Source organism: Nocardioides bigeumensis, from assembly GCF_039531755.1.
Classification (GTDB): Bacteria; Actinomycetota; Actinomycetes; order Propionibacteriales; family Nocardioidaceae; genus Nocardioides; species Nocardioides bigeumensis.
Window position 1 is genome coordinate 855,634 of record NZ_BAAAQQ010000002.1, and the last position, 105,126, is coordinate 960,759.

Genomic DNA, 105,126 nt, shown 5'->3' on the forward strand with positions numbered 1-105,126 from the left:
CGGCCTCGGGTGACGCCAACTCGCCCGCGCCCGCTCACGCGGGTCTCCGCGACGTCGTGGCGGCGTACGTCGGGCTGACCAAGCCGCGGGTCATCGAGCTGCTCCTGCTGACCACCGTTCCGGTGATGTTCGCCGCCGAGGGCGGCGTCCCGGCCCTGGGCCTCGTGGTCGCGACGGTCGTCGGTGGCGCCCTGTCGGCGGGCTCGGCGTCCGCGCTCAACTGCGTGTGGGACCGCGACATCGACGAGCAGATGAGACGGACCCGTCGCCGGGCCCTGCCTCGCCACATCGTGTCGCCGGTGGCGGCCACGATCTTCGGCGTCGTGCTCGGGGTGCTGGCCACGGTGATCCTGCTGGTCTGGGTCAACGCGTTGTCGGCCGGCCTCGCCCTCGCTGCCGAGGCGTTCTACCTCGTCGTCTACACCATCTGGCTCAAGCGGCGCACGACGCAGAACATCGTCTGGGGCGGCCTGGCCGGCTGCTTCCCAGCGCTGATCGGCTGGACCGCTGTCACCGGTGAGCTCGCGTGGCCCCCGGTCGTGCTCTTCGCGGTGGTGTTCTTCTGGACGCCCCCGCACACCTGGGCCCTGGCGCTGCGCTACCGCGACGACTACGCGGGCGTGGACGTGCCGATGCTGCCCGTGGTCGCGCCGCCGGCCGTGGTGGGCCGGCAGATCGTGCTCTACACCTGGGCGACCGTCGCGACGTCGTTCCTGCTCTGGCCGGTCGCCGGCACAGGACTGGTCTACATCGTCGCCGCGACGCTCCTCGGCGCGGTGTTCATCGCCGAGGCGCACCGGCTCTGGGCGAAGTCGCGGCAGACGGAGAACCCCGCCCTGATGGACCCGATGCGGCTCTTCCACGTGTCCAACCTCTACCTCGCGCTGCTCTTCGTGGCCGTCGCCGTCGACCCGCTGCTCGGCTGACCCAGGGCCTTGCCCGTCTCGGTGGTTGCTGACCCCGCGTCGCGTGCCCGGGCCGAGAGGGGGACCGCCGTGGCGCAGGCGGAGACGAGGGCCGCGCCGAGCAGGTGCAGGACCACCAGCGCCTCCGGCAGGTCGAGGAAGTACTGCGTGAAGCCGACGAACCCCTGGGCAAGCTCGACGCCGAGGAGCAGCAGGCCGGCGCGGAGCACGATGCCGGCGCCGGTGCGGTGCGCCGTCACCACCAGGCCCACGGTGACGGCGACGAGGACGTAGACGGCGATCGCGTGTACGTGTGACATCAGCTGCGGGTCCAGCCCCGTGCGGCGGGCGTCGAGGTCGCCGGAGTGCGGGCCGCTGCCCGTGACCACCGTGCCGAGGTAGAGGACCACCCAGGCGGCAGCGAACACCACCCACGTGAGCCGGCGCATTCGGGGTGGCGCGGCCGGCCGGGGCGGGCCTCGCTGGGCGTCGACGAGCACCACGCACAGACCGATCAGCGCCATCGAGACCAGGAGGTGGAACGCGACGACGTAGGGGTTGAGGTCGGTGAGGACCGTGAAGCCGCCGATGACCGCCTGCGCCGGGATGCCGAGCACCACACCCGTCGCCAGCCAGAAGAACCGCCACGGCCTGGTCGCCCGCCAGCGACGGACGAGCAGCACCAGCGCCGCCACCCAGCACGCGATCGCGATCGCCACCAGGACGAAGGTGAGCATCCGGTTGCCGAACTCGATCGCACCGTGCACGCCGAGGGCGCCGTGCGGGCGGTAGGAGCCCTCGGTGCAGCGGGGCCACGTCGGGCAGCCCAGACCCGAGCCGGTGACGCGGACGGCGCCGCCGGTCACGACGATCAGCATGTTGGCCACGAGGTTGGCGACGGACAGCCGCCACAGCCACCCCTCGACCGCGCCGGGCGGTGTCAGTGCCATGCGGTCACTCCCATGCGGTCACTCCCATGCGGTCACTCCCATCGGAACGTCCTCGACGTCAGCAGTGCGGCGACCGCCGCCCAGGCGAGCAGCACCAACATCGAGCGTCCGTCGACGGATCCGTGGGTCAGCGCGGCGCGCATCGCCTCGCCCAGAGCCCCGGAGGGCAGCCACTCGAGCACCGGGCCGAGCGCGCCGTACTCCTCGGTCGGGAACACCACGCCGCCGCCCGTCAGTAGGAGCAGGTAGACCAGGTTCGCGATCGCGAGCGTCGCCTCGGCCCGTACGGCGCCCGCCAGCAGCAGCCCGAGCGACCCGAAGGCGGCCGTGCCGAGCACCAGGGCGAGCAACGCAGCGGGCACGTCGGCGTCCGGCTGCCAGCCCAGCGCGAAGCCGACGGTGCCGAGGACCACCACCTGGACCAGCTCGACGAGGAGGATCGCGCCGATCTTGCCGAGGAGCAGCCCGTGCCTCGGCAGGGGCGAGGCGCCGAGGCGCTTGAGCAGGCCGTAGCGCCGCTCGAAGCCGGTGGCGATCGCCAGCGAGGTGAACGCCGTGGACAGCCCCGCGAGCGCGAGGACGCCGGGGGTGAGGACGTCGACCGGTTGGTCGCCGAGGTCGAGGTCGAGTCGTCCCGCCGCCGCAACGCCCCCCACCAGGGCGAGGACGGGGATGACGATGGCCAGGAGCAGCTGCTCGCCGTTGCGGAGCAGGAGCCGGGTCTCCATGCGCGTCTGCGCGAGGACCTGGAGGCCGAACGGAGCGGCGCCGGGCGCGGGGGAGAGGTCGAGGCGCGCACCAGGGGCCGCGTGCGGGTCGCGCCAGCGCTGGTCGGGGCTCACGTGCCGCTCCGCGTGGTGACGTCGAGGAAGACGTCCTCGAGGGTGCGGCCGTCTGCGGTGAGGTCGGCGGGCGAGCCCGAGGCGACGACGCGGCCGCGGTCGACGATGTGGACGACGTCCGCCAGTCGCTCGGCCTCGTCCATGTGGTGGGTGGTGAGCACGACCGTGACGCCCGCGGCACGCAGCTCGCGCAAGAGGTCCCAGGTGGTGCGGCGGGCATGGGGGTCCATGCCGGCGGTGGGCTCGTCGACGAACACGAGCTCGGGCCGGCCGACGATCGCCAGGGCCAGGCCGAGCCGCTGCTTCTGCCCTCCGGAGAGACGGCGGTACGGCGTCCGCCCGCAGTCCTCCAGACCCAGCCTGGACGCCAGCGCAGCCGGGTCGAGCGGGTGCGCGTGCAGCCGGGCGACATGGTGGAGCATCTCCAGCGCCCGCACGCCCGACCAGGCGCCGCCGTCCTGGAGCATCACGCCGATGCGCGGCAGCAGCGCGCGGCGGTCCTTCCTCGGGTCCAGGCCGAGCACCCGGACGGTGCCCGCTTGCGCCCGCCGGAAGCCCTCGCACGTCTCCAGGGTGGTCGTCTTCCCGGCGCCGTTGGGTCCGAGCACGGCGGTGATGGTGCCCGAGTCGACGGTCATCGCGAGCCCGTCGACCGCGGTGGTGGCGCCGTACCTCATCACGAGACCGTTGATCTCGACAGCAGGGGACGGCACGGGCACCGCCCAATCCTAGGTTCGCCCGACCGCGGCCAGCTCAGCGGTCGGTGCCCAGCCCGGCGTCGCGCGCCCGGATGATGATGTCGGCCCGATCCGTGGCCTGGAGCTTGGCCAGGATGCTGGTGACGTTGTTGCGGATCGTCTTGGGGGAGAGGAACAGGCGCTGCGCGATCTGGCCGTTGTTGAGCCCGCCCGCGACGAGGTCGAGCACCTCGTCTCGCGCTCGCTGAGCTCGGGGAACGGCCGGTCCGGCCGGGTCCGTGCTGGGACTCCTGGTCTCCCGGAAGAGCGGCTGAGGTCGCGTCGTAGGGCGGGACCTGCTCGACCACAGGGAGCCATGGGTCAATGGCTTAGGCGAGCCTTACTTGAGACGGCTCCGCAATAACGTCACACTGGTGTTGTGGAATTGACCGGAACGCAGCAGCCTGCCGCGGGGGACGCCCCCACGCGCGAGCGCGTGGCCCGGTCGATCCTGGAGAACGGACCCTCCACCGCCGCCGACCTGGCTGCCCGGCTGACGCTCACGCCCGCCGCCGTCCGCCGGCACCTCGACCACCTGCTCGACGAAGGACTGGTCGAGGCACGCGAGCGACGCGTCTACGGCACGCGGGGCCGCGGTCGGCCCGCCAAGGTGTTCGCCCTCACCGAGTCCGGACGCGACTCCTTCGACCAGCAGTACGACGACCTCGCGGTCGCCGCGCTGCGGTTCCTGGCCGAGACGGGTGGCGACGAGGCGGTCATGGAGTTCGCCCGGCGCCGGGTGGCGTTCATCGAGCGCGACTGCGCCCGCTTGCTGACCGAGCGACCGGAGCTGACGCCGGCCGACGCGCTGGCCCAGGTGTTGACGAGCGGCGGCTACGCCGCGTCCATCAGGGAATTACCGGTGGTGGGCGCGCAGTTGTGCCAACAGCACTGCCCCGTTTCACACGTCGCCCACGAGTTCCCCCAGCTGTGCGAGGCCGAGACCCAGGCGATCGGCCGGGTCGTCGGCACCCACGTCCAGCGACTGGCGACGATCGCCCATGGCGACGGCGTCTGCACGACCTGCATCCCCAGCAGCACCACGAGCACGACGATCCAGAAGGAGACGATGTGACCTCCATCGAGGAGCTCAACCCCGAGCTGAAGGGCATCGGTCGCTACCAGTTCGGCTGGGCCGACAGCGACACAGCCGGCGCCACCGCGACCCGGGGGCTCAACGAGGACGTCGTCCGCGACATCTCCGCGAAGAAGAACGAGCCGCAGTGGATGCTCGACCTGCGCCTGAAGGGCCTCCGGCTCTTCCACCGCAAGCCGATGCCGACCTGGGGCTCGGACCTGTCGGCGATCGACTTCGACAACATCAAGTACTTCGTCCGGTCCAGCGAGAAGCAGGCCACCTCGTGGGAGGACCTGCCCGAGGACATCAAGAACACCTACGACAGGCTCGGCATCCCCGAGGCGGAGAAGCAGCGCCTGGTCGCCGGTGTCGCGGCTCAGTACGAGTCGGAGGTCGTCTACCACTCGATCCGCGAGGACCTCGAGGAGCAGGGCGTGCTCTTCCTCGACACCGACACCGCCCTGCGCGAGCAGCCCGAGCTCTTCCGCGAGTACTTCGGCACGGTCATCCCGGTCGGCGACAACAAGTTCGCCGCGCTGAACACCTCGGTGTGGTCGGGCGGCTCGTTCATCTACGTGCCGAAGGGCGTGCACGTCGACATCCCGCTGCAGGCCTACTTCCGGATCAACACCGAGAACATGGGCCAGTTCGAACGGACGCTGATCATCGTCGACGAGGACGCCTACGTGCACTACGTCGAGGGCTGCACCGCCCCGATCTACTCCTCGGACTCGCTGCACTCCGCGGTCGTCGAGATCATCGTGAAGAAGGGCGGCCGTTGCCGCTACACGACGATCCAGAACTGGTCCAACAACGTCTACAACCTCGTCACCAAGCGCGCGACCTGCGAGGCCGGCGCGACGATGGAGTGGGTCGACGGCAACATCGGCTCCAAGGTGACGATGAAGTACCCCGCGATCTACCTCATGGGCGAGCACGCCAAGGGCGAGACGCTGTCGATCGCCTTCGCGGGCGAGGGCCAGCACCAGGACGCCGGCGCCAAGATGGTGCACGCCGCCCCCAACACCTCCAGCTCGATCCTGAGCAAGTCGGTGGCGCGCGGCGGTGGGCGCACGTCGTACCGCGGTCTGATCCAGATCAACGAGGGCGCACACGGGTCCAAGTCCAACGTGCTCTGCGACGCGCTGCTGGTCGACCAGATCAGCCGCAGCGACACCTACCCCTACGTCGACATCCGCGAGGACGACGTGTCCATGGGCCACGAGGCGAGCGTCTCGAAGGTCTCGGAGGACCAGCTCTTCTACCTCATGTCGCGCGGCATGGAGCAGGACGAGGCGATGGCGATGATCGTGCGCGGCTTCGTCGAGCCCATCGCCAAGGAGCTCCCCATGGAGTACGCGCTGGAGCTGAACCGACTGATCGAGCTGCAGATGGAGGGTGCTGTCGGATGACGGCTGTTGCTGAGGCCCTGGAGACCTCCAGGGTCGAGTCCCACCTGCACCCAGAGGGCTCCTACGACGTGGGCGACCACGTCGTGCCCACCGGGCGCGAGGAGATCTGGCGGTTCACCCCGCTGAAGCGACTGCGCGGCCTGCACGCCGACGCGGAGCTCGGCTCGGGTGCGACGACCTATGACTGGAACACACCCGACGGCGTCCGCGTCGAGGTCGTGGACGGCACGGAGGCGCGTGCGCTGCGCGGGATCAGTGGGCTGGTGCCCAACACCCGCTTCGGCGCCCGCGTGCTCGCCGACGTGCCGACGTCGTTGCTCGTCGACGTCCCCGCCGACGCCGAGGTCGCCGAGCCCGTGATCGTCCAGGTGCACGGCACCGATGCGGCCGACACCGAGGCAGGCCACGTGGCGCTGCGCTTCGGACGCCACTCCCGCGCCACCGTGGTGCTCAACCACACCGGCAGCGCGGCACTGGCCCAGGTGGTCGAGGTGCTCGTCGGCGACGGCGCCCAGGTGACCGTCGTGTCGATCCAGGACTGGGCCGACGACGCCGTCCACCTCACCCACACGCAGGCCCTCGTCGGTCGCGACGCCTCCTACAAGCACGCAGCGATCAGCTTCGGCGGCGACGTCGTGCGGATGGACGCCAACGTGTCGTACGCCGGCCCCGGCGGCTCGGCCGAGCTGCTCGGCCTCTACTTCGCCGACGCCGGCCAGCACATCGAGCACCGCCTCTTCGCCGACCACGACGCCCCGCGCACCAAGAGCCACGTGTCCTACAAGGGCGCGCTCCAAGGCCAGGGTGCGCACACCGTCTGGGTCGGAAACGTGCTGATCCGCAAGGTCGCCGAGGGCATCGAGACCTTCGAGGAGAACCGCAACCTGGTGCTCACCGACGGCTGCCAGGCCGACTCGATCCCCAACCTGGAGATCGAGACCGGCGAGATCGAAGGCGCCGGGCACGCGTCGGCGACCGGTCGCTTCGACGACAACCAGCTGTTCTACCTCCGGTCCCGCGGCATCGAGGAGGCCGAGGCGCGCCGTCTCGTCGTGCACGGCTTCTTCAACGACCTGATCCGCAAGGTCGGCGTGCCCGCCATCGAGGAGCGGCTGATCCAGACCGTCGAGGCGGAGCTGGCCAAGAACGTCACACCCGCCGCCGACCCGATCGCCGGGCCCAACGTCGGGGGAGCACGCCCATGACGTTCGAACGAGTCTGCGCGCTGTCCGAGATCGCCGACGACGAGGCCACCGCGGTCACCGTCGACGGCCAGGACGTCGCCCTCGCCCGCCACGGCGACGAGGTCTTCGCGGTCGAGAACACCTGCTCCCACGCCGCCGTCCCGCTGAGCGAGGGCGAGGTCAGCGACTGCACGCTGGAGTGCTGGCTGCACGGCTCGCGCTTCGACCTTCGCACGGGCAAGCCCATCGGCCTCCCGGCCACCGAGCCGGTCGCCACCTTCCCCATCGAGATCCGCGGTGACGACGTCTACGTCGACACCGAGACCACCCTGAACGGAGTCACACCCCAGTGAGCACCCTCGCAATCAACGACCTGACCGTCTCGGTCGACACCGAGGACGGCCCCAAGGAGATCCTCAAGGGCGTCACGCTCACCATCAACAGCGGTGAGAAGCACGCGATCATGGGCCCCAACGGCTCGGGCAAGTCGACCCTCGCCTACTCGATCGCGGGCCACCCGAAGTACACCGTCACCGGCGGCACGGTCACCCTCGACGGGGCCGACGTGCTCGCGATGAGCGTCGACGAGCGCGCGCGGGCCGGGCTCTTCCTGGCCATGCAGTACCCCGTCGAGGTCCCCGGCGTCTCGGTCGCCAACTTCCTGCGCACCGCCAAGACCGCGATCGACGGCGAGGCTCCCAAGCTGCGCACGTGGGTCAAGGACGTCAACACCGTGCTGGAGCAGGCCGGGCTCGACTCGACCTTCTCGGCGCGCAACGTCAACGAGGGCTTCTCCGGCGGCGAGAAGAAGCGCCACGAGATCGCCCAGCTCGAGCTGCTGGACCCCAAGGTCGCGATCCTCGACGAGACCGACTCCGGGCTCGACATCGACGCGCTCAAGGTCGTCTCCGAGGGCGTCAACCGCTTCGCGGAGGACGCTGACAAGGGTGTCCTGCTGATCACCCACTACACGCGGATCCTGCGCTACATCAAGCCGGACTTCGTGCACGTCTTCATCAACGGCCGGATCGCCGAGCAGGGCGGCCCCGAGCTCGCCGACCAGCTCGAGGCAGAGGGCTACGAGAAGTACTCGTCGGCGGCGGTCTGACCATGCCGCACGTCGAGGGGTCGCACGTCGAGGGACTGCTCCCGGATCTGGAGGTCATCCGCAAGGACTTCCCGATCCTCACCCGCACGGTCGCGAGTGGGGCTCCCTTGGTGTACCTCGACAGCGCCAACACGTCGCAGAAGCCGCAGGTGGTCATCGACACGATGGTCGACCACCTCGAGCGGCACAACGCCAACATCGCGCGCGCCATGCACCAGCTCGGCGCCGAGTCGACCGAGGCCTTCGAGAGCGCCCGCGACAAGGTCACGGCCTTCATCGGGGCACCGTCGCGCGACGAGGTCGTCTTCACCAAGAACGCCACCGAGGCGCTCAACCTGGTGGCCAACACCCTGGCCTGGGCCGAGGGCGACCTCAAGGTGGGCCCGGGCGACGAGGTGCTCATCACCGAGATGGAGCACCACTCCAACATCGTCCCGTGGCAGCTGCTCACCGAACGCACCGGAGCGACCCTGCGCTGGTTCGGGCTGACCGACGACGGGCACCTCGACCTCTCGCAGATCGACGAGCTGATCAACGAGCGCACCAAGGTGGTCTCGCTGACCTGGGTGTCCAACATGCTCGGCACCATCAACCCGGTCCGTCAGATCGCCGACCGCGCCCACCAGGTGGGTGCGCTCGTCGTCGTCGACGCGTCCCAGGCGGTGCCGCAGCTGCCCGTCGACGTCGTCGCCTCGGGAGCCGACCTGCTGGCCTTCACCGGCCACAAGGTCGTCGGCCCGACCGGCGTCGGCTTGCTCTGGGGCCGCGCCGAGGTGCTTGCCGCGCTGCCGCCGTTCCACGGCGGCGGCGAGATGATCGAGACCGTCACGATGGAGCGGTCGACGTACGCCCCGGCGCCGCACAAGTTCGAGGCCGGCACCCCGCCGATCGTCGAGGCCGTGGGCCTCGGTGCGGCTGTGGAGTACCTCGGCCACGTCGGGATGGAGAACGTGCACCGGCACGAGCAGGCCATCACGGCGTACGCGCTCGACGGCCTGCAGACGGTGCCGGGCGTGCGGATCCTCGGTCCGCTCGACCCGAAGCAGCGCGGTGGAGCGATCTCCTTCGAGCTGGCCGACGTGCACCCGCACGACGTCGCCACTGTGCTGGACACCCGCGGCATCGCGGTGCGCGCAGGTCATCACTGCGCCAAGCCGGCGCACGCGCGCTACGGCGTGCAGTCGTCGACGCGGATGTCGTCGTACCTCTACACGACGCCAGACGAGATCGACGCGCTCGTCGAGGGGCTCCTGTTCGTCCGCAGCTATTTCAAGGTGGGCTGACGAGATGACGGCCGAGCTCGACGCGCTCTACCAGGAGATCATCCTGGACCACTACAAGAACCCGCTGAACAAGGGACTCCGCGAGCCCTACGAGGCCGAGGTGCACCACGTGAACCCCACCTGCGGCGACGAGGTGACGCTCCGCGTCCACCTCGACGGCGACCGCGTGGCCGACGTGTCCTACGACTCCGTCGGCTGCTCGATCTCGCAGGCGTCGGCGAGCGTGCTCACCGACCTCGTGATCGGTAAGTCGGTGGACGAGGCGCTCGCCGTGCATGAAGAGTTCCTGACGCTGATGCAGGGCAAGGGCCAGGTGCAGCCGGACGAGGAGACGCTGGAGGACGCGGTCGCGTTCGCCGGGGTGGCCAAGTTCCCGGCGCGCGTGAAGTGCGCGCTGCTCTCGTGGATGGCCTGGAAGGACGCAACGTCGACCGTGCTGGTCGACCAAGGAGGAAAGTCATGACGACCGAGAACGCACCCGTGGACCACGGCGACCTGCCCGAGGTCCCCGAGGCGACCTCGCCGGCCGCTGCCGGGACCAGCACACTGACCGTCGACGACGTCACCGAGGCGATGAAGGACGTCGTCGACCCCGAGCTCGGCATCAACGTCGTCGACCTCGGCCTGCTCTACGGCGTCCACATCGACGACAGCAACGTCGTCCTCGACCTGACGCTGACCTCGGCGGCGTGCCCGCTGACCGATGTGATCCAGGACCAGACCAATTCCGCGCTCGAGGGCTTGGCCAAGGACGTCGCGATCAACTGGGTCTGGATGCCGCCGTGGGGTCCCGACAAGATCACCCCCGACGGCCGCGAGCAGCTGCGCGCCCTGGGCTTCAACGTCTGACGGACGCCGTCAGTCACCGACGGGCAGCGGTGGGTCCCATTCGGTGAGGAGCACTTCGCCGCTTCCGGGGAACTCAAGGTCGTCGGGCCAGGTCGCCGTGGCCGTGTGTGGCGTCGAGCCGAGCGCCAGGTCCAGCGAGTAGGTGTACGGCGCCGTGCCTGGAAGGTCGACCGCCTGTGCGGGTTGTCCGGCGACCTCGAGGACCAGGCCGCCGTCCTCGGGGCAGTCGTCGGCGATCGCGCTCAGCGTGAACGTCTCCGACTCCCCGGAGGCGGCCGTGACGGTGAACAGCGCGCCGGCCGTGGCGGGTTCGGGATCGAGCCCGTTCACGCTTACTTGCGGTGACTGGGCCACCTTCATCACGGTGGGACGTTAGCGTCGCGTCATGCGTTCCGTCCGCGTCCCCGCAGAGCGGGTGGAGCGATGGGTCGAGAACGTCGGCGGCCGGCACGGCGAGGTCACGCTCGCCGTCGCGGACGGCGTCCTGATTGGCCGCGCCGAGGACGACACGACGTTCTCCGCGCGCCTGCCGTTCGGGGCGGCGTACGACGGCCCGGCCGACGCGGCGAGCTTCGCGGCGGCGGTGGTCGCCCCGCCTGACTGGGGCGTGCTGCTCGTGCGCAAGGGCGGCTTTGCGATCGGCCGACTCGCCGCGGACGCCCTCCGCGAGCACAAGATCGGCCAGCGGCACGTGCAGGGCCGGACCAAGGCCGGCGGGCAGAGCCAGCAACGGTTCGCCCGGCGGCGCGACAACCAGGCCCGGCAGGCGTTCGAAGCGGCCGCCGACCACGCCGCGCGGCTGCTGGGCGGCCTCGGCCCGGTCGTGACCGGTGGGGACCATGCCGCCGTCGACGAGGTGCTGGCCGACCGGCGGCTGACGGGCCTGGCCGTGGTCGGCCCCTGGCTCCCCGTCCCCGACCCACGACGCCGCGAGCTCGATGCCGCGATCGCCGACGCGCAGGCCGCCGTCCTGGACATCGACGAGCCCTGAAGACTCGCCCCGAATGCGCCCACGCCGGGGGGAGCGCGCTATCCTGGCCACAACGGTGGCTCGCGACGAGCCGCCGAGGTCGACTCGGCACACGTCTCGCAAGACGTATCAGCGCCGATCACGTCGACTCGTTCATTCCGGTCCGAGCGGACGCGCGTCCGCCCGGCACGTTCTCTCAGGAGACCTCTTGGCACGACGAGGCCAACGCGGTTCGGGTGGCACCCGGACCGCTCCGCGACAGCAGCGCGGCAACGACGGCATCATCCCGGTGCTGGCGAAGGCTGTCCGCGAGGTGGAGGCCGAGGCCGAGCGCGGCCGCATCCGGCCCGGCTCGCGCACCCGCTTCCAGGTGATCGCCCTGCTGGTCCGTGAGGAGCGGGCGCGGGTGAAGGCCGATGCCGACCACGGCGAGGCGTGGCGCGACGAGCAGCTGCGCCGCCTCGACGGAGTAGCCACGATCCTGGCCAAGACGTCCGTGCGCGACCCCTCCCTGCTGGCCCTGCTCGCCGAGGACGCCGTCGTCTCCGAGACCGCGCGCGACCTCAAGCGCGACATGCTCAAGGCCGGTGGCTTCGAACCTCTCGACGAGGAGCCGGAGCCCGAGGTGACCGCGGTGGTCCCGGGCCGCGAGCGGCAGGTCGTGCCGCAGTCGGTGATCGCCCGTCAGCTCGCCAACCCGTTCCTCGTGCCCGACTTCTCCGGCGCCGTCGTCCACCCGCGCACCGGACGCCTGTCGTCCTGGGAGCTCCTCGGTCCGCTCTTCCGCTCCTTCGAGTACGGCGGCAAGTCGTCGTGCATGCAGCTGCCGGAGCCGACCAACAGCCACATTCGCGACGGGTTGGACCTGATGCCGCACCAGGCGCAGGTGGTGGCCGCGGCCGCCGAGGGACACCGCACCTTCCTGCTGGCCGACGAGCCCGGCCTAGGCAAGACCGCCCAGGCGCTGCTCGCGGCGGAGGCCGCAGGTGCCTTCCCGCTGCTGGTCGTCGTCCCCAACGTCGTGAAGGCCAACTGGGCACGCGAGGCGAACATCTGGACCCCCAAGCGCCCCGCCACGATCATCCACGGCGACGGCGACGCGATCGACGGCTTCGCCGACATCGTGGTGGTCAACTACGAGGTGCTCGACCGGCACGTCGGCTGGCTCGGCAGCTTCGGCTTCCGCGGCATGGTCGTCGACGAGGCGCACTTCATCAAGAACAAGTCCTCCCAGCGCTCCCAGCACGCCCTCGAGCTGTCGGCCCGCCTCCGGCAGCGCACCGTGCGCCCGCTTCTGATGGCCCTGACCGGGACGCCTCTGATCAACGACATCGAGGACTTCCGGGCGATCTGGCAGTTCCTGGGCTGGATCGGCGACAAGGCTCCCGAGGCTGAGCTGATGTCGCGGCTGGAGGAGACCGGCTTGACGCCTGCCGAGCCGGCGTTCTACGCCGCGGCGCGCTCGGCCGTCATCGACATGGGCATCGTGCGCCGCCGCAAGGTCGACGTCGCCAAGGACATCCCCGCCCGTCGCATCGCCGACCTGCCGGTCGAGCTCGACGAGGGCGTGGGCCGCTCGATCCGCGAGGCCGAGCGAGTGCTCGCAGCGCGGATGGTCAAGCGCTACGACAGCGCCCTCGCGGCGCGCACGTCGGGCGTGACGGTCGACGGCATCGACCACGACCTCGTACGCCGCGTGGCCGGCTGGGAGCGCGAGGACGGTGACTCCTCCGACAGCGCCGAGAACGTCTTCGGCATGATGCGCCGCATCGGCCAGGCCAAGGCCGTGCTCGCAGCCGACTACGCCGCGCAGCTGGCGCGCAACGTCGGCAAGGTCGTGTTCTTCGCCAAGCACGTCGACGTGATGGACGCCGCGGAGGAGCTCTTCGCCCAGCGCGGGATCCGTTCTTCCTCGATCCGAGGAGACCAGACGCCGAAGGCGCGCACGAAGGCGATCGACGACTTCGTCAACGACCCCGACGTCGCCGTCATCGTCTGCTCGCTGTCGGCCGCGGGCGTCGGCATCAACCTGCAGGTCTCGTCCAACGTCGTGCTGTCCGAGCTGTCTTGGACCGACGCGGAGCAGACCCAGGCGATCGACCGGGTGCACCGGATCGGCCAGGAGATGCCCGTCACCGCGTGGCGCATCATCGCGGCGCAGACCATCGACTCCAAGATCGCCGAGCTGATCGACAGCAAGGCCGGCCTCGCGGCGCGCGCGCTCGACGGGTCCGACGAGGAGGTCTCGTCGTCGACGGACGTGCAGCTCGAGGCGCTGGTCGCGCTGCTCACCGACGCGCTCGAGGCACGCGGCGACTAGAAGACCGACTCCCGCCGCTCGAGCGTACGGTGGCGATCGTGACGACCCCGATCGAGATCTGCGGCCTCGTGAAGACCTTCGGATCCACCCGTGCCCTCGACGGGCTCGACCTCGCCGTCGAGGAGGGCGAGGTGCACGGCTTCCTCGGACCCAACGGTTCCGGCAAGTCGACCACGATCCGGGTCCTGCTCGGCCTGCTGCGCAAGGACGGAGGAGAGACGCGCCTCCTCGGCGGCGACCCGTGGGGCGACGCGGCGACGCTCCACCGGCGGCTCGCCTACGTCCCAGGTGACGTCAACCTGTGGCCCAACCTCACCGGCGGAGAGGTGATCGACCTCCTCGGATCGCTGCGGGGAGGGATCGACGAGCGGCGTCGGGCGGAGCTGATCGAGCGGTTCGAGCTCGACCCGACCAAGAAGAGCCGCGGCTACTCCAAGGGCAACCGGCAGAAGGTCGCCCTCGTGGCCGCGCTGGCCTCCGACGTCGAGCTGTTGATCCTGGACGAGCCGACATCGGGCCTCGACCCCCTCATGGAGTCGGTCTTCCAGGACTGCGTCGAGGACTTCCGGGCCCGGGGGCGCACCGTCCTGCTGTCCAGCCACATCCTGGCCGAGGTCGAGCGGCTCTGCGACCGGGTGAGCATCATCCGCGCCGGACGACGCGTCGAGACCGGCACCCTGGGCCAGCTGCGGCACCTGACCCGCACCTCGATCGAGGCCGAGCTGGTGCGGGCCCCGGCGGGGCTCGACGCCGTGGACGGCGTGCACGACCTCGTCGTCGACGCAGGCGACGAGGTCATCCGGGTGCACTTCCAGGTCGACAGCGCGCGGCTCGACGACGTGCTCCGCTTGCTGACAGCCGGAGGCGTCCGCTCGCTGACCAGCCAGCCACCGACGCTGGAGGAGCTCTTCCTGCGGCACTACGGCGATCGCGTCGAGGACGAGGCTGAAGAGGCGTCCGCGTGACCGGGGTGCTGCTGCGCCGCTTCCTGTGGCGGGACAAGTGGATGATCCTGTGGTGGTCGCTCGGCACCACGCTGCTCTACTACAGCCAGGCCGTGAGCGTGGAGGGGCTCTACGCCACCCAGGCGGAGCTCGACCGGGCCGCCGTCTCGATGGGGTCGAACACGGCCTTCATCGCGATGGCCGGTCCGGCACGGGCTCTTGACACCATCGGGGGTCAGGTCGTCTGGCAGGCCACCGCGTTCGGGGCGGTCGTGGTCGGGCTGATGAGCATGTTCCTGGTCGGGCGGCACACCCGCGCCGAGGAGGAGAGCGGCCGCGACGAGCTGGTCCGCGCGGCCGCGGTGAAGCGGCACGCCCCCACGACCGCCGCCCTGATGGTCGCGCTGATCGCCAACGCCGTCGTCGGCGCGCTCGTCGCCCTGAGCCTGATCTCGTTCCCCCTTGCGGTCGAGGACTCCCTGGCGGTGGGCGTGGGGCTCACGCTGTGCGGATGGGTGTTCACGGGCACCGCGTTGCTGGCAGCGCAGCTCACCTCGACGACGCGAGCGACGTACGGCATGGCCGGTGCCTTCATCGGGCTCGCGTACCTGTTGAGGGCCATGGGTGACGTCTCCGGCATCGACCACGGCGGGCTCCTGAGCTGGCTCTCGCCGATCGGGTGGTACCAGGGCCTGCACCCCTTCTCCGGTGTGCGGTGGTGGCCCGCGCTCCTGTTGGCCGGGCTGACGGTGGCGGGCGTGGTCGTGGCGTACGCCGTCTTCGCCCGGCGCGACTTCGGCTCGGGCGTGCTCGCGACCCGCCCCGGCCCCGCCCGCGCGCCCGCCGGGCTGCGCAGCGGACTCGGACTCGCGTGGCGCCTGCACCGGGGCGCCCTGCTGGGCTGGGCCGTCGGCATGGCCTTCGTGGGTCTGTCCTACGGCTCGCTCGGCTCCGACGTCGGCGACCTGATCGGCGACAGCGACGCCAGCAGGGAGATCTTCGCCCAGGACGGCGCCGACCTCGTCGACGGCTTCTACGCCATTGCGATGCTCACGCTGGCCCTGATCGCGTCCGGCTTCACCGTCTCGGCCGCGCTGCGCGCCCGGGGCGAGGAGGAGGCCGGGAGGGTGGAGTCCCTGCTGGCGACCGGCCTGTCGCGGCGGGCCTGGCTCTCCGGGCACCTCGTCATGACCGTCGCCGGCACCCTGCTGGTGCTGCTCGTCGGCGGAACGGGGATGGGCTTGGCGTACGCCGCGACCGGTGGAGGCGCCGACGAGATCACGACGTACGCCGCGGGCACGCTCCAGTACCTCGCACCTGCGCTCGTCCTCGCCGCCTTCGCCGCGCTGTTGCACGCCTTGGTGCCCCGCTGGTCCCTGCTCGCCTGGCTGGGTCTCGGCGTGAGCGTGGTGGTGGCCTTCTTCGGACCTCTGCTCCAGCTCCCGCAGTGGCTCCAGGACGTGTCGCCGTTCGAGCACCTCGCGCTCGTACCGGTCGAGTCGTTCTCGCCGGCCGCGTTCGCGCTGGTGCTGGCCGTCGCCGTCGTGGGCGGGGTGGCCGCCCAAATGGCGTTCGCGCGACGAGACGTGCACTAGCGTCGGCGCCATGTGGCAGCCCGAGCCGGGATGGCAGCCCCTTCCCGGCGGGCTCGGACCGAGCACGGCCGGTGTCTGGCGGGCGACGATCCGCGGCCGCCAGGTCGCGGTCAAACGGCTGGTGCCGCCGAGCGACGTGCACGACGAGCCAGGACTCGACGACCCGACCCACTTCGCCTACTGGCGGCGCGCCGCCGAGGTCGCCGCGTCCGGACTGGTCGCGTCGACACCCGGCCTGCACGCGCCGCGCACGGTCTCCGTCGACGAGGATGACGAGGGCATCACGTTGGTGACCGCCTGGGTCGACTTCCAGCCGGTCAACGGGCTGTTCGCCGCCCGTAGCCTCGGTCTGTTCGGGGGCGCCGACCTGACCGAGCAGCCGTGGTTCGCCCGCGACCAGCTCCGCGCCCGGCTGTTGCGCACGGAGCAGCGGGGTGGCTGGCCCACCCTCCAGCGGACCCCCGTCGCCGACGTCGCGGACCATCTGTGGCGTCATCGGCTCGAGCGTCTCGACGAGCTCGACGCACTTCCCAGGGTCGCGCAGCACGGCGACCCGTCCCGAGGCAACCTGGTCGCCGTCGACGGCAGCGCCGTCGTGACCGTCGACTGGGGGAGCCTCGGGCTCGGGCCGGTCGGAGGCGACCTGGGCTACCTGGCGCTGTCCGCGCGAGAGGAGCTGGGCCCGCTCGTCGACGCGTACGTCGGCGGGCTCCCACCCGGTCTGGCCACCCGCGACCAGGTGCTGGCCGGAGCGCGCGTGACGGCCGTCTACACGTCCCTCAGCCGGGCCGAGTGGGCGCTGGCCAAGGCCGCGCCCGGCGAGGGAGCGCTCGCTGGCAAGTTCTCGCACCCGTCGGTCGCGCCGTACCTGTTCGCCCTGCAGAGGCTCTACCCGCAGCTCGAGGCCCTGCTCTAGGGATCAGAGCGCGTCGGCGGCGAAGGTGTCGCAGGCCTGCAGCGCGCCCTGCTGATAGCCGGTGACGAACCACTGCACCCGCTGCTCGGCCGAGCCGTGGGTCCAGGACTCCTCGGTCACCTGTCCCTGGGTCTTCTCCTGGATCCGGTCGTCCCCCACGGCCTCGGCGGCGTCGATCGCCTGCTGGACGTCCTCCTGAGTGAGCTGCGTGATCAGCACCTCGCCGAAGGCGTCCTCGGTCTCGGTGGCCGCGCGCGCCCACATGCCGGCGTAGCAGTCGGCCTGGAGCTCGAGGCGGACGGCGTCGCTGCGCGGGCCTTGCTGCGTGCGAACCTGCCCCATCGTGCCGAGGAGGTTCTGGATGTGGTGGCCGTACTCGTGGGCGAGCACGTAGGGCTCGACGAAACCGCCGTCCGGCCCGCCGAGCTGCCGCTCGAGCACGTCGTCGAAGAACGTCGTGTCGAGGTAGATCCTGCTGTCGGCGGGGCAGTAGAAGGGGCCGACCTGCGACGTCGCCGCACCGCAACCGGTGTCGACCCCGCCGGTGAACGTGACCATCGACGCCGGCTGGAAGGCCGTGCTGGACTGGCTCGGCAGCGCGTCGCTCCAGAAGTCGAACAGGGAGTTCTCGACCGCGATCCGCTGGCAGTCGACGTCGTCCTGCGCGTCGGCGCCGGTCTTGCAGTTGGCATAGCGGTCGGAGTCGCCGGCCACCCGGCTGGTGTCGAAGCCGCTCCCGGACGACGTGGGGGCGCCGCCGCCCCCACCCGTCAGGTCGAGACCGGCGCACTGCGAGAGAAGGACCAGGGCGAGGATCAGGATGAAGCCGCCGATGCCACCTCCGGCCTTGCCGCTGGGGATCGGCAACCGCATGCCCCCGCCACCGAGACCGCCACCACCGCCACGGCCCGCGTCCTGGACGCGCGAGGTGTCCAGCCGGGCCTTCGGGTTGAAACGCACATCGGTCACCCTAGGGCACGTGCCGCAGCCGGGGTGGAGCGCTGGGAGCGGCGCTGAATTGTCCGCCCGGGGCCCGGCGGGGGACACTCGCCTCGCCATGATCACCGCCCACGCCCTCGAGGTCCGCGCGGGCGCGCGCCTGCTGATGGAGAACGTCACCTTCCGGGTGGCGGCCGGAGACAAGGTCGGCCTCGTCGGGCGCAACGGTGCCGGCAAGACCACGCTCACCCGGATCCTCGCCGGGGAGGGGCTGCCGGCATCCGGGCAGGTCATGGCCACGGGCTCGGTCGGCTACCTGCCCCAGGACCCTCGGACGGGCGACCCCGAGCAGCTGGCGCGCGACCGGATCCTGTCGGCGCGCGGGCTAGGCGACGTGGTCGCCAGGTTGCGGGCCGCCGAGGTCGAGATGGGCAGCGACGACGAGTCGGTGCGCGAGCGCGCGATGCGCCGCTACAGCCGGGCGGACGCAGAGCTGCATGCCAGCGGGGGGTACGCCGCCGAGTCCGAGGCGGCCCAGATCGCGCACAGCCTCGGCATCGACGACCGGATCCTCGGCCAGCCCCTGCGCACGCTGTCGGGCGGTCAGCGCCGCCGCGTCGAGCTGGCCCGGATCCTCTTCAGCGGTGCCGAGACGCTCCTGCTCGACGAGCCCACCAACCACCTCGATGCCGACTCGATCGTGTGGCTGCGCGACTTCCTCGTGGCCCACAAGGGTGGTCTCGTGGTGATCAGCCACGACACCGCCCTGCTCGAGGCCACGGTCAACCGGGTGCTGCACCTCGACGCCAACCGGGCCGAGATCGACGTCTACAACGTCGGGTGGACGGCGTACCTCCAACAACGTGAGACCGACGAGAAGCGGCGCAAGCGCGAGCGCCTCAACGCGGAGAACAAGGCCAAGACCCTCACCGACCAGGCCAACAAGATGCGGGCCAAGGCGACCAAGGCCCAGGCCGCCCAGTCGATGCTCAAGCGTGCCGAGAAGATGCTCGCCGGCGTCGAGGGCGAGCGGCGGTCGGACCGCGTGGCCAAGATCAAGTTCCCTTCGCCGGCGCCGTGCGGCAAGACGCCGCTCACCGCCTCGGAGCTGTCGAAGTCCTACGGCTCGCTCGAGGTCTTCACCGACGTCGACCTGGCCATCGACAAGGGCTCCCGGGTCGTCGTCCTCGGCCTCAACGGCGCCGGCAAGACCACGCTGCTGCGGATCCTGGGCGGTGTGGACCGGCCCGACACCGGCGAGGTGACCCCCGGGCACGGTCTCAAGCTCGGCTACTACGCCCAGGAGCACGAGACCCTCGACACGGGACGCACGGTGCTGGAGAACCTCCACGCCGCGGCGCCCCAGCTCACCGACACCGAGGCGCGGTCGGTGCTCGGCTCGTTCCTCTTCTCGGGCGACGACGCCGCCAAGCCGGCGGCCGTGCTCTCCGGTGGCGAGAAGACCCGGCTGGCGCTGGCCATCCTCGTCGTCTCGAGCGCCAACGTGCTGCTGCTCGACGAGCCCACCAACAACCTCGACCCCGCCTCCCGCGAGGAGGTGCTCGCCGCGATCCGCACCTACGAGGGCGCCATCGTGCTGGTCACCCACGACGAGGGGGCCGTGCACGCGCTCGAGCCGGACCGGGTGCTGATCCTCCCCGACGGCGTCGAGGACCTCTGGAACGCGTCGTACGCCGACCTGGTCTCGCTCGCCTGACGGGCCTGACAGGATCGGGGCCATGACGCCGTCCCCGGACCTCGCCGCCGACATCGAGAAGGGCGGGCTCGCGTACGCCGTCGACGGCCCGGTCGTGACGGTGATGCTGGACCGCCCCGAGGTGCGCAACGCCCAGACGCCGGCCACCTGGCGGGCGTTGGCCGCCATCGGGGCGCAGCTGCCCGACGACGTGCGCGTGGTGGTGCTCGGCGGCGAGGGCCAGTCGTTCTCGGCCGGGCTGGACCGGCGGATGCTCGAGCCCGGCGGGATCGAGGGGGAGGTGTCGTTCGCGGAGATGACGACGCTGGACCGCGACGGCTTCTCGGCGATCGTCGACGACTACCAGCAGGGCTTCACCTGGCTGCGCGACCCGCGGATCGTGTCGGTGGCGGCGGTGCAGGGCTACGCCATCGGCGCGGGACTCCAGCTGGCCCTCGCGTGCGACCTCCGGGTGCTCGCGGACGACGCCCAGCTGAGCATGAAGGAGACCACGCTGGGGCTGGTTCCGGACCTCACGGGAACAAAGCCCCTGGTCGAGGCGGTTGGGTACTCCCGGGCGCTGGAGATCTGCGCGACCGGCCGGATGGTCGGCGCCGCGGAGGCACAGCGGCTCGGGCTGGCCACCGCGGTGGTGCCCAGGGACGACCTCGAGGGCACCGTGGCCGACCTGGTCGCGGCGGTCCTGGCGGCGCCTGCTGGAGCGCTCAGGGACACGAAGGCACTCTTGTTGTCGGCGGTGGACTCTACGCTCGACGAGCAGCGGCGGGCCGAGCGTGAGGCCCAGCACGGGAGGTTCCAGCAGCTGGGCGGATGAGCCTGGCCGGTCAAGGAGGAGGTGGGCGATGTCGATGGTGGGTGGCGGTGCCGCCTGGCGCAACCTCCGGGCCGACCGGAGCGTGGTCGACCAGCGGCTCAAGCGAGAGACCCTGCGGCGCGTGGCGCGCTTCGCCCGGCCGCACCGGGCGCTGATCTCGGTGTTCCTGGTGCTGACCGTGGTCGACGCCTCCCTCGTGGTGGTCAACCCGCTGCTGATCCGGCGCATCGTCGACGACGGCATCCTGAAGGACGACGGTCGCCTCGTGACGCTGCTGGCGGTGGCCATGGCCGCCACCTCGATCGTCACCGCGATCCTGGCCGTGCTGGCGGGCTGGCTCTCGTCGCGCATCGGTGAGGGGCTGATCTTCGACCTGCGCACCCAGGTGTTCGCGCGGGTCCAGCGCCAGTCGCTGGCGTTCTTCACGCGCACGCAGACCGGGGCGCTGGTCTCGCGGCTCAACAACGACGTGATCGGCGCACAGCGCGCCTTCACGTCCGCGCTGGCCAGCACGGTGTCCAACGCCATCGCCGTGGTCGTCGTCGGCATCACCATGCTTGCGCTGAGCTGGCAGGTCACCGTGATGTGCCTGGCGCTCTTCCCGATCCTGCTGGTCACCTCGCGCTACGTCAGCCTCCGCCTGGCCGGGCTCACCCGCCGCCAGATGGACGGCAACGCCGACATGGGCAACGCGATGACCGAGCGCTTCAACGTCGGCGGCGCGATGCTGCTCAAGCTCTTCGGCCGCCGCGGCGAGGAGGACGCGCTGTTCGCCGACAAGGCGGCGGTGGTGCGCGACCTCGGCATCCGCATCTCGCTGGTGACCCGCATCTTCGGCGCGGCGATGATGCTCGTCCCCGCGCTGGCCACCGCGCTGGTGTTCGGCATCGGCGGCCACTTCGCGATCAGCGGCACCCTGACGGTCGGCACGATCCTGGCGCTCTCGACCCTGCTGCTGCGGCTGATCGGCCCGTTGCAGGGACTCTCCAACGTCCGCATCGACGTGATGACGGCGCTGGTGAGCTTCGAGCGGGTCTTCGAGGTGCTCGACCTGCCCTCGCTCATCGAGGAGCGGCCCGGTGCCGTCGTGCTCCCGCACGAGGCAGGCAGCCTGGAGTTCGACCGGGTGGCGTTCACCTACCCACGGGCCGAGGAGGTCAGCCTGGCCTCGCTCGAGACGGTGGCGAGGGTCGAGTCACGCGACACAGGTCAGGTGCTCACGGAGGTGTCGTTCCGCGCCGAGCCGGGTGAGATGGTCGCCCTCGTGGGGCCGTCGGGGGCCGGCAAGACCACCGTCACCAACCTGGTCGCCCGGCTCTACGACGTCGAGTCGGGGGCGGTGCGGGTCGGCGGCCACGACGTCCGCGACGTGACCTTGCAGTCCCTGGAGGACGCGGTCGGCTACGTCACGCAGGACGCGCACATGTTCCACGACACCATCCGCGCCAACCTGCTCTACGCCCGCCCCGGCGCCCCCGACGACGCCGTGTGGGACGCCCTGGAGGCCGCCCAGATCGCGTCGCTCGTGAGGAGCCTGCCCGACGGCTTGGACACGGTCGTCGGCGACCGCGGTTACCGCCTCTCCGGAGGCGAGCGGCAGCGGCTGGCCATCGCCCGGCTGCTGCTGAAGGCGCCGGGCATCGTGGTGCTCGACGAGGCCACCGCCCACCTCGACAGCGAGTCCGAGGCCGCCGTCCAGCGCGCGCTCGACGCCGCACTGGAGGGTCGCACCTCCCTGGTGATCGCCCACCGGCTCTCCACGGTGCGCGACGCCGACCGGATCCTCGTCCTGGAGGACGGCCGGATCGTCCAGCACGGCACCCACCTCGAGCTGCTGGCTGCCGGAGGCCTCTACGCCGATCTCTACCGGACGCAGTTCCTGCCGGAAGCGGTCTGAAGTACGGTCCGACCATGGACCTCGGACTCACTGACCGCGTCTACCTCGTCACCGGCGGCGGCCGCGGTCTCGGCCGGGCCACCGCGCAGGTGCTCGTCGACGAGGGCGCCTGCGTGGTGCTGTCCGGGCGCAGCCAAGAGACCCTCGACCAGGCCGTCATCGACCTCGGGGAGCGGGCCGTCGCCGTCGCCGCCGACAACGCCGACCCGGAGACCCCCCAGCGGCTCCTGCACACCGCCCGGGAGCGCTGGGGTCGCGTCGACGGGGCGCTGGTGAGCGTGGGCGGGCCGCCGCCGGGACGGGTCATCGACATCACCGACGAGCAGTGGTCGACGTCGTTCGACTCGGTCTTCCTGGGTGCGGTGCGGTTGTGCCGGCAGGTCGCCGAGGTGCTGCCCGAAGGAGGTTCGCTCGCGCTGGTGCTGTCCTCCAGCGTCCGGGCCCCGATCCCTGGGCTCGCCATCTCCAACGGCCTCAGGCCGGGCCTGGCGATGGTCGCCAAGGCGCTCGCCGACGAGCTCGGCCCCGTCGGGATCCGGGTCAACGGCCTGCTGCCGGGCCGGGTGCACACCGAGCGCATCGACGAGCTCGACGCGGCGAGCGGCGACCCGGAGGCAGCAGCAGCCGCAGCGCTGCGGGGCATCCCGCTGGGCCGGGACGGGCAGCCCGAGGAGTTCGGCCGGGCGGCCGCCTTCCTGCTCTCACCCGCCGCGTCGTTCGTGACCGGCGTGATGCTGCCCGTCGACGGCGGGATGCTGCGGGCCATCTGAGGAGCCGCGGCCGGCCACCCGCTGGGTGACCCGACGGGTGCCGCCGCGCCACTCGTCGTACACGAGGTAGAGGAAGCCGCCGACGGCCAGCAGCCCGAAGAACCACCACTGGAGCCCGTAGAAGAAGTGCGGGCCCTCCCCGAGGTCCGGAAGGGGCGCGGGCTCGAGTGGCTCCGCTGGTGCCGGGTCCTCGCTGCGCAGGTCGACGAAGCCGCCGTACACCGGGCGGTCCAGGGCAGCGCCGATCCGCTCGCTGGAGATGGCGCGCGTGGACTGGTCGGTCACGGCGCTGCTGTCGCCGGTCGCGTCACGGCGCACGTATCCCTCGACGGTCACCTCACCGTCGGGCGGCGCCGGGACCTCGACCTCGTCCAGCCCACGGTTGTCGGTCCGCAGCCAGCCGCGGTCCACGAGCAGGGCGGTGCCGTCGCCGACGACCAGCGGGACGACCACGTCGACGCCGGCGATGCCGTCGCGGGTGCGGTAGCGCACGATCACCGTGTCGTCGGTGTCGTAGGTGCCCGTCGCCGTGACCAGCCGCCACTCGTCGTCGTCGGTGACCGCTCGGCCCTGGCTCAGCACCTCCGAGACGGGGACGGCGGCCACTCCTTCGTTGCGCTCGACGATCGTGTTGTGCTCGCGTCTGTCCTCTAGCCGGCTGAACTGCCACTGGCCGAGGATCCACGCCAGGTAGGCCAGCACCACCACGACCAGCGCGAAGAGCGCCCAGCGGCGGCTGACCAGGAACCGCAGCGAGGACACCCAGGAAGGGTAGTCGGCGCCCAGTCGACGCCTAGACTCTCCTCATGACCACACCAGGGAGCACGCGCGCGCTCGCGGACCGTTACGGGCGGGTCGCGACCGATCTCCGCGTCTCCCTCACCGACCGCTGCAACCTGCGCTGCTCCTACTGCATGCCGGCCGAGGGTCTCGACTGGCTGCCCAACGACGACGTCCTCACCGACGACGAGGTCGTGCGCCTCATCGGTGTCGCCGTGCGGCAGCTCGGCATCCGCGAGGTGCGCTTCACCGGCGGCGAGCCGCTGGTACGCCGGGGCCTGGTCGACATCGTCGGCCGCACCAAGGCCATCGACCCCACCGTCGAGGCCTCGCTGACGACCAATGCGCTCGGACTCTCCCGACAGGCGGCCGCCCTGGCGGCCGCCGGCCTCGACCGGGTCAACGTCAGCCTCGACACGCTGCGGGCCGACACCTTCGAGACGATCACGCGTCGGGACCGCTATCCCGACGTGATCGCAGGTCTCGAGGCCGCCAAGGCGGCCGGGCTGTCCCCGGTCAAGATCAACGCCGTGCTGCTGCGGGGGATCAACGACGACGAGGCGCCCGACCTGGTGCGGTGGGCGATCGACGAGGGATACGACCTCCGGTTCATCGAGCAGATGCCCCTGGACGCCCAGCACGGCTGGAGCCGCACGGGCATGGTCACCGCAGACGAGATCTTCGCCAAGCTGGCCGACGTGTTCGAGCTGACGCCGCACGGTGAGCCGCGGGGGAGCGCTCCTGCGGAGCTCTTCCTCGTCGACGGTGGACCGGCGACCGTGGGCGTGATCGCCTCGGTGACCCGGCCCTTCTGCGGCGACTGCGACCGGGTCCGGCTCACCGCTGACGGGCAGGTCCGCAACTGCCTGTTCGCGCGTGAGGAGTCCGACCTGCGTGCCGCGCTGCGCGCCGGGGCGACCGACGAAGAGATCGCCGACCGCTGGGTGACCGCGATGGCCGGCAAGCGCGCTGGCCACGGCATCGACGACCCGTCGTTCCTGCAGCCCGACCGGCCCATGTCCGCCATCGGCGGCTGAGCCGAGGCGCCCGGACAAGGGGCGCGGAACAAGGGGCGCGGAACAAGGCGCACAGACGAAGATGCGCCGGACGACTACGGGGGGCTCGTCGTCCGGCGCAGAGGAACGAGTGCTCACGGGGGAGAAAGAACTCGTTCCAGAAACCATGCTCTCAAGGTGAGGACGACGAGGCCAATCGGGACCCAGCGAATCGGCTGATGTGTGAGGCGGGTCTCGTCAGGAGGGGTCCGGACGTTCGGAACCCGGCATCAGCTGCGGCCTGGTGTCCGGTCTCCCCGGGTCGTCGAGGAGGTAGCCGTCGTCGCGACGGCTCTCGGTGTTGGCGAAGACCACCGATATGTAGGGCAGCACGACGGCCGCAGCCACCAGCACCCACCGCAGCCAGCCGTCGGCGACGACGGCGCCCACGAAGCACACGGTGCGGATGCCCATCGAGATGAGGTAGCGCCGCTGACGGCCGCGTTGCTCGTCGGCCGCGGTCACCGGCGCGGTGGTCACACGCACCGCGTCGGAGTCGTGCCGACCAGCCATGTCGTCACTCTACGTCGCAACCCCTCGCGCGCAGGCAGCCCTAGGATCGAGGGCATGAGCAACCGCACCTACCGCGTCACCGAGATCGTCGGCACCTCACCGGACGGGATCGACCAAGCCATCAGGAACGGCATCGAGCGCGCCGGGAAGACGCTGCGGCACATCGACTGGTTCGAGGTCACCCAGGTCCGTGGCCAGGCCAAGGACGGTGCCGTCGAGCACTTCCAGGTGGGCATGAAGGTCGGCTTCCGGCTGGAGGACGACGCACCCCTCGACTGAGGCCCGGTTGACGGCTACCTCCGGGTAGCCACTAGCGTCGGGACGCGTGAGCGAGCCCCAAGAGTCGGCACGATCTGTCCTGGTCACCGGCGGCAACCGCGGCATCGGCCGCGCGATCGCCGAGGCCTTCCTCGCCCAGGGTGACAAGGTCGCCGTCACCACCCGCAACGGCGGAGGTCCTGACGGCGCTCTCGACGTCCGCTGCGACGTGACCGACCCCGAGCAGGTCGAGGCGGCGTACGCCGAGGTCGAGGCGGCGCACGGACCGGTCGAGGTCCTCGTCGCCAACGCGGGCATCACCAAGGACACCCTGCTGCTGCGGATGTCGGAGGACGACTGGTCCTCGGTCATCGAGACCAACCTGACCGGCTCCTTCCGGCTCGCGAAGCGCGCGTCCAAGGGCATGTTGCGCCTCAAGCGCGGCCGGATCATCTTCATCTCGTCGGTGGTCGGGCTGCTCGGGTCCGGCGGGCAGGTCAACTACGCGGCCTCGAAGGCCGGACTGGTGGGCATGGCGCGGTCGATCGCCCGCGAGCTCGGCTCGCGCGGGATCACCGCGAACGTCGTGGCGCCCGGCTTCGTCGAGACCGACATGACCGAGGCCCTGACGGACGCACAGAAGGACGCGATCAAGGCGCAGGTGCCCCTGGGGCGCTACGCATCGACGGACGAGGTCGCCTCGGTCGTCACCTGGCTGGCCTCCGACGGCGCGGGCTACGTCACCGGGGCAGTGATCCCGGTCGACGGCGGCCTCGGCATGGGCCACTGAGAGAAGGAGTGCATGACATGGGCGGCATCCTCGAAGGCAAGCGGATCCTGGTCGCGGGCGTGACCATGGACTCCTCCATCGGCTTCGCGACGGCCAAGGTGGCGCAGGAGCAGGGCGCGACCGTGCTGATCACCAACTTCGGTCGGGCGCTCGGCATCACCAAGCGCATCGCGAAGCGGCTGCCGACCGAGCCACCCGTGCTCGAGCTCGACGTCACCGACGACGAGCACCTCGAGCGGCTGCCCGACCTGGTCCGAGAGCACGTCGACGGCCTCGACGGCGTCGTCCACTCGATTGCCTACGGCAACCCCGAGACGCTGCTCGGCGGCAACTTCCTCGACGGCCCGTGGCCCGACGTGGCGCAGGCCGTGCAGGTGTCGGCGTACTCCCTCAAGTCGCTGACCGTCGCGGCCAAACCGCTGATGTCGTCGGGCTCGTCGGTCGTGGGCCTCACCTTCGACGCCACGGTCGCCTGGCCGGCGTACGACTGGATGGGCGTGGCGAAGGCAGGGCTCGAGTCGACGTCGCGCTACCTGGCGCGGAACCTCGGCCCGGAGGGCATCCGGGTCAACCTCGTGAGTGCCGGTCCGCTGCGCACGCTGGCGGCCAAGGCGATCCCCGGCTTCTCCGACCTCGAGGACATGTGGGGCACGCGGGCCCCTCTCGGCTGGGACAACACCGACCAGGAGCCGACGGCTCGTGCGGTCTGCGCGCTGCTGTCGGACTTCTTCCCGGCCACCACCGGCGAGATCGTGCACGTCGACGGCGGCTTCCACGCGATGGGTGCCTGACCGACTAGAGCTCGCGCATCGGCCGGCCGCTGCGGCCGTACGCCGTCGCGACCACCTCGGCCACGACGGACAGGGCGATCTCGCCGGCGGTCTTTCCGCCGGTGTCCAGCCCGGCCGGCACCCGCAGCTTGTCCAGCCCAGAGGCCCCCTCCTCGGCCAGCTCGGCCAGCAGACCCTCCGAGCGTCGGCGGCTGGCCATCATGGCGACGTACGACGCGGGCGAGGCCAGCGCGTGGCGCAACACCGCCGGCGCATCGGGCGCGTCGTGGTCGCACAGCACCACCGCGTCGCCCTCGCGCAGCCCGACCGACTGGACGGCCGCGAGCCCCCGACCCTCCTCGTCCTCGTCGACCACGACCACGTCGCGGCCCGCGGTGGACGCGATGACACCGATCGCCTCGGCGATCGGGTTGCGGGTCAGCACGACCAGCCGTCCCTGCGTCTCGGTGCCGGTCGGGTCCCGCCAGGGCTGCTCTCTCGGAGTGCTCACGACCCCATCTTGGCGCTTCGATAGCGTGCGCGGGTGACCTCCCTCGTCGAGCTGCGCGTCCTGGAGGGCCCGAACCTCTACTTCCCCCGTGCCGCGATCAAGCTGACCGTCGACATCAGTGGTCTGGCCGCGGTTCCGCGCGAGACCGCCCGGCGGTTCGCGAGCCGGATCGGGTTGCGCAACGCGCGGCCGGGGGAGCCCGAGACCGGCTTCCGCCAGCGCTTTGCCGCGCGAGCCCTGGCGCGACTGGTGCGCGCGGTCGCGACCGAGAGCGGCACCTCGCGGCTGGCGGTGCGGGTGCGCCCGACGAGCGACCCGCACCGGCTCGTGGTCGCCTTCCCGTGGAAGCACCGCGGTCGCGCCGAGGCACTCGGCCGGGCGGTGGCCGAGGTGCTCGACGCGGTCCTGGACGGAGACGTGGACGACGCCGTGAGCAGGGCGGCGGCGAGCGTCGGGGCGACCGACGCGGGTCCCGGGCCGACCACGATCACCCCGAGGATCCCCGTCGTCGCGGTCACCGGCACCAACGGCAAGACGACGACGAGCCGGATGATCGCGCACATCGCCCGCACGAGCGGGCTGCTGGTGGGCTGGTCCAACACCGACGGCATCTACGTCGACGGCGAGCTCGTCGAGGCCGGCGACTACAGCGGTCCCAGTGGCGCCGGGCGCGTGCTGTCGCACCAGGAGGTGGAGCTGGCGGTCACCGAGACCGCTCGCGGCGGCATCCTGCTCAAGGGCATCGGCCTGACCCGCAACGATGTCTCCGTCGTGACCAACGTGACCGCGGACCACCTGGGCCTGCAGGGCATCGACACCCTCGACCAGCTCGCGGAGGTCAAGGGCGTGGTGCCGCGCATCACGCGCAAGGGCGGCTGGTCGGTCCTCAACGGCGACGACCCGCGCGTGTTCGCGATGCGCACCTCGATCACGGCGCGCCCGTGGATCTTCTCCCGCGACCCCGACTCGCCGGCGATCCGCGAGATCCTGTCGCACGGGTCGGGACGCGCGACCACGGTGATCGACGGCTGGGTGTCGGTGCTGGCCCCGAACGCCGACCCCGACCCCTTGGTCGAGCTCGTCGACGTGCCGATGACCCTGTCCGGCCTCTCGCGCTTCAACGTGGAGAACTCCCTGGCGGCTGCGTCGGCGGCGCTGGCGATCGGCATCCCTCGGGACAAGGTCGTCGAGGGGCTGCGCACCTTCCGGCCCGACGCCGAGCACAACCCCGGCCGGATGAACCTCTTCACCCTCCCCGGCGGGGTCTCCGTGGTGGTCGACCTGGCGCACAACGAGGCCGGGCTGGAGGCGATGCTCGAGATCATGAACGGCGTACGCCGCTCCGGTGCCCGGTTGCTGCTGGGCCTCGGCGCCGTCGGGGACCGGCAGGACGAGCTGATCGACAAGCTCGGCGAGATCGGTGCCATGGGCACCGACGTGGTCGCGATCGGCCACAAGCAGCGCTACCTCCGTGGACGGAGCATGGAGGAGCTCGAGCGCCTGCTGCGCGCCGGTGCCGAGCGGGTCGGGGTCACCGACGTGCCGGCGTACCCCACCGAGGTCGAGTGCCTCGCGGCCCTGGTGGCCCAGGCACAACCCGGGGACGTCGTCGGCCTGATGTGCCACGCCGAGCGCGAGGAGGTCTACGCCTGGATAGCCGAGCACGGCGGGACGGCCGACCGCCCCGAGACCCTGGCGGCCAAGGTGCGCGCGGCGGCCGGGTGAGGCCGGGCTCGGCCGAGGCGGTCGTCACCGTCGACGGCGTGGCCCGCTCCGGCGCGCGGGCGGACGGAATCCACCAGATCGGTTCGGTGACGAAGGTCTTCACCGCACTGGTGCTCGCTCGCGAGGTGGTCGACGCGCGGCTCACGCTGGACCAGCCCGTCTCTGAGCTGCTGCCTGGCCTGGCTGGTTCGCCAGCGGGCACGGCGACCCTGTCGGCGCTCGCCTCGCACACCAGCGGGCTACCGCGTCTCCCGCCGGGGTCGTGGCAGAAGGTGTGGAGCGCGGCGCGGCGCGACCCGTACGCAGACATCGACGCGGATGCACTGGTCGCTGCGCTCCGGGAGGTGCGGTTGCGGAGAGCAGGCGGGCGACCGGCGTACTCCAACCTCGGCTACGGGCTTCTCGGTCACGCGCTCGCGACGCACCTGGGGATGTCGTACGACGCTGCGGTCAGCGCCCGCGTCACCCGACCACTCGGGATGGCCGACACCGGCTGCGCACCAGCTGACCCCGCACGCCTGGTCATCGGGACGAACCGCTGGGGCAGGGCGCACCCGCAGGCGTGGACCTTCGACGCCATGGCCGGAGCCGGGGCGCTGTGGTCGACCGTCGACGACCTGGTGGTCTTCCTGCGTGCCCAGCTCTGGCCACCCGACGACGGCCTCGGAGAGGCGATCCGGCTCACGCACCGGACTCTTGCCGGTGAAGGGAGGATCGCGCTGGCGATGGCCTGGATGCGGCTCTCAGGGCGTGACGGCTCGCTGCTGTGGCACAACGGGGGCACGGCCGGCTACCGCAGCTTCGTCGGCGTCGACCACGGACGTCAACGAGGCGTGGTCGTGCTCGGGGCCAGCGACCGGAGCGTCGACCGACGTGGCATGGACCTCGCGCGCGGGCGCGCCTGACCCGTCGGAGTCAGTGTCCCGCTGGGCGGTCTTCGTCGTCGTCGGCCTCGAAGTCCTCAGGGACGACCACCGGCTTGATCTGCGCCCACGCGATCATCGAGATGCCGAAGACCAGCAGCGCCAGACCTGCCCAGAGGTTGGCGTTGACGTCGCCGGTCTTGTCGCCCTCCTGGTCGCCGAAGAGGCCCATCAGCGTCAGCACGACGCCGTAGACGCCCATCAACCCGCCGATGATGTTGCGGATGTCGTAGATGCCGGCGGTGTGCCCGTGCTTGCCCGACTTGGTGGTGACTTCCTGCTCGCTCATCTCGGTCTCCTCAGAAGATGATGTTCAAGACGGTGACCATGGCCAGGGACAAGCACGCGAGCGGCACCGTGCGGCGGTACCACGGGTAGGTGTGCTCCTTCGGGTCGGTGCGCTGCTCCTTCGGGGTCACGGAGTAGACGAGGCCCACGAGCTCCTCGTCCGGCTTCGGCCTGGTCGCCAACGAAACCGCGATGCTGAGCGCGATGTCGACGACGAACGCGACCGACGCGGCGAGGAACGCCGCTCCCTGACCGCCGACCGGGATGAGGCCGGTGCTCGCGCTGCCGAAGGCGTCCTCGGTGAGGAACGCGATGATCACCGCGGAGATCGTGCCGCAGGACAGGCCGACCCAGCCGGCGGTCGCCGTCATCCGCTTCCAGAACATGCCGAGGATGAAGGTCGCGAAGAGCGGTGCGTTGAAGAACCCGAACAGCGTCTGGAGGTAGTCCATGATGTTGGAGAACGAGCTGGCGAACGACGCGGTGAGGATGGCGACCGCCGTGGCCGCCACCGTGGCGATGCGGCCGACGCGCAGGTAGTAGTCGTCGTCCCGGTCCTTGACGAAGTACTGCTGCCACAGGTCGAAGGAGAAGACCGTGTTGAACGCCGAGATGTTGGCCGCCATGCCGGCCATGAAGGCAGCCAGCAGGCCGGTCAGGGCCAGGCCGAGCAGACCGTTGGGCAGCACGTCGCGCATGAGGTAGAGCAGCGAGTCGTTGTAGGCGACTCCCTGGCCGGAGGCCCCGCCAGCTGGTGATCCGCCCGCCTTGAGGTCGATGATCTCGGAGACGAGCACCGCGGCGACCATGCCGGGCAGGATCGTGATGAAGGGGACGAACATCTTCGGGAACGAGCCGATGATGGGGGTCTTGCGCGCCGAGGCCATCGAGTCGGAGGCCATCGCCCGCTGGACCTCGACGAAGTTGGTCGTCCAGTAGCCGAAGGACAGCACGAAGCCGAGGCCGAAGACGATGCCGATGACCGACAGCACCGGCGACTCGAAGCCCGAGAGCGCCTGGCCGGGCCAGGAGTTGAGCTGCTGGTCGGCCGGCGGTCCGGCACCGCCCGCTGCCGCATCCTCGATCTTGGAGGTGAGTCCGTCCCACCAGCCGATGCGGTGCAGGCCGATGAGCGTCAGCGGGAGCAGGCCCGCGACGATCACGAAGAACTGCAGCACCTCGTTGTAGATCGCCGCGGAGAGGCCGCCGAGGGTGATGTAGGACAGCACGATGATCGCCGCGACGATGAGGGAGACCCACAGCGACCAGCCGAGCATCGCGCGCAGGATCGTGCCGAGCAGGTAGAGGTTCACGCCCGCGATCAAGAGCTGGGCGGTGGCGAACGAGATCGAGTTGACCAGGTGGGCTCCCGGACCGAACCGGCGGAGCATGAACTCCGGGACCGACCGCACCTTGGAGCCGTAGTAGAACGGCATCATCACGACACCGAGGAACAGCATCGCCGGGACGGCACCGACCCAGAAGTAGTGGACCGTCGGCAGGCCGAACTGCGCGCCCGACGCCGACATGCCCATGATCTCGACGGCGCCGAGGTTGGCCGAGATGAACGCCAGACCCGTGACCCACGCCGGCAGCGACCTGCCCGAGAGGAAGAAGTCCAGCGAGTCCGACACCTGGCGCCGGGCGATGAAGCCGATGCCCATCACGACCAGGAAGTAGGTGAAGAGGATGAGGTAGTCGATGAACTTGGCGTCGATGATGGTGGAGGCCCACACACTCACGAGCTGGCTGCTGATCCCGGAAACTGGCACGTCTCGGCTCCTCCCGACAGATGACCGTCAGCCAACCTAGCGCCTTGCGGCCAGGACTTCGTCCCTCCCTAAGGGTGTCGCCTTAGAGGGACCCGCCCGGATGGTCACGAACCGTCGGCGGCGGCGGGGGTGTAGTCGGGGTCTGCCGCCGGGGCGTCGTCGCTTGCTCCGGCGCCGGCCTGGGCCCAGCTGGACCAGGACTCGAGCTCCGTCATCACGGCGGGGTGCGTGTCGACGCAGAGCACGACGAGGTCTCCGGGGTTGGCGCGGGCCATCGCGTGGCGGACCGCGTCGATCTCGTCGAGGATGATCTCGACCTGTCGGCACCGGGCGCCTCGGGCCATCGCCGCACGTACGCCGTCGGCGACGAGGCCGGCGGTCTCGCCCGCCGCTCTGCGGCGGAGGTTGGCGTCCTCGCGGACCACGACCACGTCGAAGTGCTCTGCAGCGACCTCGCCGAGCTCGCGCATGTCCTCGTCGCGGCGGTCTCCGGCGGTGGCGATCACGCCGATGCGCTGCGCCTTGCCGAGCTCGTGGACCGAGGTGAGCGTCTCGCCCACCCGGTCGACGAAGTCGCCGAGCGCGCGCATGCCCGGCGCGTTGTGGCAGTAGTCGACGATGACGTGGATGCCGTTCACCTCGACCTCGTTGAGGCGGCCGGGGGAGAGGTAGTAGTTGGTCGAGAAGGTGCGCAGTCCCTGACGGATGTCGTGCAACGGCGCGCCCGCGGCGAACGCGGCCGCGGCCGCGGCCAGGGTGTTCTGCACGTTCATCCGGGCGCGGCCGCCGAAGGTGGCCGGGAGCAGGTGGGTCCAGGCGAGCTGCATCTCGCGGGGCCCGTGCTTCACCACGATCATCTCGCCTCGGTCCGAGGCGTTGAGGACCAACGCCTTGCCGCCACGACGGCAGTGACCGTCGATCATGTCGCGCACCTCGCTGCCCGGCTCGGCCATCGAGAACCACACCACCTGGCCCGAGCACTTGCGTCGCATCTCACGGACCAGCGGGTCGTCCGCGTTGAGGACGGCGTGACCGTCGCGGGGCACGGCCTCCACGACGACGGCCTTGACGTCGGCGAGCTGCTCGATGGTGTCGATGCCGCGCAGGCCCAGGTGGTCCGGCTGCACGTTCAGCACGACAGCGACGTCGTTGCGCTCGTAGCCGAGGCCCTCGCGCAGGATGCCGCCGCGTGCCACCTCGAAGACGGCGAAGTCGACGCGGGGGTTCTGCAGCACCATGCGCGCCGAGCGGGGGCCGGACGCGTCGGCGCGGATCAGCAACCGTTCGTCGATGACGACGCCGTCGGTGCTGGTCATGCCGACCTTGCGGCCCAGCCCCTTGAAGATGTGGGAGATCATCCGGCTGGTCGTCGTCTTGCCGTTGGTGCCGGTCACCGCGACGATCGGGATGCGCGACGTGGCGCCCGGCGGGAACAGCATGTCGACGACGGGCTTGGCGATGAACTGCGGGTCGCCGATGGTCGGGTGCGTGTGCATCCGGAACCCCGGCGCGGCGTTGACCTCACAGATCGCGCCGCCCGTCTCGCGGACGGGCTCGGTGATGTCGGGGCAGATGAAGTCGATGCCGGCGATGTCGAGGCCCACCATCCGGGCGGCTTCCTCGGCGATCTCGACGTTCTCCGGATGCGCCTCGAAGGTCCGGTCGATGGAGATGCCGCCCGTGGACATGTTGCCGGTGAGCGTCAGCTTCACCATCTCGCCCGCCGCCGGGACCGAGTCGAGCGTGTGACCCTGGCTCTCGAGCAGCTCGATGGCCGCCTTGTCCACCTTGATGCGGGTGAGCACCTTCTCGTGCCCGACACCGCGCCGGGGGTCGGCGTTGGTGAGGTCGACCAGCTGCTGCACCGTCGAGGTGCCGTCTCCCACCACGTGCGCGGGCACGCGCTCGGCCACCGCCGCGAGCCGGCCGTCGATGATGAGGCAGCGGTAGTCCTTGCCGGTGACGAACGACTCGACGATGACCGTGCCGCGTCGGGACTGGTCCTCGGCGATCGGGAACGCCTCGCGTACGTCTTCCTCGTCGCGCAGGTCGAGGCAGACGCCGCGCCCGTGGTTGCCGTCGAGCGGCTTGACCACGACCGGGAAGCCGATCCGCTTCGCCGCGGAGACGGCCTGGTCGACGGTGCGCACCGACTCCTGCTTGGGGACCGGGAGGCCGGCGGCGCCGAGCAACCGGGTGGTGAGGTCCTTGTCGGACGCGACGTCGACCGCGATCGCCGAGGTGGCCGAGGTCATCGTCGCGCGGATGCGCTTGGCGTGGACGCCCTGGCCCAGCTGCACCAGGGAGTGCTGGTTGAGCCGGATCCACGGGATGTCGCGCGAGACGGCCTCGTCGACGATCGCCTGGGTCGACGGGCCGAAGGCGGTGCGCTCGGCCCGCTTGATGAACGACTCGAGCTCCTCGTCCCAATCGAGGGCCGGGTCGGCCTGGACGAGGTGGTTGACCAGGCGTACGGCGAGATGCGCGGCGGCGAGCGCGACGTTCTCGTCGACGTACCCGAACACGACGTTGTAGCGGCCCTTCTCGCCCTTTACCTGGCGAGTCTTGCCGCGCCGGATGTCATGGCCGACGACCTGCTGGAGGGCGAGGGCGCAGTGCTCGGCCACGTGCCCCAGCCAGGTGCCCTCGTTGAGCCGCTCGACGAAGCCCCCACGGCGCCCTCGCGAGCAGGAGTGCTCCCGCAGCCCCGGCAGCATCTGGAGCAGGTTGTCGGTGAAGCCGGGGAGCTTGTCGGTGGGGTGCTCCTCGAGGGATCCCAGGTCGACAACCAGGTGGATGGCCTTCTCGTAGGACCAGATGTTGGCCCCGCGGTAGACGCGCGTCTCGACGATCTTGAGGTCAGGGGAGGGGGTCATTCGGGGGCTGCTCCGTCCTGTGGGTCGGGTCCGTGGGCTGGGCGGGGGCCACGGGTTCGTGCGAGGCGGCGCCGCAGCGCGCTGGGCGACTTGTCGGCCGCCGCGATGTCGCGCGCGAGGTGGCGCAGGTCGCGCTGGGCCTCGAGAACCTCCGCAGCGTCCTCGTCGCTGACCTGCTCCTCGGGCTTCACCAAGGTGCGGGTGGTGAGGTCGAACTGCGCCCCCGCCGGGAGCATGTGCAGCACGACGCCGCTGGCCAGCAACGGGCTCGAACGCTTGGCCTCGTAGGCGTTGGTGGCCATCCGCGCGGGGTCGAAGATGGTGACCGCGCCGCGGCCCAGCACGGTCAGCATCTCGTGGTCGCCCTGGCTGGTGACCACCGCACAGGTGTCCTCGTCGACACCGATGCCGAGCAGCTGGGGCGACTGGGAGACGATCATCAGCAGCCTGCCGTAGCGGTTGCGCTGGTCGAAGTGCTGGTCGATCACCGCGCTCTGCACGAGACCGAGGCCCGCAGCGACCTGAGTCATCCGCTGCTTGGCCGTCGCCCCGCCGGTGCCGAAGGCGACCATGTGCGAGGACTGGATGCTCGCGCCGGCGGAGGTGCCCGCGACGACGGCGCCGCGCTCGCGGGCCGCGACGATCGCGTCGCCCAGCGGCGTGCCGCAGATGATCGCGGAGAGCTTGAGCTGGTTGCCGCCGGTCATGAAGATGCCGGTGGCCTTCTCGATGATGCCGACCAGGTCGGGATCGTGGGCGTCCTCGCGCGACTCCGGCCGCACCGGCATCACCTCGGCGGCACCCAGCTTGCGGAACAGCGCGTCGTACACCTCGACGACCTCGTCGCCGAGCGACGAGGCGGTGGGAAGCAGCGCGATGCGAGCCTCGGTGCCGCCGCTGGCGGCCACGAACCGGTTGAGGATGGTCCGGCGGCGCAGCTTGTCCTCGGCGCCGCCGATGATCATCAGCGGGCCCCTGGCCTGGGCGGGTGGCTCCTCGGAAGAGGTCGCGCCAGGCTCCGGCAACTGCATGACAGAGCAGGCTAGCGGCTGGGACAGTAGGCCCGTGCAGCAGTCTTTGGGGGGACCTGCGGGCCTTCGGCTCGCCATCATGCGCCACGCCAAGGCGGAGGGCTACGACAAGCCCGACCTCCAGCGCGCCCTCGCGGACCGCGGCGTGCGCGACAGCGAGGCCGCCGGCCAGTGGTTCGCCGAGCTGGGCCTGGTGCCCGACGGCGCGCTCGTCTCCGCCGCCGTGCGCACGCGGGAGACCTGGCACGGGGTCGCCTCCGCTGCCGGGTGGACCGGCGTGCCCGCGATCTTCAGCGAGCCGCTGTACGGCGCCGGGCCCGAGTCGGCCCTCGACCTGATCCGCGAGACGCCGTCCTCGGTGCGCTGCCTCGTGGTGGTCGGCCACAACCCGACGATGGCCTACATCGCGTCGATCCTCGACGACGGCTCCAGCGACCTGTCCAACGAGATGGCCACCGGCTTCCCGACCTCGGCGGTCGCCGTGTTCGACCTGCCCGCGGACCTGTCCACCTGGGCCGAGCTCGACCAGGCCTCAGGGGTGCTCGCGGCGTACCACGTGCCGCGCGGCTGACCTCGAAGGTCGGTCTAGGCCGACGCGCGCGTCAGAGCGGCGGCGCGGGGGTGGTGAAGCCGGCCTCGGCGTCCGCGTTCTCGATCTCCTCGCGTGAGATACCGAGCAGGTAGAGGATCGCGTCGAGGTAGGGCACGTTGACGGTGGTGTCGGCGGACTCCTGGACGATCGGCTTGGCGTTGTAAGCGATGCCGAGCCCGGCGGCGTTGAGCATGTCGAGGTCGTTGGCGCCGTCGCCGATGGCGATGACCGCCGCCTCGGGGACACCGACCTCGGCGGCGAAGTAGCGCAACGCGTCCGCCTTGCCGGCGCGGTCGACGATCGGGCCGACCAGGCGCCCGGTGAGGCGGCCGTCGACGATCTCGAGCTCGTTCGCACGGGCGTAGTGGATGCCGAGGTCCTCCGCGAGGCGGTCGGTCACGTGGGAGAAGCCGCCCGACACGAGCGCGAAGCGGTAGCCGAGCCGGCGCAGCGTGCGGACCAGGGTCCTGGCGCCCGGGGTGACCACGATCTCGTCGTACACCTTGTCGAGCACGGCGGCGTCGAGCCCCTCGAGCAGCGCGACGCGGGCCCGGAGCGACTGCTCGAAGTCGGCCTCGCCCCGCATCGCCTGCTCGGTCACCCGGGCGACCTCCGCCTCGACCCCGGCGTGCGCGGCCAGCATCTCGATGACCTCGCCCTGGATCAGCGTCGAGTCGACGTCGAGGACGACCAGCCGCATCGCCCGGCGCAGAAGGGTCGCCGGCTGCACCGCGATGTCGACGCCCTGCTGGGACGCCTCGGTAGCGAGGGTGCCGCGCAGGCGGTCCGTGTCGACGCCCGACACGTGCAGCTCGATCGCGGTCACGGGGTAGCGGGCCATGCGCTCGATGCGGTCGATGTTGGCCCCGGCGTCGGCGATCCGGCCTGCCACGGCCGCGAACGCGGTCGCTTTCAGCGGCGCACCGATGACCGTGACGTGCGAGCGGCCGTCCTGGCGGGCCCGGTTGTCACCAGAGCCCCGGTCGACCTCGACGGACATGCCCAGGGCCTCGGCGGTGTGCTCCACGTCCTCGCGCAGCCGCTTCCAGTCGCGTGGCGCCGTGACCAGCACACCCAGCACCAGCCTCCGGCGCAGCACGATCTGCTCGATGTCGAGCACCTCGACCCCACCGCGCGACAGCGTCTGGAAGACCGCCGACGTCACGCCCGGGCGGTCCTTGCCCGTGAGCGTGATCAGGAGGGTGCGGGGTGGGTCTTCCGTGTCCGGACCCGTCGGCATGCCCCGAGGCTAGCGCCGTTGTCGGCGGGCGCGCGTGGCGTCCCAAGGATCACCACACACTGACGGGGAACGACCCGGGTCATCATCACACTGCCCAGTACGCCGGCCGGCCGGCACGTCACGACGGCGGCCACGCCTCGGGCGAGCACGCGGCGACCAAGGCGCGCCGTGACGCTCGTTCCAGCGGGAGCAGCGCCGCGCGGCGGACCTCGACCTCGGACGCCGACACGGCGCCGCCGTCGTCGTCCATGGCCAGCGCGACGATGCGGGCCGCTCGGGCGCCTCCGGCAGCGAGCTGCGCGCACGCAGGCGGGACGCCCCGAGGCGGCGGTCGCAACGCCGGCCGCCGCAGGTCCATCAGCTCGTCCGCGACCTCCGGCCGCCATCGGGCCACGTCGAGGTCGGCCAGGGCGTTCGCCGTGGTGGTCAGCGCGAGACGCAACCCGCGGTCGGCCTCCCCGACGTCCGGCACCGAGCGCGGCGCGGCCTCCGCCCGGCGCCACCAGGTCGACGCGTCGACCTCGTCCTGCCAGAGCCCGAGGCCGGCCTCCCCGGCGACCAGCGCGCTGCCGGACTCCAGGGCGAGTGCGTTGAACGCCGGAGGACCGCCCAGACCGAGGGGGTCGCCCTCCACCGGGAGCGCGATGCCCACTCCCGTGGCCCCGGCGGCACGCAGGTCGGCGAGCAGCGCTGTCCAACCGCCGTCGACGCCCATCCACCGGAGCGCATCGAGCACCTGGTCGGCCACCACGTGTCCGCGCAGCCACGCGGTCGTCCACCAAGCCACGAGGCCGGCATCGGGCAGTCGGGTCGACACGCTTGCGGAGCCTACTGAGCGCGCCCTCGCCAGCCACCCTGCTGGATAGGGTGACGACATGGCCGCCGTCCTCGAGTTCGCCGACGTGAGCGTGCGGCGGGGGGCGGCAACGCTGCTCGACTCGATCAACTGGACCGTCGAGGACGACGAGCGCTGGGTGATCCTCGGGCCCAACGGTGCGGGCAAGACCACGCTGATCCAGGTCGCCGCCGCCCAGCTGCACCCGTCGTCCGGGCTCGTCGCGGTCCTCGGTGAGGTGCTCGGGACCGTCGACGTCTTCGAGCTGCGCCCCCGCATCGGTCTCACCTCGGCCGCCCTCGCCGAACGGATCCCCCGCGGCGAGCTGGTCCGCGACGTCGTCGTGTCGGCGTCGTACGGCGTCGTCGGTCGCTGGCGTGAGGACTACGACGACCTCGACCACGAGCGGGCCGCCGAGCTCCTGGTCGAGGTGGGTGCCCAGCAGCTCGCCGACCGCACCTTCGGCACCCTTTCGGAGGGCGAGCGCAAACGGGTCCAGATCGCCCGGGCGCTGATGACCGACCCCGAGCTGTTGCTCCTCGACGAGCCGGCCGCCGGGCTCGACCTCGGCGGCCGCGAGGACCTTGTCTCGACCCTGTCGGTGCTCGCACTGGACGATGCGAGTCCGGCGACGGTGCTGATCTCCCACCACGTCGAGGAGATCCCGCCCGGCTTCACGCACGCGATGCTGCTCCGGGAGGGCAAGGTGGTGGCCCAAGGGCCGGTGCGCGACGTCATCGATGAGCAGAACCTCTCGGCGACCTTCGGGATGCCCCTCGTGGTGACCCACCAGGACGACCGCTGGGCCGCTCGGCGACGCACGGGACGGCACGCTGACGCCGGCTAGCGGGGCGCCCTATGAAGGGTCGCCGGATAGGCTCGCAGCATGGATTGGCTGAGCGAGCACGCATGGGCCACCTGGCTCGGTCTGACCGTGCTGCTCGGCGCCGCCGAGCTGGTCAGCATGGACCTGATCCTCTTGATGCTGGCCGCAGGCGCGATGGTCGGCTTCCTGACTGCGGTGCTCGGCCTCGCAGTCCCCCTGCAGGTCGTGCTCGCCTCGGTCACGGCCGTGGCGATGCTCGCCCTGCTGCGTCCCAACCTGATCAAGCGGCTCCACCACGGCCCCGAGCTCCGGCTCGGCCACGGCAAGCTCGTCGGCCGGCAGGCCCTCGTCACCCAGGACATCTCGGCGCTCGCGCCGGGCCGGGTCAGGCTGGCCGGTGAGATCTGGAGTGCCGAGCCCTACGACGACACGCTCCGCATCGCCGCCGGCCAGACCGTCGAGGTGCTCGAGATCCGCGGCGCCACGGCGTACGTCCACCCGATCCCGCAGCTCGACAACGACCCGGACCCAGGAGTCATCCCATGAACCTCGACGTGATCTTCCTCGTGCTGCTCGCGCTGGTCGTGCTGTTCGCGATCCTTCTGCTGGCGAAGACCGTGCGGATCATCCCGCAGGCCCGCGCCGGCATCGTGGAGCGGTTCGGCAAGTACAAGGAGACGCTGCCCGCCGGCCTCAACATCCTGGTGCCCTTCATCGACCGGGTCCGCTACCTCATCGACCTGCGCGAGCAGGTCGTCAGCTTCCCGCCGCAGCCCGTGATCACCGAGGACAACCTGGTGGTCTCGATCGACACGGTCATCTACTTCCAGGTGACCGACCCGGTCGCGGCGACGTACGAGATCGCCAACTACATCCAGGCCGTCGAGCAGCTCACCATGACGACCCTGCGCAACATCGTCGGTGGCATGGACCTCGAGCAGACGCTGACCTCGAGAGAGGACATCAACAGCGGCCTGCGCGGTGTGCTCGACGAGGCCACCGGCAAGTGGGGCATCCGCGTCAACCGCGTAGAGATCAAGGGCATCGACCCGCCGCCGTCGATCAAGGACGCGATGGAAAAGCAGATGCGCGCGGACCGCGACAAGCGCGCGCTGATCCTGTCCGCCGAGGGCCAGCGCCAGTCCGCGATCCTCACCGCGGAGGGCAACAAGCAGTCGCAGATCCTCAACGCCGAGGGTGAGCGCGAGTCTCAGATCCTGCGCGCCCAGGCTGAGCGCGAGGCCCAGATCCTGCGCGCCCAGGGTGAGGGCCAGGCCATCCAGACGGTCTTCCAGGCCATCCACGACGGCCAGCCCGACCAGTCGCTGCTGGCCTACCAGTACCTCCAGATGATGCCCAAGATCGCCGAGGGCGACGCCAACAAGGTGTGGGTCATCCCGTCCGAGATCACCAAGGCGCTCGAGGGCCTCGGCTCGTCGATGCACGAGATCACCGGCATCCCGAAGCACTCGGGGGGACCTCGCGTGCGCGTCGACATGGGGCCCACGGAGGCGCAGCTGCCCAAGCCGTCCGGCGACCCCGAGCTCACCAGCGCGCAGAAGGCGGTCGAGGCGGCTATCGCGGAGGCGGCCGCCGCGGCCAACCCCGGCAAGCGGGTGCCCGCCCCGGCAGAGCCGCCGACCGACCCGGCGAGCGCCGAGCCCACGGGGGACCAGCCCGGCGCGTGAACGGGCTCGAAGCCGTCGCGGTCCTGCTGGCCGGCGTCGCGGCGGGAACGATCAACGCCATCGTCGGTTCAGGCACGCTGATCACGTTCCCGACGCTGCTCGCCTTCGGCATCCCGCCGATCACGGCCAACGTGTCCAACAACGTCGGCCTGGTGCCGGGCAACGTGTCGAGCGTGCTCGGCTACCGCGCCGAGCTCGCCGGCCAGCGCGACCGCCTGCTCCGGCTCGGCGCTGCCTCGCTCGTGGGCGGGCTCGTCGGGGCGCTGCTCCTGCTCCGACTGCCCTCCTCGGCGTTCGACGCGATCGTCCCTGCGCTGATCGGCCTGGGCGTGCTCCTCGTCGTCATCGGTCCGGCGGTCCAGCGACGCGTGGCCGCCCGCGCCGAGACTCGCGGTGGCGTGCCTGACCACGGCGTGTGGTGGGTGTGGCCGGCGGTGCTGCTGACGGGCGTGTACGGCGGCTACTTCGGCGCCGCCCAGGGAGTCCTGCTGATGGCGGTGCTCGGGATCGGGGTCGCCGACACGCTCCAGCGGCAGAACGCAACCAAGAACATGCTCGCGCTCGTCGTCAACGGTGTTGCGGCGACCGTGTTCCTGCTCGTCGCCGAGCTCGACTGGACCGTCGTCGGCCTGATCGCTGCCGGCTCGATCGTCGGCGGCCAGATCGGGGCGACGGTCGGGCGGCGGATGCCGCCGGCCGTCCTGCGGGCGGTCATCGTCGTGGTGGGGCTCACCGCGCTGGTGGTGCTGCTGACGCGGTGAGCGCCGACCACGGCGCCCTGCTGTCGATCAGCCGATCTTGAGGACGCGGGTGCCTCCGGCGAACTTGTCGTGCCAGCCCTGCCGGGCGATCGGGTCACCGTTGATCTGGACCGCGATCATGATCACGGCGACCAGGGACACGAGCCCACTGATCCAGCCCAGGACGGGGATCACGCCGAGCAGGCCGATCGCCATGAAGATGTTGCGGCGGATCGCTTCCTCCACGGTCGGGTTGCCACCGCTGGGTCCCGTGGTGCGCAGCTTCATGATCATCTTGCCGACGGTCTGGCCGCGGCTGCTCTCCATGAAGACGAAGTAGCCCATCTGGATGGCCACGAGGATGAGCGACGAGACGGCCGCGACGGCGTACGTGCCGCCGGTCGAGACCATCATGCCGCCGCCCGTCTCGCCCATCAGGGCCCCGACGACGATGATCGAGGCGATCACGTAGTTGACGATCGCGAGCAGGATGCCGTCGATGAGCCGGGCCAGGAAGCGGTCGAGCAGGCTGCCGGGCTGGGGGCCTCCCATGGGAGCGCCCATCGGTGGGGCGCCGTACGACTGCGCGGATGGTGGGGCGACCGGCGGCGCCGACGAGTAGGCGGGGGGAGGCGGTGGGGGTGGGCCTCCGTCAGCAGCAGGTTGGTCGCTCGGCGGCTGGTTGGCGGGATGCTCCGGAGGTTGGGCGGTCATGACGCTCCTCGTGGGCGTAGGTGCCTCTGCTGGCCGGGAACCTACCCCAAAGGGTGCGATGTCGGCCCCGGCTCGCCGGTGCTCCTAGACGTCGCCGGCGAGTGACGCGGGTTCGTGGGCGGTCTCGACGTACGCCGTCATCCAGCGCTCGATCTCGTCGTAGGCCCGGTCGCGCACCTCCCGCCGCGACAGGATCACGTCGTGGAGCGCCCCTTCGATCGAGGCGATGGTGACGTGTCGGCCGAGCTGGGGAGCCCATCGGCGGATCTGCTCGACGTCGAGGACGATGTCGAAGCCGTGCACCTCCTCCGACATCTGCTTGGGGAAGCGGGTGCCGCCTGACGAGAGCACCAGCACGGGCGCGCCGACGTCGATCCCCCGGTGGATGCGGAAGTGCGCGCGGCGGATCGCTCGCAGCCAGCCGAAGTAGATGGGGAAGGACTCCATCGGTTTCCAGGTCAGGTCGAAGTCCCACTCGCCGCTGTGCGCGGCATGGAGGCTCTGGCCGTAGAAGTCGTTGATCACGCGCGGGATCTCCCGCATCGGACGGGAGCGGCCGATGCTGCGGATCGCGACGGTGCCGACGTTGCGGATCCAGAACGGGCCCTGCATGTCGAGCCAGGGGGAGTTCAGCAGCATTCCGCTCAGCTCGTGCAGGTCCTCGACCCCACCCCGTCGGGAGTCCACCCAGAGCGCCGAGATCAGACCGCCGGTCGAGTGTGCCGCCAGCAGCACCTCGTCGTGCTCGTCGCGGCGGACGATCCGCTCCCAGACCTCGTCGAGGTCCTCGAAGTACTCGTCGACCTCGCCGACGTACGCCGGGGTCTGGTGCTCGCGCAGGGAGCGGCCGTACTTACGCAGGTCCACGGCGTAGAAGTCGTACCCGCGGTCGGCCCACCACTGGGCGAACTCCTTCTGGAAGAAGTAGTCGCAGAAGCCGTGCACGTAGAGGACCGCTCGGCGCGTCGGGGACCCGGCACCCAGCCGCACGAGGTTACACTCGACGGCGCCCTCGGCGTCGGGGGTGAGCGGGATCGTCTCGACGGTGTAGGGATCCCCGAGGACGTCGGTCTCACGGTCGAACGTGGCGGTCACACCCGCGATTGTGTCATCCGCCTGGTCTGCGCAGCGGTGACCAGCGCGTCGAAGAGCCGCTGGTCGCGTGTCATCTCCGGGTGCCACTGGACAGCCAGGCAGAACCGGTCGCCGCCCTCGGCCGCGGGGTCGCTCTCCATCGCCTCGACGGTGCCGTCGTCGGCCCACGCGGTCGCGACGAAGCCCGGGTGGTCGCGCACCGACTGGTGATGGTGGCAGTGCGCCTGCACCGCCTCGCCGAGCACGCGGGCCACCAGGGAGTCGGGCTCGGTCGTCACCTCGATGGACCCGAAGTCCGCACCGCCGGGGGAGTGCTGCTCGTGGCCCACCACGTCGGGCGTGTGCTGGTCGAGGGCACCGCCGCCGGCCACCGCCATCAGCTGCATGCCCCGGCAGATGCCGAGGGTCGGCAGGCCCGACTCGGCAGCGGCGCTCAGGAGCGCGAGCTCCCAGACGTCCCGGTCGGGCCGCCAGTTGGCGGTGCGGGAGTGCGGTTCCTCGCGATAGCGCCCCGGGTCGACGTCGGCCCCGCCGGCGATGACCAGGGCGTCGAGGGCGCGCACCACGACCCGGGCGGCGTCCAGGTCGGCGGACGCGGGCGGCAGCAGCACGGGTACGCCGCCGGCCCGGACGACCGCGTCGGCGTACTCGACGTGCAGCAGGTCGGCACGCTGGCTCCACACACCCCACGACGCCTCTTCGCGGTACGTCGAGATCCCGATCAGCGGCAGCATCCGTCCCCCTTCATCTCGGACCTATCATCCTCGACCGCTCACAGCGGCGTGACGTAGGCGCCGGAGATGCCGCCATCGACGAGGAAGGTGCTGGCGGTCATGAAGCTCGACTCGTCGGAGGCCAGGAAGAGCACGGCGTTCGCCATCTCCTCGGGCTCCCCGAAGCGCCCCATCGGCACGTGCACCAGCCGCCGGGCGGCGCGCTCGACGTCCTTGGCGAAGAGCTCCTTGAGCAACGGCGTGTTGACCGGTCCGGGGCACAGGGCGTTGACGCGGACGCCCTCCCGGGCGAACTGCACGCCCAGCTCGCGGGTCATCGACAGCACGCCGCCCTTGGACGCGGAGTAGGAGATCTGCGACGTGGCCGCCCCCATGACCGCCACGAACGAGGCGGTGTTGATGATCGAGCCGCGCTTCTGCTCGAGCATGTAGGGCAGCGCCGCCTTGCAGCAGAGATAGACGCTGGTGAGGTTGACCTCCTGCACCCGCCGCCAGGCGTCCAGCTCGGTGTCGAGGATCGAGTCGTCGTCGGGCGGGGAGATGCCGGCGTTGTTGAAGGCGATGTCGACCGAGCCGTAGGTGTCCTTCGCCGTCTTGAACAGCGCGTCGACCTCGTCCTTCGACGTCACGTCGACGTGCACGTACGTCGCGACTGCCTGCTCGTGCCCGCCCGCCACCCTGCCCAGCTCCGCGACGACCGCCGCGCCCTGCTCGTCGGAGATGTCGCCGATGACGACGCGGGCGCCCTCCTCGACGAAGCGCCGGACGGTGGCCAGCCCGATGCCCGAGCAGCCCCCGGTGACGACGGCGACCTTGCCGTCGAGACGTCCTGCCATGTGATGCTCCCTTTCTGGTCCGGTGGTCTCGTCACGGGTCTGGCGGCCCTCCTGGACCACCGGTGTGTCAATGAGCGATGAAGACGTTCTTCTCCTCGGTGAACGCCTGGGGTGCGTCGGGGCCGAGCTCGCGGCCCAGGCCGCTCTGCTTGTAGCCGCCGAAAGGCGTCCAGTAGCGCACCGAGGAGTGGCTGTTGACGCTGAGGTTGCCGGCCTCGACGCCGCGCGCGACCCGCAGGCCGCGACCCAGGTCGCTGGTGTAGATCGACCCGGAGAGGCCGTACTCCGTGTCGTTCGCCAGCGCCACGGCCTCCTCCTCGCTGTCGAACGGCATCACTGCCACGACGGGACCGAAGACCTCGTCGCGCCACACGGCCTCGGTGGTGTCGGTCGACTCCACGACGGTCGGGGGCATCCACCATCCTGGCCCGTCCGGAGCCGATCCCGTGAAGGCGACGCTCGCGCCGTCGACGTACTGCTGCACCGACGTGCGCTGTCCTTCCGACACGAGCGGACCCATCTCAGTGTCGTCGCGCGACGGGTCGGCGACCCGCATGGCCTTGACGGCCTCCTCGAGGCGGCCGACGAACTCCTCGTACGCCGACCGCTCGACCAGGATCCGCGAGCGAGCGCAACAGTCCTGGCCGGAGTTGTCGAAGACCGCGCCCGGGGCGGCGGCAGCAGCAGCGGCCACGTCGGTGTCGGCGAAGACGATGTTGGCGCTCTTGCCGCCCAGCTCGAGCGTCACCCGCTTCACCTGGTCGGCGCAACCGGCCATGATCTGCTTGCCGACCGCGGTGGAGCCGGTGAACGTCACCTTGCGCACGAGCGGGTGGGTCACGAAGCGCTGTCCGACGACCGAGCCCTTGCCCGGGACGACCGTGAAGACGCCGGGAGGCAAGCCGGCCTCCAGCGCCAGCTCTCCCAGTCGGATCGCGGTGAGCGGGGTGAGCTCGGCGGGCTTGAGGACCACGCAGTTGCCGGCCGCGAGCGCCGGGGCGAAGCCCCAACCTGCGATCGGCATCGGGAAGTTCCAGGGCACGATGACCGACACCACGCCCAGCGGTTCGTGGATCGTGATGTCGATCCCGCCCGCCACGGGGATCTGCCGCCCGAAGAGGCGCTCGGGAGCCGCGCTGTAGTAGTTGAGGCAGTCGCGGACGTTGCCCGCCTCCCAGCGGGCGTTGCCGATGGTGTGGCCGGCGTTGCGCACCTCCAGCCGGGCGAGCTCCTCGTTGTGCGCGTCGACGACCGCGGCGAAGGCGCGCAGCAGCCGGGCGCGCTCGCCGGGGGCGACGTCGCGCCACGCCGGGAACGCCTCCTGGGCGCGCTCGATCGCGGCATCGGTCTCCGCCTCGGTCGCGGAAGGCACCTCGTCGTCGAGGGCCTCGCCGGTGGTGGGGTTGATCAGCGTGGTCATGCAGTCCTCATGTCAGGCAGGGTCTCGTGACGGTCGCTGCGCGACCTCCTCGACCACCGGCGGGCTCACATTCGTTCGAAGCTGCGACGCAGCTCCCAATCGGTCACAGCGGCGTCGAAGGAGCGCAGCTCGACGTCGGCCATGTTGGTGTAGTGGTCGACCACCTCGTCGCCGAAGGCGGCGCGGGCCACCTCGGACTGCGTGAACGTGTCACGGGCCGCACGAAGCGTCGTCGGGACCTGGACGTGGTCGGGACTCGTGTAGGCGTTGCCGACCAGCTCGGGCTCGAGCTCCAGCTCGTTGTCGATGCCGTGCAGACCGCCGGCGAGCATCGCCGCGATGGCGAGGTAGGGGTTCACGTCGCCGCCGGGCACGCGGTTCTCCATGCGAGCGCTGGGCCCCTTGCCCACGAGCCGGACCGCGCACGTGCGGTTGTCGAGCCCCCAGGCGATCGTCGTCGGGGCGAAGGACCCGGCGGCGAAACGCTTGTAGGAGTTCACGTTGGGCGCGTACATCAGCGTGAAGTCGGCCATCGTGGCGAGCACGCCGGCGACGAACTGGTCGTAGAGGGGCGACCGCTGGTCGTCGTCCCAGAAGACGACGTTGCCGTCGGTGCCGCGCAGCGACAGGTGGATGTGGCAGGACGAACCCTCGCGCTCGTTGTACTTGGCCATGAACGTGATCGCCTTGCCCTGCTGGGCGGCGATCTCCTTGGCCATCGTCTTGTAGACGCTGTGGTTGTCGGCGGTGGTCATCGCATCGGCGTAGAGGAAGCCGATCTCGTGCTGGCCGAAGTTGCACTCGCCCTTGGCCCCCTCGACGTCCATGCCGGCGGCGTACGTCGCGTTGCGGATCTCCCGGAGCAGCGGCTCGACCCGGGTGGTGCCGAGGATGGAGTAGTCGACGTTGTACTGGTTCACCGGATCGAGGTCCCGGTAGCCGAGGTGGTGCGCGTCCTCGTAGGAGGTGTTGAACGCGATGAACTCCAGCTCGGTGCCGGCGAGGGCCACCATGCTGCGCGCGGCGACCTTGTCGAGCTGCGTCTGCAGGACCGTGCGAGGGGACTGGGGGACCGGGCTGTGGTCGAGCCAGACGAGGTCGCACTGCACCAGGGCGGTCGCGGGCACGTGCGGGAGCAGGCGCAGCGTGTCCCAGTCGGGCACGAACTCCATGTCGCCGTACCCGCGCTCCCACGAGGACATCGCGTACCCGTCGACGGTGTTCATGTCGATGTCGACGGCCAGCAGGTAGTTGCAGCCCTCGGTGCCGTGCTCCAGCGCGAAGTCGAGGAAGTAGCGGCCGTGCAGCCGCTTGCCCTGCAGGCGCCCCTGCATGTCGGTGAAGGCGAGGACGACGGTGTCGATGTCGCCCGCCTCGATCAGCTCGCGGAGCCGATCGGTCGTGAGGTACCGGTCGTTGGGTGCCGTCATCGAGTCCTCTTCCTCTCCAGCTATCCGAGAAGGCCGCGCAGCAGGGCCGCGGTGTCGTCGCAGTGCTCTTCCATGACCCGCCTGGCTGCGTCCGGCCGCCCCGCCGTGATCGCGGTGACCAAGCGCGCGTGCTGCCGGTGCGAGTGACCGATGTTGGCCCCCAGCACCGGGATCGAGACGAGCATCTCGTGCAGCGACGCCTGCACCGAGGTCACCGCCTCGATCGTCCTACGGCTTCCGCTGAGCGCCGCGACGGTCAGGTGGAAGCGCGAGTCGGCCTGCCGGTGGTCCGCCGGCCTGGTCGCGGCCGCGACCTCCGCGTGGGCCTCAGCCAGCTGGACGCCCTGGGCGTCGGAGAGGTCGGCCGCTGCAGCGAGCGCTGCGGCACCGGGCTCGACGACGCGGCGGAAGCGCAGGGCGTCGAGCCAGTCACTGCGCGTCTCCGCCGAGATCCGAGCTGCCTTGCGTGCGAAGGTGCCGCGCCCACGCCGGGTGACGGCGGTGCCACCCCCGCGTCCGCGCGTCGTCTCGACCAGCCCTGCCTCGCGCAGCGCGGCCATCGCCTCGCGCAGAGTCGCACGGCTCACCGCCAGCCGCTCGGCGAGCTCGCGCTCGGCCGGCAGGTTGCTGCCGACGGGATAGACCCCGAGCCGGATCGCGGTGGCCAGCTGCTCGACGCAGGCCTCGAAGGCGTGGTGGCCGCGGACCGGGCGCAACACCGCGTCGGTGAGGTGCTCGACGGGTTGGGCGGTCACGGGCGTCAGTCTCCGAGGGGGCCACCAGGTGTGTCAATGGTCGGGGTTCATACCAATTTTGCGCGGGGGCTATGGACGACGAAACCCTTCGGGTCTAGCCTCCGAACGATCGCATCCCGTCGCGTGTGGAGGGCTTCATGGCCGATATCGACAATTTGACCGACGACGAGAAGCACCTGGCAAGGCTCGGGTACAAGCAGGAGCTCTCGCGGACCTGGTCCGGGTTTTCCAACTTCGCCATCTCTTTCTCGATCATCTCGATCCTGGCCGGGTGCTTCACGACCTTCGGCCAGGGCTTCAACAACGGCGGCCCCATCGCCATCTCGTGGGGTTGGCCGATCGTGTCGGCGTTCATCCTCATCATCGGTTTCACGATGTCCGAGCTGGTGTCGGCGTACCCGACCTCGGGCGGCATCTACTGGTGGGCGTCCAAGCTCGGCGGCCCGGCCGCCGGCTTCTTCACCGGCTGGCTGAACCTGATCGGCCTCGTGGCGGTCACGGCGTCCGTGGCGTACGGGTGTGCGACGTTCATCGACCTGACTCTCAGCACGCTGTCTGACAGCTTCGCCGAGGGCTACTCGCTGACCCGCGTCTTCATCATCTTCCTGATCGTGCTCGCGCTGGCGTCGCTGCTCAACATCTTCAGCGGCCACCTGATGGCGATCATCAACAACGTCTCCGTCTGGTGGCACGTCGCCGGCGCGGCGGTCATCGTGCTGATCCTCATCTTCGTGCCGGACCAGCACCAGTCGTTCAGCTACGTGTTCACCGAACGCTTCAACAACTCGGGCTACAGCGACGGCTCGACCTCGTCGTCGCTCTACTGGTTGATGGTCATCCCGTTCGGTCTGCTGCTGACGCAGTACACCATCACCGGCTTCGACGCCTCCGCCCACCTCTCGGAGGAGACCTCTGCCGCGTCGTCGGCCGCTGCGAAGGGCATCTGGCAGTCGATCTTCTACTCAGCCATCGGCGGCTGGATCCTCTTGCTGGCGTTCCTCTTCGCAGTGCCGAACGGTGCCGACGGACTGCCGGACAACGCAGGAGTCGGTGGCGGCGGTGTCGCTTACATCTTCGTGGAGTCGCTCGGCAACAACCTGGCCGGCCTCGTGCTGCTGATCTCGGCAGCGGGTCAGTTCTTCTGCACGACCGCCTGCATGACGAGTGCGTCACGGATGACCTTCGCCTTCAGCCGCGACGGGGCGATCCCGGGATCCAAGACGTTCGCGCGGCTCTCAGCGGCGAAGGTGCCGGCCAACGCGGTCATGCTGGTCGCCGTCGTCGCAGCGATCATCACGTTGCCGGCCCTGATCGAGGTCAACATCGGGACCGAGGAGTCGCCGCTGATCGTCCCGACCGCCTTCTACGCCGTCGTCTCGGTCGCCGTCATCGGCCTCTATCTCGCCTTCCTGATCCCGATCTGGCTGCGCTGGAAGATGGGCGACGCGTTCGAGGTCGGCTCCTGGAACAACGGGGCGAAGTACAAGTGGATGAACCTCGTTGCGGTCATCGAGATCGTCATCATCTCGATCTACTTCATCCTGCCGTTCGTGCCGCAGGGCAGTCCCTTCAGCGAGAACTTCTCGCCCAAGTACGTGAACTACGCCCCCGTCCTGACCGTGGGGGCGCTCATCGTCCTCGGGGTCTGGTGGAAGGTGTCGGCGAAGAACTGGTTCACCGGTCCGAAGCACACCATCGACGAGGCCGTCATCGAGGCCTTCGACAAGTGAGTGGCTGACGACCCGGAGCTCGACCGGCTCCTCGACCAGGTCCCCCGTCTGTCCAGCCGGGTCCTGGTCGAGGAGCTGTCGGGTGGCTTGACCAACCGCAACTACCGGGTCGTCACGCCCGAAGGCGACTTCGTGGTGCGCTGGAGCGGCAGCGACGCCACCCTTCTCGGCATCGACCGCGATGCCGAGTGCGCGAACACCCGGGCCGCGCACGAGGCCGGCGTCGGGGCCGAGGTCTTCGACTACCGGCCCGACCTCGGGGTCCTCGTGATCGGCTACCTCACGGGCACCTCCCTCGTGGACGAATCCTTCACCGACCCCGGTGTGCTCCGGCGGGCAGCGGAAGCGTGCCGGCGGCTGCACGCCGGCCCGCAGTTCACCGGGGAGTTCGACATGTTCGCCCGCCAGGCGGCGTACCGCGAGACCGTGCGTGAGCGGGGCTTCCGGCTGCCGGACGGATACGACGACCACGCCGACGGGTGGGCTGCGGTGCGGCGGGTCGTGGAGGCCCGACCCCGGCGGAGCGTCCCGTGCAACAACGACCTGCTCGCCGGGAACTTCATCGACGACGGCGAGCGGGTGTGGCTGATCGACTACGAGTACTCCGGACGCAACGACGCCGACTTCGAGCTCGGCAACACGACCACGGAGTGCGAGTTCACGCCCGAGATGGTCGAGGCGTACGCCGAGGCCTACTACGGCACGCCCAGCCGGGGCGACGTCGCGCGGGTGCGCCTCGGCGCCCTGCGTGCGCAGTACGGCTGGGCGCTGTGGGGGTTCATCCAGGCCGCGTCCAGCGACTTCGACTTCGACTTCTGGGGCTGGGGCATGCACCGCTACGAGAAGGCAGCGCGCGGCTTCACCTCCGACGGCTTCGAGCGACTGCTCGCGGATGCCGCGGGTCGATGACGGTGGTCGAGCAGCGGGCGCAGCGAGCGGAAAGTCGAGACCTCCCGTCCCGCGCGCGGGTCGTGATCATCGGCGGGGGCGTGATCGGCTGCTCGACGGCGTACCACTTGGCGTCCATGGGCTGGAGCGACGTGCTCCTCCTCGAGCAGGGCCGCCTGTCCGGGGGCACGACGTGGCACGCGGCCGGCCTGGTCGGCCCGTTGCGGGCGAGCGAGAGCGGCACCCGACTGGTGCAGTACTCCGCCGAGCTGTACGACCGGCTCGAGGCCGAGACCGGGCTGGCCACGGGCTATCGCAACGTCGGTGGCGTGATCGTGGCGCGCAGCGAGGAGCGGATGGTCCAGCTGCGCCGGACCGCGGCCAACGCGGCGGCGTACGACCTGGACTGCCGGATGCTCACGCCGGACGAGGCCGCTGAGCTGTGGCCGCCGATGCGCACCGACGACCTGCTCGGGGCCATTCACCTGCCGGGCGACGGCAAGGTCAACCCGACCGACCTGACGCAGTCGCTGGCCAAGGGCGCGCGTCAGCGCGGGGTGACGGTGCGTGAGGGCGTCCGCGTCACCGGCCTGGTCACGACCGATGCGGCGGACGGCCCGCGGGTCACTGGCGTCCGGACCGACGCCGGCGACGTCGAGACCGAGGTCGTGGTCAACTGCGCGGGCCAGTGGGCGAAGGCGGTGGCGTCGCTGGCCGGGCTCGACCTCGTCGTCCCGCTGCACAGCGCGGAGCACTTCTATGTCGTCACCGAGGAGATCGACGGTGTGCACCCCGACCTGCCGGTCATGCGCGACCCGGACGGGTGGACCTACTTCAAGGAGGAGGTCGGCGGCCTCGTCGTCGGCGGCTTCGAGCCGAACGCGAAGCCGTGGGTGGCGCCGGACCGGATCCCGTACCCGTTCGAGTTCCAGCTCCTCGACGAGGACTGGGAGCACTTCTCGGTGCTGATGGAGCAGGCGCTGATCCGGGTCCCCGCACTGGAGACCACGGGGGTCCGCAAGTTCTACAACGGTCCCGAGAGCTTCACCCCCGACAACCAGTTCCTCCTGGGTGAGGTTCCCGGCCTGCGCGGGTTCTTCGTGGGGGCGGGCTTCAACTCCGTCGGTATCGCGTCGGCTGGTGGGGCCGGGCGCGCGCTGGCCGAGTGGATCGTGGCCGGCCAGCCGACCAGCGACCTGGTCGGCGTCGACGTGCGCCGGTTCGCGCCGTACGCCGCGGACAACGACTGGCTCCGGTCCCGCGTCGCCGAGGTCCTCGGCCTGCACTACGAGATCCCGTGGCCGCTGCGCGAGCCGGTCACCGCCCGCGGCGTGCGGACGTCGCCGCTCCACGACCGGCTGGCCGAGCACGGCGCGCGCAACGGGTCCCGGATGGGGTGGGAGCGTCCGCTCTACTTCGTGCCGGAGGGACAGCGCGAGGGGCACGACGCCGAGACGGCCGACCGCACGTGGGAGAAGCCGGCGTGGCTGCCCTGGTCGGCGGCCGAGCAGCGCGCGACCCGCGGCGCGGTGGCAGTCTTCGACCAGACGTCGTTCTCCAAGTACGTCGTCAGCGGACCGGGCGCCCTCGACGCGTTGCAGTGGGTCTGCGCCGCAGACGTGGACGTGGCCGTCGACCACTGCGTCTACACGCCCTTCCTCAACGCGCGCGGGACCTACGAGGCCGACCTCACGGTGACGAGGGTCGCCGAGGAGGAGTTCTGGTTGGTCAGCAGCTCGGCGACGACCGTGCGCGACCTCGACTGGCTCGGGCGGCACGCTTTCGCTCAGGTCGGCGACGACGCGCGCATCGAGGACCGGACCGACGCGTACTCCGTGATCGGGGTGATGGGCCCGCGGTCCCGCGAGCTGCTGAGCGGCCTGACCGGCGCCGACCTCTCGGAGGAGGGATTCCCCTTCGCCACCAGCCGGGAGATCAGCGTCGCGGGGGCGCCCCTGCGCGCGACACGGATGACCTACGTCGGCGAGCTGGGCTGGGAGCTGACCGTGCCCGTCAGCGACGCGCTTGCGGTGCACGACGCGATCAGGGCGGCGGGGGAGCCGTTGGGCATGGCGGACGCCGGGTACCACGCCATCGAGTCGCTGCGGTTGGAGAAGGGCTTCCGAGCCTTCGGCCGCGAGCTGACGCCTGACTACACCCCGGTGGAGGCGGGCCTGCTCTTCGCGACGGCATTGAAGGGCGACAAGGACTTCCTCGGTCGTGAGGCCCTAGAGGCGCACCGTGATGCGCTGGCATCCGGCGGCGCCCGACGGCGGCTGGTCTCGCTCGTGGTCGACGACGCTCAGCCGATGCTGTGGGGCGGCGAGCTGCTGCGCCGCGGCGGCCGTCCTGTCGGCCAGGTCACCAGCGCTGCGTGGGGCGAGACCGTGGGCGCGTGCGTCGGGCTCGCCTACCTCCGGCACGACGGGCCGGTCACGTCGGAGTGGCTGGGGTCTGGGGGGTTCGAGGTCGACGTCGCCGGGACGGCGTACCCGGTCACCCTCGGCCTGCGGGCTCCGCTCTGACCGCAGGGTAAAGACATCGGCGATGTCGTTGTGCTGGCACCGTGGTGAGCGCACAGTGTCAGGGTGAAGTCCCGGCCGACGGTGCTCGCCAGCGCCGCTCTCCTGGCGGTCACCCTCAGCGTGTCCGCCCTCAACCTGGCGTCCGGGTCGGACGACCAGTCAGGCGACCCACCCTCGTGGTCGAACGCCGGCGGCGGTGGTCAGGACGACAAGCAGGCCAAGCCGGACAAGCAGGACGGGTGGAAGAAGCTGGCTCCGACGGAGCGGCACGAGCTGATGTCCGGCCTGGTCCGCGAGCACAAGACCGGAATGGCCGACTTCCAGGCGTGCAAGAGGGCCGGCGGCACCGACTGCGAGAAACCGCTCCCGCCCGGACAGGCCAAGAAGCTCTGAGCGTCACTCGCCGATGCTGAGGCGCACCTCGACGACCATGCCCCCGTCGATGCCCTCGGCCTTGCGGATCTTGTCCTTCAGCGGGACCAGGTAGGTGCCGTCCTTGGGGAACAGCGACGTCGTCCACTCGGTGTCGCCGATCTCCACGGTCACCGGGATCACGCCCCACCCGTAGGTGACCATCGCTGCGATGTCCTTGATCGCGTCGGCGTCCTCGTCGGGCACGGCGACGTAGTAGTAGGGCGACGGACCGCGCCACTCGAAGACCGGACCGGCGAAGTCGAGGATCATCGGCTCAGCCTAGGTAGAGGTCGCGGATGACGTCCTCGATGTCGGGCTCCTGGATCGACAGGTCTGCGACGTCGTACGCCGAGGCCACGGCTGCGACGATCGGGGCCGCGCTGGCGTCGGACGGGAAGGACAGCCACTGACGGGGCCCGTCGAGGCGGCGCACCGTCGCGCCGGCGACCTCGATCGGGGGTCCCTCGTCGATGAGGTCGACGACGAGCGTGCGCGTCGACCCGCCGCGCACGTGCAGGTCGGGGAGCGTGCCGTCGAAGACGGACGTGCCGTGGTCGATGACGATGACCCGGCGGCACAGCGCCTCGATGTCCTGGAGGTCGTGCGTGGTCAGCAGGATGGTGGTGCCGCGCGTCTGGTTGAGGGCGCGCAGGAACTCGCGCAGCCTCCCCTTGCTGATCACGTCGAGGCCGATCGTGGGCTCGTCGAGGTAGAGCACCTCCGGGTCGTGCAGGAGTGCCGCGGTGATGTCGCCGCGCATCCGCTGGCCCAGGGACAGCTGCCGGACCGGCGTGTCCATCAGGTCGTGGAGGTCGAGGAGGGCGACGTACTCCTCGAGGTTCTCGCGGTAGCGCGCCGGGTCGATGCCGTAGATCTTCTGCAGGAGGTCGAACGAGTCGCGCAGCGGCAGGTCCCACCAGAGCGTCGTGCGCTGCCCGAAGACGACGCCGATCCGTCGCGCGAGGTCGGTGCGGTGCTTGCTCGGTTCCAGCCCGGCGACGCGCAGGTGGCCGCCGGTCGGGACGAGGATGCCGGTGAGCATCTTGATCGTGGTCGACTTGCCGGCGCCGTTGGGCCCGATGTAGCCGACCATCTCGCCGGCCTCGATGCCGAAGGAGAGGTCGTGCACCGCGCGCACCTCCGTGGTGGTGCGCCGCAGACCGCCGCTGCGCTTGCGCACGACGAAGGTGCGCTCGAGGTCACGCACGTCGATGAGCTTCTCGGTCGAGCTTGTCGAGACCAATGCTTCAGCTCCCCGTCGAGGTGTAGCGGCGGACGCCGGTGCGCCAGGCGAGCCCGGCGAGGGCGATGAGGACGACCGCCACGAAGGGCGGAAGGTAGGCGAACCACGCGGGGAGCCCGAAGGGGTCGTCGCGGCCGATGAGGTAGAGGCAGCTGTACCAGTTGGTGAAGGCGACCGGGACGACGAACGTCAGCGACTTCACGACCTCACCGGGGAAGATCGAGAGCGGGTACTGCGTCATCGTGTTGCCGCCGTAGGTGAACGCGTTGGCGAACTCGGATGCGTCGTGGGTCCAGAACTGGATGCAGGAGAAGCCCACGAAGAGTGCGAAGAAGATCCCGCAGGCGCCGAGCACCATGAGCGCGGCGACGACGAGTCGGCTGGGTGTCCAGTCGACGTGCGCCGCGCCGTACGCGAAGACGACGACGGCCTGCGTGATCCGGCCGAGCCGGCGCAACGCGAACTGGTCGGCGCAGACCTGGACGAGCAGCGGCACCGGCCGGACCATCATCGCGTCGAGGGTGCCCATCCGGATGTGCCGGCCGATCTGCTCGACGCTGCCGATCAGCAGGTCCGCCACACCGATGCCGATGCCGGAGGCGCCGTACAGCAGCGCGATCTCCCAGAGCTCGAACCCGTCGAGGTTCCCGATGAGCCGCAACATGAGGTAGAGGCCCACGAAGTCGGTGAAGGTGAGCAGCATGGACGAGATCGTCATGATCGCGAAGGACGTGCGATAGCTCAGGCTCGACCTGATCCAGAGGCGCGAGATCTGAGCGTACTGTCGGGGTGCGCGACGGATCGTCGTGAGGGCGTCAGCCACCCTGGACCACCACCTTGCGCGTGGCCGCGGCGAGCACGGCCTGACACAGGGCGAGGAGCGCCAGGATCCACGCTGCCTGGGCACCCAGGCCGGTGACGACCTCCCAGCCGGTCCGCTGGCCGAGCCAGATGTCGGCGGGGGTCTGGAGGAAGGACGCCCAGGGGAGCGCCAGGGCGATCGAGCGCAGCGGTTCGGGGAAGACGACCAGCGGGAGCACCATCCCGCTCATGAAGAGCGCCAGGAATCCCGACAGCATCTTCACGCCGCTCTGGTCGAGCAGCCAGAACGTCGAGCACGCGACCAGGAAGCGGATGGCGAAGCTCGTGGTCACGGCAAGGACCACACTCACCAGAAAGGCCGCAGCCGCCACTGGCGTGGGGACGACGATGTCGAAGAGCACGACGCCGATGAGCGTCGGCGCGAGGCCACGTGTCAGGAAGTGGTACGCCGAACGGCCGAGGTCGCCGGCGAGGTACCACGGCACCAGCCCCACCGGCCGGTGCAGGTCGCTCGCCACGTCACCCGTCCGGATCCGGTCCGCCAGGTCGTCGGTGGTGCCGCCGCCCCACAGCGCCACAGTCATGAGCAGCGCCTGGCCGATCCAGACGTACGTCACCGCGTCGGTGGCGTCGTACCCGCCTGCGTCCGGCCGCTGGTCCCACAGTGCGAGGTAGGCGTAGGAGTAGATCACCCCGAAGACGCTGTTGGTGAAGATCCCGGCGACGGTCGCGGCGCGATAGGTGGAGTAACGCCGGAACGTCCGCGTCGCGATCGCGACGTAGAGCATGCGGGCCTCCGGGCGGGGCGGTCGAGGGCATGGCGAAGTAGAGGTGCTACAAGAGGGCGGCCGGTCATCATCACACGTCCGCGCCAGGAGAGCCAGGTGCGAGACGATCGAGCGACCGGGTCTCGAGGGGTACGCGAGACCACCCTCGTGGCGTCCGACAGGACGCGCGTGGTCGCGCGCCGAAAGGCAGCAAGAGGGAGCGGCGGGCTGCGGAGCCCGGTTCGGTGGTCGAGCAGCGAGCGAAGCGAGCGGCAGTGCCTCGGTGGTCGAGCAGCGAGCGAAGCGAGCGGCGGTGCTCCGGTGGTCGAGCAGCGAGCGAAAGCGAGCGGATAGTCGAGACCACCATCACGGTGGTCGCGCAGCGAGCTGGCGAGCGGGAGTGCCCCGGTGGTCGAGCAGCGAGCGAAGCGAGCGGCGGTGCTCCGGTGGTCGAGCAGCGAGCGAAGCGAGCGGATAGTCGAGACCACCACGAAGGCGGGTGGTGGCCTGGGGAAACAAGCTGGTGTTCGAACAGGTGTTCGAGTAGCATGGTGACCACGATGACCCACCCCGACACCCACCCCACACCCGCAGACCTCCTCGAGGAGGTACGCCGGGTCGACGCGGTGCGCGTGAAGGCCGAGGCCGACCTGCTGGCGTTGGCGTGTGCGTGGGCCGACGCGCACCCCGACCTGAACCAGCGTCCGGTGGTGGCGGGGTTGGGGCCGGACTGGTTCCCCGCCCACCACCAGCCGATCCTGGGCGACGACCCGGCCGATGAGGACCTGTTGATCCCAGGCGTCGCCTGGGACGCCCCGGCGGGGTTCTCGGCGGTGTTGGGGATGTCGACCCAGGGCGGGGAAGGGCTGATCCGTGAGGCGCTGGTGCTGCGGCACCGGCTGCCCCAGGTCTGGGCCCGCGTCCAAGCGTTGGAGGTGCCCGCCTGGCGGGCGCGGCGGATCGCCCGGGCGGTCTACGCGCGCCCGGCCGACGTGTCGGACTACCTCGACGAGCACGTCGCCCCGGTGGCGGAGAAGGTCGGCACCACCACGATCGACCGGCTCATCGATGATGTGACGAGCAGCTGAGACCGAGGAACGAGGTCTCAGCGTGGGCTCGGCCAGGTTGAGCAGGGCCCACGGCTGAGGGACGAAGCCGTGGATAGCCCGTGTCGAAACCCGGCGAGAGGACCGCCAACACCAGCCCAAAGGTCTGACCCGCGCGCACCCAGTGGCCAGCCCGACCGCGCGGCCGTCCCGCTCGACTGGCGCCGGAGGTTTCGTGACGTCGCCGAGCGCCTCCTCAACCACCGGCGGGGGTCATGCCCCGACCCCCCCCGGCAGCTGAACCAGGCCCCCACCTCCGCAAGGCCGCGGGCACCTCACCGGGTCTCGACACGCCACAACGCGGCTTCGTTCCTCAGCCGCGGTGGCTGCTCGACCTGGCCGAGCCCACGCGGCCCGCTCGTCCCTCGCGGCCCGCTGCTCGTCTCAGGTGCGGCCGGGCCGAGACGGAGGTGAGGGTCACCAAGGTCATCGACCTCAACCAGCCCGTGAGCGTCGACCGGTACGAGGTCGGCGCCCGGATGGCCCTGCGGGCCACCCTCCGCGAACCCACCTGCGTGTTCCCCTGGTGCTCCCGACCAGCCCGACAGTGCGACAAGGACCACTGCACGCCCTACGCCGAAGGCGGGGGAACGTGCGACCACAACCTCGCCCCACTGTGCCGGCGACATCACCGGCTCAAGACCCACACCGCCTGGACCTACGAACGCCTGCCCCTCGACATCGGCTGGCGCTGGACCGACCCCCACGGCATGCGATACCTCCGTGACCACCACGGCACCAGACCCCTGTCGATGACAACCTTCCCCGAACGCCCGCCATTAGAAGCCGCGTGAGGCGTGCTGCTGCCTCCACGTACCAGCTGCTGCGCGTCGGCTGACCCAGTCAATGCACTACGCGACCACTCTCAGTGCTGGTAGGTCCCGTGGATGATCGCGCGGCCGAGCGTCTTGAACGCCAGGTTGAAGGACACGACGGCAGGCGACGCGGACTCGTCGACGCCGAGCGACTCCTCACCGACCGCGTGCACGACGAAGTAGTAGCGGTGGGGCTGGTCGTTGGGCGGGGGAGCGGCGCCCATGAAGCCGGCCTCGCCGCCGTCGTTGCGCACGTGGAAGGCATGGCCGGGCAGCGCCGCGGCCGAAGCGCCCGTGTCGAGCGACGTCACGTCGGCCGGGACGTCGACGAGCACCCAGTGCCAGAAGCCGGACGGCGTCGGCGCGTCGGGGTCGAAGCAGGTGACGACGTAGGACTTGGTGCCGTCAGGTGCGCCGGACCACGACAGCTGCGGCGAGGTGTTGCCCTTGTCGGCGACCTGGTCGTCCTTCAACGGCTGGCCGTCCGTCACGTCGGTGCTGGTGACGGTGAAGGTCGGCCGCGGAGGCAGGAGCTCGTAGGGATCGGGGCTGACAGGACGATCGATGGTCGGGTCGACACTCATGGACGCGACAGTACCCAGCGCCAGAGCGCCAGGCCCGCGACGAGCGAGCCGAGGGTGCCGAGGGTGAGGTCGCCCAGCGTGTCCTCGTACGCCGTGTCGAGCTCGGTGCCGTGGCGGATGAACGTCCACCACTCGCCGAGCTCCCACCCGATGGCCAGCACCGCCCCGAAGCCCGTCACCGCGAGCACGAGCACCCAGTGCGGCCGCACCGAGCGCAGCAGGATCGCGCCGAGGCCGCCGCAGAGCAGCGCCCAGTTGGCGAAGTGGTTGAGGTCGTCCCACCACACCAGCGAGTCGTAGAGGTCGAGGCTGTTGCCTGTCACGTCGACGAGGAACGGCGCGAGCACGAGCGCGAACGCGCCGTGCGGCGGGCGCTTGCCGGTCCGTCGACGACGCTCGACCAGGAACCAGATCGCCGGCACCAGCGCCATCAGCAGGGCGTAGCCCACCAGCCGCGCCCCGAACGCCTTGTCGGCGAACCGGTCGATGCCGGGGACGAAGGTCGCCACCGCCAGCTGCGCCATCGTGAGCGCGTAGATGCCTGCCGGCACCCACGCCGGCACGCCTCTGCCACGCGCCTCACCGGTCCCCTTGTCCACCATGGCCCGGACCCTAGCGACGCCCGGGCGCCGCGGACGGGAGAATGGCCGCGTGCCCCCAGCCGATCAGGACGAGGTCCGGCCCTATCCCATCGGGCTCCGGCTGCGCGGTCGGCGCGTGGTGGTCGTGGGCGGTGGTCACGTCGCGCAGCGCCGGGTCCCGGGTCTGCTGGCCGCGGGTGCCGACGTCGTGGTGGTCTCACCGGCGGTCACGCCCGCCCTGGAGGGTCTGGTCCCTGAGATCGCCTGGATCGAGCGCGGCTTCGACGAGCACGACCTCGACGAGGCGTGGTACGCCGTCGCCGCGACCGACGACCCTGGGGTGAACGCCGCCGTGGCCGCGGCAGCCGACGAGCGCAGGATCTTCTGCAGCCGCGCCGACGACGCTCGCGAGGCCACCGCCTGGACGATGGCCTCGGGCCATCACGGCTCGGTGACCGTCGCGGTCGTCGGCAACCGTGAGCCGCGCCAGTCCGCCGCGCTGCGCGACGAGATCATCACCGCCCTCCGTGACGGGCACCTGTCGACGAAGGGTGCCCTCGACCGGAGCCCCGGCGTCGTCCTGGTCGGCGGCGGGCCCGGCGACCCCGAGCTGGTCACCGTCGCGGCCCGCCACGCGCTGGCCTCCGCCGACGTCGTCGTGGCCGACCGCCTCGCCCCGCGCGAGCTCCTCGACGAGCTCGGCCCGCACGTCGAGCTCGTCGACGTGGCCAAGCTGCCCCGCGGCCGGGCCGCCGCGCAGGAGACGATCAACGAGCTCATCGTGGCGCGGGCGCGCGAGGGCAAGCGCGTGGTCCGTTTCAAGGGCGGCGACAACTTCGTCTTCGGGCGCGGCTTCGAGGAGATCGAGGCCTGCACGGCTGCAGGGGTACCCGTCACCGTCGTCCCGGGACTCTCCTCCGCTCTCGCGGTGCCGGCCCGCGCGGGCATCCCGGTGACCCATCGGGGCGTGGCCCACGAGTTCACCGTGGTCTCGGGACACCTGCCACCAGGTCACGCCGAGTCCTTGGTCGACTGGGACGCGCTCGCCCGCCTGCGCGGGACGCTCGTGCTGCTGATGGCCGTGGAGAACGCCCCCGCCATCGCCGACGCGCTCGTCGCCGGTGGACGCCCAGGCACCACCCCGGTCGCCGTGCTTGTCGAGGGCACCCTGCCGGGGGAGCGGGCGACGTACTCCACGCTCGGCACCCTGGGCGCCGACATGGACAGGGACGACGTCCGTCCGCCGGCGATCATCGTCATCGGCGACGTGGTCCGGGTCGCGAAGCCGGAGCACTACGCCGGTGGCTGAGCTCGTCCCGGTCGAGAGCGCCGACGACGACCGGCTCGCCGACTACCGCGACCTGCGCGACGTCGAGCTGCGCAAGCACGTCGAGGCCGAGCACGGACTCTTCCTCGCCGAGGGGGAGAAGGTGGTCCGCCGAGCCGTCGAGGCGGGGTACGACGCCCGCTCCTTCCTGATGGCCGAGCGCTGGCTGCCCGGCCTCGCGGACGTGCTCGAGACCACTGACGCCCCCTGCTACGTCGTCTCCGAGGCGCTCGCGGAGGAGGTCACCGGCTTCCACGTTCACCGCGGTGCCCTGGCGTCCTTGGCGCGGCCGCCGCTGCGTTCCCTCGCCGAGGTGCTCGCCGACGCCCGATCGGTGCTGGTCCTGGAGGACATCGTCGACCACACCAACGTCGGAGCGGTGTTCCGCTCCGGTGCCGCGATGGGCTTCGACGCGGTGCTGCTGGCGCCGCGCTGCGCGGACCCGCTCTACCGACGGTCCATCAAGGTAGGGATGGGCGCGGTCTTCTCGCTGCCCTGGACCCGGCTGCCCGACTGGTACGCCGCCCTCCCGACCCTGTCCGCGCGCGGGTTCACCACCGTGGCGCTGACCCTCGGCGAGCACTCGGTGCCGATCGAGGACGCGGTGCGCGGTATCGGCCGTCTCGCCCTCGTGCTCGGCTCCGAGGGGCACGGCCTGTCCGAGCGCTGGGAGCGCAGCGCCGACGTCCGGGCCACCATCCCCATGGCGCCGGGCATCGACTCCCTCAACGTCGCCGCCGCCTCAGCGGTCGCCTGCTACGTGGCCGCGCGGCGCTAGCCTGCGGCAGCGGCCCTAGGACACGTTGAGCTCGAAGACGTGCTCCAGTCCGTCCTCCTCGTCGATCTGCTCGCCCACCTGCACGAAGCCGGCGCTGGTGACCAGGTGCAGCGACACCGTGTTCCACGGGCCCACGGAGGCCACCACGCGGTCCACCTCGGGTGTCGCCCGGGCCCGGTCGAGCAGGAACGCGAGGGTCGCCTTCGCCAGGCCACGGCCGCGGTGGTCCGGGTCGATCTTGTAGCCCACCTCGAGCGTGCGCTCCTCCGTCGGCTTCTCGTGGAAGCCTGCCTGCCCCACGGGTACGCCGTCGGCCAGGACGACCCCGGTCACCCAGGCTGCCTCCTCGGGGTCCTCGGCCACCTGGACTGCGCGCCGCTGCCAGGTGCTGACGCAGTCGTCGTCCGTGCCCAACCAGTCGGAGAGCGGGACGTCGGTGGCGAGGCGGGCCGCGGCGACGTCGCCGTCCGCGAGGGCGCGCAGCGCCGGCAGGGGGAGCTGGGCGATGGTGACGGTCACGTCGGGTGGTCTCCGCTCGGTTGGTCAGAAGAGGGCGACCAGATCCTCGCGCAGCTCGACCACCGAGAGCACGGGGATTATCGCGAGGGCCACCAGTGGCCACACCTCATAGTGCCGCTGCGCCCGAGCGGTTCACCAAGAGCGCTGACGCGAGGCCTCGTGCAGCACGATCGAGGCGGCCGTGGCCATGTTGAGCGAGCTGGCCGAGCCGCGCATCCGGATGGACACGAGATCGTCGCAGGCATCGCGCCACCCGGAGCTGAGGCCGGTGGTCTCCTGGCCGACCACGAGCACCACCGGCCCGCGAAGATCTGCCTCGCGCACGTCGACCGACCCCGACTCGTCGAGCCCGAGGATCCGGTGCGACGGCCTGGCCCACCCGAGGACCTCGCGGTGCGAGGGCGCGCGGACGACGGCCAGGGTGAAGAGCGACCCGGTGGAGGCGCGCACGGACCGTGGGTCGTAGGGGTCAGCGGCGTGGCCCGTCACGACCAGGGCGTCCGCTCCGAACGCGTCGGCCGAGCGGGCGACCGTGCCGACGTTGCCCGGGTTGGTGGGTCGGTCCAGGACCACGACGAGCCCGGCCCCGTCCAGCCTGACCAGGTCGTCAGGAGGTTGCTCGACGACGGCCACGAGCTCGGGCGGATCGTCGCGCTCGCCCAGCTCGGCGAGCAGGTCGGCTGACAGCTCGACGCGCCGGGCGCGGGCCAGCGGGCCGTCGTCCGACGTCCAGAGCCCGGCCGCCCACTCCGAGCGCCGGGGCCGGTCGTCACCGAGCAGCGCCCGGACCGTCCAGCCGCGTTCGACAGCCGCGGAGATCGGCCGCACCCCCTGCACCAGGAACTCGCCGAGGCGGTGTCGCTTGGTGCGGTTGTCCAGCAGCGCCAACCATTGCTGGAACCGGGCGTTGCGGGTGGTGATCCTCAACGAGCGGCCCTCACGGGCCCTCGGCGGGCCAGCCGGTGGGGTACTCGTCGGCCGACTTGTCGTGCGCCTTCGCGAGCTTCTTGCGGGCCTTGGTCGGGAGCCGGTCCCCGAACACCGTGCCGAGCGTGTGGTCGGTCTCGTGCTGCAGGCAGCGGGCCAGGAGGCCGTCGCCGCTGAACTCGACGGGTTCGCCGTCAAGGCCGGTGCCAGTGACGGTGGCGAAGTCCGGCCGCGCGCACTCGACGAAGGCCCCGGGGTAGGACAGGCAGCCCTCCTCGCTCTCGTCGAGCTTGCGGTCCTTGCCCTCGGGGAGGGTGACCACGGGGTTGCAGACCACGCCGACGGTCCTGCGCCCCGCGTCGTCGGGGCAGTCGAACACGAAGACCGCGCGATCCACGCCGATCTGGCAGGCCGCGAGGCCGACCCCGTCGGCGGCGTACATCGTGGCAACCATGTCGGCGGCCAGGGAGCGCAGCTCGTCGTCGTACGCCGTCACCGCCGCGTTGCGGTGGTGCATCACGTCGGCGCCCCAGCGCGTGATCGACCGGACGGTGCCGCCCTCGGGCAGCTGGCCGTGCGGGGCGTGGGGGTCTTCTCCATCGGGCCTGGCGGACACGGCGGTCATCCTAGGTGGGTCATGACGAGCGTCACGCGCGGTGCCTGGTGACCGAGGTGTAACTCGGAGTTACAGTTGCTGGCATGCACCTCGACGGTCCCTCCCGGAACGGCCTGGCATCGAGCGAGCGGCGCGATGCGATCGGCGTGCTGGTCGCCGGACTCAACCGCCTGGCGCGCAGCGACGTCCTTGACCGCACCGGTCTGCGCAAGCCTGCGGAGCGGGTGGTGCGGGAGGCCACGCGGCGTGGCTTCGGCACGATGGTCGCGGCATCGCGTGCCAGCAGGTCGTTCCAGCGCCGGGGGAGCAGCTCCGCGCCGGGCGTACGGCCGGCGTCGGCACCGAGCTCCGGGACCTTCGACCTCACGCCCACCGACGACGAGCAACTGCTGCTCGAGGTGGCCCGTGAGCTCGCCGCCGACGTGCTTCGGCCCGCCGCCACCGAGGCCGACGACGACGCCGCGGCTCCGGACGCCGTCCTGAAGGCATCGCTGGAGATCGGGCTGCCCGTGCTGGGCGTCCCGGAGTCGCTCGGCGGGGTGGCCGAGGAGCGCTCGGCGATGGCCGGGACGCTGGTCGCCGAGGCGCTCGCCCACGGCGATCTCGGGTTGGCGGTCGCGACGCTCGCGCCCGGCTCGGTCGCCACCGCCCTGGCGCTGTGGGGGACCGAGGAGCAGCAACAGACCTACCTGCCGCACTTCACCGGCGACGACGTCCCGGCTGCCGCGCTCGCGCTCACCGAGCCGAGCGTGCTCTTCGACGTGCTCGCGCCGACGACCACCGCTCACCGCGAGGGCGACGAGCTGGTGCTCGACGGCGCCAAGTCACTGGTCCCCCGAGGGGTCGACGCCGAGCTCTTCGTGGTCGGCGCCGAGCTGGACGGGTCGCCGGTGCTGGTCGTGGTGCCGAGCGGGCTGCCGGGGCTCGACGTCACTGAGGAGCCCGCCATGGGGGTCCGCGCGGCGTCGCTGTCGCGGGTGACCCTCACCGGGGTGCGGGTCCCGACCGATGCGGTCCTCGGCGCGACCGACGGGACGACGTACGCCGAGTGCGTGCGGCTCTCGCGGCTGGCCTGGTGCGCGCTGGCCGTCGGCACTGCCCAGGCGGTGCTCGACTACGTGACGCCGTACGTCAAGGAACGGCAGGCCTTCGGCGAGCCGATCGCGCACCGACAGTCGGTGGCCTTCATGGTCGCCGACATGGCGATCGAGCTGCAGGCGATGCGGCTGCTCACCTATCGGGCAGCATCTCGCGCCGCCCGTGGGGAGGACGTCTCGCGCGACGTCGGGCTCGCCCGCCAGCAGTGCGCCAGCCGGGGGATGCGGATCGGGCTGGACGGTGTGCAGCTGCTCGGCGGTCACGGCTTCGTCAAGGAGCATCCGGTCGAACGCTGGTACCGCGACCTGCGGGCCATCGGCGTGATGGAAGGCGGGGTGCTGGTCTGATGCCGATCAACCTGGAGACACCCAAGAAGCACCGGACCCTGGTCGACCAGGCCCACCAGGTCGCGATGAACATGCTGCGGCCGATCTCGCGAAAGTACGACCGCGCCGAGCACGCCTACCCCGTCGAGCTCGACATGCTCGCCGCGATGATCGACGGCCTCGCCGAGTCGGGACGGACCGAGGGCGCGGGGGCAGCCGGCGTCCGACGTGACGACGACCCCCCTGGCGGCGACGGCGTTCGCAACGGCACCAACCTGGCGTCGGTGCTGTCCATCGCCGAGATGTGCTGGGGCGACACCGGGCTGCTGCTCTCGATGCCTCGGCAGGGCCTCGGCAACTCCGCGATCGCCTCGGTCGCCGACGAGGCGCAGGCGGCCCGCTTCGCGGGAGTCTGGGCGGCCATGGCCATCACGGAGCCCGGCGTCGGCTCCGACTCGGCGGGCATCAGGACGACCGCACGGCTGGACGGCGACGACTACGTCATCGACGGCGAGAAGATCTACGTCACCGCCGGTGAGCGTTGCGACGCCGTCGTCGTGTGGGCCACCCTCGACGCCTCGCTCGGCCGGGCGGCGATCAAGTCGTTCGTGGTGCCCAAGGGCACGCCGGGGATGACGGTCGAACGGCTCGAGCGCAAGCTCGGCATCCGGGCCTCCGACACCGCGACGCTCCGCTTCGACGGCTGCCGGGTCCCGAAGGAGAACCTCCTCGGCTCGCCCGAGGTCGACGTCAAGCAGGGCTTCGCCGGTGCGATGGCGACCTTCGACAACACGCGGCCTCTCGTGGCCGCGATGGCGGTGGGCTGCGCCACGGCCGCGCTCGACCTCACCCGCGACCTGTTGGCCGAAGCGGGCGTCAGCGTCGACTACGACCGACCCGCCCAGAACCAGTCGGCCGCGGCCGCCAAGCTGCTCCAGCTCGAGGCCGACCTCGAGTCCGCGCGGCTGCTGATGATGCAGGCGGCCTGGCTGGCCGACAACCGCCGCCCCAACTCGCTGGAGGCCTCGATGGCCAAGGGCAAGGCGGGCAGGGTCGGCTCCGACGTCACCCTGTCGTGCGTGGAGCTGTGCTCGTCGGTGGGCTACAGCGAGGTCGAGCTCCTCGAGAAGTGGGCGCGCGACTCCAAGATCCTCGACATCTTCGAGGGGACCCAGCAGATCCAGCAGCTGATCGTCGCCCGGCGGCTGCTCGGGCTGTCCAGCGCCGAGCTGAAGTAAACGGCAGGCTTCTCAGACGTTCAGGCCGGCCAGGTCGAGCACGTCCTCGGGCCGGTCCAGGTCCGGCGTGGACAGGAAGACGGTCGAGACTCCGCGCCCGGCCAGGTCGGCGTGGCGGTCGCGGTGCTCAGCCACGGTGCCTGCGTGGGTGCGGGCGGCGTACGCCGCTGCCGACGTACGTCCGCGGTGCCGCTCCACCCGTGCCCAGGTGTCGTCGCGGTCCCGCCCGACGACGGGCAGGTCGAGCACCGTGATGGCCACCTCGGCGGGGTCCCGGCCGACCTCGGCGCAGTGCCGGTGGAGCACCGAGATCTTGTGGTCCAGGACGTCGACGTCGCGAGCCGGGAGGTTGCAGGCGTCGCCGAGACGCGCGGCGATGCGCAGCGTGCGACGCTCGCCCGAGCCGCCGACGACGATCTCGATCGGCGCCGACGGCCGCGGGTAGGACGTCGTCTCCGGCAGCCCGGCTGCGGCGTCGGCCTTGGTGCCCGGCGCCCAGAGCGCCCTCATGGTGACGATCCCGCGCTCGAGGGCGTCGAGCCGTTCGCGGGCGCGAGGGAACTCCAGGCCGTGCGCCGCGTGCTCCCGCTCGAACCAGCCGGCACCGACGCCGACGAAGACCCGCCCACCGGTCAGCGCCGACAGCGTGGCGGCCGCCTTCGCCGTGATGCCGGGCGCCCGGAAGGTCACAGGTGTGCACAGCGTGCCCAGCCGGAGGCCGGTGCCGAGGCCGGCGATCGCACCCAGGGTCACCCACGGTTCCGGGATCGGATCCCAGGCGCGGCCGACCTGCGGGATCTGGATGAGGTGGTCCATGACGGCGAGTCCTGCGAATCCGGCATCGTCGGCGGCGAGCGCCATCGAGCGCAGCCACGCGAGGGGATCCTCGCCCCAGGGGAAGCGGGAGACCTGCAGGACCACCTCGACGCCGGTCGACGAACGACGATCATCCGGGGCGGAGGGGTCTGGAGGAGGATGCGCCGCCTCCTCGGTCGTCGGAGCGGCTTCGTCGAGCTCGACCACCGTGTCCCAGCCCTCCGCGGCCATCTCGTCGCGCACGGCGGGCAGCCGCTTGAGCTGGCCGGCGAGGACCGGCGCGGGCACGGGACGGTCGCGTGCCGCGTTGCGCCGGCGGCACTCCTCGGCCGGGGTCGTGAAGAGCACCGCGACGGCGGGGAGACCCGCTGCCCTCGCGGCGGCCAGCCAGCCGACCCGGCGGGCGGCGTCGAGCCCGAGGGTGTCGACGACCGTGGTCAGGCTGCGCCCGAGCCGGGCGGCGACGACGGTCTCGAGCACGCCGAAGGCGTCGGCCGACGCGTCGAGGTCGTGCTCGCCGCTGCCGACCACGCCACGCAGCGCGTCCGAGGAGACGACCTCCTGGGGACGGAAGCGCGAGGCCGCCCAGTGGGACTTGCCGGAGCCGGAGGCGCCTACCAGGACGACGAGAGCCGGGTCCGGGAGCCGCACGTAGCGGAGTCTCCCAGACCCGGCAGGGCGTGCTGGAGGTGTGACGGGCTCAGGCGGCCTTGAAGGGATCGTGCTCGGCGAGGCGCTGCTCGAGGCGCATCCGCTCCAGGCGGGCGAGCACCTGGCTCTCCTCCTGCGCGTCGCGGATGCACTTGGCGAGCGAAAAGGACGAGGTGACGAGGAAGATCGTCCCGAGCGAGAGGAAGGCCCGGACCCACGGAGTGGTGGGCATGTAGTAGATGGCGAAGAGCATCGAGAAGAGGGCGATCGCGAAGGCGAGGCCCGACTGCAGGAAGAAGGCGTTGGTGTTCTTGGGTGTGGTGGGCTGCGTCATGCCAGAACCATCCTTCGCCGGTGTACCCACCCGGACCCGTCGGCGTACCTGTCCGCAGTGAGTACCGGTACCCGTTGGCTCCCGCCTCGCGAGTGACGCCAGGCATAGTGGGCCGCATGGCGAAGACCTCGGGCGGCGCGCGCAGCAAGCTGATCATCGACTGCCTCCAGGAGGCGTTCGCTCCGCTGATGCGGGCCGACCCGCGCGCGTTCCGCGGCAAGTTTCGCAAGATGGCCGGCGACCCGCACGCGTTCTACAGGGGCAGTGCCTGCCTGTTCTACGCCGACGTCACTCCCGACGACGACCCCTACGCCGGCGACCACGGCAAGGGCGACAGTGCCCGGATCTGGATCCACGGCGACCTGCACGTCGAGAACTTCGGCACCTACCTCAACGCCGCCGGCCGGCTGGTCTTCGACATCAACGACTTCGACGAGGCCTACCTCGGCAGGTTCACCTGGGACGTGCAGCGCTTCGCGGCGTCGCTCGCCCTGATGGGCTGGCAGAAGGCGCTCCCGGAGGAGGAGGTACGCCGGCTGATCGGCCGCTACGCCCGGGCCTACCTCGCGCAGGTCGACAGCTATCGCAAGACCGAGGACGACGCCGGCGACTTCGCGCTCTACCTCGACAACACCGAAGGCCCCATCCACCTGGCCCTGAAGGTCGCCCGGAGCCAGCGTCGCGCCGACCTGCTCGACGAGCTGACCGTCGTCGATGACGGCGTGCGGATGTTCGCCCCCGACGACACGATGCGCCGGCTCGACCGCAAGGAGCGGGCCGCCGTGGTTGCGGCGTTCGACGGGTACCTCGAGACCATTCCGGAGGACAAGCGGTTCGACCGCGACCTCTTCTACGAGCTCCGCGACGTCGTGGGGAAGTCCGGGTTCGGTATCGGCAGCGCCGGGCTGCCGGCGTACAACCTGCTGGTCGAGGGGTTCAGCCAGGCACTCGACAACGACGTCGTGCTCTCGATGAAGCAGGCCAACATCCCGGCCGTCAGCCGCTTCGTCGACTCCGAGACGGTCGACGCGTACTTCGAGCACGAAGGCCATCGCACGGTCGTCAGCCAGCACGCGCTCCAGGCACACACGGACCCACTGCTCGGGTACACGCAGATGAAGGGTGTCGGGTACGTCGTCTCCGAGATCTCGCCCTACGAGATCGACCTCGACTGGAGCGAGCTGCACGAGCCCGTCGAGATCGCGCAGGTGGTCGACCTGCTCGGCCGGGCGACCGCGAAGATCCACTGCGCCTCCGACGAGGACAGCGAGCAGGACCTGGTCGACTTCCAGGTGGAGGAGGCCATCGCCGCGAGCGTGCAGGGCCGCCGGCGCGAGTTCGTCTCCTGGCTCACCGACTTCGGTCTCACCTACGCGGGCCAGGTGCGCGAGGACCACGCGCTGTTCGTCGAGGCCTTCCGTCAGGGCAAGGTCGGCGTCGCGGCGACCTGAGACAGGGCGCGGCTAGTCCCGAGCGGCCGGCCCGGAGGCGACGGCGATCAGGGTCGTCGGCGGTCGGTAGCCGGCGGCCGTGAACGCCTCGGCCACCGCGGCGGCGACCCGCTCACGGTTGCCCGGCTCGACCAGCGCGATCGCCGAGCCGCCGAACCCGCCGCCCGTCATCCGGGCACCGAGGGCGCCGTGGTCAACCGCGGTCGACACCGCGAGGTCGAGCTCGGGGCACGAGACCTCGTAGTCGTCGCGCAACGACCGGTGCGACTCGACGAAGAGCCGCCCGACCTCGTGCCAGTCGTCCTCCTCGATCGCGCCGATGGTGTCGTGCACCCGGTGGATCTCGGTGACCACGTGCCGCACCCGGCGGACGAGCCGCTTGTCGTCGAGCCGGTCGAGGTCGGCCAGCCCGGCGGCGCGCAGGGACGGCACACCCAGGATCTTGGCGGCCGCCTCGCAGTCGGCCCGACGGGCGCCGTACCCGCCGTCGGTGAGCTCGTGGGCGACACCGGTGTCCATCACCAAGACCTCGGGAGCGTCCGACCCGAGCGGGACCTGGCGGCTCGACCCTGAGGTGAAGTCGATCAACAGCGCGGCACCCGGCCTGGCCAGCAGCGAGACGGTCTGGTCGAGCCCACCTGTCGGTGCTCCGGCGATCTCGGTCTCGGCACGGATGCACACCGGCACCAGGGCGCGCAGCAGGTCCTCGTCGACGGCTTCGCCGGCGAGTCCCGTGACCGCCATCGCCACCGCACACTCGATCGCGGCCGAGCTGGACAGCCCGGCGCCGACGGGAACGGTGCTGTCGACGAGGAGGTCCGCACCCGTGACGTCGTGGCCGGCCTCGCGCAGCGCCCACAGGACGCCCACGGCGTACGCCGCCCACCCGTCGACCGATCCAGGGGCGACGTCGTCGAGGGCGCCCTCCCACCGGTCCTCGCGCTGGCGGCTCGCGACGCGGACGATGCCGTCGTCACGGGCACCGGCGGCTGCGTACGTGCGGTGGGGGAGCGCCACCGGGAGGCAAAGCCCGCCGTTGTAGTCGGTGTGCTCGCCGATCAGGTTGACCCGACCCGGCGCGTGACCGACGACCTCGGCTTCACGTCCGAACTCAGCGGCGTACGCCTCACGCGTGGACGCGACGAGCGCGGCGGGGTCTCCAGGGTGGACCTCGCCAGATGACGTGGGCATGGGTCGCAGCCTAGGGGGCGTGCACGCGGACCGCGTGACCTCGATGCGTCGGCGTCGTTGGGGCCATTGAGTAGCCCAACCCCACGAGGAGCTCGGACCATGAGGATTTCGTCCAAACGCCCACGTCTCGTCGCGTCCGTCGCGGCCTTCTCCGCTGCCTTCGCGATGGCCGTCGTGCCCGGCCCGTCAGCCGAGAGCGCACCCGCGCCGGCCGTCCGGCTGGCTGTGCTCGCGCCGGTCCAGGACTACCTGGCCACGCGCCTGACCACCTTGGTGTCGGGCCAGAAGGAGACGGTCCTGGTCCACGGCAGCAGCCTGGCCGCCGCCCGCAGCGCGGTGACCACGACGGGGATGTCGACCGTCACCAGCTTCGACAAGATCGGCGTCGTCGTCGCGCGCGGCACCAAGGCCCAGATCACCGCGGCCCGGGCGGTTCCCGGCGTCATCTACCTCGAGGGCAACACCCCTATCGAGATGTCGCAGTACACCTCGCACAAGTCCACCCGCGGCGACGAGGCGATCGCCACGCTGACCGGGGCCGACGGCACAGCCCTGACCGGCAAGGGCGTCTCCGTCGGCGTCATCGACTCCGGGGTCGACCCGACCCACCCGTTCCTCCAGGAGCCCGGCGGCGGCTCGGCCGTGGTCAGCAACAACAAGGTGCTCTGCGACCTCACCGAGTCGCTCTGCCAGGTCGTCAACCTGCCGAACTCCGTGGACACCGACACGCTCTCGGTGGGCGGTCACGGCACCCACGTGACCGGCATCGTCGCCGGCCGGCAGACCACCCTGTCCGACGGTCGCGTCCTCCACGGCGCCGCACCGGGCGCCAAGATCGTGTCGCTCTCGACCGGGGCGGCGCTGTTCATCGTCGGGGCGGACACCGCCCTCAACTGGGTGCTGGAGAACCACGCGGCTCCCTGCGGCGCGGCCGTCCCCGCCGCCGAGTGCCCGCCGATCAAGGTCACCAACAACTCCTACGGCCCCTCGGGCGGCGGCGCGTTCGACCCCAACTCCGCGACGGTGAAGCTGCAGCGTGCGCTGGCGGCCGAGGACGTCGTCACCGTCTGGGCCAACGGCAACGACGGCGGCGACGGGTCGGAGAGCCTCTCCAACCCGCCCGGCATGGACCCGACCGGCGGAGTGATCTCCGTGGCGTCTTACAACGACCTCGAGACCGGCACCCGCGACGGCGAGGTCAGTGAGTTCTCCTCGCGCGGAGCCGCTGCGGACCTGTCGACCTACCCCGACATCTCGGCGCCCGGTGACACGATCACCTCGTCCTGCCGGATCTACCTGCTCATCTGCTCGACCGGGCTCGACCCCGTCGACGGCGGCGACTACAACACGATCAGCGGGACGTCGATGGCCGCGCCGCACATCGCCGGCATCGTCGCCCAGCTGTTCCAGGACTCGCCCGACGCGACGGCCGCGCAGGTCGAGGCCGCGATCAAGACGACGGCGTACAAGTACTCATTCGGAGCGCCCTACGTCTCGGGTCCCGGTGGCGTCACCACGTCGTACGACAAGGGCACCGGGCTCGTCAACGTCGTCGCCGCGGCCAACGCCCTGAACTAGCCCCCTGAGCAGCCGCCCGTGGTCCGTGGGGTTCCGCGGGCGGCACCGACCCCCATGGGGACGCCTTGCCCCGGGCACCGGTCTGCGGTGATCCGGGTCAGGGCGGCGCCCCGGCACGGGTAGATTCGACGGTCGTGCGACTACTCCACCAGCCGGCCGACAGTCTGGGGCACGACCTGACCTACGACGACGTCTTCATGGTGCCCGCCCACTCGGCGGTGGGCAGCAGGTACGACGTCGACCTGGCCACCCCTGACGACACCGGCGCCACGATCCCGGTGGTGGTGGCCAACATGACCGCCATCGCAGGCAAGAGGATGGCCGAGACGGTCGCCCGACGTGGGGGACTGACGGTCATCCCGCAGGACATCCCGATCGACGTCGTCCGCGAGGTCGTGTCGTTCGTGAAGGCCCGGCACGTGGTGCATGACACGCCGATCGAGCTCGCGCCCACCCAGACCGTCGCAGAGGCGCTGTCGCTCATCCCCAAGCGGGCGCACCGTGCCGCCGTGGTCACCGAGGGCGGCAGTCCGGTGGGGGTCGTGGCCGAGCAGGACTGCGCCGACGTCGACCGTTTCGCCCAGGTGCGTGACGTGATGACCCCGCCCCTGGTCACCGTCGCCGCGGACACCTCCCCGCGGGAGGCCTTCGACCGGCTCGACGCCACCGCGCACGCCGCTCTGGCCGTCGCGGTGGATGCCGAGGGTCGGCTGGTCGGGGTGCTGACCCGCATCGGCGCCCTCAGGGCCACGCTCTACCGGCCCGCCGTCGACGCGGCCGGCGGGCTCCGGATCGCGGCGGCCATCGGGGTCAACGGCGACGTCGCGGCCAAGGCGGCCGCGCTCGTGGACGCCGGAGTCGACTGCCTGGTGATCGACACCGCGCACGGCCACCAGGACCGGATGCTCGACGCACTGCGGGCCGTGCGCGCCCTCGACCCGGGTGTGCCGGTCGTCGCTGGCAACGTGGTCTCGCGGGATGGCACCGAGGCGCTGGTCCAGGCCGGCGCCGACATCGTCAAGGTCGGGGTGGGACCGGGCGCCATGTGCACCACCCGGATGATGACGGGCGTCGGGCGCCCGCAGTTCTCGGCCGTCCTCGACTGCGCCGAGGCGGCGCGCGAGCTCGGCAAGCACGTATGGGCCGACGGCGGCGTACGCCACCCGCGCGATGTTGCGCTGGCGCTCGCGGCCGGCGCGTCGTCGGTGATGATCGGCTCGTGGTTCGCCGGCACCCACGAGTCGCCCGGCGACCTGCTCCACGACGCCGACGGCCGCGCCTTCAAGCGCTCCTTCGGCATGGCCTCCGCGCGCGCGGTGGCCAGCCGCACCGCCGGCGAGTCGGCCTTCGACCGCGCCCGCAAGGGTCTCTACGAGGAGGGCATCTCCTCGTCCCGGATGTACCTCGACCCGGAGCGGCCCGGTGTCGAGGACCTCCTCGACCAGATCTGCTCCGGGGTGCGCTCGGCCTGCACGTACGCCGGCGCGACCACCCTGGCCGAGCTCCACGAGCGCGCGGTGATCGGTGTCCAGAGTGCCGCGGGCTTCCACGAGGGCCGGCCCCTCTCGTCGAGCTGGTAGCCGTGCGCCTCGGTTTCGTTCCCGGTGTGATGCCGGACCGCTGGGCCCGCACGTGGCGGGAGCGCCACCCGCGCGCGTCCTTCGAGCTCGTCCCCGTCGCCGCCGAGGAGGCGGAGGCCGCGCTGCGCAGCGGCGCGCTCGACATGGCCCTGCTCCGGCTCCCGGTCGACAGGCGCGACCTGCACGTGGTGGTGCTCTACAGCGAGGATCCGGTCGTGGTGGTCGCTCGCGACCACGTGGCCAGCGTGTACGACGAGGTGTCGGCCGCCGACCTGGCTGACGAGCAGTTCGTGCTGGGTCCGCCGCAGGGGCTGGTGCCGGTGGCGGGGCAGCTCGCCTTCCCTGCGATGTCGGTCAAGGAGGCGGTCGAGGTGGCGGCGTCCGGCGGCGGGGTCGTGGTGCTGCCGCTCTCGCTCGCCCGGCTCCACCACCGCAAGGACGTGCGGCACGTGCGGGTCTCGGACCTGCCCGGCACCGAGGTCGCGCTCGCCTGGCTGATCAGCCGGGACGACGACGAGACCCAGGATTTCGTGGGCGTCGTTCGCGGCCGCACCACGCGCAGCTCGCGCTGACCCCCTACTTTGGGATCGGGGGGCGGTGGGTTTAGGACGACGACCACGTGTGCATGATCAGACCCATGACGAGCACACGAGTTTCTCTGGTGGCGACGGGCGCGGCCATCGCGCTGTCCGCCACGGTCCTCAACATCGCCCCCGCCCAAGCCGCCCCCGTGGCCGCCGGCCAGACGTTCAACACCGCCAGTGGCGCCGAGGCCGCCTCCGCGCTGGCCCTCGGCCGACGCAAGACCAAGCTGAAGGTCAAGCCCTCCGCCACCGAGGTCCCGGTGCTCACCGCCGTGACGATCGCGGGCAAGGTGAACGGCCCCAAGCGCAGGGTCATCCTCCAGCTCAAGAACGCCTATGGCTGGCGCAACGTCGACAAGGACAAGTCGAACAAGAAGGGCAAGTACGAGCTCAAGGCGCCGACCAAGTGGTACGGCAAGAAGAAGATGCGCGTCGTCGCGCCGCCGACGCGCGCCTTCCAGGGCAAGATCAAGAAGGTCTCCATCAGCATCGACGAGGGCTACGAGCCGCTCGGCGTGCGCAGCTCGTGGACCCGGATCGCCGACGAGAAGATCCGTTACAACCCGTGCCAGACCATCAAGTACGCCGTGAACCCGAACATGCTCCCGGCTGACGGCGTGGCGGTCCTCAACGAGGCCATCTTCCGTATCGAGCTCGCCTCCGGCCTGCGCTACAAGTACTCCGGCACCACCAACGCCATCCCGTTCCGCACCACGCCGGGCAAGGAGCAGGACAAGAAGGCCAACCTGGCGGTCGCCTGGTCCTCGCCCGACACCGACGCGTCCAACCTGGCCGGCGGCGTCCTCGCCCGCGGCGGCATCACCAACGCCAAGTGGGTCGCCAAGCGCAGGACCTTCAAGGCCGTCAAGACCGGTCTGCTCATGGACGCCAGCGACCAGCCGCTCTACACCGACCGCGGCTTCGTCAACGGTGCCGGTCTGGGTGCGGTGCACATGCACGAGCTGGCGCACGCCGCTGGCCTGGGCCACACGACCGACACGACGCAGATCATGGACGCCTACGTCAGCGACGCCCGTCCGGCGCTGTTCGGCAAGGGCGACATCCAGGGCCTGAGCAAGATGGGCCTCAACGGCGGCTGCCTGTCGGGTGGGCGTAACGCACGCGTGCTGCCGGGCGCCGGGCCGGAGTTCACGCCGGTCGACGTCCCCTACGTGCTGGGCGAGCGCCACTGACGTCCACAGCAGGCTGATCACCCGCTGAAGCCGAGCAGACGGGGCCCCGGAGGTGTTGCACCTCCGGGGCTCCGCTGTGTCCCACGAGGCAGCTGACCGGCCGACTCGGCCGGTTTGCGACCACGACGTCGCGCGGACCGGTTTGATGAGCCTGTGACCGATCCCTACTGGCCTGGCGAGCACCGCGCCGGCGACCACTTCACGGCGTCGACCCTGCGCGAGGCGATGACGGCGGTCGAGGCCGCGTGGCTCGACTCGCTCGTGGCTGCCGAGATCGCTCCCGCCGACGCCAGGGTCGACCTTGCGGACCTGGTGCAGCCCTACCACGAGGAGTGGCTCGCCGAGGAGAACGAGGCCGGGGGCAACCCGGCCGTCGCGCTGGTCTCGCTGCTGCGCAGCGTGCTCGAGGACGACCAGCCCACCGCCGCGGCGTGGCTCCACCGCGGCCTGGCCAGCCAGGACGTCGTGGACACCGCGCTGATGCTGATGGCCCAGGACGCGGTCACCGAGCTGAGGATCGACATCCGCGGGCAGGCCGAACGGCTTGCGGTGCTGGCGAGCACCCATCGGGGCACGCCCATGGTCGCGCGCACGCTGACGCAGCACGCGGTGCCGACGACCTTCGGCCTGAAGGCCGCCCAGTGGCTGGCCGGGGTGCTCGACGCGTACGACGGCCTCGCGGCGCTCACGTTCCCGGTGCAGATCGGCGGTGCGGCCGGCACCCACGCCGCGGTCGTCGAGCTCGGAGGCCGGCCCCAGGACCTCGTCGTCGACATGGCTCAGCGGCTCGGGCTGGCCCCGGCCGCTCCGTGGCACACGCGGCGCACCGCGGTCACGCGGCTGGGGGACGCGCTGGTGCGCTGCACCGACGCGTGGGGCCGGATCGCGGAGGACGTGCTGACGCTGAGCCGCCCCGAGATCGGTGAGCTGAGCGAGGGCACCGGCGGGGGTTCTTCGACACTGCCGCAGCAGCACAACCCGGTGCTGTCCGTCCTGGTCCGGCGCGCGGCCATGACGACCCCGATGCTGGGCGCCACCTTGCACCTCGCTGCTGCCCAGCAGGTCGACGAGCGCGCGGACGGCGCCTGGCACGCGGAGTGGTCCGCGCTGCGCGACCTGGCCCGGCGCACCCTGGTGGCGGGCTCCCACACCTTCGACCTGGTCGCCGACCTCCAGGTCGACCCGGGGCGGATGGCGACGACGCTGCACGCCGCCCGGGAGGACGTCGGCGCCGAGCAGTGGTCGATGGCCGAGCTCGTGGGCCGGACGCCGGCGTACGCGTATCTCGGCATCGCCACCGAGCTGGTCGACTCGGTGCTGGGCCGGGCCCGCAGCACGCTGGGAGAGACGCCCAAGGAGACGCCCCCGGAGCCGAGCTGAGAGCCGAGCCGGAAGCAGTCAGGGCCGGCGTCAGCCGGCCCTGTGATGACTGTGTGGTGTCCGAGGGGGGACTTGAACCCCCACGCCCTAATACGGGCACTAGCACCTCAAGCTAGCGCGTCTGCCAATTCCGCCACCCGGACGAGTGCGCTGGGAACTGTAGCAAAGCGCAGGGGCAACTTCCGCATCGTCGCGGGTGCCCGGGCGGGCGCCCGAGCGGGTGCCAGGATGGGGTGATGGAGACGGCTTCCCACGACCCCGCGGCCGAGGTCGTCGACCTCTGCAGCGAGCTCATCCGCATCGACACGACCAACGCCGGAGACGACGACGGGCCGGGGGAGCGGAAGGCTGCCGAGTACGTCGCCGGGCTGCTCGACGAGGTCGGGATCGAGTCCCAGATCCTCGAGTCGGAGGCCGGCCGCGCGTCAGTAGTGGCGCGGTGGGGCGGCGCCGACAGCTCGCGCTCGGACGCCCTTCTGCTGCACGGTCACCTGGACGTCGTGCCGTTCGCAGCCGAGGACTGGCAGGTGCACCCGCTCTCGGGCGAGGTCCGCGACGGCTACGTCTGGGGCCGCGGCGCGGTCGACATGAAGGACTTCGACGCGATGCTGCTGTCGGTGGTCCGCGCGCGGGCCCGGGCCGGTCTGGTGCCCGACCGGCCGATGGTGCTCTGCTTCACGGCCGACGAGGAGGCCGGAGGGCTCAAGGGGGCGGGGCCGCTGGTCGACGACCACCCGGAGCTCTTCGAGGGCTGCACCGAGGCGGTGGGCGAGGTGGGCGGCTTCAGCGCGACCGTGCGGGGCAGGCGCGTCTACCTCATCGAGGCCGCGGAGAAGGGGATGGCGTGGATGACGCTGACCGCCCGCGGTCGCGCCGGCCACGGCTCGATGATCAACCACGACAACGCGATCTCGCGGCTCACCGCGGCCGTCGCCCGGATCGGCGCTCACGAGTGGCCGGTGCGGCTCACCCCCGCCATGGAGGTCCTCCTCGCGACCGTCGCCGACCTGGCCGGCACCGAGGCGACCCCCGAGAACGCCGAGGCGCTGGTCGAGGAGTTCGGCAACGCGGCGCGGATGCTGGGGGCCGTCATCCGCAACACGGCCAACCCGACGATGCTGGACGCCGGCTACAAGGTGAACGTCATCCCCACCGAGGCCACCGCCCACGTCGACGGGCGCTTCCTGCCCGGCTACAAGGACGAGTTCTTCGACACGCTGCGCGAGCTGTGCGGCGAGGGTGTCGACATCGACTTCGTCAGCCACCAGGGCGCCTGGGAGATGCCCTACGAGACGCCGCTCGTGGACGCGATGAGCCGCTCGATCCTCTCCGAGGACCCCGACGCGATCGTGGCGCCGTACCTCATGAGCGCCGGCACCGACGCCAAGCACTTCGGCCGGCTCGGTGTGCGCACCTACGGCTTCGTGCCGCTGCGCTTGCCCGCCGAGCTGGACTTCACCGCCCTCTTCCACGGCATCGACGAGCGGGTGCCCACCGATGCGCTGGAGTTCGGCGCCCGGGTCTTCGACCGCTTCCTGGGCGACGTCTGAGGCGTTGCACCTGCGGTTTGGTCACCAACCGCAGGTTTCGGGCCGTGAAATCTGCGGTTGGTGACCAAACCGCAACTGTCAGCCGGTCCTCAGGTACGTCAGGGTCGGCCGGAGCTGTCGGATGATCTTGCGGCGGAGCACGACCCGGCGGACGCCGTCGGGACCGATCCGGACCCGGTCGAGGGTCCAGCCTCCGTGCTCGGCGCGCTCGACGAGCAGGTTCTTGACGTAGTTGCGGGAGAACTCACGCGGGATCGTGAGCCGCGCGTACTCCCACTCCACCCCGGGCGACGGGGCTCGTCGGTCGGCGGCGGGCGGCACCAGTCAGGCCTCGGACACGTCGTCGAGCGCGTCGACGATCTCGGAGGGCAGGGTCAGCTCCTCGACGCCCAGGGCAGCCTTCAGCTGGGCGGCGGTCCGGGCCCCGACGATCGGCGCCGTGACACCGGGGCGGTCACGGACCCAGGCCAGCGCCACCTCGAGCGGCGTCCAGTCCAGGCCCTCGGCCGCCCGGGCCACTGCGTCGACGATGCGGTTGCTCCGGTCGTCGAGGTAGGCGCCCACGAACGAGGAGAACGTCGACGACGCGCCGCGCGAGTCGCTCGGCGTGCCGGTGCGGTACTTGCCGGTGAGCACGCCGCGGCCGAGCGGCGACCACGGCAGCACGCCGAGGCCGAGAGCCGCACAGGCGGGCAGCACCTCAGCCTCGATGCCGCGGTCGAGCAGGGAGTACTCGACCTGGGTCGAGGCCAGCGGCGTCCGTCCCGGCACCGCCCGTTGCCAGGTCGCCGCCTGGGCGGTCTGCCATCCCGAGTAGTTGGAGATGCCGACGTACGCCGCCCGGCCGGTCGTCACCGCGGCGTCGAGCGCGGCGAGCGTCTCCTCGACCGGAGTGGAGTCGGTCCACACGTGGACCTGCCAGAGGTCGACGTGGTCCACGCCGAGTCGCTTGAGGGACGCGTCGAGCGTGGGCAGCAGGTAGCCGCGCGAGGTGTTGGTCACCCGCTCGCCGGTACGCCGGGAGATCCCGGCCTTCGTCGCGATGACCAGCTGGTCGCGCGGCACCACCGATCCGATGAACGAGCCGAGCAGCGCCTCGGCGTCACCGTCGCCGTAGCCGGCCGCCGTGTCGACCAGGGTTCCGCCCGCCGACACGAACGACGTGAGCTGCTCGCGCGCCTCGTGCTCGTCGGTGTCGCGGCCCCAGGTCATGGTGCCCAGGCCCAGTCGGGACACCTTCAGTCCGGTGCTCCCGACGTGCCGCTGATCCATGCCGGAAAGCCTAGTCCTACCCTTGCGAGTCGTGGTGGACCTCCTCAAAGCGGTCGTGCTCGGGCTCATCCAGGGGCTCACCGAGTTCCTGCCGATCTCCAGCAGTGCGCACCTGCGCATCTATCCCGAGCTGTTCGGGTGGGGCGACCCCGGTGCCGCGTTCACCGCCGTCATCCAGATCGGCACCGAGCTGGCGGTGCTCGTCTTCTTCCGCAAGGACATCTGGCGCATCGGCTCCATGTGGGTGCGCTCGCTGGCCAAGCCGGAGCTCCGGGGTCACCTCGACGCCCGGATGGGCTGGTTCATCATCATCGGGTCGCTGCCGATCGTCGTGCTCGGCATCCTGCTGAAGGACGTCATCGAGCGCGACTTCCGCAACCTCTGGCTGATCGCCACGACTCTCGTGGTCTTGGGTCTCGTGCTCGGCATCGCCGACCGGGTCAGCCGCGACAACCTGACGATCAAGAACATCTCGCTCCGCGACGCCGTCCTCATGGGGCTCGCCCAGGCGCTCGCCCTCGTGCCCGGCGTGTCCCGGTCGGGCGCCACCATCTCGATGGGACGGTTCCTCGGCTACGAGCGCGAGGCGGCCACCCGTTACGCGTTCCTGCTCGCCATCCCGGCCGTCGTCGGGGCGGGTCTCTTCGAGCTCAAGGAGATCCCGAACGGCGACAACAGCTACGGCTGGGGACCGACGGTCACGGCGACGATCGTCTCGTTCGTGGTCGGGTACGCCGCCATCGCGTGGCTGCTGCGCTACATCAGCACCCGCTCTTACACGCCGTTCGTCATCTACCGCGTCGCGCTGGGCCTGGCCACGATGGCGCTGCTCGCCGCCGGCGTCCTGGTCTCGTGACGGCTACAGCCAGCCGGACTTCTTGAAGAAGGCATAGAGGCCCGCCATCGAGCCGAGCATCAGGAACATCGCCCAGGCGTAACCGAAACGCCAGTCCAGCTCCGGCATGTGGGTGAAGTTCATGCCGTAGACGCCGGCGATCAGGGTCGGGACGACCACGATGGCGGCGCCGGCCGAGATCTTGCGCATGTCGTCGTTCTGCTGCACCGAGATGCGCGCGAGGTGGGCGTCGAAGGCGGTCGACAGCAACGAGTCCAGGGAGTCGATGATGTCGGCGGTCCGGCTGAGGTGGTCGGAGACGTCCCGGAAGAAGGGCGCCGCCTCGGGATCGATCCCGGTCACCAGGCCGGAGGCGAAGCGGCGCATCGGCTCACGCAGCGGCAGCACCGCGCGGCGTACTTCGGAGATCTCGCGCTTGAGGGTGTAGATGCGGACCGAGTCGTTGGTGCGCTCGGGGGAGAACACCGAGGCCTCCACCTCGTCGACGTCGATCTCCAGCTGCGCGGCCACTTCCTCGTAGCGGTCCACGATCGCGTCGCAGACGGCGTACACCACCGCGGACGGCCCGTGGGCGAGGATCTTCTCCCGCTCCTCGAGGTGCGTGCGGGCGTCCTTCAAGGCGGCGCCCTCGCCGTGGCGGACGGTCACCACGAAGTTCGGGCCGACGAACATGTTGATCTCGCCGGTCTCGACGGCGTCGTCCTCGTCGACGTACCAGAGCGTCTTCAGCGTCAGGAAGAGATTGTCGTCGTATCGCTCGAGCTTGGGTCGCTGGTGGGCCGAGACGGCGTCCTCGACCGCCAGCGCGTGGAGTCCGAAGATCTGCGCCACCCGGTCGAGCTCCTCGGCGCTCGGCTGGTGCAGCCCGACCCAGACGAAGTCACCGGGCTCGGTCGCCTGGTCGGCCAGCTCGGCCAGGTCGTCCACGTGGCAGTCGACGGAGACGCGCTCCCCTCGCCGGTAGAGGGCGCTGTCGACGATCATCTGTCCAGGTTAGTGGCACTAGCCTTCGCCTCATGGCAACCGTGATCCTCGTCCGCCACGGGCGTACGACGGCCAACGCCAGCGGCGTCCTGGCCGGCCGGACGCCCGGCGTGCACCTCGACGAGACGGGACGCCAGCAGGCCGCCGCGGCCGCCGAACGGCTCTCCGGCGTCACGCTCGCCCGTATCGTGAGCAGCCCGATGGAGCGCTGCAAGGAGACGGCGCAGGCGCTCGCCAAGGCCCAGGGCAGAGGCAGGGACACGTCGCAGCCGACCCGGCCGCGGGTCCGTGTCGACAAGGGCCTCACCGAGTGCGACTACGGCGACTGGCAAGGCCGGGCGCTGAAGGACCTGGTCAAGGAGAAGCTCTGGAAGGTCGTCCAGAGCCAGCCGTCGGCCGTCGAGTTCCCGGGCGGCGAGACCATGCGCGCGATGCAGGAGCGCGCCGTCGACGCCGTGCGCCGCCACGATGCCCTCGTCACCGCCGAGCACGGCCCGCACGCCGTCTGGGTCGCGGTCAGCCATGCCGACGTGATCAAGTCCGTGCTCGCCGACGCGCTGGGCACGCATCTGGACCTCTTCCAGCGCCTGCACGTCGACCCCGCCAGCCTGTCCGTGGTGAGCTACACCGAGGTGCGGCCGTTCGTCCTCTGCGTCAACACCTCCCAGGGCAGCCTGAGCCACCTGCAGCCGCCGGCGAAGGCGCGCCGCCGTCGAGCGGCCACCGACGCCGTGGTCGGCGGAGGCGCCGGACCCGCTGGAGGGACGTCCTAGGGTGGAGGACATGCCTGTCATCCACGGCTTCGACCCGCCTGAGCGCTTCGTCGCCGGCACCGTCGGCGAACCGGGGGCCCGCACCTTCTTCCTCCAGGCACGCAGTGGCGCGCGGATCGTGAGCGTGGCGCTGGAGAAGCAGCAGGTCGCCGCGCTGGCCGAGCGGATCGACGAGCTCCTGGACGAGGTCATGCAGACCGACGGCATGGCGACGGTCGTGCCGGCGGTCGCCCCCCTCGGGCTCGACGACACCGATCCGCTCGAGCAGCCGATCGAGGAGGAGTTCCGGGCCGGCACCATGACCTTGTCCTGGGACGCCAGCGACGAGCGCGTCGTCATCGAGGTCTTCCCGTTCACCGAGGCTGCGGTGGTCTCCCCGGAACAGGTGGGGGAGGACCTCGAGGAGCCCGAGCCCGAGGAGATCCTCCTGGTGCGCCTCGCAGCAGGTGCCGCGCGCGCCTTCGTGAAACGGGCCGCGCAGGTCATCGACGCCGGGCGGCCCAGCTGCCCCTTCTGCGGCGGTCCGATCGACCCGGACGGGCACCTGTGCGTGCGCGCCAACGGCTTCCGGCGGCGGGAGCCCACGGCGCTCGAGGAGTGAGCACTCCCGCGGCCCCCTCGGCCGACCTGCTCGACGGTGATCTCGAGCTCCACGGCCGGGTGCTGCCCGCGTCCAACGCGACGTTCGTGGCGGAGGTGGCGGGCGTCCGGGTCGTCTACAAGCCGGTGGCGGGGGAGCGGCCACTGTGGGACTTCCCCGACGGCACGCTCGCGGCGCGGGAGGTGGCGGCGTACGCCGTCTCCGAGGCATTCGGCTGGGACGTCGTCCCGCTGACCTTCCTGCGCGACGGTCCGCACGGCCCAGGGATGGTCCAGGTCTGGCAGGAGCCCGACGAGGACGACGTCGCCATCGACCTGGTGGCCGAGGGAGAGGTCCCCGACGGGTGGCGGCACGTCTTCGACGGGGTCGACCAGCACGACCGCGGCGTGTCCCTGATCCACGAGGACAGCGCACCGCTGCGCCGGATGGCCGTCTTCGACGTCGTCGTCAACAACGCCGACCGCAAGGGCGGCCACGTCCTGGCCATGACCGGGGGTCACCGGTACGGCGTCGACCACGGGGTCACCTTCCACGTCGAGCACAAGCTGCGCACCGTGCTGTGGGGGTGGAGCGGCGAAGGGTTGTCCCCCGACGAGCTGGCGGGTGTCGAGACCGTGCGCGACGCGGTGCGTGGCGACCTCGGCGAACGGCTGCTGACGCTGCTCACGCCGCCCGAGGTCACCGCGCTCCTCGGCCGTTGCGAGCGGTTGCTGCGCACGCACGCGCTGCCCGAGCCGGGTGGGCACTGGCCGGTCATCCCCTGGCCCCCGTTCTGACCGAGGGCCAGGTCCTAGACTTCCCGCCATGCGCGCCTGGCCGGCCCCCGACCTCCCACGTCTTGATGCGATGGGCCCACCCGTGCGCGTCCACGACACGGCGACCGGGCAGCTGGTGACGACCGCGCCCGAGGGCCCGGCACGGATGTACGTCTGCGGCATCACGCCGTACGACGCCACCCACATGGGCCACGCGGCGACGTACGTCGCCTTCGACCTCCTCAACCGGGCGTGGCGCAATGCCGGGCACGAGGTCACCTACGTGCAGAACGTCACCGACGTCGACGACCCCCTCCTCGAGCGCGCGGAGAAGGTGCACGTCGACTGGGTCGAGCTGGCCGAGCGCGAGACGGAGCTCTTCCGTGAGGACATGACCGCGCTGCGCGTGCTTCCTCCCGAGCACTTCGTGGGTGCGGTGGAGACCATCTCGTTGGTGGTCGCGCTGATCGAGCGGCTGCAGGCGGCGGGGGCGATCTACTCGGTCGACACCGATCTCTACTACTCGGTCACGGCGGACCCGGAGTTCGGCGGCGTCAGCGGGTGGACCCGCGAGCGGATGCTCGAGGTCTTCGGCGAGCGCGGTGGCGACCCCGACCGCGAGGGAAAGCGTGATCCTCTCGACTGCGTCGTCTGGCGCGGCGAGCGTCCGGGAGAGCCGTCGTGGGAGAGCCCGTTCGGTCGCGGCCGACCCGGCTGGCACATCGAGTGCACTGCGATGGCGCTGGAGTACCTCGGGTCCGCGTTCGACGTGCAGGCCGGTGGCAGCGACCTCGTCTTCCCGCACCACGAGATGTGCGCGGGCGAGGGTCAGGTAGCCGTCCCCGGGCAGCCGTTCGCGAAGGCCTACGCCCACGCCGGGATGGTCGGGTACGACGGCGAGAAGATGTCCAAGTCCAAGGGCAACCTGGTCTTCGTCTCGGGCCTCCGCCACAGCGACGTCGACCCGATGGCGATCCGCCTCGTGCTGCTGCGCCACCACTACCGGTCGGACTGGGAGTGGACCGACGACCAGCTCTGGGACGCGGTCGACACCGTCGACTCGTGGCGCAAGGCGCTGTCCCTGGGCGCTGGAGCGGCAGCGGCGCCGCTGGCGGAGGAGGTGCTGGCTGCGCTTGCCGACGATCTCGACGCCCCTAGGGCGCTGGAGTCGGTCCAGGCGTGGGTGGACGCCACGCTCGGCAACACCGGGCACCTCGCCGACGCCTCCGACCCGGCAGCCGGGCCGCAGGTGCACCGCCTCCTCGACGCCGCGCTCGGCCTGGCGCTCTAGGAGTCGTCGCCGCGCTTGAGGTAGCGCTCGAACTCCCGCGCGATCGCCTCGCCGGAGGCCTCAGGCAGCTCGGTGGTGTCCCGGGTCTCCTCGAGGGCACGCACGTAGTCGGCGATGTCCTCGTCCTCCTCGGCGAGCTCGTCGACGCCGCGCTCCCAGGCGCGGGCGTCCTCCGGGAGGTCGAGCAGCGGGAGGCTCGCCTCCAGCAGCTCCTCCAGGACCCCCACGAGGGCCAGCGTGGCCTTCGGGCACGGGGGAGACGCGGCGTAGTGGGGCACGGCGGCCCAGTAGGACACAGCGGGGATGTCGAGGCGGACGCAGGCGTCCTGGAACACGCCGACGATGCCGGTGGGACCTTCGTACGTCGACGTCTCCAGCTTGAGCCGGTCGACCAAGTCGGGCTCCGTGGCGCTTCCGGTCACCGGCACCGGGCGGGTGTGCGGGGTGTCCGCGAGCAGGGCGCCCATGGTGATGACGAGGTTGCCGCCCAGCTCGTTGCAGGCAGCCAGGATCTCGGCGCAGAACTGCCGCCACCGCATGTTGGGCTCGATGCCACGGACCAGGATCACGTCGCGGTCGAGCTCGGGCGGGGACGCCACCGCGATCTGGGTCGAGGGCCAGGTGATCCGGCGGTGGCCCAGGTCGTCGGTGCCGACCATCGGCCGGTTGACCTGGAAGTCGTAGAAGTCCTCCGGGTCGACGGCCCCGACGATCCGGGCGTTCCACACCCTCATCAGGTGGTCGACCACTCCCGAGGCGGCGTCCGCGGCGTCGTTCCAGCCCTCGAAGGCGGCGATGACCACGGGATCGACCAGGTCGTCGACGTCCTCGATCTCGATCACGCACCCAAGCCTAGTAGCCATGCCCGCGCGGCGAGGATTTCCCCACGGTCAGCGCGCGGTGTCACGATCGGGACGTGCCCGAGGCCGCCGCTCGCTTCCGCCCAGACGCGACCGTGGAGCTCTCCCGCCTGCTCGGGGAGCGAATCCTGGTCATCGACGGGGCGATGGGCACCGCCATCCAGCGGGACCGGCCGTCCGAGCAGGCCTATCGCGGGGAGCGCTTCGCCGACTGGCCCTCGGACCTGCAGGGCAACAACGACCTGCTGTCGATCACCGCCCCGGACCTGATCGCCGAGATCCACCGCGAGTACCTCCAGGCCGGCGCCGACATCATCGAGACCAACACGTTCAACGCGAACGCCATCTCCCTGTCCGACTACGGCATGTCCGACCTCGCGCGCGAGCTCAACCGCGAGGCGGCCGCGCTGGCTCGGCGGGTCGCGGACGAGTTCGCCGCCGCCACCCCGGACCGGCCGCGCTTCGTCGCCGGCGCGCTCGGCCCGACCTCGCGGACGGCCTCGATCTCGCCGGACGTCAACGATCCCGGAGCGCGCAACGTCCTCTTCGACGAGCTGGTGTCGGCGTACCTCGACGCCGCGAACGGCCTGGTCGAAGGCGGTGCCGACCTCCTCGTCGTCGAGACCATCTTCGACACGCTCAACGCGAAAGCCGCGATCTTCGCGCTGGAGACCCTCTTCGAGGAGCATGGCCGCCGCTGGCCGGTGATCATCTCCGGCACCATCACCGACGCGTCGGGTCGGACCTTGTCGGGACAGGTGACCGAGGCGTTCTGGGCGTCGGTGCGCCACGCCCGTCCGCTCGCGGTCGGCCTCAACTGCGCGCTCGGCGGTCGCGAGATGCGGCCCTACATGGCCGAGCTGAGCCGGGTCGCCGACACCTTCGTGTCCTGCTATCCCAACGCCGGCCTGCCGAACGCCTTCGGGGAGTACGACGAGCAGGCCGACGAGACGGCCGGTGTCCTCGGGGAGTTCGCGCAGGCAGGCTTCCTCAACCTCGTCGGCGGCTGCTGCGGGACCACCCCCGAGCACATCCGCGCGATCGCCGAAGCGGTGGCCGGCGTACCCCGCCGCGAGGTCCCCGAGATCGCGGACGCGATGCGGCTCAGCGGCCTCGAGCCCTTCACGATCACCGAGGACAGCCTCTTCGTGAACGTCGGCGAGCGCACCAACATCACCGGGTCGGCGAAGTTCCGCAACCTCATCAAGGCCGGCGACTACGACACCGCACTGACCGTCGCCGCCCAGCAGGTCGAGAACGGCGCGCAGGTCATCGACGTCAACATGGACGAGGGCATGATCGACGGCGTCGCCGCGATGGACCGCTTCCTCAAGCTGGTCGCCGCCGAGCCCGACATCAGCCGGGTGCCGGTGATGGTCGACTCCTCGAAGTGGGAGGTCATCGAAGCCGGCCTCAAGTGCGTGCAGGGCAAGGCGATCGTCAACTCCATCTCCCTGAAGGAGGGCGAGGACGCGTTCGTCGCCCACGCCCGCCTGTGCCGCAAGTACGGCGCCGCCGCGGTCGTGATGGCGTTCGACGAGGACGGCCAGGCCGACTCGCTCGAGCGTCGGCAGGCGATCTGCGAGCGTGCCTACCGGATCCTCGTCGACCAGGTCGGCTTCCCGCCCGAGGACGTGATCTTCGACCCGAACGTGTTCGCGGTCGCGACCGGTATCGAGGAGCACGCGACGTACGGCTCGGACTTCATCGAGGCCACCCGCTGGATCAAGCAGAACCTCCCAGGCGCCAAGGTGAGCGGCGGCATCTCCAACGTGTCGTTCTCGTTCCGGGGCAACAACCCCGTGCGCGAGGCGATCCATGCGGTGTTCCTCTACCACGCGATCAAGGCCGGCCTCGACATGGGCATCGTCAACGCCGGCGCGCTGGTCGTCTACGACGAGGTCGACCCCGAGCTGCGCGAACGGATCGAGGACGTCGTGCTCAACCGGCGCCCGGATGCCGCAGAGCGGCTCCTCGAGGTCGCCGAGACCCACAACCGGGCAGGGGAGGTCGAGGAGGGTGTCGCCGAGGAGTGGCGCTCACTGCCGATCCGGGCCCGCCTGAGCCACGCGCTGGTGAAGGGGATGGACGCGCACGTCGAGGCCGACACCGAGGAGATGCGCGCCGAGATCGTCGGCGCCGGAGGCCGCACCATCGAGGTCATCGAGGGTCCGCTGATGGACGGCATGAACGTCGTCGGGGACCTCTTCGGCTCGGGCAAGATGTTTCTCCCGCAGGTCGTGAAGAGCGCGCGCGTGATGAAGAAGGCGGTCGCCTACCTGATCCCCTTCATCGAGGCGGAGAAGGCCAAGGACCCCGCGGTCTCGAGCGCCAAGCAGACCAACGGCACGATCGTGATGGCCACGGTGAAGGGCGACGTCCACGACATCGGCAAGAACATCGTCGGCGTCGTGCTCCAGTGCAACAACTTCGAGGTGATCGACCTCGGCGTGATGGTGCCGGCGCAGAAGATCCTCGACACCGCGGCCGAGGTCGAGGCCGACCTCATCGGCCTGTCGGGCCTGATCACGCCGTCACTGGACGAGATGGTGGGCTTCGCCAGCGAGATGCAGCGCCTCGGGCTGACCATCCCGCTGCTCGTCGGTGGTGCGACCACCAGCCGCGCGCACACCGCGGTCAAGGTCGATCCCAAGTACGACGGGCCGGTGGTCTGGGTGAAGGACGCGTCCCGCTCGGTCGGGGTGGCCTCCGCGCTCCTGAGCCGCACCGGCCGCGACAAGCTGATGAGCGACGTGCAGGCCGACTTCGAGTCGTTGCGCACCCGGCACGCCGCCAAGCACGACCGGCCCATGGCGACGTACGCCGCCGCGCGCGAGAACGCGACGCCGATCGACTGGGAGGGGTACGCCGCACCTGCCCCGGCCAAGCCTGGCGTGACGGTGTTCGACGACTACGACATCGCAGAGCTGCGCGACTACATCGACTGGCAGCCGTTCTTCAACGCGTGGGAGATGAAGGGCAAGTTCCCTGACATCCTCAACAACCCCTCGACCGGGGAGGCGGCGCGCAGGCTCTACGACGACGCACAGGAGATGCTGGACAAGATCGTCGAGGAGAAGTGGCTGACCGCCGGCGGGGTGCTCGGCTTCTTCCCCGCCGCGGCGGTGGGCGACGACATCGAGGTCTACGACGACGCCCGCACGTCGACGCGGGTGACGCTCCACCACCTGCGGCAGCAAGGGCAGCACCGCGACGGCGTCCCCAACCGCTCGCTCGCCGACTTCGTCGCCCCCGTCGGCTCCGGCATCGCCGACCACGTGGGCGCCTTCGCCGTCACCGCCGGCCACGGGCTTCCGGACCGGGTGGCGGCGTTCAAGGACGCCCTGGACGACTACTCCGCGATCCTGATGGAAGCGCTCGCCGACCGGCTCGCCGAGGCGTTCGCCGAGCGGTTGCACCAGCGGGTTCGCACCGAGCTCTGGGGGCACACGCCCGACGAGGCGCTCACCCACGACGACCTGGTCCGGGAGCGCTACACCGGCATCCGCCCGGCCCCCGGCTACCCCGCGTGCCCCGACCACACCGAGAAGCAGACGCTGTGGACCCTGCTCGACGTCGATGAGACGGCCGGCATCACTCTCACCGACTCGATGGCGATGTGGCCGGGCGCCTCGGTCTCGGGGTGGTACTTCTCCCACCCGCAGTCGCAGTACTTCGTCGTCGGCCGCCTCGGCCGCGACCAGGTGGCCGACTACGCCGAGCGCAAGGGCTGGACCCTCGCCGAGGCCGAGAAGTGGCTGTCGCCCAACCTGGGGTACGACCCCGATGACTGAGCCGGAGAGCAGGATGCCTGACGAAAACCCTTGCGGTTTGGTCACCAACCGCAAGTCCGAGGCACCGAAATCTGCGGTTGGTGACCAAACCGCAGGTCCGACGCCCGCCTTCCCAGCCGCACTGCTCTGGGACATGGACGGCACCCTGGTCGACACCGAGCCCTACTGGATCGACGCGGAGTATCGCCTCGTCGGCCGCCACGGGGGCACCTGGAGCGAGGCGCACTCCCTCAACCTGGTCGGCAACGACCTGATCGACTCCGGGCACTACATCCGTGAGCACGGCTCCGTCGACCTGACCCCCGAGGAGATCGTCGAGGAGCTGCTCGACGACGTCGTGGCCCAGCTCGAAGGAGAGGTGCCGTGGCGGCCTGGCGCCCGAGAGCTGCTCGCCGAGGCCACCGCGGCAGGCGTTCCGTGTGCGCTGGTGACCATGTCCTACACGCGCTTCGTCACGCCGATCCTGGCGCAGCTGCCGGGCGGCACCTTCACGGAGATCGTCACCGGCGACACCGTCTCGCAGGGCAAGCCGCACCCCGAGCCTTACCTCAAGGCGGCAAAGCTGCTCGGCGTGCACCCGGAGGAGTGCGTGGCCATCGAGGACTCCGACCCCGGGACCACGAGCGCCGTGGCCGCCGGGTGCACCGTCCTGGTGATCCCCAACCACGTCCCTGTGAGCGCCGGCGAGCGTCGCTTCCATCGCGACACGCTGGCCGGTCTCACCCTTGCGGATCTGAGCCGGCTCGACCCGACCTCCTAAGGTCGTACCCATGCCGCTGCCCATAGAGGACTACGCCCTCGTCGGCGACCGGGGTACAGCGGCGCTCGTCGGCAACAACGGCTCGGTGGACTGGCTCTGCCTGCCGCGCTTCGACTCCTCTGCTTGCTTCGCGGCACTCCTCGGCGACGAGGACAACGGCCACTGGCAGCTGGTGCCGGAGGGGGAGTACGACGTGCAGCGGTCCTACCTCGCGGACACGGCCCTCCTCGAGACGACGTTCACGACGGCTCAGGGGCGAGTCACCCTGCTCGACGTGATGCCGACGAACGACCGCCGGGCCGATCTCGTACGACGCCTCACGGGCATCGAGGGCAGCGTGCGGATGCGCCACGAGTGGGTGGTCCGCTTCGACTACGGCAAGGTCCGGCCCTGGGTGAGCCGTCAACGCGCCGACGACGAGGAGGTGATCGTCGCGATCGCCGGGCCGGACAAGCTCGTGCTTCGCGGACCGCGCCTCCCGCACCGACAGGACGGCCGCCACGTCGACACCTTCGACGTGCACGAGGGTGACGTGCTCACCTTCGCGACGACCTGGGTGCCGTCGTGGTCGAAGACGCCCAAGGCCGCCAACCTCGACGAGGCGATCAAACGCACGAAGATGGAGGAGGAGCGCTGGAGCTCCGGCTGTCGCGACGACCTCCCGCACCGCGAGCTGGTGGTGCGCAGCCTGCTCACCCTCCGGCTGCTCACCCACGCGGAGACCGGCGGCATCGTGGCGGCACCCACCACGTCCCTCCCGGAGAACTTCGGCGGTGCCCGCAACTGGGACTACCGCTACACCTGGTTGCGCGACGCCGCGCTCACCATCGAGACGCTGCTCACCGCTGGCTACACCGAGGAGGCCAGGCTCTGGCGCACGTGGCTGCTGCGCGCCGTCGCCGGCGACCCCGAGGACCTGCAGATCATGTATGCCGTCGACGGTGCGCGACGGTTGCCCGAGCGGGAGCTCGACCACCTGCCGGGGTACGCCGGCTCGACGCCTGTGCGCATCGGCAACGGGGCCGTCGACCAACGCCAGACCGACGTCCTGGGCGAGGTGATGATCGCGCTCCAGCAGGCGCGTGAGGCCGGCCTGGAGGAGACCGACCTGAGCTGGTCGCTGCAGCGCATGCTCGTGGAGGACCTGGCGGACCACTGGGACGACCCCGATCACGGGCTGTGGGAGATCCGGGGTCAGCCCCGGCACTTCACGCACTCCCGTGTGATGGTGTGGGCGGCCTTCGACCGGGCCGTCGAGGCGATCGAGGACCAGGGTCTCGAGGGGCCGCTCGAGCGCTGGCGGCAGGCCCGTGACGACGTACGCGCCGAGGTCCTCGACCGTGGCGTCGACCGCGAGCGCGGCACGTTCGTTCAGCACTACGAAACTACCGAGCTGGACGCCTCGCTGCTGATGATCCCTCTGGTCGGTTTCCTCCCGGGCGACGACCCTCTCGTGCTCGGCACGATCGCGGCCATCGAGGAGGACCTGCTCCGTGACGGGTTCGCGCTGCGCTACCGCACGGACACCGGCGTCGACGGGCTGCCGGGCGACGAGCATCCCTTCCTGGCGTGCTCCTTCTGGCTGGTGTCGGCGTACGCGATGGCCGGCAGGCACGACGACGCGCGCGCACTCTTCGACCGGCTCTGCGCTCTCACCAACGACGTCGGCCTGCTCTCGGAGGAGTACGACGTGGGGCACGATCGGATGGCCGGCAACTTCCCCCAGGCGCTGAGCCACCTCACCCTCGTGCAGGCGGCCCTGCGGCTGGCAGAGGGGCGCTCCGGCTCTCAGGAGGACGTGGTCCAGGGGTGACGGTCCGGGGTCCTGGACCGCGCCTGGCCGCGGCCAGGGTTGACGAGGTACTAGCACCACCGTCCAATGGTCAGCGAGCCGCTCGTGCTCCAGGCTGGACCCCCCACCAACCATGGAGGTCCCCATGACGCCACCCAGATCACCGGGCCGACCCGCAGGCATCGCCGTCGCGGCCCTGATCGTGCTCGCGCTGTCCGCTGGTCCGGTCTCGGCCAGTGATGACGACAAGGAGGTTCGCAGGGAGGGCACCTGCGGCCAGACGACCGAGTGGAAGGTCAAGGCCAAGAAGGACGACGGCCGCATCGAGTTCGAGGGTGAGATCGACAGCAACCGCAACGGGCAGACCTGGCGGTGGAAGATGAAGCACAACGGCTCGATCTCCGCGCAAGGCACCGCAACCACCCGTGCACCGAGCGGGTCCTTCGACGTCGAGCGCAAGCTCGCCGACCTCTCGGGCACGGACATGCTGGTCTTCAAGGCCAAGAACCCCGCCACCGGCGAGCGCTGCCGCGGCGCGATCGCCTTCTGAGGCTGTCGAGCCGTTGCGTCCGCCGTCGTACCTCACCGTCCTGCGCAGCCCGCTGGTCCTGTTCCTGGTCGTCGGCACGCTGGTCCTGGCCGGCATCGTGATCGCGACGGAGGTGCTGGTCAGGCGGGCCGCCCAGAACGAGGCCGTCTACGACGCCCGGGCGACCACCCTCGTCCTCGCGCGCTCGGTCGCTGAGCCCGCGATCCCCAAGGGGCTGGTCGCAGCCGAGGCGGGCGCTGTCGACAAGCTCGACCGGCAGGTCCTCGACCGTCTGCTGGTCGGCGAGGTACGCCGCATCAAGATCTGGAACCGCGAGGGCGTCATCGTCTACTCCGACGCGATCCGGCTGATCGGCAGTAAGTACGACCTGGGGGACGACGAGCTGGACGTGCTCGAGAACGGCGGCGTGGACGCGGGCGTCTCCGACCTCTCCGAGGATGAGAACCGGTTCGAGCGCGATCTCGGCGGCGTGGTCGAGGTCTACGCCCAGATCAGGTCGCCTGAAGGTCAGCCGCTCCTCTTCGAGGTCTACTACGACGATGCCGACATCGACGAGCGCGAACGTGAGGTCTTCGGACCGTTCCGCCGGATCACGCTGGGCGCGCTCCTCGCCTTGGTGCTCCTGGCGGCGACGATGATCTTCGTGCTGACGAGCCAGGTGCGTCGTGCGGCTCGCGAGCGTGAGCGCCTGCTCGTGCGCACCGCGGACGCCTCGGCGGCGGAGCGTCGGCGGATCGCGCGAGACCTGCACGATGGCGTCGTCCAGGACCTCGCCGGGACCGCGTTCGCGTTGCACTCCGTGTCGTCCGATGCCGGGGCGACTCCCGCCGTGCGGACAGCGGTCAGCGACGCGGGCCGGTCCCTTCGCGAGTCACTCCGCGCGCTGCGGTCGCTCCTCGTCGAGATCCACCCGCCGGACCTGGGCGCGGACGGGTTGGCGGCCGCTCTCGAGGACCTGACCGCACCGGCTGCCGGCATGGGCATCGCGACGACCGTGTCGGTCGAGGGCGTCGAGCAGGTCAGCGACCAGACGACCACGTTGGTCTGGCGCGTGGCGCAGGAGACGGTGCGCAACGCGATCCGGCATTCGGGGGCGACCAGCCTCGACGTCCGGTTCGCGGCTGCCGGGGGGCAGGTCACACTGACCGTGACCGACGACGGGCGTGGCTTCGACCCCGGGGGTCCTGTGGCCCCAGGGCACCTGGGGCTGCGCGGGCTGGCGAGCCTGGCTGCCGACGCGGGAGGCCGCCTCTCCGTCCGCTCGTCGCTCGGAGCGGGTACCACGGTGACCTTGGAGGTGCACGACCGATGACCGACGAGCGGATCAGGGTGGTGGTCGTCGACGACCACGCCGTCGTACGCCGTGGACTGGAGCAGCTGCTCGCGGTGGCCACGGACATCGATGTCGTCGGCACGGCCGGCGACGGCGCCCAGGCGGTCGAGGTCGTCCGGAACGTGCGCCCGCACGTGGTGCTCATGGACCTCCAGATGCCGGGAGTGGACGGGGTGGAGGCGACCCGCTCGATCGTGGCGGAGGCGCTCGCCGACGTCCTGGTGCTCACGTCCTTCTCCGACTCCGAGCGCATCGTCGCGGCTCTCGACGCGGGTGCTGTCGGCTATCTCCTCAAGGACGCCGACCCCGAGGACGTGCTGGCGGGCATCCGCTCCGTGCGGGAGGGTGGCTCGCCGATCCACCCACGCGCGGCCCGCCAGCTGCTCGGTGCGCGCGCCTCGGCAGCCGACCTGTCGGCGACCTCTGCGTCGTTGACCGCGCGCGAGGCGGAGGTGATCGAGCTGGTCCGCCACGGTCTGGCCAACAAGCAGATCGCCCGGCGGCTGGGGATCAGCGAGCGGACCGTCAAGGCGCACCTCACCTCGGCGTTCGCGGCCATCGGCGTGGCCGACCGCACGCAGGCGGCCCTGTGGGCGGAGCGCCGGACACTTCCCCCGGGGATGGTCGACCATGACGACGGACACGACTGACGACACGGCCCCCGTCGACATGACTCCACCGATGCGCCTGGCCCGTCGGTCCTTGCCTTGCCACTGCCGTCCGGGCGCTCCAGGGCCGAGGTGGCAGCCGACGTCGACGCCATCGACTGGTCGACGCCCTACGCTGGCGCTCGGACGGGCTGCCGCTCGAGGAGCTCGAGGAGAACGTGTCCTAGCGGGCGGGTGGCCCGGCCGTCAGGGCTGGCCGGTGACCTCCTGCGCGGTCAGGAGGTCGCCGGCGGGATCCTCGGCGGGGGTGGGGGGCACGGTCACCGGGAGCGGCGGGGGAGTGCCGCCGTACGCCGGGCACAACGCCTTGTGGGCGCACCAGTCGCACATCCGGCTGGGACTCGCGCGCCAGTCGCCGTCCTCCTCGGCACGACGGATCGCCTCCCACAGCGCGATGATCTTGCGCTCGGTGGCCTCGAGGTCCGCCTCGTCCGGCTCGTAGCGCAGCATCTCCGCGCTGCCGAGGTAGACCAGCTGCAACATCGACGGCAGGACGCCTCGACTGCGCCACAGCGCCAACGCGTAGAACTTCATCTGGAACAGCGCCTTGGCCTCGAAGCCCTCGCCAGGAGCTCTTCCAGACTTGTAGTCAACCACTCTGAGCCGGCCGTCGGGCGCCTCGTCGAGACGGTCGACGAAGCCGCGCAGGAGCAGTTTGGAGTCGAGCAGCGCCTCGACGTAGAGCTCCCGCTCGGCGGGCTCGAGACGGCGTGGGTCCTCCAGCGTGAAGTAGCGGTCCAGCACCTCGGCGCAGCTCGCGAACCAGGCCGCGAAGGCGAGCTGGTCGTCCTCGGCACCGACGAGCATCTCGGCGAGCCCCGGCTCCTCGGCCAGCAGGGCCCCCCACGACGGTGCGAGCAGGTCACGGGCCTGGTCCGGGGTGCGCTGGTCGGCCGGCAGGTCGAACAGGTCCTCCAGGACCTTGTGGACCAGCGTGCCGCGCACGGCGTCAGGGGAGAACGGCTCAGGTAGCCGGTCGACGGTGCGGAAGCGGTAAAGCAGCGGGCAGACCATGAAGTCGGCGGCGCGGCTCGGCGACAGGGCGCCGAGCACGTGGACTCCGTCCACGGGCGTCGACAGGGCGACCGCCGGACTCTGGTCCGACCCCTCGGGCAGGTCGCCCTGCGCGGCTGCCACCTCCATGCCGCTCACACTAGGTGCGGGCTCCGACACCGGCCGCGTCCCGCCCGTCAGGGCAGGTCTGCAGCCGTGTGTCGGCTAGCCTCTGTGTGTGTCGGACGAGTCTTCTGGGGCGCGGGAGAGCGGGCCTGAGCCGCGCCCGCCCGGCACCCTGCGCATCGGCTCGATCGCCGGCACGGCGGTCTATCTGCAGTCCTCCTGGTTCCTGGTCGCCGGCCTCATCGCCGTCGTGATGGCGCCACGGGTGGAGGCGGTCCAGCCCGGACTGGGCGCCGGCAAGTACGTCGCGGGGCTCGCCTTCGCGGTCGTGCTGTACGGCTCCGTCCTGCTGCACGAGGTGAGCCACGCCCTGATGGCGCGTCGCTGCGGCTACCCGGTGAGCTCCATCTCGCTCAACTTCCTGGGCGGCATGACGGCCGTCGAGGGCGAGGCCCGGTCGCCGCGCCACGAGCTCTTGATCGCAGTCGTGGGTCCGCTCACGTCGATCGCGGTGGGCATCGGGGCCATCGGACTCTGGTTCGTCACGCCCGACGGGCTGTTGCGGATGGCCGTCGAGGGCCTGGCCGGGGCGAACCTGCTCGTCGGGGTCATCAACCTCGTCCCCGGGCTCCCGCTCGACGGCGGCCGCGTGCTGAAGGCCCTCGTCTGGGGCGCGTCGGGCAGCCCCCATCGCGGCACGCTCGCCGCCGGGTGGGGGGGCCGGGTCGCTGCCGTCCTCGCGCTGGCGTGGCCCTGGATCCAGTACGAGCTGCTCGACACCACGCCGACGGTCGTCGACTTCCTCCTCACGTTCGTCGTCGCGCTGTTCCTTTGGTCCGGAGCATCGGCGGCGATGGCGTCCGCGCGCCTGCGGACCCGGCTGCCGTCGCTCGCGGCGCGCCAGCTCGCCCGGCGTACCCTCACCGTCCCTGAGGACCTGCCCCTCGCAGAGGCCGTGCGTCGCGCACAGGAGGCCCAGGCGGGCAGCATCGTGACGGTCAGCGGTTCCGGCCAGCCGGTCGGCATCGTCTCCGAGGCGGCCCTCCTGGCCACCCCGGAGGACAGACGTCCGTGGGTCGCCGTCTCGACCGTCGCCCGTCAGGCCGACAGCCTCCGCCTGCCCGTCGGCATCTCCGGCGAGGAGCTCATCCTCGCGATCAGCCGCAACCCCGCCGCCGAGTACCTCCTCATGGACGAGTCCGGCGGCATCTACGGCGTGCTGACCACTGCCGATGTCGACCGGGCCTTCCGCGCCGCTCACCGCTGAAACTAGTCTGCGGTTTGGTCACCAACCGCAGATCCACGGCCGGAAATCTGCGGTTGGTGACCAAACCGCAGGCACTTCGATCCGAGGATCGGCCGGAGCAGGACGTCCAATAGGGTCGCGGGCATGCCTGAGCCGTCCCCCCGCGAGCTGCCCGACGTCGCCGTCGACGCGTGGTCAGGCGTCCACCGCGGGCCCTTACGTGCCGGCGAGTGGGTGCGGCTGACCGACCAGAAGGGTCGCAAGCACAACTTCGAGCTGGTCCCCGGCAAGCGGTTCTTCTCCAACAAGGGGCACCTCGAGCACGACGACCTGATCGGACGCGAGGAGGGTTTCGCGGTCGCGTCCTCGGCGGGGGGTGAGTACCTCGTGTTCCGGCCGCTGCTGAGCGAGTTCGTCGTCTCGATGCCTCGCGGTGCGGCCGTCATCTACCCCAAGGACTCCGCGCAGATCGTGGCGCTGGCCGACATCTTCCCGGGAGCCCACGTGGTGGAGGCGGGCGTCGGGTCGGGTGCCCTCACCTGTTCTTTGCTGCGTGCCGTGGGGCCGCACGGCCGACTGATCTCCTACGAGCGCCGCGAGGAGTTCGCCGACGTCGCTCGGCGCAACGTGTCGAGGTTCTTCGGCACCAGTGGTGAGGAGCAGCATCCGGCCTGGAGCCTCACGGTCGGCGACGTGGCCGAAGAGCTGCCCGCCTCCAGACTCCGGGCAGACCGGGTCATCCTCGACATGTTGGCGCCCTGGGAGTGTGTCGACGCGGCAGCGGATGCCTTGGTCCCCGGCGGCATCGTCTGTGTGTACGTCGCCACGACCACCCAGCTCAGTCGGGTCGTCGAGACGCTGCGCGCCCATGGCGGCTTCACGGAGCCACATGCCTGGGAGTCACTGGTGCGCGACTGGCACGTCGAGGGGCTCGCGGTCCGACCTGGGCACAAGATGATGGGGCACACGGCCTTCCTGGTCACCGCCCGTCGGATGGCGCCGGGCGAGCGGGTGCCGATGAAGAAGCGCCGCCCCGCTCCCGGGGCCTACGGGCCCGACTACACCGGTCCGCGTCCGGCCGACGTCCCGGTCCAGGCGGAGGATCCCGTCGCGGAATTGTGACCAACACCCGCACTTTTCCGCTTCCGTCTGGCTGTCGCGCGGGTAGGGTCGACGGACGAGGAGGTGAGACGCAATGACGACTTCCGAAGGACCCGGACGCGACGAGCTCGCGAGCCAGGTGCGGTTCCTGGAGGCCGAAGTGTCGGACCTGCGCCGAAGGCTGCAGGACGCCCCCGGTCAGACGCGTGGCATCGAGCTGCGCCTCGCGGACACCCAGCGGTCTCTCGCGGCCGTGACGAGCCAGAACGAGCGCCTTGCCCAGACCCTGCGCGAGGCCCGAGACCAGATCACCAAGCTCAAGGAGGAGGTCGACCGCCTGGCGCAGCCGCCGGCCGGCTTCGGCACCTTCCTCCAGCGCAACGACGACGACTCGATCGACGTTTTCACCGGCGGGCGCAAGCTGCGCGTGCACGTCAGTCCCAACGTCGAGCTCGACGCCCTCAAGCGAGGTCAGGAGGTCATGCTCAACGAGGCGCTGAACGTCGTGGCCGCGATGAGCTACGAAGAGGTCGGCGAGGTCGTGATGCTCAAGGAGCTGCTCGCCGACGGCGACCGAGCCCTGGTGATCGCGAACGCCGACGAGGAACGCGTCGTACGCCTTGCTGCCCCGCTCAAGGAGATCCACCTGCGGGCAGGGGACTCGCTGCTGCTCGACACCCGGGCCGGCTACGTCTACGAGAAGGTCCCGAAGTCGGAGGTCGAGGAACTCGTCCTCGAAGAGGTGCCCGACATCGCCTACGAGTCCATCGGTGGGCTCCGAGGCCAGATCGAGGCGATCCAGGACGCGGTCGAGCTGCCCTACCTGCACCCCGAGCTCTTCAAGGAGCACCAGCTGAAGCCGCCGAAGGGCGTGCTCCTCTACGGGCCGCCGGGCTGTGGCAAGACGCTCATCGCCAAGGCGGTCGCCAACTCGCTGGCCAAGAAGGTCGCGGCCAAGACCGGCCAGGAGGGGAAGTCCTACTTCCTCAACATCAAGGGCCCCGAGCTGCTCAACAAGTACGTCGGCGAGACCGAGCGGCACATCCGGCTGGTCTTCCAGCGGGCGCGCGAGAAGGCCAGCATGGGTACGCCCGTGATCGTGTTCTTCGACGAGATGGACTCGCTGTTCCGCACCCGTGGCTCCGGCGTCTCCTCGGACGTCGAGAACACCATCGTCCCGCAGCTCCTCAGCGAGATCGATGGCGTCGAGGCGTTGGAGAACGTCCTCGTCATCGGTGCGTCCAACCGCGAGGACATGATCGACCCCGCGATCCTGCGGCCCGGCCGGCTCGACGTGAAGATCAAGATCGAGCGCCCTGACGCCGAGTCCGCCCGCGACATCTTCAGCAAGTACCTCCTGGCAGACCTGCCGCTGCACAGCGACGACCTGGCCGAGTTCGGTGGCGACCGCGACGCCTGCGTCGCGGGGATGATCCAGGCGACCGTCGAGCGGATGTACACCGAGTCCGAGGACAACAGATTCCTCGAGGTGACCTATGCCAACGGTGACAAGGAGATCCTCTACTTCAAGGACTTCAACTCCGGGGCGATGATCCAGAACATCGTCGACCGCGCCAAGAAGATGGCGATCAAGGATTTCCTCGACCACTCCCAGCGTGGTCTCCGGGTGCAGCACATGATGCAGGCGTGCCTGGACGAGTTCAAGGAGAACGAGGACCTGCCCAACACCACCAACCCCGACGACTGGGCGCGGATCTCCGGCAAGAAGGGCGAGCGGATCGTCTTCATCCGCACGCTCATCACCGGCAAGCAGGGCACGGAGCCGGGTCGTTCCATCGACACGGTTGCGAACACCGGCCAATACCTCTGACGCACTCACGTAGAGCTTTCCACGACACGGCTGCGAACTGTTCGCGCGTCGAAAGCCCTTATGTAGCAGGCGTTCCACACCCCGAGGGGTGGGCGCCCAAGGCGAGGTGTCTAGTCCAGTCAGCGCCGATGGGCCATATTTCTTTCGTTAGTTTCGCTCCGACCTAAGTCGCGTCGCATGATGGCGGCACCTCGGGGGGATTCTGAGGTGCTGCCCGTCGGTGGGGACCGACGGTCGGGGGGATGCAAATCAAGGGATCACTCATGCCTGCACGCAGGGGCGCGTCAAAGCGCCTGCACGGTCGAAGCATCGCCAAGCTCACGGGAGCAGCAGTCGCCGCGCTCCTGGTCCTCACCGGGCAGCAGGCACTCGCAGCGCCTGCCGAGGAGGGCGCGACCAGGTCCGACTTCCTGGTCACCTTCGCCGCGGGGACCACGGTCCAGGAGCGCGACGACGCCCTGGCCCAGGCTGGCGCTCTCGTGACCTCGACCGTGCCGCCACTGAGGCTGTACGCCGCCTCACTCACGGACGAGGCCGCCGCCGGCTTGAGCTCGGCCGCCGGAGTCGTCCGTGTCGAGCGCGACCAGGTGCGCGAGCTGCAGGCCGAGCCCGACGACCCGTCGTACGCCGACCAGTGGGCGCTCCGGACCATCGGGTGGGACACCGCCCGCGCCGACGTCACGCCGGCCGGTTCGGCGGTCGTCGCGGTGCTCGACACCGGTGTCAATGCCACTGACGACCTCGCAGGTGCCCTTCTCCCCGGTGCCTCGATGCTCGGCGACGACCCGACCACCGGCGACCCCAATGGGCACGGCACCGACATGGCCAGCATCGTCGCGGCCGGCGTGGACAACGGCGTCGGCATCGCCGGCGTGGGCTACGCACGTGTGAAGGTCCTCCCGATCAAGGTCCTGGGCGCGGACGGGCTCGGGCAGGACAGTGCCGTCGTCGAGGGCGTGGTGTACGCCGCCGACCACGGCGCCGACGTGATCCTCATGTCCTTCTCCAACCCCGGCGCCAGCGCCTCGCTGCAGGCCGCTGTCGACTACGCCTGGGCCCGTGGCGCCGTGCTCGTCGCCGCTACCGGCAACGACGGCTCCACCACGGCGACGTACCCGGCTGGCACCGCCAAGGTCGTCGGCGTCTCTGCCACCGACCGCAACGATGCGTTGTGGAGCTCCTCGAACTCCGGCGCTGACACGTTCCTCGCCGCCCCTGGCGTCGACATCGCCACCGGCAGTAGCCCCGTCACCGGCACTTCAGCATCTGCGGCGATCGTCGCGGGTGCCGCCGCCCTGGTGAAGGCGAACGACCCGGCTGCCGGCAACGGCGTGGTCGTCGGCCGGCTCGCCCGCAACGCCGACGTCGCCGGCTCGCAGTCTGACAGCGGCAACGGCCGGGTCAACCTCGCCCGCGCGCTCGCCGACTCCTCGACCGACCCGATCGTTCCCGAGGGCGTCGCTGGCGACGGCGGTCCCGTCGTCGGCCCGTACGTCGCTGCCGCGAAGGACCTTGACCTGACTTTCGTGGGTTCCGGCTCCGTCGCGTGGACCTCCAAGGCTGACAACAAGAGCGCCATCTCCGGCACCTGCAACGGCACACCTAACCCCTGCCGAATCGCGGCTGGCAATGACGAGCAAGTCGTCCTGGTCGCTACTCCCTCGAGCGGGGTATTCACCGGAGCATGCGCAGGGACTGGCACGTGCACGGTGACCATGAATGTCGCTAAGACAGCAACGGTCACTTTCGGTTCGACGACCACCACGACGACCACCACGCTTTCGCGAACCGCCGGCACCACCCCGGGCGTCTACGGCTCTGCCCTGACGTTCACCGCGAGCGTGACCGGCAACCCCGGCAACCCCGGCAACGTGGGGACGGTCACTTTCAAGAGCGGCACGACCACGATCTGCTCGGCTGTTGCCCTCAGCTCTAGCACGGCAACTTGTTCGCCGGCAAAGCTGCCGGTAGGCACCTATTCCCTCACGGCTGAGTACAGCGGCGGCACGGGCTTCAGCGCGAGCAGCAGTCCGGCGCTCGCCCAGGTCGTCACTGTGAGGTCGCTGACTGGCTCGTTCACCGCCGCGAACAAGAGCTACGACGGAAATGCGGACGCGACCGTCACCGGTCGCTCGTTGTCCGGTGTCCTCGACGGGGACACCGTGACCTTGGACGGCGGCACGGCAGCGTTCAACAACAAGCTCGTAGCCAACGGGAAGACCGTCACCTTGTCAGGCGCATCGCTGGGCGGTTCTAGCGCCGGCAACTACTCGCTCGGGTCGATTTTCACGACGACGGCCAACATCACGGCCAAGGCATTGACGATCACCGCTGACAGCCGGACCAAGACCTTCGGTGAGTCGCTGGACCTCGGCACCACGGCGTTCACCACGGGCGCCGGCCAGCTGGTAAGCGGCGACTCGGTCACCGCAGTGACGCTCACCAGCGCAGGAGCGGCAGCAAATGCCCCTGTCGTGGCGGGTGGGTACCCGATTGTGCCCTCCGGTGCGACAGGCGTTGGGCTCGCCAACTACGACATCACCTACGTCAACGGCGCGCTGACGGTTGCCCAAGAGGGGCAAACGATCGCGTTCCTCCAGCCGACGGGCAAGACGTACGGCGACTCGTTCTCGGTCTCGCCAACCTCGGACTCGAACCTGACCGTCTCGGTGGCAGCGACTGGCGGCTGCACGGCCGCACCCAACGCGGACGCAAGCGCGTCGGGATACCTGGTAACGATCACCAGTGGCACCTCCGACTGTGTGCTCACCGCCTCGCAGGCCGGCAATGCCAACTACGCGCCTGCCACGAACGTGGAGCGGACCGTCACGGTCTCCAAGAAGGCACTGACTGTGACTGTGGACGCAGACCCGGACACGGGGGCCCAGGAGAGCTTCAGCAAGGTGTACGGCTCGACCAACCCGGCCTTCTCCGTGCGCTACGCAGGCTTCGTCTCGGGCGACCTTTCGGGTGCCCTCGGCGGGACGCTCGCATTCAGCACTACGGCGACCTCGTCGACCGGGGTCGGCTCGTACGGCGTCGAAGCCAGCGGGCTGGCGTCGAGCAACTACTCGTTCGTCTATGTGGACGGGACGCTGTCGGTGACCAGGAAGCAGCTGACGGTGACCGCGGATGACGACGACAAGGTGTACGGGTCGGGGAACCCGTCGCCGTTGACGTTCGCCTATTCCGGTGGGTTCGTGGGCGGTGACGACGCGGGTGACATCGACACCGCGCCGACGTGTGCGACCGACGCGGTCGCGTCCAGCCCGGTGGGGGAGTACGACATCACCTGCTCCGGTGCGGACGACGAGAACTACTCGTTCGTCTATGTGGACGGGACGCTGTCGGTGACCAGGAAGCAGCTGACGGTGACCGCGGATGACGACGAGAAGGTGTATGGGTCGGGGAACCCGGCGCCGTTGACGTTCGCGTACGCCGACGACGACTTCGTGAACGGTGACGACGCGGGTGACATCGACACCGCGCCGACGTGTGCGA

General features: G+C 70.8%; 100 protein-coding genes and 1 tRNA gene (1 of these 101 only partly in view). 61 read left to right on the forward strand and 40 right to left on the reverse strand.

Going from position 1 to position 105,126, the window contains the following annotated elements; genetic code table 11:
* Window positions 1–926, forward strand: the 3' portion of a protein-coding gene (locus tag ABD295_RS05300) for a heme o synthase (protein ID WP_344302598.1). It extends 34 nt beyond the left edge of the window; the window shows 926 of its 960 coding nt (coding positions 35–960); its start codon lies off the left edge, out of view; the stop codon is at window positions 924–926.
* On the opposite strand, the gene ABD295_RS05305 is transcribed toward ABD295_RS05300, so the two are convergent.
* From ABD295_RS05305 to ABD295_RS05320, 4 genes are all read right to left on the reverse strand, one after another.
* Window positions 875–1,855 carry a COX15/CtaA family protein gene (locus ABD295_RS05305; RefSeq protein WP_344302599.1) on the reverse strand — a complete coding sequence of 327 codons (981 nt, stop codon included), beginning with the start codon at window positions 1,853–1,855 and terminating at the stop codon, window positions 875–877. The two genes, ABD295_RS05300 and ABD295_RS05305, sit on opposite strands and share 52 nt — an antisense overlap.
* A 32-nt stretch (window positions 1,856–1,887) precedes the next feature.
* The gene (locus tag ABD295_RS05310; protein WP_344302600.1) at window positions 1,888–2,697 is read right to left on the reverse strand and encodes an ABC transporter permease; all 810 of its coding nucleotides are present in this window, start codon (window positions 2,695–2,697) and stop codon (window positions 1,888–1,890) included.
* Window positions 2,694–3,374, reverse strand: coding sequence for an ABC transporter ATP-binding protein (locus ABD295_RS05315; protein WP_425573987.1), 681 nt, complete (start codon window positions 3,372–3,374; stop codon window positions 2,694–2,696). The genes ABD295_RS05310 and ABD295_RS05315 overlap by 4 nt, the downstream gene beginning before the upstream one ends.
* A 76-nt stretch (window positions 3,375–3,450) precedes the next feature.
* Window positions 3,451–3,624 carry a response regulator transcription factor gene (locus tag ABD295_RS05320; protein ID WP_344302602.1) on the reverse strand — a complete coding sequence of 58 codons (174 nt, stop codon included), beginning with the start codon at window positions 3,622–3,624 and terminating at the stop codon, window positions 3,451–3,453.
* A gap of 195 nt (window positions 3,625–3,819) precedes the next feature.
* Here ABD295_RS05320 and ABD295_RS05325 point away from each other — a divergent pair, with 195 nt between their 5' ends.
* The 8 genes from ABD295_RS05325 to ABD295_RS05360 are packed head-to-tail and all read left to right on the forward strand — an operon-like array spanning window position 3,820 to window position 10,348.
* Window positions 3,820–4,509: a helix-turn-helix transcriptional regulator gene (locus tag ABD295_RS05325; RefSeq protein ID WP_344302717.1), complete on the forward strand. Its 690-nt coding sequence runs from the start codon at window positions 3,820–3,822 to the stop codon at window positions 4,507–4,509.
* Window positions 4,506–5,924: a Fe-S cluster assembly protein SufB gene (gene sufB / locus ABD295_RS05330; RefSeq protein WP_344302603.1), complete on the forward strand. Its 1,419-nt coding sequence runs from the start codon at window positions 4,506–4,508 to the stop codon at window positions 5,922–5,924. Before ABD295_RS05325 ends, sufB begins: the two co-directional genes overlap by 4 nt.
* On the forward strand, window positions 5,921–7,129 hold the full coding sequence (gene sufD, locus ABD295_RS05335) for a Fe-S cluster assembly protein SufD (RefSeq protein WP_344302604.1): 1,209 nt from the start codon (window positions 5,921–5,923) through the stop codon (window positions 7,127–7,129). The genes sufB and sufD overlap by 4 nt, the downstream gene beginning before the upstream one ends.
* Window positions 7,126–7,461: a Rieske (2Fe-2S) protein gene (locus tag ABD295_RS05340; RefSeq protein WP_344302605.1), complete on the forward strand. Its 336-nt coding sequence runs from the start codon at window positions 7,126–7,128 to the stop codon at window positions 7,459–7,461. Before sufD ends, ABD295_RS05340 begins: the two co-directional genes overlap by 4 nt.
* Window positions 7,458–8,216, forward strand: a complete 759-nt coding sequence (gene sufC / locus ABD295_RS05345; protein WP_344302606.1) for a Fe-S cluster assembly ATPase SufC — start codon at window positions 7,458–7,460, stop codon at window positions 8,214–8,216. The genes ABD295_RS05340 and sufC overlap by 4 nt, the downstream gene beginning before the upstream one ends.
* Before the next feature lie 2 nt (window positions 8,217–8,218).
* The gene (locus ABD295_RS05350; protein WP_425573972.1) at window positions 8,219–9,499 is read left to right on the forward strand and encodes a cysteine desulfurase; all 1,281 of its coding nucleotides are present in this window, start codon (window positions 8,219–8,221) and stop codon (window positions 9,497–9,499) included.
* A gap of 4 nt (window positions 9,500–9,503) precedes the next feature.
* A complete protein-coding gene (gene sufU / locus ABD295_RS05355; RefSeq protein ID WP_344302607.1) occupies window positions 9,504–9,962 on the forward strand; it encodes a Fe-S cluster assembly sulfur transfer protein SufU in 459 nt (152 codons plus the stop codon).
* Window positions 9,959–10,348, forward strand: coding sequence for a metal-sulfur cluster assembly factor (locus ABD295_RS05360; protein ID WP_344302608.1), 390 nt, complete (start codon window positions 9,959–9,961; stop codon window positions 10,346–10,348). The genes sufU and ABD295_RS05360 overlap by 4 nt, the downstream gene beginning before the upstream one ends.
* Window positions 10,349–10,357: 9 nt before the next feature.
* On the opposite strand, the gene ABD295_RS05365 is transcribed toward ABD295_RS05360, so the two are convergent.
* Window positions 10,358–10,711 (reverse strand): hypothetical protein, encoded by a 354-nt coding sequence (locus ABD295_RS05365; RefSeq protein WP_344302609.1) that lies wholly within the window; start codon window positions 10,709–10,711, stop codon window positions 10,358–10,360.
* 22 nt (window positions 10,712–10,733) lie between these two features.
* On the opposite strand from ABD295_RS05365, the gene ABD295_RS05370 reads away from it, so the two are divergent.
* The 5 genes from ABD295_RS05370 to ABD295_RS05390 all read left to right on the forward strand — a co-directional run bounded on the left by ABD295_RS05370 (window position 10,734) and on the right by ABD295_RS05390 (window position 17,093).
* Entirely contained in the window at window positions 10,734–11,339 is a 606-nt protein-coding gene (locus ABD295_RS05370) for an acVLRF1 family peptidyl-tRNA hydrolase (protein ID WP_344302610.1), read from the forward strand.
* A 187-nt stretch (window positions 11,340–11,526) separates the two neighbouring features.
* Window positions 11,527–13,638, forward strand: a complete 2,112-nt coding sequence (locus ABD295_RS05375; RefSeq protein ID WP_344302611.1) for a DEAD/DEAH box helicase — start codon at window positions 11,527–11,529, stop codon at window positions 13,636–13,638.
* Between the two features lie 38 nt (window positions 13,639–13,676).
* Window positions 13,677–14,603, forward strand: a complete 927-nt coding sequence (locus tag ABD295_RS05380) for an ABC transporter ATP-binding protein (protein WP_344302612.1) — start codon at window positions 13,677–13,679, stop codon at window positions 14,601–14,603.
* Complete coding sequence (locus ABD295_RS05385; RefSeq protein ID WP_344302613.1) at window positions 14,600–16,177, forward strand: ABC transporter permease; 1,578 nt, start codon at window positions 14,600–14,602, stop codon at window positions 16,175–16,177. Before ABD295_RS05380 ends, ABD295_RS05385 begins: the two co-directional genes overlap by 4 nt.
* Window positions 16,178–16,187: 10 nt before the next feature.
* Window positions 16,188–17,093 carry a phosphotransferase gene (locus tag ABD295_RS05390; RefSeq protein WP_344302614.1) on the forward strand — a complete coding sequence of 302 codons (906 nt, stop codon included), beginning with the start codon at window positions 16,188–16,190 and terminating at the stop codon, window positions 17,091–17,093.
* A 3-nt stretch (window positions 17,094–17,096) separates the two neighbouring features.
* Here ABD295_RS05390 and ypfJ read toward each other — a convergent pair whose 3' ends face one another.
* Entirely contained in the window at window positions 17,097–18,053 is a 957-nt protein-coding gene (gene ypfJ / locus ABD295_RS05395; RefSeq protein WP_344302615.1) for a KPN_02809 family neutral zinc metallopeptidase, read from the reverse strand.
* Window positions 18,054–18,150: 97 nt separating this feature from the next.
* On the opposite strand from ypfJ, the gene ABD295_RS05400 reads away from it, so the two are divergent.
* Genes ABD295_RS05400 through ABD295_RS05415 form a run of 4 tightly spaced genes read left to right on the forward strand, consistent with a single transcriptional unit; the run spans window position 18,151 to window position 23,230 of the window.
* Complete coding sequence (locus tag ABD295_RS05400) at window positions 18,151–19,749, forward strand: ABC-F family ATP-binding cassette domain-containing protein (protein ID WP_344302616.1); 1,599 nt, start codon at window positions 18,151–18,153, stop codon at window positions 19,747–19,749.
* Window positions 19,750–19,771: 22 nt separating this feature from the next.
* Window positions 19,772–20,563, forward strand: coding sequence for an enoyl-CoA hydratase/isomerase family protein (locus ABD295_RS05405; RefSeq protein WP_344302617.1), 792 nt, complete (start codon window positions 19,772–19,774; stop codon window positions 20,561–20,563).
* Window positions 20,564–20,591: 28 nt separating this feature from the next.
* Complete coding sequence (locus ABD295_RS05410; RefSeq protein WP_344302618.1) at window positions 20,592–22,460, forward strand: ABC transporter ATP-binding protein; 1,869 nt, start codon at window positions 20,592–20,594, stop codon at window positions 22,458–22,460.
* Window positions 22,461–22,474: 14 nt separating this feature from the next.
* Window positions 22,475–23,230 carry an SDR family oxidoreductase gene (locus ABD295_RS05415; protein ID WP_344302619.1) on the forward strand — a complete coding sequence of 252 codons (756 nt, stop codon included), beginning with the start codon at window positions 22,475–22,477 and terminating at the stop codon, window positions 23,228–23,230.
* Here the strand turns inward: ABD295_RS05415 and ABD295_RS05420 are convergent.
* Window positions 23,162–23,992: an SURF1 family cytochrome oxidase biogenesis protein gene (locus tag ABD295_RS05420; RefSeq protein WP_344302620.1), complete on the reverse strand. Its 831-nt coding sequence runs from the start codon at window positions 23,990–23,992 to the stop codon at window positions 23,162–23,164. The genes ABD295_RS05415 and ABD295_RS05420 overlap by 69 nt on opposite strands.
* Before the next feature lie 44 nt (window positions 23,993–24,036).
* Here ABD295_RS05420 and moaA point away from each other — a divergent pair, with 44 nt between their 5' ends.
* Complete coding sequence (moaA, locus tag ABD295_RS05425; protein WP_344302621.1) at window positions 24,037–25,047, forward strand: GTP 3',8-cyclase MoaA; 1,011 nt, start codon at window positions 24,037–24,039, stop codon at window positions 25,045–25,047.
* Window positions 25,048–25,263: 216 nt separating this feature from the next.
* Here moaA and ABD295_RS05430 read toward each other — a convergent pair whose 3' ends face one another.
* On the reverse strand, window positions 25,264–25,578 hold the full coding sequence (locus ABD295_RS05430) for a DUF3099 domain-containing protein (protein WP_344302622.1): 315 nt from the start codon (window positions 25,576–25,578) through the stop codon (window positions 25,264–25,266).
* A gap of 54 nt (window positions 25,579–25,632) precedes the next feature.
* On the opposite strand from ABD295_RS05430, the gene ABD295_RS05435 reads away from it, so the two are divergent.
* From ABD295_RS05435 to fabI, 3 genes are read left to right on the forward strand one after another with little or no spacing between them, the layout of a single operon-like run.
* Window positions 25,633–25,857: a dodecin gene (locus tag ABD295_RS05435; RefSeq protein WP_344302623.1), complete on the forward strand. Its 225-nt coding sequence runs from the start codon at window positions 25,633–25,635 to the stop codon at window positions 25,855–25,857.
* Between the two features lie 46 nt (window positions 25,858–25,903).
* Window positions 25,904–26,626 (forward strand): 3-oxoacyl-ACP reductase FabG, encoded by a 723-nt coding sequence (fabG, locus tag ABD295_RS05440; protein ID WP_344302624.1) that lies wholly within the window; start codon window positions 25,904–25,906, stop codon window positions 26,624–26,626.
* 17 nt (window positions 26,627–26,643) lie between these two features.
* Window positions 26,644–27,417, forward strand: a complete 774-nt coding sequence (gene fabI, locus ABD295_RS05445; RefSeq protein WP_344302625.1) for an enoyl-ACP reductase FabI — start codon at window positions 26,644–26,646, stop codon at window positions 27,415–27,417.
* Window positions 27,418–27,421: 4 nt separating this feature from the next.
* On the opposite strand, the gene ABD295_RS05450 is transcribed toward fabI, so the two are convergent.
* The gene (locus ABD295_RS05450; RefSeq protein WP_344302626.1) at window positions 27,422–27,907 is read right to left on the reverse strand and encodes an XdhC family protein; all 486 of its coding nucleotides are present in this window, start codon (window positions 27,905–27,907) and stop codon (window positions 27,422–27,424) included.
* 33 nt (window positions 27,908–27,940) lie between these two features.
* On the opposite strand from ABD295_RS05450, the gene ABD295_RS05455 reads away from it, so the two are divergent.
* Window positions 27,941–29,632 carry a Mur ligase family protein gene (locus ABD295_RS05455; protein ID WP_344302627.1) on the forward strand — a complete coding sequence of 564 codons (1,692 nt, stop codon included), beginning with the start codon at window positions 27,941–27,943 and terminating at the stop codon, window positions 29,630–29,632.
* A complete protein-coding gene (locus ABD295_RS05460; protein ID WP_344302628.1) occupies window positions 29,629–30,537 on the forward strand; it encodes a serine hydrolase domain-containing protein in 909 nt (302 codons plus the stop codon). The genes ABD295_RS05455 and ABD295_RS05460 overlap by 4 nt, the downstream gene beginning before the upstream one ends.
* Before the next feature lie 10 nt (window positions 30,538–30,547).
* On the opposite strand, the gene ABD295_RS05465 is transcribed toward ABD295_RS05460, so the two are convergent.
* From ABD295_RS05465 to ABD295_RS05480, 4 genes are all read right to left on the reverse strand, one after another.
* Window positions 30,548–30,844 (reverse strand): hypothetical protein, encoded by a 297-nt coding sequence (locus tag ABD295_RS05465; protein ID WP_344302629.1) that lies wholly within the window; start codon window positions 30,842–30,844, stop codon window positions 30,548–30,550.
* 10 nt (window positions 30,845–30,854) lie between these two features.
* Window positions 30,855–32,579 (reverse strand): sodium:solute symporter family protein, encoded by a 1,725-nt coding sequence (locus ABD295_RS05470; RefSeq protein ID WP_344302719.1) that lies wholly within the window; start codon window positions 32,577–32,579, stop codon window positions 30,855–30,857.
* Between the two features lie 140 nt (window positions 32,580–32,719).
* Window positions 32,720–35,491 carry a cyanophycin synthetase gene (gene cphA, locus ABD295_RS05475; RefSeq protein WP_344302630.1) on the reverse strand — a complete coding sequence of 924 codons (2,772 nt, stop codon included), beginning with the start codon at window positions 35,489–35,491 and terminating at the stop codon, window positions 32,720–32,722.
* A complete protein-coding gene (locus ABD295_RS05480; RefSeq protein WP_344302631.1) occupies window positions 35,488–36,522 on the reverse strand; it encodes a cyanophycinase in 1,035 nt (344 codons plus the stop codon). Before ABD295_RS05480 ends, cphA begins: the two co-directional genes overlap by 4 nt.
* Before the next feature lie 79 nt (window positions 36,523–36,601).
* On the opposite strand from ABD295_RS05480, the gene ABD295_RS05485 reads away from it, so the two are divergent.
* On the forward strand, window positions 36,602–37,093 hold the full coding sequence (locus tag ABD295_RS05485) for a SixA phosphatase family protein (protein ID WP_344302632.1): 492 nt from the start codon (window positions 36,602–36,604) through the stop codon (window positions 37,091–37,093).
* Window positions 37,094–37,124: 31 nt separating this feature from the next.
* Here ABD295_RS05485 and serB read toward each other — a convergent pair whose 3' ends face one another.
* Window positions 37,125–38,354: a phosphoserine phosphatase SerB gene (gene serB / locus ABD295_RS05490; RefSeq protein WP_344302633.1), complete on the reverse strand. Its 1,230-nt coding sequence runs from the start codon at window positions 38,352–38,354 to the stop codon at window positions 37,125–37,127.
* Between the two features lie 118 nt (window positions 38,355–38,472).
* Complete coding sequence (locus ABD295_RS05495) at window positions 38,473–39,171, reverse strand: hypothetical protein (protein ID WP_344302634.1); 699 nt, start codon at window positions 39,169–39,171, stop codon at window positions 38,473–38,475.
* Between the two features lie 58 nt (window positions 39,172–39,229).
* Here ABD295_RS05495 and ABD295_RS05500 point away from each other — a divergent pair, with 58 nt between their 5' ends.
* The 4 genes from ABD295_RS05500 to ABD295_RS05515 are packed head-to-tail and all read left to right on the forward strand — an operon-like array spanning window position 39,230 to window position 42,464.
* Entirely contained in the window at window positions 39,230–40,036 is an 807-nt protein-coding gene (locus ABD295_RS05500) for an ABC transporter ATP-binding protein (RefSeq protein ID WP_344302635.1), read from the forward strand.
* Window positions 40,037–40,075: 39 nt separating this feature from the next.
* Window positions 40,076–40,561, forward strand: coding sequence for an NfeD family protein (locus ABD295_RS05505; protein ID WP_344302636.1), 486 nt, complete (start codon window positions 40,076–40,078; stop codon window positions 40,559–40,561).
* Window positions 40,558–41,703 (forward strand): SPFH domain-containing protein, encoded by a 1,146-nt coding sequence (locus tag ABD295_RS05510; protein ID WP_344302637.1) that lies wholly within the window; start codon window positions 40,558–40,560, stop codon window positions 41,701–41,703. The genes ABD295_RS05505 and ABD295_RS05510 overlap by 4 nt, the downstream gene beginning before the upstream one ends.
* Complete coding sequence (locus ABD295_RS05515; protein ID WP_344302638.1) at window positions 41,700–42,464, forward strand: sulfite exporter TauE/SafE family protein; 765 nt, start codon at window positions 41,700–41,702, stop codon at window positions 42,462–42,464. Before ABD295_RS05510 ends, ABD295_RS05515 begins: the two co-directional genes overlap by 4 nt.
* 27 nt (window positions 42,465–42,491) lie before the next feature.
* On the opposite strand, the gene ABD295_RS05520 is transcribed toward ABD295_RS05515, so the two are convergent.
* The 7 genes from ABD295_RS05520 to ABD295_RS05550 all read right to left on the reverse strand — a co-directional run bounded on the left by ABD295_RS05520 (window position 42,492) and on the right by ABD295_RS05550 (window position 49,427).
* Complete coding sequence (locus ABD295_RS05520) at window positions 42,492–42,995, reverse strand: RDD family protein (RefSeq protein WP_344302639.1); 504 nt, start codon at window positions 42,993–42,995, stop codon at window positions 42,492–42,494.
* 246 nt (window positions 42,996–43,241) lie between these two features.
* Window positions 43,242–44,252 (reverse strand): alpha/beta hydrolase, encoded by a 1,011-nt coding sequence (locus ABD295_RS05525; RefSeq protein ID WP_344302640.1) that lies wholly within the window; start codon window positions 44,250–44,252, stop codon window positions 43,242–43,244.
* Window positions 44,249–44,986, reverse strand: coding sequence for a gamma-glutamyl-gamma-aminobutyrate hydrolase family protein (locus ABD295_RS05530; protein WP_344302641.1), 738 nt, complete (start codon window positions 44,984–44,986; stop codon window positions 44,249–44,251). The genes ABD295_RS05525 and ABD295_RS05530 overlap by 4 nt, the downstream gene beginning before the upstream one ends.
* 38 nt (window positions 44,987–45,024) lie before the next feature.
* On the reverse strand, window positions 45,025–45,822 hold the full coding sequence (locus ABD295_RS05535; protein WP_344302642.1) for a 3-oxoacyl-ACP reductase: 798 nt from the start codon (window positions 45,820–45,822) through the stop codon (window positions 45,025–45,027).
* Between the two features lie 67 nt (window positions 45,823–45,889).
* Window positions 45,890–47,242: an aldehyde dehydrogenase family protein gene (locus ABD295_RS05540; protein ID WP_344302643.1), complete on the reverse strand. Its 1,353-nt coding sequence runs from the start codon at window positions 47,240–47,242 to the stop codon at window positions 45,890–45,892.
* 65 nt (window positions 47,243–47,307) lie between these two features.
* The gene (locus ABD295_RS05545; RefSeq protein ID WP_344302644.1) at window positions 47,308–48,672 is read right to left on the reverse strand and encodes a glutamine synthetase family protein; all 1,365 of its coding nucleotides are present in this window, start codon (window positions 48,670–48,672) and stop codon (window positions 47,308–47,310) included.
* Window positions 48,673–48,692: 20 nt separating this feature from the next.
* Window positions 48,693–49,427, reverse strand: a complete 735-nt coding sequence (locus tag ABD295_RS05550; RefSeq protein ID WP_344302645.1) for a FadR/GntR family transcriptional regulator — start codon at window positions 49,425–49,427, stop codon at window positions 48,693–48,695.
* Between the two features lie 137 nt (window positions 49,428–49,564).
* Between ABD295_RS05550 and ABD295_RS05555 the strand changes: the two genes are divergently transcribed.
* The 4 genes from ABD295_RS05555 to ABD295_RS05570 all read left to right on the forward strand — a co-directional run bounded on the left by ABD295_RS05555 (window position 49,565) and on the right by ABD295_RS05570 (window position 54,963).
* Entirely contained in the window at window positions 49,565–51,157 is a 1,593-nt protein-coding gene (locus ABD295_RS05555) for an amino acid permease (RefSeq protein ID WP_344302646.1), read from the forward strand.
* Window positions 51,158–52,066 carry a phosphotransferase gene (locus ABD295_RS05560; RefSeq protein WP_344302647.1) on the forward strand — a complete coding sequence of 303 codons (909 nt, stop codon included), beginning with the start codon at window positions 51,158–51,160 and terminating at the stop codon, window positions 52,064–52,066.
* On the forward strand, window positions 52,063–54,570 hold the full coding sequence (locus ABD295_RS05565; protein ID WP_344302648.1) for a GcvT family protein: 2,508 nt from the start codon (window positions 52,063–52,065) through the stop codon (window positions 54,568–54,570). Before ABD295_RS05560 ends, ABD295_RS05565 begins: the two co-directional genes overlap by 4 nt.
* A 63-nt stretch (window positions 54,571–54,633) precedes the next feature.
* On the forward strand, window positions 54,634–54,963 hold the full coding sequence (locus ABD295_RS05570) for a hypothetical protein (protein ID WP_344302649.1): 330 nt from the start codon (window positions 54,634–54,636) through the stop codon (window positions 54,961–54,963).
* Window positions 54,964–54,966: 3 nt separating this feature from the next.
* On the opposite strand, the gene ABD295_RS05575 is transcribed toward ABD295_RS05570, so the two are convergent.
* From ABD295_RS05575 to ABD295_RS05590, 4 genes are read right to left on the reverse strand one after another with little or no spacing between them, the layout of a single operon-like run.
* On the reverse strand, window positions 54,967–55,254 hold the full coding sequence (locus ABD295_RS05575) for a DUF1905 domain-containing protein (protein WP_344302650.1): 288 nt from the start codon (window positions 55,252–55,254) through the stop codon (window positions 54,967–54,969).
* Window positions 55,255–55,258: 4 nt separating this feature from the next.
* Entirely contained in the window at window positions 55,259–56,191 is a 933-nt protein-coding gene (locus tag ABD295_RS05580; RefSeq protein WP_344302651.1) for an ABC transporter ATP-binding protein, read from the reverse strand.
* A gap of 40 nt (window positions 56,192–56,231) precedes the next feature.
* On the reverse strand, window positions 56,232–57,050 hold the full coding sequence (locus ABD295_RS05585; protein WP_344302652.1) for an ABC transporter permease: 819 nt from the start codon (window positions 57,048–57,050) through the stop codon (window positions 56,232–56,234).
* Entirely contained in the window at window positions 57,043–57,837 is a 795-nt protein-coding gene (locus ABD295_RS05590) for an ABC transporter permease (protein ID WP_344302653.1), read from the reverse strand. The genes ABD295_RS05585 and ABD295_RS05590 overlap by 8 nt, the downstream gene beginning before the upstream one ends.
* Before the next feature lie 530 nt (window positions 57,838–58,367).
* Between ABD295_RS05590 and ABD295_RS05595 the strand changes: the two genes are divergently transcribed.
* Complete coding sequence (locus tag ABD295_RS05595) at window positions 58,368–58,904, forward strand: hypothetical protein (RefSeq protein ID WP_344302654.1); 537 nt, start codon at window positions 58,368–58,370, stop codon at window positions 58,902–58,904.
* 428 nt (window positions 58,905–59,332) lie between these two features.
* Window positions 59,333–59,716 (forward strand): HNH endonuclease signature motif containing protein, encoded by a 384-nt coding sequence (locus ABD295_RS05600; protein ID WP_344302655.1) that lies wholly within the window; start codon window positions 59,333–59,335, stop codon window positions 59,714–59,716.
* A 71-nt stretch (window positions 59,717–59,787) separates the two neighbouring features.
* On the opposite strand, the gene ABD295_RS05605 is transcribed toward ABD295_RS05600, so the two are convergent.
* Both ABD295_RS05605 and ABD295_RS05610 read right to left on the reverse strand, forming a co-directional pair.
* A complete protein-coding gene (locus ABD295_RS05605) occupies window positions 59,788–60,321 on the reverse strand; it encodes a YbhB/YbcL family Raf kinase inhibitor-like protein (protein ID WP_344302656.1) in 534 nt (177 codons plus the stop codon).
* The gene (locus ABD295_RS05610; RefSeq protein WP_344302657.1) at window positions 60,318–60,923 is read right to left on the reverse strand and encodes a DUF2238 domain-containing protein; all 606 of its coding nucleotides are present in this window, start codon (window positions 60,921–60,923) and stop codon (window positions 60,318–60,320) included. Before ABD295_RS05610 ends, ABD295_RS05605 begins: the two co-directional genes overlap by 4 nt.
* Before the next feature lie 49 nt (window positions 60,924–60,972).
* On the opposite strand from ABD295_RS05610, the gene cobA reads away from it, so the two are divergent.
* Both cobA and ABD295_RS05620 read left to right on the forward strand, forming a co-directional pair.
* The gene (gene cobA / locus ABD295_RS05615; protein WP_344302658.1) at window positions 60,973–62,211 is read left to right on the forward strand and encodes a uroporphyrinogen-III C-methyltransferase; all 1,239 of its coding nucleotides are present in this window, start codon (window positions 60,973–60,975) and stop codon (window positions 62,209–62,211) included.
* Window positions 62,204–63,007: a TrmH family RNA methyltransferase gene (locus ABD295_RS05620; protein ID WP_344302659.1), complete on the forward strand. Its 804-nt coding sequence runs from the start codon at window positions 62,204–62,206 to the stop codon at window positions 63,005–63,007. Before cobA ends, ABD295_RS05620 begins: the two co-directional genes overlap by 8 nt.
* Window positions 63,008–63,022: 15 nt before the next feature.
* Here the strand turns inward: ABD295_RS05620 and ABD295_RS05625 are convergent, their stop codons facing one another.
* The 3 genes from ABD295_RS05625 to def all read right to left on the reverse strand — a co-directional run bounded on the left by ABD295_RS05625 (window position 63,023) and on the right by def (window position 65,069).
* Entirely contained in the window at window positions 63,023–63,526 is a 504-nt protein-coding gene (locus ABD295_RS05625) for a GNAT family N-acetyltransferase (RefSeq protein WP_344302660.1), read from the reverse strand.
* Between the two features lie 132 nt (window positions 63,527–63,658).
* On the reverse strand, window positions 63,659–64,453 hold the full coding sequence (locus ABD295_RS05630; RefSeq protein WP_344302661.1) for a TrmH family RNA methyltransferase: 795 nt from the start codon (window positions 64,451–64,453) through the stop codon (window positions 63,659–63,661).
* 10 nt (window positions 64,454–64,463) lie between these two features.
* Complete coding sequence (gene def / locus ABD295_RS05635; protein ID WP_344302662.1) at window positions 64,464–65,069, reverse strand: peptide deformylase; 606 nt, start codon at window positions 65,067–65,069, stop codon at window positions 64,464–64,466.
* An 83-nt stretch (window positions 65,070–65,152) separates the two neighbouring features.
* Here def and ABD295_RS05640 point away from each other — a divergent pair, with 83 nt between their 5' ends.
* Together ABD295_RS05640 and ABD295_RS05645 are read left to right on the forward strand one after the other, a co-directional pair.
* Window positions 65,153–66,514, forward strand: a complete 1,362-nt coding sequence (locus tag ABD295_RS05640; RefSeq protein WP_344302663.1) for an acyl-CoA dehydrogenase family protein — start codon at window positions 65,153–65,155, stop codon at window positions 66,512–66,514.
* Complete coding sequence (locus tag ABD295_RS05645; RefSeq protein ID WP_344302664.1) at window positions 66,514–67,731, forward strand: acyl-CoA dehydrogenase family protein; 1,218 nt, start codon at window positions 66,514–66,516, stop codon at window positions 67,729–67,731. Before ABD295_RS05640 ends, ABD295_RS05645 begins: the two co-directional genes overlap by 1 nt.
* Window positions 67,732–67,743: 12 nt before the next feature.
* Here ABD295_RS05645 and ABD295_RS05650 read toward each other — a convergent pair whose 3' ends face one another.
* Both ABD295_RS05650 and ABD295_RS05655 read right to left on the reverse strand, forming a co-directional pair.
* Window positions 67,744–69,198, reverse strand: coding sequence for an LLM class flavin-dependent oxidoreductase (locus tag ABD295_RS05650; protein WP_344302665.1), 1,455 nt, complete (start codon window positions 69,196–69,198; stop codon window positions 67,744–67,746).
* 49 nt (window positions 69,199–69,247) lie between these two features.
* The gene (locus ABD295_RS05655) at window positions 69,248–69,532 is read right to left on the reverse strand and encodes a YiaA/YiaB family inner membrane protein (RefSeq protein WP_344302666.1); all 285 of its coding nucleotides are present in this window, start codon (window positions 69,530–69,532) and stop codon (window positions 69,248–69,250) included.
* Window positions 69,533–69,648: 116 nt separating this feature from the next.
* Between ABD295_RS05655 and ABD295_RS05660 the strand changes: the two genes are divergently transcribed.
* Window positions 69,649–70,983: a DUF2252 domain-containing protein gene (locus ABD295_RS05660; RefSeq protein ID WP_344302667.1), complete on the forward strand. Its 1,335-nt coding sequence runs from the start codon at window positions 69,649–69,651 to the stop codon at window positions 70,981–70,983.
* Window positions 70,984–70,995: 12 nt separating this feature from the next.
* On the opposite strand, the gene galK is transcribed toward ABD295_RS05660, so the two are convergent.
* On the reverse strand, window positions 70,996–72,174 hold the full coding sequence (gene galK, locus ABD295_RS05665; RefSeq protein WP_344302668.1) for a galactokinase: 1,179 nt from the start codon (window positions 72,172–72,174) through the stop codon (window positions 70,996–70,998).
* Between the two features lie 99 nt (window positions 72,175–72,273).
* Here galK and ABD295_RS05670 point away from each other — a divergent pair, with 99 nt between their 5' ends.
* The 5 genes from ABD295_RS05670 to ABD295_RS05690 all read left to right on the forward strand — a co-directional run bounded on the left by ABD295_RS05670 (window position 72,274) and on the right by ABD295_RS05690 (window position 78,489).
* On the forward strand, window positions 72,274–73,752 hold the full coding sequence (locus ABD295_RS05670) for a S8 family peptidase (protein WP_344302669.1): 1,479 nt from the start codon (window positions 72,274–72,276) through the stop codon (window positions 73,750–73,752).
* A 134-nt stretch (window positions 73,753–73,886) separates the two neighbouring features.
* Complete coding sequence (locus ABD295_RS05675) at window positions 73,887–75,332, forward strand: GuaB1 family IMP dehydrogenase-related protein (RefSeq protein ID WP_344302670.1); 1,446 nt, start codon at window positions 73,887–73,889, stop codon at window positions 75,330–75,332.
* 2 nt (window positions 75,333–75,334) lie between these two features.
* Complete coding sequence (locus ABD295_RS05680) at window positions 75,335–75,904, forward strand: LysR substrate-binding domain-containing protein (RefSeq protein ID WP_344302671.1); 570 nt, start codon at window positions 75,335–75,337, stop codon at window positions 75,902–75,904.
* A gap of 65 nt (window positions 75,905–75,969) precedes the next feature.
* The gene (locus ABD295_RS05685; RefSeq protein WP_344302672.1) at window positions 75,970–77,109 is read left to right on the forward strand and encodes a matrixin family metalloprotease; all 1,140 of its coding nucleotides are present in this window, start codon (window positions 75,970–75,972) and stop codon (window positions 77,107–77,109) included.
* 153 nt (window positions 77,110–77,262) lie between these two features.
* A complete protein-coding gene (locus tag ABD295_RS05690) occupies window positions 77,263–78,489 on the forward strand; it encodes a lyase family protein (protein WP_344302673.1) in 1,227 nt (408 codons plus the stop codon).
* 54 nt (window positions 78,490–78,543) lie between these two features.
* On the opposite strand, the gene ABD295_RS05695 is transcribed toward ABD295_RS05690, so the two are convergent.
* Window positions 78,544–78,632: transfer RNA gene (locus ABD295_RS05695), tRNA-Leu, on the reverse strand.
* A gap of 93 nt (window positions 78,633–78,725) precedes the next feature.
* On the opposite strand from ABD295_RS05695, the gene ABD295_RS05700 reads away from it, so the two are divergent.
* Complete coding sequence (locus ABD295_RS05700; RefSeq protein ID WP_344302674.1) at window positions 78,726–80,039, forward strand: M20/M25/M40 family metallo-hydrolase; 1,314 nt, start codon at window positions 78,726–78,728, stop codon at window positions 80,037–80,039.
* Window positions 80,040–80,117: 78 nt separating this feature from the next.
* Here ABD295_RS05700 and ABD295_RS05705 read toward each other — a convergent pair whose 3' ends face one another.
* On the reverse strand, window positions 80,118–80,360 hold the full coding sequence (locus tag ABD295_RS05705; RefSeq protein ID WP_344302675.1) for a DUF5703 family protein: 243 nt from the start codon (window positions 80,358–80,360) through the stop codon (window positions 80,118–80,120).
* Window positions 80,361–80,363: 3 nt separating this feature from the next.
* Entirely contained in the window at window positions 80,364–81,311 is a 948-nt protein-coding gene (locus ABD295_RS05710) for an aldo/keto reductase (RefSeq protein WP_344302676.1), read from the reverse strand.
* 31 nt (window positions 81,312–81,342) lie between these two features.
* On the opposite strand from ABD295_RS05710, the gene ABD295_RS05715 reads away from it, so the two are divergent.
* Window positions 81,343–82,167, forward strand: coding sequence for an undecaprenyl-diphosphate phosphatase (locus tag ABD295_RS05715; protein WP_344302677.1), 825 nt, complete (start codon window positions 81,343–81,345; stop codon window positions 82,165–82,167).
* 3 nt (window positions 82,168–82,170) lie between these two features.
* On the opposite strand, the gene corA is transcribed toward ABD295_RS05715, so the two are convergent.
* Entirely contained in the window at window positions 82,171–83,151 is a 981-nt protein-coding gene (gene corA / locus ABD295_RS05720) for a magnesium/cobalt transporter CorA (protein WP_344302678.1), read from the reverse strand.
* A gap of 32 nt (window positions 83,152–83,183) precedes the next feature.
* Between corA and ABD295_RS05725 the strand changes: the two genes are divergently transcribed.
* Genes ABD295_RS05725 through mshC form a run of 4 tightly spaced genes read left to right on the forward strand, consistent with a single transcriptional unit; the run spans window position 83,184 to window position 86,571 of the window.
* Window positions 83,184–83,924, forward strand: a complete 741-nt coding sequence (locus tag ABD295_RS05725; RefSeq protein ID WP_344302679.1) for a histidine phosphatase family protein — start codon at window positions 83,184–83,186, stop codon at window positions 83,922–83,924.
* A 10-nt stretch (window positions 83,925–83,934) separates the two neighbouring features.
* A complete protein-coding gene (locus ABD295_RS05730; RefSeq protein WP_344302680.1) occupies window positions 83,935–84,525 on the forward strand; it encodes a DUF3090 domain-containing protein in 591 nt (196 codons plus the stop codon).
* Window positions 84,522–85,301, forward strand: coding sequence for an SCO1664 family protein (locus tag ABD295_RS05735; protein ID WP_344302681.1), 780 nt, complete (start codon window positions 84,522–84,524; stop codon window positions 85,299–85,301). The genes ABD295_RS05730 and ABD295_RS05735 overlap by 4 nt, the downstream gene beginning before the upstream one ends.
* Before the next feature lie 28 nt (window positions 85,302–85,329).
* Window positions 85,330–86,571, forward strand: a complete 1,242-nt coding sequence (gene mshC / locus ABD295_RS05740; RefSeq protein WP_344302682.1) for a cysteine--1-D-myo-inosityl 2-amino-2-deoxy-alpha-D-glucopyranoside ligase — start codon at window positions 85,330–85,332, stop codon at window positions 86,569–86,571.
* Here mshC and ABD295_RS05745 read toward each other — a convergent pair.
* Window positions 86,568–87,413 carry a PAC2 family protein gene (locus ABD295_RS05745; RefSeq protein ID WP_344302683.1) on the reverse strand — a complete coding sequence of 282 codons (846 nt, stop codon included), beginning with the start codon at window positions 87,411–87,413 and terminating at the stop codon, window positions 86,568–86,570. The two genes, mshC and ABD295_RS05745, sit on opposite strands and share 4 nt — an antisense overlap.
* 74 nt (window positions 87,414–87,487) lie before the next feature.
* Between ABD295_RS05745 and metH the strand changes: the two genes are divergently transcribed.
* From metH to ABD295_RS05775, 6 genes are all read left to right on the forward strand, one after another.
* Window positions 87,488–91,225, forward strand: a complete 3,738-nt coding sequence (gene metH / locus ABD295_RS05750; RefSeq protein ID WP_344302684.1) for a methionine synthase — start codon at window positions 87,488–87,490, stop codon at window positions 91,223–91,225.
* Window positions 91,226–91,346: 121 nt separating this feature from the next.
* A complete protein-coding gene (locus tag ABD295_RS05755; RefSeq protein ID WP_344302720.1) occupies window positions 91,347–91,985 on the forward strand; it encodes an HAD family hydrolase in 639 nt (212 codons plus the stop codon).
* A 10-nt stretch (window positions 91,986–91,995) separates the two neighbouring features.
* Window positions 91,996–93,798, forward strand: coding sequence for a glycoside hydrolase family 15 protein (locus ABD295_RS05760; protein WP_344302685.1), 1,803 nt, complete (start codon window positions 91,996–91,998; stop codon window positions 93,796–93,798).
* Window positions 93,799–93,922: 124 nt separating this feature from the next.
* Window positions 93,923–94,327 carry a hypothetical protein gene (locus ABD295_RS05765; protein ID WP_344302686.1) on the forward strand — a complete coding sequence of 135 codons (405 nt, stop codon included), beginning with the start codon at window positions 93,923–93,925 and terminating at the stop codon, window positions 94,325–94,327.
* Window positions 94,328–94,340: 13 nt separating this feature from the next.
* On the forward strand, window positions 94,341–95,639 hold the full coding sequence (locus tag ABD295_RS05770; RefSeq protein WP_344302687.1) for a sensor histidine kinase: 1,299 nt from the start codon (window positions 94,341–94,343) through the stop codon (window positions 95,637–95,639).
* Window positions 95,636–96,310: a response regulator gene (locus tag ABD295_RS05775; protein ID WP_344302688.1), complete on the forward strand. Its 675-nt coding sequence runs from the start codon at window positions 95,636–95,638 to the stop codon at window positions 96,308–96,310. Before ABD295_RS05770 ends, ABD295_RS05775 begins: the two co-directional genes overlap by 4 nt.
* Before the next feature lie 204 nt (window positions 96,311–96,514).
* Here ABD295_RS05775 and ABD295_RS05780 read toward each other — a convergent pair whose 3' ends face one another.
* Window positions 96,515–97,471 carry a RecB family exonuclease gene (locus ABD295_RS05780; RefSeq protein ID WP_344302689.1) on the reverse strand — a complete coding sequence of 319 codons (957 nt, stop codon included), beginning with the start codon at window positions 97,469–97,471 and terminating at the stop codon, window positions 96,515–96,517.
* An 88-nt stretch (window positions 97,472–97,559) separates the two neighbouring features.
* On the opposite strand from ABD295_RS05780, the gene ABD295_RS05785 reads away from it, so the two are divergent.
* From ABD295_RS05785 to ABD295_RS05800, 4 genes are all read left to right on the forward strand, one after another.
* Window positions 97,560–98,714: a site-2 protease family protein gene (locus tag ABD295_RS05785; protein ID WP_344302690.1), complete on the forward strand. Its 1,155-nt coding sequence runs from the start codon at window positions 97,560–97,562 to the stop codon at window positions 98,712–98,714.
* A gap of 123 nt (window positions 98,715–98,837) precedes the next feature.
* Window positions 98,838–99,815: a tRNA (adenine-N1)-methyltransferase gene (locus tag ABD295_RS05790; RefSeq protein WP_344302691.1), complete on the forward strand. Its 978-nt coding sequence runs from the start codon at window positions 98,838–98,840 to the stop codon at window positions 99,813–99,815.
* Between the two features lie 73 nt (window positions 99,816–99,888).
* Entirely contained in the window at window positions 99,889–101,625 is a 1,737-nt protein-coding gene (gene arc, locus ABD295_RS05795) for a proteasome ATPase (protein ID WP_344302692.1), read from the forward strand.
* 263 nt (window positions 101,626–101,888) lie between these two features.
* A partial coding sequence (locus ABD295_RS05800; RefSeq protein WP_344302693.1) for an MBG domain-containing protein occupies window positions 101,889–105,126 on the forward strand: 3,238 nt, incomplete at its 3' end.

What these genes read in the sequence shown, in the direction of transcription:
- ABD295_RS05305 (WP_344302599.1), bottom strand. Translation starts at nt 1,855, where the DNA reads ATGGCACTGACACCGCCCGGCGCGGTCGAGGGGTGGCTGTGGCGGCTG.
- ABD295_RS05315 (WP_425573987.1), bottom strand. Translation starts at nt 3,374, where the DNA reads ATGAGGTACGGCGCCACCACCGCGGTCGACGGGCTCGCGATGACCGTC.
- sufD (WP_344302604.1), top strand. Translation starts at nt 5,921, where the DNA reads ATGACGGCTGTTGCTGAGGCCCTGGAGACCTCCAGGGTCGAGTCCCAC.
- ABD295_RS05340 (WP_344302605.1), top strand. Translation starts at nt 7,126, where the DNA reads ATGACGTTCGAACGAGTCTGCGCGCTGTCCGAGATCGCCGACGACGAG.
- ABD295_RS05350 (WP_425573972.1), top strand. Translation starts at nt 8,219, where the DNA reads ATGCCGCACGTCGAGGGGTCGCACGTCGAGGGACTGCTCCCGGATCTG.
- sufU (WP_344302607.1), top strand. Translation starts at nt 9,504, where the DNA reads ATGACGGCCGAGCTCGACGCGCTCTACCAGGAGATCATCCTGGACCAC.
- ABD295_RS05360 (WP_344302608.1), top strand. Translation starts at nt 9,959, where the DNA reads ATGACGACCGAGAACGCACCCGTGGACCACGGCGACCTGCCCGAGGTC.
- ABD295_RS05370 (WP_344302610.1), top strand. Translation starts at nt 10,734, where the DNA reads ATGCGTTCCGTCCGCGTCCCCGCAGAGCGGGTGGAGCGATGGGTCGAG.
- ABD295_RS05390 (WP_344302614.1), top strand. Translation starts at nt 16,188, where the DNA reads ATGTGGCAGCCCGAGCCGGGATGGCAGCCCCTTCCCGGCGGGCTCGGA.
- ABD295_RS05400 (WP_344302616.1), top strand. Translation starts at nt 18,151, where the DNA reads ATGATCACCGCCCACGCCCTCGAGGTCCGCGCGGGCGCGCGCCTGCTG.
- ABD295_RS05405 (WP_344302617.1), top strand. Translation starts at nt 19,772, where the DNA reads ATGACGCCGTCCCCGGACCTCGCCGCCGACATCGAGAAGGGCGGGCTC.
- ABD295_RS05410 (WP_344302618.1), top strand. Translation starts at nt 20,592, where the DNA reads ATGTCGATGGTGGGTGGCGGTGCCGCCTGGCGCAACCTCCGGGCCGAC.
- ABD295_RS05415 (WP_344302619.1), top strand. Translation starts at nt 22,475, where the DNA reads ATGGACCTCGGACTCACTGACCGCGTCTACCTCGTCACCGGCGGCGGC.
- moaA (WP_344302621.1), top strand. Translation starts at nt 24,037, where the DNA reads ATGACCACACCAGGGAGCACGCGCGCGCTCGCGGACCGTTACGGGCGG.
- ABD295_RS05430 (WP_344302622.1), bottom strand. Translation starts at nt 25,578, where the DNA reads ATGGCTGGTCGGCACGACTCCGACGCGGTGCGTGTGACCACCGCGCCG.
- ABD295_RS05435 (WP_344302623.1), top strand. Translation starts at nt 25,633, where the DNA reads ATGAGCAACCGCACCTACCGCGTCACCGAGATCGTCGGCACCTCACCG.
- fabI (WP_344302625.1), top strand. Translation starts at nt 26,644, where the DNA reads ATGGGCGGCATCCTCGAAGGCAAGCGGATCCTGGTCGCGGGCGTGACC.
- ABD295_RS05465 (WP_344302629.1), bottom strand. Translation starts at nt 30,844, where the DNA reads ATGAGCGAGCAGGAAGTCACCACCAAGTCGGGCAAGCACGGGCACACC.
- cphA (WP_344302630.1), bottom strand. Translation starts at nt 35,491, where the DNA reads ATGACCCCCTCCCCTGACCTCAAGATCGTCGAGACGCGCGTCTACCGC.
- ABD295_RS05480 (WP_344302631.1), bottom strand. Translation starts at nt 36,522, where the DNA reads ATGCAGTTGCCGGAGCCTGGCGCGACCTCTTCCGAGGAGCCACCCGCC.
- ABD295_RS05485 (WP_344302632.1), top strand. Translation starts at nt 36,602, where the DNA reads ATGCGCCACGCCAAGGCGGAGGGCTACGACAAGCCCGACCTCCAGCGC.
- serB (WP_344302633.1), bottom strand. Translation starts at nt 38,354, where the DNA reads ATGCCGACGGGTCCGGACACGGAAGACCCACCCCGCACCCTCCTGATC.
- ABD295_RS05500 (WP_344302635.1), top strand. Translation starts at nt 39,230, where the DNA reads ATGGCCGCCGTCCTCGAGTTCGCCGACGTGAGCGTGCGGCGGGGGGCG.
- ABD295_RS05505 (WP_344302636.1), top strand. Translation starts at nt 40,076, where the DNA reads ATGGATTGGCTGAGCGAGCACGCATGGGCCACCTGGCTCGGTCTGACC.
- ABD295_RS05510 (WP_344302637.1), top strand. Translation starts at nt 40,558, where the DNA reads ATGAACCTCGACGTGATCTTCCTCGTGCTGCTCGCGCTGGTCGTGCTG.
- ABD295_RS05520 (WP_344302639.1), bottom strand. Translation starts at nt 42,995, where the DNA reads ATGGGAGGCCCCCAGCCCGGCAGCCTGCTCGACCGCTTCCTGGCCCGG.
- ABD295_RS05530 (WP_344302641.1), bottom strand. Translation starts at nt 44,986, where the DNA reads ATGCTGCCGCTGATCGGGATCTCGACGTACCGCGAAGAGGCGTCGTGG.
- ABD295_RS05535 (WP_344302642.1), bottom strand. Translation starts at nt 45,822, where the DNA reads ATGGCAGGACGTCTCGACGGCAAGGTCGCCGTCGTCACCGGGGGCTGC.
- ABD295_RS05540 (WP_344302643.1), bottom strand. Translation starts at nt 47,242, where the DNA reads ATGACCACGCTGATCAACCCCACCACCGGCGAGGCCCTCGACGACGAG.
- ABD295_RS05545 (WP_344302644.1), bottom strand. Translation starts at nt 48,672, where the DNA reads ATGACGGCACCCAACGACCGGTACCTCACGACCGATCGGCTCCGCGAG.
- ABD295_RS05555 (WP_344302646.1), top strand. Translation starts at nt 49,565, where the DNA reads ATGGCCGATATCGACAATTTGACCGACGACGAGAAGCACCTGGCAAGG.
- ABD295_RS05565 (WP_344302648.1), top strand. Translation starts at nt 52,063, where the DNA reads ATGACGGTGGTCGAGCAGCGGGCGCAGCGAGCGGAAAGTCGAGACCTC.
- ABD295_RS05575 (WP_344302650.1), bottom strand. Translation starts at nt 55,254, where the DNA reads ATGATCCTCGACTTCGCCGGTCCGGTCTTCGAGTGGCGCGGTCCGTCG.
- ABD295_RS05590 (WP_344302653.1), bottom strand. Translation starts at nt 57,837, where the DNA reads ATGCTCTACGTCGCGATCGCGACGCGGACGTTCCGGCGTTACTCCACC.
- ABD295_RS05605 (WP_344302656.1), bottom strand. Translation starts at nt 60,321, where the DNA reads ATGAGTGTCGACCCGACCATCGATCGTCCTGTCAGCCCCGATCCCTAC.
- ABD295_RS05610 (WP_344302657.1), bottom strand. Translation starts at nt 60,923, where the DNA reads ATGGTGGACAAGGGGACCGGTGAGGCGCGTGGCAGAGGCGTGCCGGCG.
- ABD295_RS05640 (WP_344302663.1), top strand. Translation starts at nt 65,153, where the DNA reads ATGCACCTCGACGGTCCCTCCCGGAACGGCCTGGCATCGAGCGAGCGG.
- ABD295_RS05645 (WP_344302664.1), top strand. Translation starts at nt 66,514, where the DNA reads ATGCCGATCAACCTGGAGACACCCAAGAAGCACCGGACCCTGGTCGAC.
- ABD295_RS05655 (WP_344302666.1), bottom strand. Translation starts at nt 69,532, where the DNA reads ATGACGCAGCCCACCACACCCAAGAACACCAACGCCTTCTTCCTGCAG.
- ABD295_RS05660 (WP_344302667.1), top strand. Translation starts at nt 69,649, where the DNA reads ATGGCGAAGACCTCGGGCGGCGCGCGCAGCAAGCTGATCATCGACTGC.
- galK (WP_344302668.1), bottom strand. Translation starts at nt 72,174, where the DNA reads ATGCCCACGTCATCTGGCGAGGTCCACCCTGGAGACCCCGCCGCGCTC.
- ABD295_RS05670 (WP_344302669.1), top strand. Translation starts at nt 72,274, where the DNA reads ATGAGGATTTCGTCCAAACGCCCACGTCTCGTCGCGTCCGTCGCGGCC.
- ABD295_RS05685 (WP_344302672.1), top strand. Translation starts at nt 75,970, where the DNA reads ATGACGAGCACACGAGTTTCTCTGGTGGCGACGGGCGCGGCCATCGCG.
- ABD295_RS05700 (WP_344302674.1), top strand. Translation starts at nt 78,726, where the DNA reads ATGGAGACGGCTTCCCACGACCCCGCGGCCGAGGTCGTCGACCTCTGC.
- ABD295_RS05710 (WP_344302676.1), bottom strand. Translation starts at nt 81,311, where the DNA reads ATGGATCAGCGGCACGTCGGGAGCACCGGACTGAAGGTGTCCCGACTG.
- corA (WP_344302678.1), bottom strand. Translation starts at nt 83,151, where the DNA reads ATGATCGTCGACAGCGCCCTCTACCGGCGAGGGGAGCGCGTCTCCGTC.
- ABD295_RS05725 (WP_344302679.1), top strand. Translation starts at nt 83,184, where the DNA reads ATGGCAACCGTGATCCTCGTCCGCCACGGGCGTACGACGGCCAACGCC.
- ABD295_RS05730 (WP_344302680.1), top strand. Translation starts at nt 83,935, where the DNA reads ATGCCTGTCATCCACGGCTTCGACCCGCCTGAGCGCTTCGTCGCCGGC.
- mshC (WP_344302682.1), top strand. Translation starts at nt 85,330, where the DNA reads ATGCGCGCCTGGCCGGCCCCCGACCTCCCACGTCTTGATGCGATGGGC.
- ABD295_RS05760 (WP_344302685.1), top strand. Translation starts at nt 91,996, where the DNA reads ATGCCGCTGCCCATAGAGGACTACGCCCTCGTCGGCGACCGGGGTACA.
- ABD295_RS05765 (WP_344302686.1), top strand. Translation starts at nt 93,923, where the DNA reads ATGACGCCACCCAGATCACCGGGCCGACCCGCAGGCATCGCCGTCGCG.
- ABD295_RS05775 (WP_344302688.1), top strand. Translation starts at nt 95,636, where the DNA reads ATGACCGACGAGCGGATCAGGGTGGTGGTCGTCGACGACCACGCCGTC.
- ABD295_RS05780 (WP_344302689.1), bottom strand. Translation starts at nt 97,471, where the DNA reads ATGGAGGTGGCAGCCGCGCAGGGCGACCTGCCCGAGGGGTCGGACCAG.
- ABD295_RS05790 (WP_344302691.1), top strand. Translation starts at nt 98,838, where the DNA reads ATGCCTGAGCCGTCCCCCCGCGAGCTGCCCGACGTCGCCGTCGACGCG.
- arc (WP_344302692.1), top strand. Translation starts at nt 99,889, where the DNA reads ATGACGACTTCCGAAGGACCCGGACGCGACGAGCTCGCGAGCCAGGTG.